Raw genomic sequence first — 114,078 nt, 5'->3', positions numbered from 1 at the left:
ACTCTCCCGACCGACACTATTCAGTGAGTTTCACGGGATAGAACACGTACGCGAGTCGTACGCCCAGAAACGGCATCGTACAGTCCCAGTCGACTGAAGAAGCGGTACGCTACAGCGAATGACGCGATCTCGTCCCCGTTGTTACCCATCGACTACTGATAGAGGTGGTCGGTCATCACGGCCGCATGTCGACTCTCCGTCCGCGCGATGCGCGTCCAGATCGATGGGGTTCCCGACACGGGACCACCGAACTGCAGGCCTGTGCCACACGACCGCATATTGTGCTGGCCGCGGACAGTTCCGAGACGTGATCGATCGAAGACAGGGTCTCGAGCTCGCGACCGCCGCCACGGAGCTCGCCCGGACCCAACAGCTGACGCTGCTGGCGGCCGGCGTCGCCTTCTACGGCTTCATCTCGCTCGTCCCGCTGATGTTGCTCGGACTGGGGATCGCGGCCTCGATCGGGGGGGAAGCGCTCGCGAACCAGCTGACGTCCGCGGCCAGCGACGTCCTCACGCCGTCGGCACAGGAGATCCTCTCCGACACGGTCCTCGACGATACGGGGCGGCAGGGAGCTACCGTGTTCGGTGCGCTGGGGCTGCTGTGGGGCTCGAGTCGGGTTCTTCGCGGACTCGACCGCGCGTTCTCCCAGATCTACGGCACTGCGGCCTCGAAGTCGTTCGTCGACACCCTCTGGGACGCGATGATCGTCTTCCTCGTCATTTCGTTCGGCCTTACTCTCGTCGCGGGACTCGAGTTGCTCGTTCGGTTCGTCCCGTTTCTCGGCGTGAGCGTCGTCGGCCCGATCCTCGTTATGCTCGGTCTGACGGTGACGTTCCTGCCGCTGTACGTCGTCTTTCCGGACGCCAACGTCGGTCTCCGGGAGGCCCTTCCCGGGACGATCTTCGCCGCCGTCGGTTGGTTCGTCCTGAGTCGCACGTTCGGGCTGTACGCCACCGTTGCCGGCGATTACGCCCTCTACGGTGCGCTCGGTGCAGTCTTTCTCGTGCTCATCTGGCTGTACGTCGGCGCGATCATCCTCGTCTTCGGCGCCGTCGTCAACGCCGTCCTCGCCGACCGTGAGGTGGATCGGCAGCTACAAAGTCCCGGCGCACGACAGTTTTCCACAGAAGCGATGACCGACGACGCCACGGGTGCCGACGAGGGGGCGACCGAGGACCAGGCAGGGACGGGTACGCAAACGGCGGACGCAGGAGCGAGCGCCCGCCGGAGCGCCCGGACTCGAGACCGATCCGACGACCCCGAAGCGCTTCGCGAGGAGATCGAGCGTCTGCGCGATCGGGTCGAGACGTTCGAAGAGGGCGTCGAACGCCGGACCGTCAGAAAGGAGTCCCTCGAGAGCGAACTCAAACGCTACGTCCGCCGCAAGTACCGCCGCGGCCACGCTCGCGACTGGGGACCGTATCTCGTCCTCTTGTACGGGACCGCGATGTCCATCGCGGCGTTTTACTTCCTCTCGGGTGGCTGGGCCGTTCTGGCGATGTTCGTCGTCTGGACCTCGACGCTGGGCGTCTACGCCCTGATGGTGCTGTTCGGCTTCGGGATCTCCGTGCTCGGAGTTCCAGGCCGGATCCGCGACGCGATCGGCGACCGACGCTCCTGAGCCACCCGGCGCCCACGCCCAGTTTTACCACCTCGTTCATCCTCGTTTGCCCCCATCACGAGCCGCGATTCGCGCCCTCGAGCAGCGTCTCCTACTGGGCCGGGACGACCTGCTGTCGGACGAAGTTGCGAACGCGGGACGTGTAGGTCTCCGCGCGGTGGAGATTGCAGATGTGGCCGACGTCCGCGAGTACCTCGATGCGTCCGTCCGTGGCCGCGGCAGCGTGGTCGCGCTCGCCGCGGCGCATGATCTTGTCGTGTTCGCCGTTGAGAATCAGCGTCGGGCCGGGATAGGTCGACAGTTTCGCGCGGAAGTCGACGCCCGCGACGTCCGGCCCCGCGTCGCCGAACTGCTTCGGGTAGATTCCCGCGTCGATGATCTCTCGCTTGACGTCCTCGGGGAGGTCCCGGTCGTTCACCCATCGTACGCCGAGTCGTTCGACGATGCGCTTGCCGGCGTCGGGTCGCGTTGCGAGCCGAGAGACGCCGCCGACGGCTCGAGTGACGGTCTCCATCCCGCCGACCGGGTTCGCACTGGCTCCCGTCAACACGAGTCCGTCGACGTCGCCGGGCCGGCGGTAGGCGTACTCCGTCGCGACGTAGCCGCCCAGCGAGAGACCGACCAGCACCGCCGTCCCGTCGGTGTGCGTTTCGATTACGTCCTTGAGGAGGTCGATCGCGGGATCCATCCGAAACGTCTCGTCCGCGCGAACGCCGTGGCCCGGGAGATCCGGGGCGACGACCCGGTACTCGTCGGCAAGCCCGCGAACCTGGGGCAGCCACAGCTTCCGCGTGAACATCGCGCCGTGGACGAACACGATCGCCTGGCCGTCGTTCGGGCCGGCGACGTCGATTCCCGAACTCCCGTCGTCACTGCTCCGTCTGGACATAGCCGTCGTATCACGAGGTGGGACTTAGTACTCCGGCCGGAGCATACAGCGACCCGGTTCACCACGTCTCTCCGTGGGCTCCAGCGTGGTCGTTCGACGCTGCCCGCTCTCTCACTCGCGGTCGCGGTCGTCGCCGTCCGAGTCCTCGTCGTGATCGGTTCCCCGGTTCTCGCTCCCGCTCCCGAGGTCCACGGCGGCGTCCGTCGACCGATGGTCGTCGTCGGGTTCGACGGCGGCGTCGGTTCGGGAACTGGTGTCGCCGGGATTGAACTCCGCTTCCGGCTCCTGCTGGCCCAGTTCGGTCGGATCGACCTCGAGCCCGCGATCCATCTCCCGCTTGCCGACCGACTCCGAGTCGTCTCGAAGCCCCTCGGCGACGTCGGTCTCCTCGAGACCCGCGGACCCCCCTGCGGGGTCGGTCGCCGGTTCCGATCCGCCGTCGCCGTCGTGGCTGTCGACGCCGGATTCGGTATCGGCGTCAGCTTCGGATTCGTCGCGCGCCGTCGGCAGGCGGCTCTCGAGCCGGACCGCGTCGTCGGTGATCTCGCGAACGGCGTCACTGCTCAGCGGCCGGGTGTCTTCGGCGACGCTGTCCCACCCGATCGAGGATTTGATCGAGTCGACGGCGCCCGTCTCCGGCCTGACGTGGGCGATATCGCCCTCGACCGATGTGACGACGCCGACCTCCTCGCCGGCGTCGTTTACGACGGGCTTGCTAACGTCGTCGTCTGTAAACGTTGCACACATATTCGATCGTACTCCCCGCCGGGACAAGCCGGTAGTGCCTGCAGCCCTCAGGGAGTCAAAGGCTCGAGAAACAACTCCGAAACGATAGTCGACGCAGCGTTCGATCCAGCCGTTCAGTGATCGAGTCCGGGTTCCATGTAGACCGCCATGACGAGCGCGACGACCCCGAAGAACGCGACCAACATGAGACCCGCCGCGCCGGAGATGATATTCAGTTCCGGACCGACGGCGAGCAGGCTCGTCTCTTCGTACCCGGCCCAGCCGAACGCCAGCGCGAGGAGGAACAGGACTCCCGAGACGACCGCGCACCCGATCTGGAAGGTGGTGTTGAACGGACCGATGCCGCCCGACTCGCCGGTCGACTCGGTCGCGGCGGCTCCCGACCCGCTTGCGGCGCCGGCTTCGGCCCCCGATCCGTCGGCCGATTCGGTCGCCGTCGGGGTCGCCGAGTCGGCCCTCGAGAACCCGTCTGCGAGGTGGACGCGCGTGTCTGAAATTTCTCGAACGTCGCTCCCATCGAGGATGAACGGACCGCCGATCTCGCCCCAGTCGAAGCGGGCTTTGATCTGGTCGACGACGTCGGGTGCCGGTTCGACGTGGGCTCCCTCCGTTTCGATCGAGGCGACCGTTCCGATCACCTTTCCGTCGGTTCGTTCGACGGGCTTACCGACATCATCGTCGGTGAAAGTCGCACACATTAGTAATTCCACGGCCGGGAAAGCCCGTAAAGGCTCTGATTCGTCCCCGCCGTCTTCCCGCCGTTACCGGTGAACGTCGTCCGTACTGACGGGTCTCGGAGTGGGGCGATCACCGTACTCCGAGGCGGGACCCGACGGCTGAACGATCACTCGATCGGGAACCGCAACAGCGCGCCCATCCCGTCGAACGCCTCGACGAAGCGGTTCCCGTCGGGGAAGTCGTCCGGAACGACGACGGTTTCGCCGCCCTGTTGTTCCGTTCGGTCGCCAAAGTCCTGGAGGTCGGGTCCCTCGAGGGCCGTCGAGAGCAACAGCGTCTCGACGGCGTCGTACTCGAGTGCGTCATCGACTTCGTCGTGACCGTAAGCGACGGGTTCGTCGTCGCCGATCCTCCCGAAGAACTCGTCGAGCGTCTCGGTGATGGCTTCGCGGTCCCGTTCCTCGATTGCCTCCTGTCCCGTCTCCGCGAGCTGGTGGAGCCCCTGCTGGCTCGAGTACTCGACGGCGAACTCGCCGACGATGCGATCCTCAAGTCGGTGGTCCAGTTCGGCTTCCTCCTGAAACGTCTCGACGGTACCCGTCGTGCCGCCCAGCAGGACGCCGTCGACGGGGTCGTCGCCGAGGAACTGCCGCTCGGCGCGCTCGGCGACCTCGTCGAAGAACTCGCGTTTCTGCCGTTCACGGTCGCGCTCGAACCGCTCGGCGGACTGGCCGCCCGCGCTCGATTTCCCGGGCACCTCGCTCTCGAAGGTGTCGATCGGCTCGACGCCCTCGTCGCCGAGTAGTCCTAACGCAGCCCCGCCGCGTTCGACCACCAGCAGGCCGTGGGTCGACTCGGGTTCGGTGATCGCCTCGAGCGGCTCGAGGTCGAACTCGTTGGCGTGGCGGTAGACCGAGTCGTCGATGGCGACGGGGAGGTCGTCGAAAACCGACGTGAGCAGGTCGCCGTCGGCGGCTCCGGCGTAGATCGCAAGGCCGTTTTCCGGAACCTCGTCGTACTCGTTGAGGCGGCTCCGGACGCTCTCTAAGGCATCGGTGAGCGGCTTCGGGAACGACTGCTCGTCCAGTTGGCTCGCCTCCGCGTAGTCGGTCTCGACGGGCTGGCGAGCCTCGCCGATCGATTCGTCGGGTGGGACCGCGAGCGTGACGAGGATGTCGCGGTCGGCCGAGGCCGAGGAGAGTCGATCGAGTCGGTCGTGGAGTTCGTAGTCCGAGAGTGACATGGATATCGTGTTCGTGAATTTGGAAGTGAGTGCCGGGCCTGCGGCGAAAGCGGCGTGTCGCGAGGCCCGCAAGTATCCCTGCTACGGGGAGTGTCCGGTTGAGCGACCGGCCGGCGCACTCATGCAGAACGGGTGGCTCGAGTCGCGGTGGTCGTCGCTGATAGCGATCACGTCGACGCTTGAGCGAGGATCAGTACGTCCGCGGCGGTCGCTCGAGAATCTCGAAGATTTCCCGCGAACGATACTCCCGGTTGCGCTCCTTTCCGGTCGTCTCCTCGAGGATTCCGTCCTCCTCGAGTCGGTCGAGCGCCCGATAGGCAGTCGGACTGGCGACGTCGAGTAACTCCTCGGCGACGGCCGCGGTGAGATACGGTTGGTCGAAGAGTTTGCACGCGAGTCGCGCGTACGCGGCGGAGTCGTCACCGTATTCGGCCTCGTACTCCCGTTGCAGGGTGTGTAACTCCTGTGAGCGCAACAGCGTCTCCTCCGCCTGTTGGCGGATCCCCGTCACGAAGAAGTCGATCCAGGCCTCCCACTCGCCGTACTTGCGGACGGCGTCCATGCGATCGACGTACGTCTGCTTGTGGCGATTGAAGTACTCGCTGAGATAGAGCGTCGGCCGCTCGAGGTAGCCGTCGTCGTACAACTGGAGCGTGACGAGCAGTCGTCCCAGACGGCCGTTCCCGTCTCCGTACGGGTGAATCGTCTCGAACTGGTAGTGGGTGAGCGCGATATCGACGAGCGGGTGATAGCTCCCGCCGGTCCGAACGTACGTCAGGAGGGCGTCCATGGGCCCGTCGACGGCGCTCGGCACGGGTGGAACGAACTCGCCTAGGTGGTTCGGAACCGTCTTGAACGCGCCGAGGGTGTCCGTCTCCCGTCGGTCATCCGGAACGCCGCCGAGGAGCGTTTCGTGGAGGGTGTGGAGAAGATCGATCGAGATTCCGTCTCCGCGCTCGAGCGCCTCGATCCCGCCCTCGAGAGCCCGTTCGTAGTTGAGAACTTCCCGCACGTCTTTCGTTTCGTCCGCCGCCGGAGCCGTCTCGCCGTCTGACCCGCCAGCATCGAGCGATCGGGTCTCGTAACTGTAGAGCGCGTTGTAGTCGATATCAGCGCCCTCTATCTCGGACGACTCCATCGCTTCCTTCCGGAGCAACGAGGTGTACAGAACGGGGGCGAAATCGGTCGTCAGACCGAATCCACTGAGCTTTCCGAGCCAGAAGGTCGCCTCCGAGAGCGTCTCGTAGAACTCCGCGTCGAGTTGGAACTCGGTATCTGGGGGGAGCGGATCCGGACGATAATACGGCCGCTGTCCGTCCGGGACGAGTCGTCCGGGAGCGTCATCAGCTAACTCTCGCAGTACCATTCGTAACTACGAACACATACAGGCCACCAGTAATTAAATACACTCCACTAAATATAACTAACAGGCCATATATTCGGAGTTGCGTTCATCTTGTACTGTCTACCGAGAACACGTCCGTTCAGGATGGCAGACGGTTACGACTGAACAGTCGTTTCGTAGCTGTGTCGTTTCTGCACGGAATCCGACGGGAAACGTCCAGAATCTTCCGGAGTCTTAGACAACTATTAGTGCACGCGAGAAATGCTCAAACGCACCGTCTCAAACAGTTTGTATAGTGGCGCGAACAGGATGCCATCGACAATCTCAATGAGTTCGGTGGGCGGGACATACATCTCTTTTTATTAACATCTGGTGAAAAGGACTGGCGACAGCCAGTATGAAAGGGCAGTTGAATACCAAGTTAGAGATAACAATAAGAGGCTCCTGTGGCATCTAAGACATGAATTTGGAATGGAAATCAAGCAATTACTTGACAATATTGATATTGAAAATGTGGAAATCGAATTCAAGCACGAAAACGAAGACCATACAGATATTGTCAAAGAGCTTACCGCGTTTGCGAACAGTGGGGGCGGGGCCGTCATCGTTGGAGTTGCCGAAAGCGAAAATAGCTTTGTCGTGACCGGTGTCGAGAACCCACAAAAAATTGAGGAAGATATCAGTCAGGTGATCGACCGGCGGGTGTCTCCTCGATTCAATCCCACAATCAAGGTTCAGGAATTCGAAGAGAAATCCGTGGTAACTCTAGAAGTGAGTGGCGGGAACTGGGTCCACAGCTATGGACTCGATAAGTCGTACTTCCCGGCACGGCAGGGATCAACGACAATCTACCTCGACGGAAGGGACCTACGCTACCGATATCAGCACCAGTTATCAGCCGATCCCGACGAAGGCGATAAGGACGATACTCACGACAACGGTCAGCAGGACTACCGATCGCTTGAATCTACATATCATTGGTTGGATCATGGCCCACACTTAATTCCAAAGCCTGCTGGGAAGATTTCGAGCGTTTGTACCTTTGGGGAACTCTATCTCCCATCAAATCCGGTTCGAATATCCACTCGGGCCAATCGCCCGACCACCGAAACAGTGGAACACATCCTCGCGTGTCTAGCCGAAACATTCCAATTAGATAACTCCCGAAGTCATTTCACAATCAACCAAAATCGAACTGCATGGATCGGAAGCGGGTTATCGATGTTTTTTGAGGAGATTGACTCACAGCAGCGACGGTACGCGAATGCAGGACTTGATACTTCGCAATTGTATAAATGCGAGGAAGCACTCTATGTGGCAAATACATCAATTCCGTATCCGGAATCACTCCTTCTTGTCTATGTGGAGCCGTGGGTTTCTGAGAACTTTGCTCGCCACTTCGAAATCGTGTTACTCACGAACGGTATGCCCGTAGATACGGAGCCACTCACGGATTTCGGCAATTTAGCAGGAATTCAGTTTGGAACTGCGGAATCGGTCGAAATGAAAGCCAAATCGCTCTCACACCCTGAAGAAATTCCATTTAGTCCAATAGAACGCATTCGGAATGGGAGATCGACGGCGAACAACGGTGGAGAAACGATCGGGTTTCTTGCCAAGAATCCTTTCTACGACAAGGGAGAGCTTGCTTCTCGTCTATTTGAGATTGAGGGGTCTACACCACTTGCTGAATTTCAATATACCTTTGGACACTTCCTGCAATTGCCGCCTGAGGAACTTCCTGAAATCACTCCTGATAGTTTTCGCGTCGTCGATTATAGCGAGTTTGCTGCGATTCCACTGAATGCGATTCATGTTGACTTCCAACTTACTTGGTGATTATCGAAGGAGTGAACGTACATCCGAGTTGGGAAGACCACATCTCCAGAATACACTTTTAAAACCTGAGTCAGGACGGAAACCGTTCTATCGGTCTCCCTCCTCTAAGATCGTTTCACGGTTCATCGAATACGAGCCAAGCGCCCACTTACCATCTTCAATATTCGGCGTACCGTCCTCACCAAACTCCCGCCACACCTCATCCAGTATCGGCTCAAGATCTGCTATGACTTTCTCACTTCCTATCTGCAGCGTAGCGTATTCCGTCGTATACCGATCTGTCTCAAGCGTCGCCGGAGTATACCCGATTGCCCGTTGACGGCTGTTTGGTACGTTGAGCTGGACACAGTCAGCATCAAGGAAAGAAAGCCATGCAAAGGCAGTACCAGAGAAACCCATCTCAGAAAGTTTCTCCATCGTACTCCTTGCTGCTAACACGACATGAGCGTCGAGGCCTATTCCTATAGAGGACTGGATATGGCCCTGAATCCATGTTTCTTCATGCTTCTGTATGAAAGCGGAGACAGAAGCAGACTCATACAGTCCATCGTTCCTAAGTACGGCGTAGGAGCCTTGCTCCTCAACCGTACCGCTATTTCCGTAGGCAATCGTGTACTTACCCTTGGTCTCGCCGTACGTCGTAAGGTCCTCAAATAGAACGGAGGGGTCAGGAATGCTTCCGGGACTGCTCTTGCTCTTCGACAAAATCCCATTCGGGATAATATGTAGGACTACTGCAGGGCCTTCAATCAGGTCGGAGGCGTAGCCTTCCCGAGCTTGGATCTTGTCAAGCCGATCACTGCATAGTTCCTCAATTTCCTCGACGTGGCCACGGTCCTTCTGCAGGTCGACGTCGAGAAAGCCTTCGGCCAGGCCCTGACTGTTCTGCCTCAGTTCCCCCAGGATCTCTTTTCGGTGGTGGATGTTCAGGGTCCAGCCGTATTCCTCCCTGATCTCCTCCTCCATATCCAGTTCCTGGCTGCCGCCGACATCCTGATTCGTGACAAAGATGAACAGGTCGTAGTCCTCCCCCAGGTCCTCCTCAAGAGCTGCTACTTTCTCTGCATCGTTCCGCAGCTTACGCCTCCACGTTTCCTGGACACTGGCGTGAGCGATACCATTCCTACTGCCAAACTCAATCTGTGCGTCCCATCCTCCGTCAGGCCCGGATTCTCCGCTCTCGTGAACACTGTAGCCTTGTTCCCTGAGGAACGCCATAGCGAAATCCTCGAAGGCGTGCCCGCCGATGTTTTCCAAGGCAAACTCCAGCTCGTCCATACACGAATAGTTTTGCTATCCGTATCACAAAACTGTTCGCAACCCGCCAGTTCAAGCAAGAGAATAAGAACGGTGTCGATCAGTCGGACCGGTAGCCGCGCGGTTCCTCCGTCGCCGATCGCTCCTCGGGACCGGGCGTGTGGACGACCCACTCGGGCAGCAGCGATCGGACGTCGCTCGACTCGCTGCCGATGACGGCGAAGCCGGCGAAGATCGTCAGGAAGCCGACGACGGCCAGCGGAGCGATGGTCTCGCCGAGCAGCGCCCAGCCGCCGATCGTCGAGACGACCGGGACGACGTAGAAGACCAGGTTGGCCTGCGTCGCGCCGGTCGACTCGAGCAGCCCGAAGTAGGCGATGTACGCGAGGACGCCGGCGACGAGGCTGACGTACGCGAGCGCGACGAGCGCTTCCGTCGTCCACGCGATCGATCCCATCGACTCGCCGGCCGACCAAGCGAGTCCGTGGCTGAGCGCCGCGGCGATGGGCAGTCCCCACGCGATGCGGACGGTGCTCGAGAGCGTGGCGTTCGCGCCGGAGCGCCGGATGAGGACGGCACCGAGGGCGGCGCTGGCCGCACCCGCAAAGAGGATCGCGCGGCCGAGCGCGTCGCCGCCGACCAACATTGCGGGGTCGGGACTGACCACGAGCGCGACGCCGAAGAGGCCGAGGACCATCCCGAACGCGCCACGGGGCGAGAGGCGCTCGTTCGAGAGGAGCACGGCTGCAAAGACCGGCGTTAGGATCGGGTTGAGGCTGAAGACGATCGCGCCGACAGCGCTGGTGGCGTACTGCTGGCCGACGAACAAAAGCGCGTTCGAGAGGCCGATCACGAGCCCGCCGGTCGCGAGGATGCCGACCACGTCGCCGCGCGTCCGGGGGCGAAGCTCCTCGAACGAGGCGGTGAGCGCGACGTAGCCCAGCATGACGAGCGCCGCGATGTCGAACCGGATCGCCACGAACAGCAGCGGTGGGAAGTACTCGAGTCCGGCTTTCGCGGCGACGAACGTCCCGCCGAAGAAGACACTCGAGAGGACGAAGAAGACGGCCGTTCGGCGGTCGATCACGGTCTCACCTCGGTTCGGCTTGCGCCCGACGAGTCCCCGGCGTGGGATCGACGGGGTGTGGAGGGATAGAACATCTTGTCTCAACAAAGGAGTCCGAGCCATATAGTTTAATTCAGAAAATATTTCACGCGAGGAAACGAAACAGTACCGAGAAAAACGAACCCACCGAGAAAATCGGTACTGTTTGTGCCATCCTAACACATCGTGAAACTATTTCACGGTGCGAAAGCTCTATCAGGGAACGGCCGAACACACTCGTATGGAATCGGCACTCGAGGAGATCGAGTTCCTCGCGCTCTCGGCGAACCGCGTCGAGGTGTTGGGACTGCTCGCGGCGGGAGGACACACCCGAAACGAACTGGCCGCGGAGACGGGGGCGTCACAGGCCACGCTCGGACGGATTTTGAGCGACTTCCGAGAGCGGTCGTGGATCGACCGCGAGGGCAGCGAGTACGTCGCGACTGCGACCGGTCGACTCGTCGCGTCGGGGTTTACCGACCTCCGGGAGATCATCGAGACCGAACAGCGCCTCCGCGGGGTCGTCGAGTACCTGCCGACCGCCGAGATGACGTTCGATCTGAAGCGACTGTCCGACGCGACCATCACGATGCCGACCCAGACGCGGCCGAACGCGCCGCTGTCGCGCCTGCTCGAGTTGCTCGAGACCGCCGACGAGGTGTGGACGGTCTCGCACGCGTTCAACGAACAGACCCTGACGGTCGTCCAAGAACGCGCCGAAACCGACGAGCAGACGTTCAGAGGGGTCTTTTCCCGGAGCGCGATCGACGCGCTCGCGGCCGATACGGAGCTTCGGGACCGACTCGAGGATCTGCTCGCCGCCGACGACGCCTCGGTTCGGGTCCGTGAGGGGACCGTGCCGCTCGCGGTCATGCTTCTCGACGAGGTCGTCTACATGCTCGTTCGGGACGAGCAGGGCGTCCTGCGGGCCTCGATCGACACGGACGACGAGGCCGTTCGCTCGTGGGCGCGGGAGACGGTCGAGGACTACTGGGAGCGCGCCGAGGCGCTCGAGGACGCCGGCGTTTCCCTCGAGTGAACCCCGCTTCGAGTCGAAGATCCGACGCGAACGGTCAGCGGCGGTCCGCTCGAATGTAGTCGGCCGCTTTCTCGGCGATCATCGTCGTCGGCGCGTCCGTGTTTCCGCTCGTGATCGTCGGCATGATCGAGGCGTCGACGACGCGCAGTCCCTCGAGACCACGGACGCGCAACCGGTCGTCCACGACGGCCAGCTCGTCGTCACCCATCTTGCAGGTTCCGACGGGGTGGTACAGCGTTTCGGCGGTCTCGCGGATGTGTTCGATCAACTCCTCGTCGCTCTCTACGTCTGACCCCGGCAACATCTCCTCGCCGCGATACTCGTCGAACGGTTCGGCCCGCAGGATCTTCCGGACCAGTTTGATCCCCTCGAGCAGGACTTCGAGGTCGTCGCCCTCGGTCAGATACTGCGGATCGATAACCGGCTCGTCGAAGGGGTCGGCCGAGCGGAGCGAGATCCGGCCGCGGCTGTCGGGCCGAAGCCGGAGCGCGCCGAGCGAGAAGCCGTGGCCCTCGGGGTTGTCGAACCCGTGTTCGACGAAGAACGTCGGTCCGAAGTGGAACTGGATTTCGGGGACCTCGGCGTCCTCGGAAACGGTCGTGAATCCGCCGGCTTCCGCGATGTTCGAGGTCAGCGGCCCCCTTTTCCGGAGCAAGTATCTGAGCGTGTTCCACAGCGAGTCCGCGTCGGCCAGCGTAATCGGCTTCGTCGACTCGTAGTTGACGCCGGCCTGCAGGTGATCTTGGAGGTTCCGGCCGACGCCGGGGAGGTCCGCGACGACGGAAATATCGTGGTCAGCGAGGTGGTCGGCCGGGCCGACGCCGGAGCACATGAGGAGGTGAGGGGAGTTGATTGCGCCGGCGGAGAGGACGACCTCCTCGGTCGCGTCGACCGTCGCGGAACGACCGCTGGCGTCGTCGCGAGCGTACTCGACGCCGACGGCTTCACGGCCGTCGAACCGAACCGTCGTTACCCGTGCGCCGGTCACCGCGGTCAGGTTCGGCCGCTCGAGAACCGGTTTTAGATACGCGTCCGCCGCGCTGTGTCGTTCCCCGCCCTTCTGGGTTACCTGGTAGTAGCCGACCCCCGACTGGTCGCCGGCGTTGAAGTCCTCGTTGTACGGGAGTCCGACCGATTGCCCGGCCTTGAGGAACGCCTCGGTGAGTTCGTTCGGCGACCGGAGGTCGGTCACGTTTCGCGGGCCGCCGATGCCGTGATACTCCGAGGGGCCGCGCTCGTTGTGTTCGGCGCGCTTGAAGGAAGGCAGCACGTCCTCGTACGCCCAGCCCTCGTTGCCCAGCTCGGCCCAGCGGTCGTAGTCCTCGGGCTGGCCGCGAATGTAGATCATCGCGTTGATCGAACTCGAGCCCCCCAGCGTCTTCCCGCGGGGCCAGTACAGCTTCCGGTCGTGTAGCTCCGACTGCGGTTCGGTGTAGTACTCCCAGTCGACCCCCGACTGGAACAGTTCCGAAAACGCCGCCGGCACGCCGATCTCTCGGTTCTCGTCGGGCTCGCCAGCCTCGAGCAACAGCACCTCAGCGTCGCCGTCGGCCGACAATCTGTTCGCGAGCACGCAGCCGGCCGGTCCCGCACCGACGATCACGTAGTCGTAAGATCTCCCGTCCCCGGACATGTTGGGTTATCACATGGCACGGCGGTGGTATAGTCGTGTCCCCGAGTCGCGCGAACGGATAGCGATTCCTGAGCGGTCATCGTCCAGCGATTCCCCGGCGTTCGTCATCCGCTCCGACGGGGCGGCCGTCCGCGGAATCGGTAGTCGGCCGCGGGTTGTCGTCCGGGCTGGACCGATGATCTCGCGGAACCGAACCGTTCGTACCGGGCTGTTCGAGCGCGGATCAGTCGTCGCTCGGCATCTCGAAGTGTCCGCGACCGCGCTCGACGAACTCCTCGCGAGAGATCTCCCCCTCGAGCAGCGCCTCGAGGTCCGCACCGACGCGCTCGGCGGCGATCGTATCCGGATAGATGACCCCCGCGGCACCCCGATCGAGGAACTCGTCGGCGGTCTCGGTCGAGTCGACGCGGACGACCCGCGGCACGTCCGCGTCGAGGTCAACGACCGCCTCGCTCCGGTCGTGTTCCGGCGTCAGCGAGACGACGAGTGCGGCGTCCTCGAGCCGTGCCAGCTCCCAGACGCGTTCGTTCGAGACGTCGCCGTAGACGTAGTTGTCACACTCGTCGCGAATCTCCTCGAACAGGATGGGGTTGTCCTCGACGACGAGCGTCGGCCGGTCGAGGAACGAGCACGCGTCGAGAACCTGCCGACCGCCGTGTTCGAAGTCGACGATGATGACGTGGTCCTCGAGGTCTTCGGAGACGCTCGTTCGGTCGCCGAGGGACTCTCCGAGCAGTCGGACGACGCCGGTGTCGCGCAGCCAGCGGTTGATCGCGCCCGCGTGACGACCCGTGTACGTCGCGACGATCATCGTGACGGCGGCCGCGAGGACGATCGCGTCGAAGACCGGTGGTGCGATCTGATCGGCCGCGAACGCCTCGAGCGCGATGAAGAGGCTGAAGATACTCACTTGATCGAGCGTGAGACCGGTCAGGATCGCCGTTCGGCCGTCGAATCCGCTTCTGAGTAGGATGAAGGCGACGAGCAGCGGGTTGAGGATCAGGACTGCGACGATCAGCGTGAGGGTGTAGCCGATCGTCTCGAGCGTCGGGATCGTCAGCAACGCACCGAGCGTGACGAAGAAGATCGGCGAGAAGAAGTCCTCCAAGTCGTCGACGGTGTCGACTAACTCGAGCGAGTGGGGGTAGTCGTCGGCGATGGCGATGCCGGCGGCGAACGCGCCGACGACGATCGAGAGGTCGGCCGCCTCGGCGAGCGCGATAAACCCGACGACGAAGGAGATGCCGAGCAGCATCATCACCTCGGGGTCGCCCTGGAGTCGCGCGGTCAGCCGGTGGAAGAGGAGATACCGGATCCCGAGCGCGAGGGCGAACAGCCCGCCGCCGACCGCGACCTGCTCCCAGGCGGGAGCCGCCGCGTAGACGAACGCGCTCAGCCCGAGCACGATCAGCACGCCGAGGAGGTCCTCCGTGAAGTGGATCGACTCCGCCAGCCGTTCGTACGTCGGCCGGGCGCCGTTCTCGTCGTCTAGATAGCTGGTCGCCACGAGCGACGAACTCAACGCGGCGGCGATCCCCAGGTAGCCGGCGTTCAACGGATCGAGCCCGAACGCGAGTCCGAGACCGAACGTCAGTGCTCCCACGATCGACGCCTGCAGGAGGCCGACGGTGACGCTGATCCGTCCGGTCGAGCGGAACGCCTCCACGTCGACGTGGATCCCGAAGAGGAAGACGAGGAAGGCGATCCCCCACTGCGCGAGGTCGAGCAGCTGTGTTTCGTCGATCACCGCCCCGGCTAGCGCTCCTGCGAGCAGGTAAAACGGGATCACCGACAGCCCCTTCTGGGCGGCGACGAGCAGCAAGACGGCTGCGAGGACGAAGATGAGCGTCAGCGCGAACAGGATCTCATCCATCGGTGTCACCTCCGGTCGCGTCGGCATCGTCCGATCGGTTCGAGCCGCCGGATCCGGCTGCGTCACCGGCGTCGTACCGTGCGTCTTCGCTCCCGAGGTCGACCGTCTCGTCCGCCCGCTGGGAGCGGTCTCGAGCGCGTGCGTTCAGTTCCTCGAGCCGCCGTTCGAACGCCTCGCGGTCGTCGATCGTCTCGAGTAAGTTCGCGAGTTCGTCGCCGACGATCCCCCGTTCGAGGACGACGTAGTCGGCCCCGTTCTCGAGGAGCACCGCCGCCTCGTCCTCGGTCGTCGCGGTAACGATCGAGAGCGCGTCGGGGCTGTCCTCGACCAGACGGAGGGCGATGTCGGCTCGTTGGGCGACGCTGACGAGCACCTCGGCGCCGGAGAGGTTCGCCTCCTGGCGGATATCGCCGTGTCTGGCGTTGCCGAAGATGAAGCCGTGTTCGGCGTCCATCAGTTCCCCGACGTACTCGGCGCGGTCCTCGACGAAGACGACCTCGTCGACATCGTCCTCGAGCACCGCCGCGAGTTCGCTCGAGAGCCGACTGTAGCCGACGATCACCGCGTGATCAGCGTACTCGGCCGGCTGCGCCTCGACGGTATCTTCCCGCTCGAGTCGCTCGAGATACGGTCTGACGTACGCGTAGATCTGGCGGTTGTAGATGACGTAGTACGTCGAGATGGGCATCGTGATCAGCGCCATCAGGCTGAGGAAGCCGAGGATACCTTCCTCGATGAATCCCTGATCGACCGCGAGCGCACCCAGCACCAGCGAGAACTCGCTGACCTGGAGCATCGAGATCGTGCCGAGAAAGGAGGTCTCGATGTCGAAGCGCTGGCTGTAGAACAGCCCGAAGACGATGCAGAAGTTGATCACGACCAAGAGGAACGCCGCGGCGACCGCCTCCTGCCAGTAGGCCAGCAGCTGGTCGACCTCCATCTGGAGGGCGATGCTCGCGAAGAAGATCGCGATGAAGAAGTTCGTCGCCGGACGCATTCGTTCCTTGAGTTCCGTGCTATAGGGGAGCTGTGCGAGCGCGAGGCCCGCGAGGAACGCGCCGATCTCGATGGAGAGATCGAGGCTCTCGGCGGCGAAGATGAAGAGGAACGCCCAGGCGATGCCGACCGTAAACAGGGTGCTCTTGTTGGCGGCGCTGGCCCGGAGCAACGCCGGAAGGAGGTAGTTGCTCGCGAGGTAGGCGACGACGCCGATGACGCCCATCAGGAGGAGGACGCGACCGATGCTAAACGCGATCTCGCCGACGTTATCGACGGCGCCGACGGAGAGGATCGCGAGCGCCATGACGAGGTAGATGTCCTGGAAGATCAGGATGCCGACGTCGACCTTCCCGTACAGTTCCTTCAGGTCGTCCTTGTCCCCGAGCACTTTGACGATGATCGGCGTCGCACCGAACGTCGTCGCGAGCGCGATCATCAGCGACTGGTAGAGCGTGAAACCGAGCAAGAGGGCGACGCCCGTCGAGGCGATCGCCTGCAACACGGCCTGTCCGAGCGCGATCGCCCCGACGGGGCGCATGATCTCCCGAATGTCGTCGAATCGCATCTCGATGCCCAGCAAGAAGAGGAGGAACCCGAGACCGAGTTCGGCGACGATCTCGATCAGCTGGTCCTCGGCGACGATGCCAAGGCCGATCGGCCCGACGACGACCCCCGTTAATACGTAGGCGACGATCGTCGGCTGCTTGGTCAGTCTGGCGGCGTAGCTGAGGACGGCCGCGGCCACGATGAGCAACGCGAAATCCGTTGCCAGTGCGATTCCTCCGAGAGACATGATCCAACCGATATCGTAGTTGCGACGACTCGACGCCGTTCAAATCGGGATACCCGATACTGTCGGAAAAGCGTTGGCGCTGCACACATCTCGCGTAAAAACTGGAATACAGCGGTTCCGTCTCCCGGAAAATCGTCGAGCCGTCTACGTCGCGCGCGGGAAGTTGTCGATCGTCTCCGCACGGAACGCCTCCTCGTCGAACTCGTACTCGCCGTCGAGGAACTCGAGGACCTGCTGTGTGTCCTGCAGCGCGTTTTTCAGACACGTCGACGCGCCGGGCGACGGCGTGATGTTGAAGATGATATCGTCGCCGACGAGTTTCGCCTCGCCCATATCGAGGGACTTCGTTTTCGTGTCGACGATCTGGGGACGGACGCCACCGTACCCTTTGGCGCGCTGAATATCCTCGAGTTCGACGCTCGGGACGACCTTCTGGACGTGGGGAAGGAACTGCCGCGGGCCGACCTCCGGAACGTCGTAGACGAGGTTTCGTAGCACGTACGGGAGGAGGATGCGATCGGAGAGAATGTTCCCGTAGCTGAGAAACGCCGCCGCGTTCAGCCCGAACACGTCGAGGAAGTCCTTCACGGTCGAGATGCGGCCGCGCTCGAGCGTCGGGACGAGTTTTGCGGTCGGCCCGAATCGGGTGACGCTGGGGTCGTGAACGTCGGCGTCGCCGTGCACCGCGGCGAACGGCAGTTTCTTCATCTGGAGCGTGTACACCTTCCCGTTCAGGAGATCGTCCGCGAGGAAGAAGCTCCCGGCGATGGGGAGCAACACCTTGTCCTGGCCGTAGCCGAGTTCCTTCGCGATCTGGAGGCTGTGCGAACCGGCGGCGACGACGGTCGTATCACAGTCGAACCGACCGTTGTTCGTCTCGATCGTGTAGCCGTCGAGCGTGGGCGTGATATCTTTGACTTCGGTGCCGGTGAAGACGTCCACGTTCGACTCCTCGTCGGCCTGCTCGACGAGCGAGCGCGTCGTCTCGCCGTAGTCGACGACGTAGCCGTCCGAGGTCTGCAGCGCGAGCATCTCCTTTGCGGGATCGCGGCCCTCGACGACCTTCGGTTCGATCTCCGCGATCTCCTCGCGGCCGATCGCTCGAAGTTTCGGGAAGAGGTCGCCGAACCCCTCCTCCTCGTACCGGCGTTCGAGCTGGTCGACCTCCTCGTCGCCGACCCCGAGCACCATCTTGCTCCGTTTGTCGTGCATCTCCCGGTCGGGGTCGTGGTTCTCCAGGTAGCCCGCGAGAAGCTCCGCGCCTTCCTTGACGTCTTCGGCCTTCTCGAGCGTGTAGTTCGTCTCGATGTCTCCGAAGTGGAGCGTCTGAGAGTTGTTCGTGTGATCCGTGTTGATCGCTGCGATCGACGGCTCCTTTTCGACCAGCGCGATGGAGTCGATATCGGAGAATTTTGCAGTCGTGTACAGAAGGGAGGCCCCACTGATCCCGCCACCGACGATAACGAGGTCGTATTTGCCAGACATGATTGGTTCTGTTATATACCCTACCCGGACCTCGCGACTCCGCACAGATAACTCATATTTTTTCGAACGGGTTTTCGGTAATCGACGAACTGCGTATCGACACCCTCGATTTCGGCGGCCGAACTGCGACCGGTCTGACTCGTTTGACGGGCCGTCGCTGTAGAGTCTGTCCCCTTCGCATCTAAAATCGGACATATTCGCGACGGGTGCTCACCGCGGCCGACCGACGCTCCAAAACGGTCCCTGCAACCAACTGGCAGTGATCTCGCCAGTATCGTCTCTCACCCCTGGCGGCACCGGGATCGCTCCGCTCAGCGCACGTCCGAACTCGAGGCCCGGGAGAGCAGATAGACGGCCACTCCGCCGAACGCGACGCCCAGTCCCGCGAGGACGGCGACGGCGGGGACGATCGTGTTGAGCGCGCCGTCGAACGCCGTCACGTCGAGGACGGTCATCACGTCCTCGTCGAGCATGATCGCCCGCGCCGCGTCGACGCCGTACGTGACGGGATTGATCCGGGCGAACGTCTGAATCCAGGTCGGTAGCACCTCGAGCGGGAGAAAGGCACTCGAGAGGAACAACAGCGGGAACTGTAACAGGTTCGCGCCGATGATCGTCGACTCCTGATCCCGGGTCAAGACGGCGAGGGTGTTCGAGAACGCGATAAACCAGAGCGAGAACACGATTCCGACGGCGATGATTCCGAGGGCACCGACGACTCCCGTCGTGATCTCCGCGCCCAGAAGCACGCCGAGGCCGAGGATGATCGCGATCTGCAGCGCGATACGGAACACCTCGGCGAGCGTCTTCCCGACGAAGACGGCGGTTCGGTTCATCGGCGAGACGAGCACCTTCTCGAACATGCCGTTCTCGATGTCGTTGACCAGGCCGATCCCGGAGGTGACCGCCGACGCGAGCGCGACCTGGATCGCGATGGCCGGTACGAGGAACGTGGTGTAGTCGACACCCGGACCAAGCCCCTCGCTCACCGCCCCGCCGGCCACGTTGCCGAACACCTCCGTGAACAGCACGAGGAAGATGAACGGCTGTGCGAGCGAGACGACGAGGACGAACGGATTCCGGACGGCTTTGAGATTCCAGCGCTTGAAGTTGACCCAGACGTCCCCGGCGAACGTGTTGGACGAGCGCGGGACCGAATCGTGCTCCGACGACTCCGCGGTCGGAGCGCTCACGACGCGTCCTCCGTTCCACTGGCGGCGTCCATCTCGACGGTCCCGGCAGTATCGACGCTACCGGCCGTCGCCTCGGTATCGACACGTTCGCCGGTGATCGCGAGAAACACGTCGTCCAGCGTCGGCGCGCGGACGTTGAATCCGGTGACCGTCAGCCCTGCGTCCCGAAGCGCGACGAGGAGATCCGTTCCGGATTCGCGGGCGGTTTTCGCGGTGACGCTGATCCCCGTCTCGGTCTCCTCGACGGTCGCATTGTCGAAGGCCTCGAACTCTCCGGCGATCTCGACGGCCCGCGTTCTGGCATCCTCGCCGTCTTGCAACTCGATGTCGAGCACGTCGCCCCCGACCTGCCGTTTTAACTCGTCCGGCGAGCCGTCGGCGACGATCCCGCCGTCGAGGATCACCGCCAGCCGCTCGCAGAGCTGATCGGCTTCCTCTAAGTACTGCGTCGTCAGGAAGACCGTGGTCCCGCGGGCGTTGATCCGACGGAAGTACTCCCACAGTCGATTGCGCGCGTTCGGATCCAGCCCGGTGGTCGGCTCGTCGAGAAAGACCAGCGGCGGCCGGTGAACCAGCGCCGTCGCGGCATCGAGTCGCTTTTTCATCCCGCCGGAGAACCCCTCCGATCGTTTGTCGGCGACGGCCGTGAGGTCGACGAGATCGAGCAGTTCGGCGGTTCGATCGTCGCGCTCATCGCGGGGAACGCCGTAGGCCTCACAGGCGAACCGAATATTTTCCTCTGCGGTGAGCTCCGGATCGATGCTCGTCTCCTGGGCCATGTAGCCGATCGACTCGCGGATCTTCCGCGGCTCCGTCCGGACGTCGAACCCGTTGACTCGAACCTCGCCGGCGGTCGGCGAGAGGAGCGTCGCGAGAACCTTGATCGCGGTCGTCTTGCCCGCGCCGTTAGGTCCCAAAAACCCGAAGAACTCGCCGTCGGCTACGGTCAGATCGACGCCGTCGACCGCCGTCGTTCCGTCGCCGTAGGTCAACTCGAGCCCGTCGATCTCGATCGACGCAGTCGGTGGCGGCGTCGGTCGGTCCGCACCCTCCACTTGTAGCCGCTCGCGCGAGGTTTCAGCGTCCGCTACCGGTCGTTCGTTAGACATAGCGTCGGTACGGGTCCTGACGTGAAATACGCCTCCCTTCGAAATCAGGGAGTCCCTCCGAAAATCGGAGCGAGGGTTAGAGTTCGTACGCTATCGCCCACCGGTGGAGGTGGCCGAACACCGGGAAGATCGATCGGGCTTTCTCCGTCGGCGCGTACTCGACTCGCGGCGGTACCTCGTCGTATGCTGTCCGCTCGAGCAGCCCCGCCTCGGTCAGGTCGCGCAACCTCGTCGAGAGCGTGTTTGCCGGGATCGACAGCGCGTCCTCGAGTTCGGAGAATCGCAGCGGTTCGCTCGCGAAGGCGAACTCCGAGAGCACTGCCATCGTGTGCGTTCGACCGAGGAGGTCGAGCAGTTCCGCGACCGTTCGTTCGACGCGCTCTCGCTCCGCGGGCTCGAGCGACCCTCGAAGCGCGCGGGCCTCCTCGGGGCCGCCTCCGGCGTCGGGCGGGATCGAACTATCGTCGGTCATAGTCGACGGGTAGCCCCCTGCGGGTAAGTTGGTTTCGGGAGGTGCAGCTACTCCCCGTTTCGGCCCCGTTACTTCGAAGCTTCGAAGTTGCAAGTATATCCGCTCGGAACCGCTACGTCGTGCTATGCAAATCGCCGTCTTCGGTGCGACCGGTCGAACCGGGCTTCCGCTCTGTGAACAGGCGCTCGAGCGAGGTCACGAGGTCGTCGTCCACGCTCGATCACCCGAAACGGTTCCGTTCACCGACGATCGAGTGCGGGTCGTTGCGGGCGACGTCTACACCGGCGAGGGCGTTCTCGACGCGGTCCGAGGCGCGGACGCGGTCGTGAGCGTCCTCGGACAGGGCGAGGGCTCGCCGGCGGATCTCCTGACCGTCGCCGGCGAGAACATCTGCCGCGCGATGACCGAGGCGGGCGTCTCGCGGTTCGTGACGCTCGTCGGTGCGGGGGTCCGTGAGGACGGCGAATCGGTCTCGCTCGGCGGCAAAATGATGGGGGTTCTGTTGAAGCTGCTCGCTCGAGACGTCCTCGAGGATGCCGAATCCCACGTCGAACACGTCCGGGCGACGGACCTGGACTGGACGGTCGTCCGCGTCCCTCGACTCGGCGAGGGCGACCCGTCGGGCGAGTACCGCGCCGGCGACATCGACCTCGGATTCGAGGCGATCGACCGAGCCGACGTCGCCCGGTTTATCCTCGACTGCCTCGAGAGCGACGAGTACAGCCGACGAATGCCGAAGGTGGGGCCTGCGTAACACGCCCCCTCGGTCCGTTCTCCGACTGAGTCGATGGGAGGACCCTTTTACGCTCGAGTCGCGGGCAACGCCACGAAGAACGTCGACCCCTCGCCGGGCGCGGAGTCGACCCAGATCTCGCCACCGTGTCGGTCGACGACGCGCTGACACAGCGCGAGCCCGATTCCGGTTCCGTCGTATTCGTCGGGGCCGTGTAACCGTCGGAACACCTCGAAGATCCGATCGTGGTGTGCCGGGTCGATACCGATCCCGTCGTCACGAACTTCGATCACCTGTTTCGGCCCGTCCGCCTCGGCGGTTATCGCTACTCGCGGTCGGTCTCCGCCGTAGGTGATCGCGTTACACAACAGGTTCTGGAACACCTGTCGAAGCTGGTCGGCATCGCCGGCCACCCGAGGCAGCGACGAGACGGTAATCTCGGCGTCGTGCTCGTCGATCTGTATCGCCAGGTCGTCCAGCACGTCGTCGAACAGCGCGTCCAACTCGACCGACTCGAACGAGTCGCCCTGGGTTTCGACGCGAGCGTACTGGAGCAACCCCTCGATCATGTCCGACATCCGTTCGGCGCCGTCGACGGCGAACTCGACGAACTCCCGGCCGTCCGCGCCGAGTTCGTCGCCGTAGCGGCGCTCGAGCAACTGGAGGTAGCTCGAGACCATTCGCAGCGGCTCCTGGAGGTCGTGGCTGGCGGCGTAGGCGAACTGCTCCAGTCGCTCGTTCGACTCCCGGAGCGCGCGTTCCCGTGCCTTGCGGTCGGTGACGTCGCGAACGACGCCGATCGTTCCCTCGTACTCGCCGGCGTCCGACGTGAGCGCGGTGAACCGACTCTCGGCCGGGAGTCGATCGCCGTTCCGTCGCAGGATCTCGGCCTCGATGGTCGCCGCCTCCTGACCGTCGACCGTCTCCAGCGATCGCTCTGCGGCCTCGGTCGACACCTCGTCGCCGACCACGAGCGAACAGTGCGAGCCGAGCAGCGTTTCGCGCGGGTAGCCCGTCATCTCGACGTAGGCCTCGTTGACGACGACGAATCGGTACTCCTCGTCGAGGACGTAGATACCGTCTTCGACCGTCTCGACGATTGTCTCGTACTGCGAGAGCTTCTGCGCTCGCTCGACGCGAGCGGCCACCGTACTCACGTCGCGGATGACGCCGACGGTCCCTCGAAACTCGCCGCTCTCGACGAGACAGTTGAACCGAACCTCGCAGGGCAGCGCCTTTCCGCTCGCGGTCTCGATCTCGAGTTCGAGCGTCGGCGGGTCGGCGTCGGTCTCGAGCGTTCGTCGGATCGCGGCCTCTATGCGCGAGATATCGTCCGCGGAGAGAACGAGCGAGACGTGTTCGCCGAGCAGATCGGCTCTGGCGTACCCCGTCACCTCGACGATCACGTCGTTGACGGCGACGAACCGCCCCGATGGATCGAGTTGATAGATGCCGTCGTCGATAGTGTTGACGAGCGTCCGGAAACGTCGGAGTGCACCGTCTCGGTCCGTCTCCGCCCAAAACTCCGGCTCCGTTGTCTCCCTCCGCTCGCTCATTGCGTCGTAGTCGCTACTGAGACAAATAAACCCTCGTAAACTGAGGATCGGTTGGGGAGGTTGTCGTCGCTTTCGGACCGTCAGTCCCTCGGACGGCTGTACCGAGTCGAGACCCCGCTCTCAGAATTCGGATGGGTCCGACGAGCGTTTACGTGTCCGCCGACGATGTGAGACGTGGATTCGAAGGTAGTTAGTCGACGATGGGCGGAACGGTCCGGAGAGTACTCGCCAGAATATTACGCCTACTACGGGCCGAACGAGACGAGTGAGACCATCTGTGACACGCTCGAGCGGTTCGTCGACCGAGATGCGTCTATCCTCGAACTCGGCTGTAGCTCTGGTCGTCACCTGGCCCACCTGTACGAACACGGCTTCGAAACCCTGTCGGGAATCGACGTCAACAACGACGCGTTCGACGTGATGAGAGAGACCTATCCGGATCTCGCCGACGACGGAACGTTCTACCACGACCGGATCGAAGACGTCGTCGACGACTTCGAGGAGAACCGGTTCGACGTCGTCTATTCGGTGGAGACGCTCCAGCACCTGCACCCGGACGTCGAGTGGGTCTTCGAGGACCTCGCACGCATCACCGGCGAACTCCTCATCACGGTCGAGAACGAGGGCGAAGACGAGAGCACGCAGGACCAGTCATCCGACCCCGACGTAACCTACGTCAACGACGAGTTCCCCCTGTATCACCGCAACTGGAACCAGGTGTTCTCCGAGTTCGCGTTCGACGAGGTCGACGCTGAGTCGGGCAAGCGGGATACCGTCCGAACGTTCCGCTCGACGACGGAGTGAGCCGAACGTAACTGGGCGAGTCCTTACAGCAACGGTTCGTTCCTGTGTGTCGCCGTCTATCGGCGCCTCGAGGAGTGATCGGGCCTCGACGTTCGGGTAGTTCACACTCGCGTAGGCCCGACTTCCGCGACCGCTACTGACGTGGTTCGACAAGTCGGTGCGGTCCGTATCAGCGTCTCATCACGTGAAAACGTGGGTACGCTATCCGAAAGTGGCCGCTGGGAATCCACAGTACACGTCTGATTACTCTGCGTTCGAAAGTGTACTTCGAAGTTGACAGAAGAGGTATGCATAACCAAGACGTATCGGTACAGTATGTACTGGACGGCAACCGCAGGTGGGCCAGTGGGTCCGCAGTATGACTGAGACGCCAATCGACCCCGACGAAGCCCGACACGAGTTATACAGGATCATGAAAACCGATCTGCCGTTCGAACAGAAGGCAGCGCAGGCGCTCGAGTTGGGCACACGCTATCTTGGGGTCGAAAACGGCCACATGACCAAGATCGATGCGGAGACCGACTACTGGAAGGCCACCGCAAGCACCGACCCGATCGACGGTGCGTTTCCACCCGGCCTCATCCTCGACTTGGGGACGACGTACTGTCGGCGAACGATCGCCCAGGACGAACCGATCGCACTCCACGACGTCCCGAATCAGGGCTGGGAGGACGATCCCGCGTTCGAGGAACACGGTCTCGAGTGCTACCACGGAACCACCATCACCGTCGACGACGACGTCTACGGGACGGTCTGTTTCGTTTCGACGGGCCCTCGTTCGGACCCCTTCGGGAGCGACGAAACCATGTTCGCGGAACTGATCGCGCGGATGTTAGAACACGAACTCGAGCGCCGCCGAACCGAGGCCCAGATCGAGCAGCTCGACAACTTCGCCAGCACGGTGAGCCACGACCTCAGAAGCCCGCTGACCGTGATCCAGGGCTGGATCGAGGCGACCGAACAGTCGGCAAACATCGACTATCTGCGGAAGGTCTATCCGGCGGTCGACCGCATGCAACAGCTGCTGGACGACGTGCTCGCCGCCGCCAGAAGCGGTCAGGTGATCGGGACCGTCGAACCGATTTCGCTCGAGACGATCACGGGCACCGCCTGGGACCAACTCGAGACCGGATCACACGAACTGGTGGTCGAGACGGATGCCGTCGCGCGGGCAGACCAGGGGCGGTTGCAGGCGGTCTTCGAGAACCTGTTTCGAAACGCCGTGGAACACGGTTCCACGTCCTCTGTGTCTGCGGAATCGGTCACATCAGGGTCCTCGTCGACCTCGAGCGGCGGGCTGACGATCACCGTCGGTGACATCAGGGACGCAAACGGGAACCCGGTCGGGTTCTACGTCGAAGACGACGGCTGTGGGATTCCCGAATCCGACCGAGAATCGATCTTCGAGACCGGGTTTACGACCTCGAGTCTGGGAACCGGATTCGGACTCTCGATCGTTCAGAGCATCGTCACCGCCCACGACTGGTCGATCGACCTGACCGAGAGCGAGGCGGGCGGTGCCAGATTCGAGATCACGAACGTCGATTTTCAGTGAGACCGCTCGAATCCTGCCGACACTCTCACGTATCTCTCAGTCACGAACGTTGACGAACCATCCTTACTACGCTCGTACGGGTACTGTGTACTACCGATGGATAGACGACGGTATCTTCGAACGATGGGGACAACTGCGGCGGGATCCGTCGTCGCCGGTCGTAGCTTCCGCCAGTCGTCAAGCGACGCGGTAGCGACCACGAAGCGGGTTACGTCGGACGGGTTCGAGTCGAAAGCGGACGACGGACGTTGGGAGGACCGTCTCGTTCGCGGCGTAAACCTCGGCATGGCGAAACCGGCTCACTTCCCGGGCGATGCAGCGATAACGAGAGCGGAGTACGATCGATGGCTGGCCCAGATCTCGGCGATGAACGCGAACGTCGTTCGAACGTATACGCTTCACCCCCCGGCGTTCTACGACGCGTTGGCCGAACACAACGCGGACCGCGAGCGGCCGTTGTTGCTCCTGCAGGGCAACTGGATCGCCGAGACGGTGATGGCCGAGGCGGACGATATGTTCGACCCCGCGGTCATCTCGGCCAACGACACCGGCATCGAAAACGCCATCGACGCCGTACACGGAACCCTCTCGCCGTCCGATCACGGTGGAGTCGCCGACGGTCGATACCGGTCGGACGTCTCGCCGTACGTCCTCGGGTACGTCCTCGGCACGGAGTGGGAGCCCGCGGTCGTCGAACGAACCGACGAACGACACGCCGATATCGGCGAGTACGACGGACGCTATCTCACGACCAACGCTGCGACACCGTTCGAACACTGGCTCGCCGCGCGATTGGACGACGCGGCGACGTACGAACGCGACCGGTACGATACGCTCCGGCCTCTCAGCGTGACGAACTGGCCGCCGACGGATCACATCGACCAGCCGACGGACCCCGAGGCGTTCCAGAACGACGCGGACGTGACGCTCGACCACCTGCTCCCGACCGACGAGTTCACGCCCGGCCTCTTCGCCACCTACCACGTCTATCCCTACTTTCCTCCGTTCATGAACCACGAACCCGACTACCTCGAGTACACCGCCGAGAACGGGGTAGAAAGTAGCTTTCGCGGCTATCTGGCGGATCTCGTCGCCGAGAGCGACTACCCCGTTCTGGTCGGTGAGTTCGGCGTTCCATCGTCGCGAGGACTCTCCCAGCGGCAGGTCCAAGGATTCCACCAGGGCCACCACACCGAACGTGAGCAGGGCGAACGCAACGCCGAACTCTACGAGCACATCGTCAACTCGGGGGCACTCGGCGGCGTCGTGTTCACCTGGCAGGACGAGTGGTTCAAACGCGTCTGGAACACGGCGGAGTACACGGAACCGGACCGCCGCCCGTTCTGGATGGACCGACAGACGAGCGAACAGGCGTACGGACTGTTGTCGTTCGATCCGCGGGGCGAGACCGATATCACGCTCTCCGGCGATCTCTCGGAGTGGGAGCACGCGAGCGAGCTGTACACGACGGCCGAATCCGATTTCGGACCCGAATCCGAGCCGCTGGTGGCGCTCGAGGACGGACACGACGGCGCGCGAACGCTTACCGGACTCAGCGCTGCAGCCGATCCGGGCTCGCTGTCGCTCAAACTCTCGTACGACGATCTCGGTTCGGTCGTCGACTGGGAGCGCACGAACACGCTCGTGTTCCTCGACATCACACCCGAGCGCGGGATCACCTCGATGCCGTTCGAAACGGGACTCCACACGAGCGAGGGCGTCGATTTCCTCGTTAACCTCGCGGGTCCAGACGACTCTCGGGTCCTCGTCGATAGCTACTCCGATCGCTTCTACTACCACTACGGGGAGTTGCTCGGGGAAATTTCCGCCATCGAGTACGCAGGGGACCGTGATCGCAGCGAGTTCCACGCCATCGAACTCGCGCTGGGCCGAGAGATGGAGATCCCGAGTCTCGACGAGACCATCGAGTTCGAGAGCTACGAGACCGGACGGCTGCGCTTTGGCGTCGGCGATCCCGATCACGAGGCGTACGATTCGCTGGCCGACGTCTGTGTGACCCCCGAGGAGAACACGATCGAGATTCGGCTCCCGTGGCTGCTCCTGAACGTCCGAGATCCGAGTCAACGAATCGTTGCCGGCGACTTCTGGACGGACGGACTCTCGGCGGAGACGCGTCTCGACAGCATCGGCGTCTCCGCGGCGACGTTCCTGCCGAACTCTCGGGGCGAAGCGACCGATCTCGAGTCGCCAACGAACATCACCGACTCCCTCTCACCGATCACGGGTGACGAACTCGTCTTCGGCTCGGACTCCCGGTTCGCGTGGGAGACGTGGAACGAGCCGGCGTACGACGAACGCCTCAAACAGTCTTACGACGTGATGCAGGAGACGTTCGGTGATCTGTGAAGTGGGGTGGCGGATCCGTCGGCCGGTACGCCCGTTCGTCACCGAGGGGGACACAGTTCGGGCGAGTTAGACGTGGTGATCGATGGCGTGCCGATGCCTCCGAGCGATGAGCGAACACGTCAGTTACCGTGCCGATACCATTGTGTACCTTCGGACCCTCGAAACACGTGAAGAACGATGGAACGCACTGGTCCCCCAACGAGCGCGTCGGCGGTTTCGACTGTTCGGGGACCCGCTCGCGGGACCGCCAGACCGTCTCGCCCGACTCGCTCGAGGGGCGGACTACGGTCCGTGCCACGTTCGATCAGTGGCCACACCGCACCGGACAACGATTTCATCGACCGATGATCACGACCACTGACGACGCTCCACGGGCAACAGACCGCCTCGACCAGCGACGGTCCCGTTCGACGCTCGCCCGACTCGGCGAGCGATCCGACACGTCGAGCGCGATCTCCTCGCTCGAGACGGCGAAACCGCCGGCGCCAACGGGGCGTGGATTACGATGACAGACGAGGACCTGGATGTGGAGTTCGAGTTGGGGTCGGACGTCCGCGACACCCTCGAAAACGCCGTTTCGGACGACATCTCGCCACACCGGCTCAACCAGCTCCACGACATTGCGACCGGGTTCGCCGAACGCTCGACGGAGACTGCCGTGTACAATCACGCGATCGACGGCGCGTACGAGCTCTTCGACGTCCGGTACGTCGTCGTCGTTATTTCGCGGGGAAACACGTGGACGACGGTCACCAGTACACAGCCGGATCCGGAGGTTCAGTTCGGACAACACCCCATCATCTGTGCTGCAGTCGAAACGGCACTGGACCGAAACGAGACCGTCGTGGTCGACGATCTCGAGGCGGCGACTGACGGTCTCGTTCCGCTGGAGAACGGCTGTGCGCTGTCGACACCGATCGACGACACGACCGTGTTACAACTCGTCCGAGACGGGGACGAGTTCGACGAGATCGACGTTCAACTCGCAAAACTCCTCGGGTGGACCGCCGGATCGCGCCTCGAGCAACTCTCGCTCCGCGGCGAGGTCGAGACGATGGTGGAGAACCTCACCTCGTTTACCGACTTTCAGGAGGATGTCCTCGAGCAGACGGCACACGAACTCCGGACGCCGTTGACGGCGGTTATCGGCTACGCCGAACTGCTCGTCAACGAGGACATCGGACCGCTCACCGACGAACAGCGAGCGGTCGCGGGGGTCGTCCGTCGAAAGGCGGCCGATCTCGACGCCGCGATCGAGGCGCTGACGTCGTCGTTCGACACGGGGCTGGCGAACGTGCGCGCTGGCCGAAGTGGGGTCCCTACCGGCGATTCCGCCGCCGTTTCGGATGCCGTCGATGGACCGTTCGTCTTTCTCTCCATCGACGACGGACTGGGGACGTCGCTTGCAACACAGCTCGAGGGGCTAGACTACGACGTGACGATCGCCGACGATCGCGAGGCTGCTCGGGAGGCAGTCCGCCGGACGCCGTCCTCGACGCTCCTCGTCGAGCTGTTTGCCACCGGCAACGACCCCGACGCCAACACCGATGAGGAGGTCGAAAACGGCGTCGCCATCGCGGAGACGATCCGTCGTGAGGCGGGGACCGAGGGGACGACGATCAGGGTGGTGTCGTTCCTTCGCGACGAGCCGGGCGGGCTGATACAACTCGGCGTCTCCGCGTACGTTCCCGAGCGTTCGGCGGCGATCGCGGAGGCGATCGAACTGGTACTCGGAGTGGAAAAAGACGACCATCTTCGCGTGCTAGCGTTCGACGCAACGCCGTCCGAGGTGCCGATAGCCGAGATCCCTGACTCTTGGGAGGTGACGGCAGTCGACCAACTCGAGAGCGTCCAGGCCGGCTCGCAGACCGGTCCCTACGATCTCGCGCTGGTTCGCGTCACCGATCTCAGCGGTCGGGAACTGGAGATCGTTCGGACGCTTCGACAACGACAGCGCGGGCGCAGGCTGCCGGTAGTCCTCGTCGACAGCGGATCGGTGGTGACCGACAGTCAGTACGCACTCGGTGGGAAACTGTTCATCCAGCGTCCGCCGTCCGTGTCGGATCTCGTGTCGATGCTGGTCTCTTCTCCGACCGACGACGACCGACTCTCCAACTCGTGACGCGTACGCCCCTCGAATCGGACTGCGTGGGTGGGTTCATCCACGACTGGTTGAGGGGGCGAGCAGTACGACCGGACTGACGGCGGATGAACTTATTCGGCTGCTTTACGAACAGAGACGTATGACTACCTACCGCGGGAGCTGGGGCGCAGACGAAGTCGAGGCGTTCCTCCGAGAGACGGAGATCCCGATCCGAATCGCCACCCATCGGCCGGACGGCTCGCTGTGGCTCGTGACGCTGTGGTTTCGCTATCGCGATAGCGCGCTCGAGTGTGCGACGCAGGCGAGCGCGGACGTGGTACGGTTTCTCCGCAACGACCCGGACGTTGCCTTCGACATCTCGACGAATCAGATTCCCTACCGCGGGATCAGAGGAAACGGAACCGCCACCATCTCGGACGATGACGGCAAGGCGGTCCTGCGGGATCTCGTCGAGCGCTACCTCGGCGGGGACGACTCCTCGCTCGCCAGGTGGTTGCTCGCGGACGACCGCGACGAAGTCTGTATTCGGATCGAACCGCAGGAGATCTACAGCTGGGACTTTTCGGATCGAATGGGGTCAGACACTGACGGCTGATCTGGAAGCCGGACGCCGATCGCTTCGTTCGGCATGCAGGTTCGAATCCGCTCAAGTCGCGTTCGAAAACCCACCTTATAGTTGATGAGTGCGGCCGGTTTCCAGCCACAGCGATCTCGAGGCCGATACCGAGAAACTCCCGGAAACGGACCGATTCTTGTGCGTTCGGAGACGAGAGGGCGTATGGACGCGCCACCACTCGAGTTCCCGCCGGTCGGACTCGGCACCATGGGAATCGACGACCCCGCGGTGATCGAGACGGCGCTCGAACTGGGCTATCGCCACCTCGACACCGCACAGATCTACGAGAACGAGTCCGTCGTCGGCGAGGGGCTCGCCAGCGCGCTCGAGTCGAACGCCGTCGACCGGGACGACGTCACCGTCGCGACGAAAGTCTGGGCCGACAGCCTCGCGCCCGAGGACGTCCGCCGGACGACGCGCGAGAGCCTCGAGCGACTGGGTCTCGAGACCGTCGACCTCCTCTACGTCCACCGGCCGATCGACACCTACGATCCCGAGACCACCCTGCCCGCCTTCGACGACCTCGTCACCGACGGACTCGTCCACCACGTCGGGGTGAGCAACTTCACGGTGGACGAACTCGAGCGGGCGCGAGAGATCCTCGATTCACCGATCGCGGCCCACCAGGTCGAGTACCATCCGCTGTTCCAGCCCGAAGAGTTGCTCGAACAGGCCCGCGAGCGCGGCTACCCGTTGGTCGGGTACGCGCCGCTTTCGGGCGGCCGCGTTCGCGACGTCGAGGCGGTCGCTGCGGTCGCGGCGAAACACGACGCGACACCCGAAGCGGTCGCGATCGCGTGGCTGGCTGCGAAGGAGGGCGTCGTGACGATTCCAAAAGCGAGCAGTCGATCACATCTGGCGGCGAATCTCGAGGCGGTCGAGTTGGAACTCGAGTCCGAGGATCACAGGCGGATCGACGGCCTCGAGCGGGAGGAAGAGCTGTTTCCGGAGTGAGTGGGTTTCCGCGGCCGGTGGTCGTGTCCGGTCGGCCTCGTCGAACGCCGAATCCGAGTCGGCTCGAGGCAGCAAATCGACGAGCAACCGATCGACATCGAGCACCCCACTGCTGGTCCTCAGTCGCTCGAGTCCTTCCACTCGCCGATCGCTTCGTCCTCGAACTCGCCCTTCGCTTCGCGTTCGTCCCGTCGGAGGACGATACCGAGTAACACCAGATAGAAGCCGCCGACGATAGCGAGGACGACCGTGCCCGGAAGCGTTCCGATCGACGCCGCCTCGAGAAACGCCGTTTCGGGCATGAACGCGGTGATGCGAAAGAGCCAGGCGAGCAACAGCACGCTGATCAGCGCGAGGTAGATGCGCCGAAGTCGGTGTTCGACCCCCTCGAGTAGCGTGATCTTCACCGTCGGGTTGCGATAGTCCGCGGCGAGTTTCTCGCGCCAGTCACCGTGCTCGAGTTCCTGCGTCGGATCGAGGGTCGTCGCGAGCAGATTCTGCTGATAGAGCCTGACTCGCGAGCGGTAGACGTCGTAATCTCGGTACCGTCGGGCCTCGATGAGCAAGAACAGCGTCGCGACCAAGACGCCGACGAGGATAATATAGTGGGGGTTGTCGGGACTCGAGAACGCCCAGGTGAGGATCGCAGCCATCACCGTCACGCTCCAGGTCGTCGTCTGATCGAGCCGCGAGCGCCAGGTGGTTTCGCGATCCAGTTCACCGCGGTAGGCATCGCCGAGCGCGGCGCTCAGTTCGGAGACGTCCCGCCCTATCGTCTCGCCCACGTCGGCGTCAGCCTCCGTGTCGGTGTCGTCGTCCATCTGGAACCACGTGTGATAGACGACCGCTGGGCGGAAATACTCGAGCGGTTGCGCTCGGAGTACGGACGGCTGTTCGACGTAAGCGTCGAGTTTCGGAGACGGCGTCCGTCTTCGCCTCTCGTAGCCATTGAACGTCACTACACACTCAATCGCAGGACGTCGTTTCGATTGGTGTGTACTCGTTTCAGTTGCCACCAAAGTCTCCTGTTGCTGGAGGCTTAGTGGGACACCACCTGACTCGTCGACCACGATCGCTTTTTCGTGCTGTACGACTGTGAGCTACTTCAAGAGGCGTGCTGGCATCGCCAAGACAGCGACGCTTCGGTGAGCGTGTCAGTCGATCGTTCGAGCGTGCCTCCGAGACTCCTCGTAGAGCCGTTTGAGCCACGTCCGTGCCCGTTCGTCGTCTGATTCGACGTGAACCGTCGGCAGTCCCGTGGCGGGCTCGTGGCCCACGATGCCAACGCCCTCGTCGTCGATTGCGAACGTGAACGGGAGTGGATCGTCGGTGACCAGCAACGTCGCCGAATCGCTGGCGAGTGCCTCCTCGAACGCCTCACCGCCGTAGTTCTCGTGTGCCTCGAGCGCGCTCGCATCGAAGATGCGTTCGATTGACTCCTTTTCGTTCAGTGAGGGACTCACCCGGTCGAGCACCTGAAGCGAGGTCGCGTTCGTGATCGTGCCACGAGAGCGCGTGGTCGCTTCGAACCGTTCGACGACGCGGTCGACGACACGATACGGATCGGACGCGTCGGCGACGGTCACTCGGGCATCGGCGAGGAGGTGGGCGTGTTCAGCGAGTTCGGGATGGTCTACCAGGTCGAACAACCGGTCGAGCCCTTCGAGTGCGTCGAGGCCGGCCAGATAGCGCTTTGCCAGCACGCCCGTGGCTCCGCCTCGAGGCGTGGTTCGATAGCCGTCAGCAGTCTTTTCCAGTAGGCCTTCGGCCTCGAGTGCGCGCGTCGCCCGATAAATAGTGGTTTTCGAGGTGTCGGTTGCGTCGACGAGTTCACGCCTCGACTGGGGAGCCGTTTGACAGGCCTCGAGGACGGGGGCCTGACGGAGAATCGTCAGCGCGTCCTCATACTCGTCGGACGTCATCGGTTTGTGTTGGAACCTCCCGCAGATAACGTTTCACATGTGGAGTGGATGTTCACCGATGAACAGTCAGTTCGGTCTCGAACAACCGTCCGAGCGGTGGCTATAATCCAGTGTTATGCCACTTTTGTTGTAATGTATAACGGGTGTTGGGGTGTTGGGGTGCGTTCGGCTGGGAAGACGATGGACAGACGCCCAGTCGAAATCGCAGGGTCGGTGCTTGCGATGATGGTTCTAGTTGGGCTTGGAATCGTCTTCGCATCCGGGGGTGTCGTTGCCGACACTGACGGGCCGGCCGACCTCGAGGATATCGAGGGCGAGGGGACCGAGGAGGCCCCTTACGTCATCACGGACGTCCTCGAGTTGCAGGCGATGAACGACGATCCAGAGGCCCACTACGAACTCGGCGGTGACATCGACGCGAGTGAGACGGAAGACTGGAACGACGGCGAAGGATTCGAGCCAATTTCGAGCTTCGCAGGCGAGTTCGACGGGCAACACTACACCATCGCAGGGCTGGTCATCGACCGACCAGACGAGGAACGTGTCGGGCTGTTTGGCTCGACGGAGGAGAGCGCCGAGATTCGAGATGTCCGCTTGGAGAGCGCGGACGTAACTGGTGGGGGCGACTCCGAAGATGGTGTGGGAAGCGTGGTCGGGAACAACAACGGGACCGTTTCGAACTCGAGTGCCGCTGCCGACGTCACCGGTTCCGACGGCGTGGGTGGTCTTGTCGGGTACAACGTAGGAACGGTGCGTAACTCCGCTGCGAGCGGAACGGTCTCCGGCGAGGATCAGTTAGGCGGCCTCGTCGGGCGCCACGATGGCGAGGTGCGTGACTCCTACGCGACGGGGGAGGTCTCCGGCGAGAATCAGTTAGGTGGCCTCGTCGGGCGCAACAATGGCGAGGTGCGTGCGTCGCACGCGACGGGAGAGGTATCCGGCCGCAACTGGATCGGTGGCTTGGTCGGCTACAATATGGGTGAGGTGCGTACGTCGTACGCGACGGGAGCGGCCTCCGGGAGTCAGCATATCGGCGGCCTCGTCGGGATGAACTTCGGACAGGGGGCCGATGCCAACGTTTCGGACGCGTACGCGACGGGAGCGGCCTCCGGAAATCAGAATATCGGGGCTCTCGTCGGGCTCAACGACTTTGGCTCCGTCTCGGACGCCTACGCGATAGGGGAGGTCTCCGGCAATTATGACGTCGGCGGCCTCGTCGGAAACGATGTCGCTTTGTTCAACCCCTCCTCCGAAGGCTACTGGGACTCCCTGACAACGGGACAATCAACATCTGAGGGCGGTACCGATCTCACCACCCCTGAGATGACCGGCGATGGAGCGAAAGACTACATGGACCTCGACTTCGAGGAAACGTGGATGGTGCTCGAGGCGGACCCGGCCGCTGGAAACGCCCGCTACTATCCAACCCTCCAGGACAACCCACAGGATCCGGCACCGAGCGCCGACGGGTGGGGCGAACGCTACGAAGTCGAAGACTGGTACGACCTCGATGACGTTCGCGACAATCTCGAGGCCTGGGTCGTTCTGAAGACCGACCTCGACGACGAGACTGCGGGTTACGACGACGTGGCCGGTGAAAACGCCAACGGCGGCGACGGCTTCGAGCCAATTGCGAACTTCGCAGGCGAGTTCGACGGACAGAACAACACCATCTCGGAGCTGGTCATCGACCGACCAGACGAGGAGCGTGTCGGCTTGTTTGGTTCGACGGGAGGGTTCACCGAAATACGAGACGTCCACCTAGAGAACGTGGACGTGACTGGTGAAGGTGGGCAAGACGAGAACGGTGTGGGGAGTGTCGTCGGGCTCAACCGGGGGACTCTCGAGAACGTGTCCATGAGCGGCGACGTCGATGGGTACAGAAGTGTCGGCGGCCTCGTCGGGGCGAACGACGGTGGCACACTTTCACACACCTCTTCCAGTGGGAGCGTCACCGGAGAGTCTCGTGAAATTAGCGGCGAGACTCGGTCCTCGGAAAACGTTGGTGGTCTCGTTGGTGCGAACGACGGTACCATTGTGGAGTCGTTCGCCACCGGTGACATCGACGGTCAACGCCAGGTGGGCGGCCTCGTTGGGGACAACGACGGTGACGTGAGCGGCTCGTACGCGACGGGGGAGGCCGCCGCCGCGTTCTATTACGCCGGTGGCCTCGTCGGGTACAACGATGGCGACGTGAGCGGTTCGTACGCGACGGGGGAGGTCTCCGCCCTTAGGTGGGTAGGCGGTCTCGTCGGGAGCAACCGGGGCGAGGTGCGTGAATCGTACGCCACCGGTGACGCCACCGCCTCTGAATACTTCGTCGGCGGCCTCGTCGGGGAAAACAGAGCTGACGTGAGTAAGTCCTACGCGACAGGTTCGGTCTCCGGCGCTGAACGTAATGCTGGTGGCCTCCTCGGGACCAACTGGGGCGAGGTGCGTGAGTCCTACGCTACCGGCGACGTTACCGGCGACGACCGTGTGGGCGGCCTCGTCGGGTGGAACGACGGGGGCGACGTCACCGACACCTACTGGGACGACGAGGTGGCAACCGTCACCGAAAACGGCGACGCAGTCGCCGGACAGGGGATCGGTGATGGAGGAGGCGACGCGACCGCGCTCACGACCCCCGACATGTCTGGCCTGACCGCCATCGGAGCCATGGACGGCCTCGAGTTCCCCGATGGAGACGGCACCTGGCACGTTACCCACGAGTATCCCGCACTCGCCTGGGAGGACACCGATCCAGTCTACGAGGTGGCCATCGAGGAGACGAACTCGCCCATCGTCGAGGGCGAACCGCTCGAGGTCACCGCCACCGTCACGAACTGGGGTAGCGACGGCGAACGAGCCGTCGAACTGCGGGATTTCGAGGGCATCGAACGGGCTACCGAGACGCTCTCGCTCGAGAGCGGCGATGTCGAGCAACTCGCCCTCGAGTGGGAGACCGTTTCGGGTGACGCCGGCGATGGCGACGTGACCGTCGAAAGCGACGATGACCACGCGAGCGCGACCGTCGAGATCAAAAACGCGCCGCTCGAGACGGTTGCGTTCTCCGAAGCGGAGTACGCCGTCGGGCAGGGAGCCGCACTCGAGGTCGATCTCGAGGACGCTGTAGACACCGCTGGGGGATCGTTTGACGGAGAGGAGACGCTCGTGTTCACGCTCGATCCGTTCGGCGAGTCCACCATCCTCCTCGTGGACTTTGACGACGGCGAGGCAACCGGTCTCGAACTTCTCGACGGTTCGGAAACCGCTTCCCTCTCAGCAGAAACGGGTTGCGTCGGCGTCGATGTCCTGGGACAACCCGGTTCCGACGAGAGCGAGATGACGATCGAGCCCGTCATGGCGGCGTTCGATGTCGCCGAAGATGTCACGATCGAGCAGGGAGAACCGCTCGAGATCGACGTCGAGAACGCCGAGGACAAGGCCGGCGACGCCTTCGACGGCGAGGCAGATCTGGTCGGCGACGTTGACGGCCACGCCCTCGCCGGTGACGCCGTCGCGTTCACTGACGGCGAGGCGAGCGAGGTACCGCTACTCGAGGGAGAGTCGACCGCAGCGATTACTGCCGGCACGTACGAGGGCGTCACGCTCGAGGCCGATGAGGCGAGCGACACCCTCGAGATCACGGTCGAGTCGGTGCTGGACGCGTTCACGGTCGCCGACGCGACGATCGAGCAGGGAGAGACACTCGCGGTCGACTTCGAGAGCGCCGAGGACAAGGCCGGCGACGCCTTCGACGGGACGGTTGATCTGACGGGCGACGATATTGATGGCCACGCACTCTCCCCCGAGGACGTCACGTTCGACGAGGGCGAGGCGATCGGTGTCGAACTGCTCGAGGCGGATTCGACGGCGGACACCAGCGCTGGCACCTACGACGTGACGCTCCAGGCGGGGGACGCGAGCGACTCCCTCGAGATCACCGTCGAGTCGGTGTTGGCCGCGTTCTCGATTGCAGACGTGACGATCGAGCAGGGAGAGACGCTCGAACTCGACCTCGAGGACGCCATCGACAACGCCGGCGACGAGTTCGTCGGGGAAGCATCGATCGACGTTGGCGTCGACTCCCTCGAGGGAATCGACGAGTCAGTCGAGCGCACGGTTGCGTTCGACGACGGTGCGGCGGACGGCCTCGAGGTGCTGTCGGCTGACGACACCGCAGGGGTTTCGGCGGGCGAGTACAGCACGCTCTCCGCTGACGCCGTCGACGAAGCCGTCAGTGAGACGTTCAACGTCACTGTCGGTGCCGTGCTCGCGACGTTTGACGTTACGGCGAGCGAGGACCCAATCGACCAGGGTGCGTCCCTCAAGCTCGACGTGACGGACGCCGAAGACAGAGCGGGAGACGCGTTCACGGGAACGGTCGACCTCTCGGTTGCCGATATCGACGGTAAGAATCCTGACACCACCGCCGTCTCTGTCTCGGAGGGAGCCGCGTCCGAGATCGAACTGTTCGACGGGGATACCCCGACGTTGAGCGCCGGCGTGTACGAGGAGATCGACGTTACGGCGGCGGACGCCACCGGGACGTTCTCGATAACGATCGACGCCGTTCTCGCAGAATTCGCCCTCGAGGACGTGACGATTCCACGGGGTGACCCGCTCGATCTATCGGTGAGCGATGCGGTCGATCTGGCCGGTGCGCCCTACGATCGCGAAACGACGGTGACGGTCCGCACGAGCGATATCGATGGGGTGGACGACGACCGGGTCCACACCGTGCAGTTCGCTGGCGAGGACGACGTCGAACTGACGAACGTTCTCGACGGCGAGACCACCGAGCGGATCGACGCCGGGACGCACCCACTCGTGGTGAGCGCCGACGCAGCCGAGGTGGCGGCCGATCTCATCGTCGAACAGTTGGCGTTCGACCTCGAGGAGACCACGAGCCCGGTCATCGTTGGAGACACTCTGGAAGTCCTGGGTACGGCCAGCAATCCCGGGAGCGAGCCGATCACCGGAACGGTGAGCCTGTCCGATACCGACTTCGACGGAGCTGTACAGGACACAGTCGACGTCTCCCTCGAGCCAGGAGACTCGACGGACGTGACGCTCTCGTGGGGGACCGACGAACAGAGTATCGGGAGTGGCACCGTCACCGTCTCGACGGGAACCGACGAGGCGACCGAGCGTGTCACCGTAAAGCCTGATCCGGCGATCACCGACGGACGGAGCCTCGAGCACGCCGGCGACTACTGGCTCACCACGAATCTGACCGAGTCTGAGACCGTGCTCAACGTGAGCGCCGACGACGTTACGATCGACGGCAAGGGGTACACGATCAACACGACGGCGGCTGGGGACGCGGGGCTGCGAATCGATGACGGACAGAACGTAACCGTCACCAACCTTACGGTCATCCACGCCGAGGGCGAATTCGCCCTCGAGATCGGCGACGGAGCGGTCGTGGCCGTCGACGAACTGACTGTCGGAACGACGAACGAAACCACCCCGGAGACGACGGTGTCGTTCACCGGAACGGGCCTCTCCATCGGTGCCAGCCCACCACCGGGGACGCCGAGTGGCCTCACGAGCGTCGGCCAGTATTTCGAGGCCGAACCCACCGGGCACGGAGAACTCCGCGACCTCGAACTCGAGTACGACGAACTCGGGACCCTCGATGCCGGGACGGTTTCGCTCTGGAAAATGAACAGCAGTGGAACCTGGTCCGAACTCGAACACTCGAGTATCGATACCGAAGCAGGTGTCGTTACGGCAAACACCACATCGTTCTCGACGTTTGGCGCGTTTGGCGAGGAACGGAGCTCAGGGACGGCCACTCCGGCACGGTTCGAACTCGGTGCGGTCGAACTGGATCGATCGGTGTCGGTCAGTGACGGTGCCCTCGAGCGAGTGACGGTCGACGTCACAAACAGTGGCAGCCGAACGGGAACGGCGGCTCTCGAGTTCCGTATCGAGGAGACAGTGCGTGCGACTGAAACCGTTCGCCTCCGTGGTGGTCTCGAAGAAACCGTCGAATTCACCGACGTACACCTCAGTGATATGGGACCAGGGACGTACAACTACACCGTTGCGGTCGGTGATGACGACCGACACGACGGTCAGTTCACGATCACCTCGGGGGTCGTTGTCACTGGCTACGAACTCACCCCAGCGGAACTGGCGGCCGGCGACCAACTCGATCGGGTCGTCGTCGATGTCGAAAACACCGACAACCGGACCGTCACCACTGACATCGTGTTCAGTGTCGACGGTGACGCCGTTGTGACCGAACGGGGCCTCGAGATCGAGGCAAACGGGCGTGTGACACGCACCTATGCCGACGTCGACGTGAGCCACCTCGAACCCGGAGCGTACGAGTACAGCATCCGAACCGCTGACGCTGTGGTGGACGGTACACTGACTGTCATCGACGGCGATGATCACACGGGAAGCGTCGAGGGGGGCGGCGACGGTGACGACGCAGCGGTCGACGACGACCACATTCCCGGTTTCGGCCTCGTCGTGACACTGGTCGTCGTCGGCCTCTTCCTGGGCATCGGACGAATCCGTGGCCGACGGACCGACCGGTGAGCGAGCCCTGCCTGCCGATAACGGATCGAGTCGAGTCCGCAGGCGAGATTCGCTGTGATACGCTGTTTTTCGATGTGGTGACCCGTCGCTCGAGCGCGAAACATGGGGGGATCGGTTACCATCGAAGTCCTGTCGGTACGGATCGAACCGAGCGATTCCGGTGTCGGTATTCCTCACTCGAGTACGGCTGAATCAATGGGACCGTAGCCCACAGCTTTCGCCCCTCTCCACAACGCCACGAACCATCCATGACATAGTTTGCCGTTCTCACACACCTATACATCGTCGCCCAGACTGGCAAGTACGACGTCGAGCGCATCTAGAAGGTGGTCTGCGTGTTCCGTCTCGAACACGAGCGGCGGGCGGATCTTCAACACGTTATCGTGCTTCCCGGACGTACCGACGAGGATCCGACGTTGTCGAAGCCGATTGACGATTTCCACCGCTTCGTCAGTCGCTGGCGTCCACGTCTCTCGGTCGGAGACGAGTTCCACACCGACCATGAGTCCGCTCCGTCGAATCTCGCCGATACGTTCGTACTTCGTAGCTAACTCCGATAGGCCGGAGTGGAGATACTCGCCGACTTCGGCGGCCTGTCTCAGAACCTGTTCGTTTTCGAGAACGTCGAGGACTGTGAGGGCCGCGACGGACGATACCGGATTTCCGCCGAACGTGCTGAATATGCCGGAGCCATCACGGAGCGTCGACAGGATCTCAGATCGCGTCACGACGGCGGCAACGGGGTAGCCGTTCCCCATCGGTTTGCCCATCGTGACGATGTCCGGAACGATGTCTGCCTCCTGAAATCCCCACGTGTTCGAAGCGGTTCGCCCGAACCCTGCCTGTACCTCGTCGGCGATGATCAAGCCGTCCCTCTCGCGCACGCGATCGGTCATCTCGGTTAGGTGCTCGCCATTCGGAGGAAAAATCCCGGTGCTCGTAAACAGCGGATCGAACATGAACGCAGCGGCCCCCACGTTTCGGCTTTCGAGCGCATCCAGCGCATCGATCATCGGTTCTGAACGTTCGGCCGGTTCGCTCCAGTGGTGACTCGACCGCTGGACTGGCGGTGCGACAGTTTCGACGTGGGCCGGCCGATTGCCGTCCGGCCAGTACTTCGGCGACAGCGACGCCGTCGATTCCGTAATCCCGTGGTATGCGTGATTAGCGACGATCGCCCCGTCGCGTCCCGTCGCAGCGGTCGCCAGTCGCCAGGCGATATCGTTCGCCTCGCTTCCCGAGTTGACTAACAACACCCGGTCGAGCTCGTCGGGCATCGTCTCCAACAGTCGTTCGGAAAGCGTGGTAACTGCTTCGTGCAAGTACCGCGTGTTCGTCGTCAACGTCCGAGTTTGTCCGGCAACGGCCGCCGCGACGTCGCGGTTTCCGTGGCCGAGGACCTGTACGTTGTTGTACGCGTCGAGGTAGCGGCGACCGTCCTGATCGAACAGCCAGACACCGTCGCCAGCGGCGAAGTGTACGGGATCGCGATAAAAAAGCGGTGCCGGCCCGAGAACCTCGCGGCGACGCGAGCGCAGGTCGGACGTATCGGCCCGCTGGTACGGAACGTCTCCTTCCAGGGCGGCGGCTCGCAGCAGTCGCCCGATCACATCCGGACCGGTTTCATCGAGCGCGATCAACGAATCCCACACTTCGGCGACGTCGGTGGTGTTGTGTTCGTAATTCGCGCCTTCCCGTACGTGCATGATCCCCCTGACGGCGAGTCGTCCCAATAGGAGATCCGGCAGCAGCCGAAGTTCGTCCTCCTCGAGCGGCGTAACGGTCACGTATCCTCTGACTATGGACTGGGCCGCCGACAGCGGATCGTCCCGGCGGGGCAGGACGTTCGCAAGCACGACGGCGAGGTCGCAGACGAGCGCCGTGTAGGTGAGATCACCGAAGTCCGTGATTCCACTCACTCGGTTGTCGTCGTCGAACAGCACGTTGTTCAGCCCGAGGTCGTTGTGCACGACCTGGGCCCGAAGTGAATCGAAGACCGGGTCTACGTTCGCTTCGAAACGGTCGAGAACGCGTTCGGCGGTGGCGCGTCGCCGCTCGTCGTCGATCTGCTCGAGCATCGCGTGGAAATCGGAGGCGTACCGAAGATCCCAGAGTACGTCGTACCTCGCGTCCGGGTGGAAAAAGCCCCGTAGCGCCTTCCCCATCGTTGCGACGCACTCGCCGTACGCGAACAGCGCGTCGCGTGAAAGCTCCCCGGGCGAGGGGCTCCGCCCTGGAACGAACGAGTACAGTTGCGCGAAGTAGCTGTCGCCGTCCTCGGTGAGCGTGGTCCACGGCTCTCCACCAGTCGTCGGAATGGGTTCCATTACCGGCAGCTCGAGATCGGCCCGATGTACGTGCTGAATTGCCTGCGTTCGGAGGTCGATCACGCCACGGTCGTCCGCCGAATTGACTATTTTGAGGACGAATGCGTCTCCGCTATCCGCGTCGATACGGAAGTTCTGATCCCGCTCACCGCCCAGGTTCGTCGCCGGTCCGGATACCCCGAAGGCACGATCCGCGACCGTCGACGCTCTGGTGGCATCGATTGGCGGCGGGTCGGTCACGATTGGTTCGGACCCGCGTATCTCCTCGATCATCTCACGGCCACCTTCGACCGGAATTCATACACCAACTGCTCCGAGTGGGCTGTTAAACATTTTGTGCAGCAGAACATCCAGTGTCCTCGAGATGTCGCTGCTGTCCGACTCATCGACGGCGCCCGCAACGCCTCAGTCGTTGGTGGAATGTGAGTGCAGCGAAAGCTATCGACGAATCGACTCCTGCTAGCCGAGTCGCAGAGGGATCGACCCAAGCCTTACTAGATTACATCCACTCTTGTTGTGAGGTAGTTATCGCATGCATTTTTATTTCATTCGACAACAGGGCGAGATTTTCGAACATTCTCGACCAGCCGTACAGAAATAAACAGTAGAAACGAGGCCTCGGCACTCATAGGGCTCGTCACCACCGGGTGCCGAGTCCGGTTCGGAGCGAGTGAATCGTCATCGGCCACTCGAGCATAGCGCACTCTCTCAAAAGACGGTTTGGATTGCTCGAGCGAGTCCAAAACGAAGTCGTTACGACCCGCCCGCGAACGCGGTGTTGAACTCGTCGATCAGGTTCTCGAGTCGCGCTCGATTCCCATTCGAAAACGTCTGTGGAGCGCGGTCGGTGGCGGTTCGCGGGTCCGTCGTGAGCGCCGCGGTTTCGGCGGGGGTCGCTCGAGTTGTCGTTCGTTCGGTCTGTCGTTCGGTCTGGGTCTGCAAGTGTTGTGTGCTCATGTCGGTCGGATGGTGGTGTGTCGTCGGAATACGATGCTGGGGACTCGTCGAAGAGAGGGGCGAGTTTACGCTACTACGTGTACGACCGACATCTGTACTCACCCCTACAGGCACCTCCGTTATAAAAGTTCATGATAGACAATCCTGCCACCGAGACTCGGGCGAAAGTAAGTGCTGCGGTAGCAACTGGCATAGTAGACTCGAGACGACGATCCGGCGGACGTGACGGCCACGGTGGCGAATCGGAGACGCGAGCCACCACGTCTCGAGAGTCGAGGCAGCCGCACGAGCGCTCGGGTGCACGCCCACGAGTTAAGACGGTACGGGTGAGATTTCTCGAGTAGACGCTTCGATGGGTGGTGACGACGATCCCGCGACCGACGACCGAACCGACGGTACCACGAACGGGCCGGACGTGAGCTTCGTGATCCCGGCGCAAAACGAGGCCGACTACCTCCGGGCCGCCCTCGCGAGCATCGCGGCGCTGGACACGAGCTACGCCTCCGAGGTGTTCGTCGTCGACGGTGGCTCGACGGACGACACGCAAGCGATCGCTCGAGCGTACGACGCGACCGTTCTCGAGGCCCCCGACTCGAGCATCGCTCGGGCCAGAAATTTGGGTGCGGCCGCCGCACGCGGTGAGTGGCTCGCGTTCGTCGACGCCGACACCGAGCTTCGGGCGAACTACCTCACCGACCTGCTCGGCTACCTCGAGGCGAACGGGCTCGCAGCCGGCAGCTCCTTCTGCCGGATCAGCGGCCCGCGACGCGCGAGGCTGATGGAGGCGACGATCAACCACGTCTTCCCGCGGCTCGAGTACCCCATCCTCCCCGGCTTCAACTGCGTTATCCATCGGCGCGCGTTCGACGAGTTGGGCGGCTTCCCGGAGGTTCCGAACGAGGATACCGCGTTCAGCCGGCGGCTCGCCCGCCGGTATCCGACGGGGTACTGTCCCGAGATGCTGGTCGAGAGCTCCGGCCGCCGGATCGCCGCGGACGGCCTGACCGGCACGCTCTGGCATTACGCGACGCTGGATATCGAACGAATTCGGCAGTCGAGACGCGGCGAGTTTATGCCGTAACGACAACTCGGCACCCACAGGGACACCGTTTTTTGCTGCCGCCGTCGGAGGACTCTGCGTGACGATTCCTCCAGAGGCCGAACGACTGCTCGAGAGCGAGCCGCTGATGGCCCACCTCGGGACCAGCGTCGACGACCGGCCACACGTCGCTCCCGTCTGGTACCGCTACGCCGACGATGACACCGTCGAGATCGTGACGACGGGTCGGAAACTGGCGAACGTTCGCGACAATCCTCGCGTCGCCCTCTCCGTGCAGGCTGACGACGCGGGACAGACGCGCTGGATGGTGACGCTGCTCGGCACGGCGACGGTCGTCGACGACGAGGACGAAGCGACCGACGCGCGCAGGCGGATCAACGAAAAGTATGGCGCGGAATCCGAAGCCTACGCCGAGAACACGCTCGTCCGAATCGACGTGGGTTCGGCGAGTTACCAGACGTACTGACGGTCCCGTTCGTCTCGCCTCCCGATCAGTATCGGTCGAACCGTTGCTGATCCGGACCGTCAGGCTACGTACAGTGGCCCGTGCTGTTCGTCAGTCGAGAGACGGTGCGATGGCCGGCGTGACCGATCGAGATCGAATCGCCCCGTGAGCGCCATCCTCAACCCGCTGTCACTTTTGCCCTCGAGCCGCCACGTTCGAACGTAGTAGGGAGAGGATACGGACTGTAACCGACCCTAACAGGTCTTGTACCGTGATCTATCGTCCCGTATGTGCTGGATTACGATTACTACGTTCGTTCTGTGATTAGTCGAGCAACAGACAATGGACGACCTGACTGGATTCCAACGAGACCTCCTGTACGTGATTGCCGGCGCCGACCAGCCGTCCGGCCAAGATGTAAAATCCGAGATAGAAGCCTACTATAGCGCAGACATCAACCACGGCCGGTTGTATCCGAATCTCGACACGCTCGTGAACAAGGAACTGGTCGACAAAGGCCAGCACGACAGGCGAACGAACTACTACGAAATTTCCGAGAAAGGGAGTCGGTCGATCGACGACCGTCAGCGGTGGGTACAACAGTACATCTAACCGGTAACTCGTCCGTCGTCCCGACTGCACGTCCAGCGTTGCCGTCTACTACTGCGTCTCGAGTCGTTCGAGTGCAGCCGCGACCACGAGCGGCAGCGTGATCGTCGCGTCCGCGTAAACCGAGACGTTCTCGGCGTCTTTCTCGAGTTTTCCCCATGACCGGGCCTCGTCGAGCGTCGCGCCGGAGAGCCCGCCGGTCTGTTTGGGATCCATCGTCAACTGCACGCCGTAGTCGTAGGCCCCTGGTGTGACGAGCATCGTCTGGAGGGTGAAGTTCTTGGGGACGCCGCCACCGACGACGAACGCGCCGGCCTCGTCGGCGTCGAACGCGATGTCAGTGAGCGGTGTCATGTCCGAAAGCGCGTCGAGCGAGAACGGGCCGGTCTGGGAGTACATCCAGGCCTGCAGGCCGAGCACGGAGTCTTGGACGGCAGGACAGTAAATCGGGACGTCGTTCTCGTAGGCCGCGGCGGCGATGCCGGGGGCTTCGTCGATATCGTCCCGTTCGTTCACCTCGAGGTTCGCCCGCCCCAGCTCCTCGGTGAGCCGCTGGATCGAGACCGGACCCGATTCCTCGCATTCAGCCTCGAGCACCGGAAACACCTCCTCGCGCAGGTGGCCTTCGAAGTCGGCGAAGAACTCCTGTGGGAGGTAGACGTTGTAGATCCGATCGACGCCCTCGTCGCGTAGCGTTTCGTCGTGTTCGCGCTCCGTCTTCCCCTCCGCGTGGACGTCGCCGTGGTGGTGTTTGCCGCCGATGGCCTCGATGGCGTCGTGGGTGAGGTTCGCCCCGGTCGTCACGAGGACGTCGATGTGACCTTCCCGGATGAGATCGGCGACGATTCGACGCATCCCCGTAGGAACCATCGCGCCCGCGAGCGAGAAGAAGACGGTCACGTCGTCGTCGAACATCGACTCGGTGATGCCGACGGCTTCGTGGAGATCGGCCGCCCCGACGCCGGCGGAGCCGTACTCGTCGGCGAGTTCGCCGACCGTCATTCCGGCGCGCGCCTCGGCGTGGCCGATCGGGTCGTGCGAAAACGTCTCGCGCTCGGGCTCGTGGTGTCCGTCCTCGGAATCGGTCGTGTGGTCGTCGCTCATGTCCTCGAGTCGGCCGGCCAGCGGTTTGAACGCCGCGGTTCGGTGCGCCCACCCCGGCTGGAACCGCACACAGCGTCGGCGATAGACGGGGCTGCACTCGTCGAGTCCGCAGCGAAAAAAGCGAAGCGACGTCTCCAGTGCGCTACGGTGCGGGTGGACCACCGTTCGACGGCCGGTGATCCGCTATCGTCCGTTCGGTCAGCACCGGCGATCGATCGGCAACCGCGTACAGGACGGTGCGTCGAACGACCGCCGTGTTCAGTACTCTCCGTCGCAGTCGGTGCACTCCGTCTCCGTATCGGCCTTCTCGGTCGCGACCTCCGTCCCGTCGTGCGTGAGCGTGACGTACGTCTTCTGTCCCTCGAGGACGGTGACCCAGAAGCTCTCCGAGCCCTTGCCGTCGGGGTACAGTTTGCCGCCCTGTCCGTCGCCGTCGACGCTCCAGTTCGCTTTCACTTCGTGCTTCGTGTCGTTCGTGACGCGGAACTTCGCCTCTCGGATCGTCCGTTTGTCGGCGTCGTCGTCCTCGTCGGTTGCGTCCTCGCCGTTGTCGTAGCCGTCGTCGTCGTGACCGTTGTCGTCGTCGCCGTTGTCGCCGTTATCGTCTTCGTCGACTTCCTCGCCGTCTTCGATCGTCTCGCCGTCGGGATCGAAGTCCTCGTCGGCGGCTTCCTCGTCACCGTTGGGGTCACCGTTCTCGCCGTTTTCGTCGGTGTCGTCGCCGTTGTAGCCGGCGTCGTCCTTTCGCGTTCGGTAACAGACTGCCTCGAGGTCGAGTTTCTCCGCGATACCTTTCGTCTCGCACTCGAGTTTCTCGACGTCCGCGCTGGCGACCTTCTTGCCGTCCGCGTAGACCGTGACCGTCGAGTCCTTCGTGACGGTGCCCGCCCAGAACGTCTCGGAGTCTTTCTCCGGGACCGTCAGCTTCCCCTCGAGACCGTACTCCGTGTCGCCATTATCGTCGTAGCCGTTGTCGCCGTTATCGTAGCCGTCGTCGTCGTGACCGTTGTCATCGTCACCGTTGTCGTCCTCGTCGACTTCTTCGCCGTCTTCGATGGTCTCGCCGTCTGGATCGAAGTCCTCGTCGGCGGCTTCCTCGTCGCCGTTCCCGTGACCGTCGACGTCGCCGTCGTGGGCACCGTTATCGACCGCCCAGTTGACCTTCGCGGCTTCCTTGGTCTCGTTGTAGACGCTGAGTTTCGCGTTGCCCTTCTCGAAACAGACGAGATCCAGTTTGAACGCGCCCGTCTTCGGGTCGGTGTCGACCGCGTTCTTATCGTCCGACTTGCCGTCGGAGTCGTCGCCGGCCATCACGCTCGAGATACCGAGCGCGCTCCCGCCGAGTACTGTTCCCGCAGCGCCGATACCGAGCAAACTCTCGCGCCGTGAAAGTGAATTGAACTTTGTCATCGTTGTCATCCCCGACTGAGCAACGTCCGTGACCGTCGGGGTTGACTGAATCTCTATCTTAGCGAAGTATTGTTACTCGAGGACTATCATTAGAACACGATAAATACCGAATTTGAACCGTATTCGTTCGAAATGCTGTTAGCTAGATTACAGCGTACGGGATAGGGGAAAGTGCCCGCCTGACTGACGATTCCGAGCAGAATCCCGCGGCTACTGTCATAATAAACACACGGTGGCTGCCGAAGGATCGATGTCGAAACTGCCGAGAGATCAGCGTCACGGCAATCAGGGACAGTGCTTCGAGACGGGCGGTGGCCGGCGGCTGACGGATGATCGGTGATCGACTCCGAGCGTTCGCAAACGTCGGTCGCGTTGTTCGTCGAGACCGTGATCTGACGGTCGTAGTCGTCCACCCGTCTCCGTTTCGAGGAACTGCTCGATAGCAAGACGAACGGGCGTGTATGCGGCCCGTACCGTTCATACACGGTCGCTTCTGTGGCGATACGGGTCGACTACGGGGGGCGATATCCGGGAGCGAACCGGCTACAGCCCGGTCGGCTCCTCGAAGTAACTCGTCTCGAGGCCCCACCCCTCGACCAGCTCCTGTAGCGCGCGAACGCCGAACGTCTCGGTGGCGTAGTGTCCCGCGAGCAAGACGTGAATCCCGGCCTCTCGAGCCTCGTGGTAGGCCTTCTGTTTCCCCTCGCCCGTGATCAGCGCGTCCGCGCCGGCCGCGTCGGCCTCGGCCAGCCAGTCGGTGCCGCTGCCGGTGACGATCGCGACCTCCTCGATCTCGTCGGGGCCGAACTCGAGCGCCGGGACGGGTCGACCGCCGGTCTCGAGGTTGGACTGCAGCCGATCGCGGAGTTCGTCGACGGTGTAGGGGTCGGCTGCAGCGCCGCGCTGGCCGATGTACTCCGGACCGAGCTCCCCGAAGGGGGTACGGTCCTCGAGGTCGAGCACGTCGGCGACGCCGGCGGCGTTGCCCAGTTCCTGGTGGCCGTCCAGCGGGAGGTGCGAGACGTACAGCGCGAGGTCGTTCGCGATCAGGGGTTCGATTCGGTCGTACGTTCGGCCGGTCACCCGGTCGAAGCCGCCCCACGAGAGGCCGTGGTGGGTGACGAGCGCGTCCGCGTCGGCGTCGACCGCGCGCTCGAACGTCGCTTGCACGCCGTCGACGGCGAAGGCGACGTGTTCGACCTCGCCGTCGTCGGGACCGACCTGTAGCCCGTTCGCGCTGGCGTCGAGGTCGGCGTAGTCGTCGGTGCGCAGTTCCTCGTCGAGACGGTCGACGAACGTAGCGAGCTCCATGTCTCGAGCGTCGCCGGCGAGGGCCTTGTATTCGGCTGGTTTCGTTCGACGACTGAGTCGGCTACGTTCGCCTCGGCGACGAGTTTCGAGCAGTATATGCGGGAATTCAAGTAGTATCAGGACGGATTGAACACACGTAGATGCGCGTCTCGTACCAACACGCCAACGTTCGCGACGGCAACGAGTCGTCGCTCCTACGGTTTACGGCCGCCGACGGAACGCGTGCGTGCGTTCTCGTCGACTCGGGTGCCGGCGTCGATCTCGACGCGTTGCTCGCTCCCGACGAGTATCTGAACGCGATCTTGCTCACACACGCCCACATCGATCACTACCGAACGCTCGCGGAAAGCGTTCGCCACAGCGCCCCGATCTACGCGTCGCCGGCGACAGCGGCCGTCCTCGAGCAGGCGCTCCCGGAAGCGCAGAAGGACAACGATCTGGGGAACCTCTCGCCGGTCTTCGACCACCTCGAGCCGATCGACGACTGGACGTCGATTCTCTCCGACCTCGAGGTGCGTCCCGTTCCCGCGGGACACACGCCCGGCGCGGTGGGATTCGCGGTTCGTTTTCGAGACGAGACCGGAACCGACGGTCCCCTCTCCGACGAGCACCACCTCCTGATGACCGGTGATTTCACGCGCCGCTCCTGTGCGGGATTTCCGGGGCTTACGACCTCCTACCCGTTCGATATCGACGCGCTGTTCCTGACCGTCTCGACCGACGAGTCGTATCCGGACGCGCTCGAGACGGCGTTGCAAACGGTACTCGAGCGGGCATACGCCGGCTCGCGGGTCGTCGTCGCGACGAGTTCGCTGACTGGCGTCCACGTGGCAACGCTCCTGACTCGACTCGCGGAGACGCTCGATCGGCAGCTACCGATCACGCTCGTCGGCCAAACCGCCAAGGTGTACGCCGCACTCGAGGAGGCGGGTGGCGGAGCGGCGGCCGAACCCGACTCTGCCGTCGAGACGGTACCGGTGTTCGACCGCCCGAGTACGGTTCTCGAACACGGCGGCGTGGCGATCACCGGCCCGGACGATCCGACGCGGGGGAGCGCTTCGCGCCTCCTCGGAGCGGTCGCGGACGACCCCGCCGGGGTCTTCGTCCGGCTCGGAACGGGGAACGACGAGCCGGTCCCGGACGTCCGGTGTACGACCCACTGCGTCGACCTCCGAAATCACCCTTCGCTGGAGACGATCGACGACCTCGTTTGCGAGCTGGCGCCGACCCACGTCGTCATCAAACACGCCAACGGCGGCGCGCTCAACCGATTTCAGCGTCGCTTCGATCACTGTTTCACCTGGGGGACGAACGACGAAGACATCCACCGACTCTACGACGAGGGGGAGTGGCTGTCGCCGGGGTGGATCGCCGAACGAACGGCGACCAAAATCCGCGCCCAGCAGTGGGAAGCCGCCCGGCAGCGACCGATCGATGTCACCGCCTCGCTGCCACCCGTCCGGCGAGGTTCGGTCGACCTCGAGGCCGAGGACGTCGATCTCGAATCGTTCGAGCGCAGTTTCGCCATCGGTACGCCGATGCCCGAGGCGAGTGCGACGAGCAAGAGAGGATCCGAGTCGGTGCTATCCGAGGGAGGATCCACCTCGGCGACGACGATCAGCGACGGAGAGACGGGCGAGCGAATCCAGGTCTCGACGGCCGAGCCGAGTCGGGATCGAGAGACGGAGACGGTTCGGGCCCGAGTGCTAACCGACGGCGACAGCGAACAGATCTTCCGTCTCCTCGAGCGGGCCGACGTCGACGCGGGAGACGTCGTCGAGATCACGATCGGCGAGTCAGTCTCAGAATCGTAATTCGGTTGACCGGTGACCCAATCGTCGACCCGCTGTCGCAAAAGACCGCTACATCAGGTAGAACAGCGGGAACAGGAACACCCAGACGATGTCGACGAAGTGCCAGTAGAGCCCGAAGAACTCGACCGGCCGAGTGTCCTCGAGATAGGCGTCGACGCTCGCGATTCGGTAGAGCATGAAGACGGCGATGAGCAGGCCGAGGAGCACGTGTAAGGCGTGCAGTCCCGTCGTGACGTAGTAGACCGTATACTCGAGCCCGTACCACCAGTACTCGCCGTCGGCGAACTTCACGTTGTACTCGTACGCTTTGACGCCCATGAACGTCAGTCCGAGCAGCAGCGTCGCGCTCAGGGCGCCGAGTAACCCCTGCTTGTGCTGGCGCTCGGCGAAGGCGAGCGCGAGGACGACTGTGAAACTCGAGGTGAGCAGGATGTAGGTGTTGAGCAGGCCGGGCCAGGCGGCAAACGGCACGGTCACCCAGTTGTTCCAGCCCATATGCAGGCGCATGAAGACGTACGAACCGATCACGGCGCCGAAGACGACGACGTCGGACGCCAGGAAGAACCAGACGCCGAGTTTCGTGTTGCCGACGCCCTCGAACGGCCAGCGCTCGGCGATGGCCATCTCGGGGGCGACGAATTCCTCACGTCCGTACTCGAAGAGCGTGTACGCGAGAATCGCCACGCCGAGTACGGTGAGAATCGGATACAGCACGGTCGGTTCGGCGGCGGTGCTGGCGTCCTCGAGCCCGCGCGCCTGGGCGAACTCGAGTACGTACGGCGTCAGTCCCGAGAGCCCGAGGAAGAACACGAACGCCCCGAGTCCGATGCCGAGCGGCCAGATGCTCGCGTGATCCGCGTGTTCGACCTGACTCGCCTCTTCGGTCACCACGCCGCCGTCGGTCGTCGCCGACGTGTCGTCGACGAACTCGAGTCGGCCGCTGGCGTAGCTCGGGCGGCCGCTCCAGTTCTCGAGCGGCGGGGGCGAGGGAATCGCCCACTCGGCGGTGCGGGAGAACTCCCACGGGTTGTCGGGCGCATCGGGGCCCGAGACCCAACTCTTTGCGAACGTGTAGAACATGATCAGGAACGACGCGCCGAGGACGAACGCGCCGACGGTCGCCAGCTGGTGGTAGAACTGCATTCCTTCGCCGTAATCGAAGACGCGCCGCGGCGTCTCCCAGGCGAGGAACATCGGGAAGTACAGCAGGTTGAATCCGATGAAGTAGACCGCGAAATTGAGCTTGCCGAGCGTCTCGGAGTACATCTTCCCGGAGAGCTTCGGCCACCAGTAGTAGAGGCCGGCGATCAGCGCCGTCACGCCGGAGACCATCACGTAGTGGAAGTGCGCGACGACCCAGTAAGTGCCGCGGAACTCGTAGTCCAGCACGACCGCGCCGAGGAAAACGCCCGTGATGCCGCCGAGGATAAAGAGGACGAGCGCACCCAGCGAGAAGAGAAACGGGGTCGTAAACCGGATCCGCCCTTTGACCATTGTGTAGATCAGCGCGAAGACCATCAGGTCGAAGGGGAGCGAGATCCCGATCGTCGTCGCCATGAACAGCGTCTTCACCTCGAGGTTGATGGTCGTCAGGAACATGTGGTGCATCCAGACCAGGAAGGACTGGACGGCCACCAGAACCATCGAGATGATGACCCATTTCCGACCGACGAGCCGTCGACCACAGAAGGTCTGGAACGTCTCGAACATGATCCCCAGCGCGGGGAAGAAGACGATGTACACCTCCGGGTGGCCGAAGAACCAGAACAGGTGCGCCCACAGCAGGCTCGAGCCCTGATCGGTCGCCATATACTGCGTCAGGAGGATTCGATCGCTCGCCTGCAACAGGAGGGCGGCGAGCAGCGCGGCGAACGCAAACAGCATCATCCAGACGGTCAGCAGCCACGACCAGGTGAAAAGCGGCATGTTCCAGAGCCCCAGTCCCTCCGCACGCGACCGATGAATCGTCGTGAGGAAGTTGACCGTCCCGATCGTGATCGAGAAGACGAACAGGATCAGCGCGAGGACCGCCGCGTTGCCGCCGGTCGTCGCCTCCATCGCCGGCGTATACATCGGCACGTTTAGCGGCGCGTACATCGTCCAGCCGCCCGCGTACGACCGTCCCTGGAAGAACGACAACACGAACAGCAGCCCCGAAAAGAGGTAAAACCAGTAGCTCATCGCGTTTAGCCGCGGGAACGCGAGATCCTTCGCCCCGATCTGCAGCGGGACGAAGTAGTTCGCGAAGCCGGTCGCGATCGGGGACAGGAACCAGAAGACCATCAGTAATCCGTGAGTCGAGACGGCCTGGTTGTACTCGCTGCCAGTGAGCAGTCCCGTTCCGCCCGGCGCCCACAGCTGGATACGGAAGATCAGGGCGAGGACGCCGCCCAGCAGGAGGAAGAACATGGCCGTCGCCAGATAGAGAAGGCCGACGTCCTTGTGGTTCGTCGTGACGAGCCACCGCTTGACGGACGTCATCGGGGGCAGGTCGCTCATCGGGACACCCCTCGAGGGAGACCGCTCGATTCTTCGGTCCGGTCTCCGCGACGCTCGCTGTGCGATCGACGCGACCGTCGTCGCTGAACGCTTCGATACGGCAGCAACCTCGGGGACCGACGAACCAGGAAACCCATCGTCGAAACGTTCCACACCCAAGCCCCGTATGAATGTGTGTGGCGCATGTGCAAGGATACGGTCGCAGGAGACGAGGGTCCCCGGAACTTCCTCGAGGCGACGATTTACCACCCTGCACGCAGATACTGACGATATGTCACGCGAAACGGTTTCCCACGAGGACGGCGCGATATACGAGTTCACGCCCGATCTCGAGGCGCTCGCCACGGTCGACTCGGGCGCTGAACTGACGATCGAAACGAGAGATAGCTTGGACGGCGCGGTGCAAACCGAATCGGACGTGATCGAGTCGGTCCCGGAGGAGGTCAACGCCGCCACGGGACCGATCGCACTCGAGGATGCCCAACCCGGTGACGTCCTCCGCGTGGAGATCGAGGCGATCCGAATCGCCGAAGACCAGGGCCGAGTAATCACCATCGACGGCTTCGGCCTGCTCGACGGCCACGAGGATATTGAGGCCCCGCGGACGCGGATGACGCCGATTTCGGCGGACGGCGAGACGCTCGAATTCGACGACCTCGAGGTCCCAATCGACCCCGTCATCGGCACGATCGGCGTCGCACCCGCCTCGGAGTCGTACACGACGCTCGTGCCCCACGACCACGGCGGCAACCTCGACACGACCGATATGACGGCGGGAAACGTCGCCTACTTCCCCGTCTTTCAGGAGGGGGCGATGCTTGCGATGGGCGACTGTAAGGCCGCGATGGCCGACGGCGAGATGTGCGGCACCGGATCCGAAATCGCGACCGAGATCGACGTCACGCTCGAGGTGATCGACGGCGACGCGACCGATATCGACCTCGAGCGCCCGCTGGTCGAGACGGATGACGCCTGGAAGACCATCGCGAGCGCTGAGACGCTCGAGGCGGCCTGCGAACTCGCGAACCGGGACGCTATCGGGCTGCTCGAGTCCGAGCACGGCTTCGAGACGACGGACGCCTACCTGTTCTCGAGTCTGGTAGGGGGCCTCGAGATCAGTCAGGTGGTCGATCCGCTGGTGACGGTGCGCAACGCGGTGCCGAAGGCGTACCTGTCGTCGCCGTTCTAACCGCCTCGTCTCCGTCTTTCGGGGTATTCGGTGCGTTTTCGCTGCCGGAGCATCCGTGACGAGGCCGCGTTCCGACGCGAATAACACAACAATTATCCTATCTTGTTGTCAGGCTGGCGTATGGATTCGATCGATGTTTCGTTCGATCCGACGTTTGTCTATCTTCTACTCGTGTTGTTCGGAGCTGCGTCCCTCTATCAGGCGTTCAAGGCGTTCAGGCGGTACAGATCGATCCGCGGCGCGGTGGCGACCCCCGAGCGCGACCGAGCCAGCGGGGATGCGACGATCGTCTCCGGACCGGTCTCGGTCCTCGAGTCGGCGACGCCCGAGCGCGACCCGCCCGATGCGGTGTCCGCCGTCGATTACCGGCCGGCGCTGTTCGCGTGGCGGATCCGTCGGCACTCGAGTTCGCCCGGCCGCCGCGGTTCGTCCACGACCGAGACCGCCGAGGGCGGACTGGCTGTCGGCGAGTTCGACATCCGGCACGAGGGGCGATACGTTCGGACCGACGAGGACGCACTCGCGCCCGAATTGGACGACTCGACCGAGCCGTACGACCCGTTCGACGATCCGGCCCTCGATCTGGGTGATCCGACGGTCGACGTCCGACTCGGGGAACCGGATCCGGTGACGAAAATCCTCGAGCGATTCCGGTTGATCGGCGACCGCGGGCTCTTCGGCGATCCGGAACTCGGGTTCAGCGTCGGCGGGAACTCGGCAACGCCCGATCGCTACCAGGCGGTCGTCGTCGAGAACGGCGACGAGCTCTCGGTCGAGGGAACCGTCCGGGAGGCGCGAGACGGGCCCGTGTTGGAACCCGCTACCGAAACGACGCCGACCGTGGTGGCTGGCGAGCTCGGCGAACGGGGGTCGGAGTACCGATCGACGGCGATTCGTCACGCCGCTCACGCGGTCGTATTGATCGCACTCGGACTGTGGCTCCCGACGCTGTTTTGAGTCTCGCCTCCCGTCATCCGGCATCTCCGCCTTCTTCCTTTCGGCCACGACAGCCCCCGCCGATCGATAGCATTAATTGACATCTCAAGCGAGTCGAACGTGTGTCCTCCTCGACCGACCGACGACCCGATCACGACGCCGTCGTTGCCGTCGTCCGACGATATCACCGCGTCGAACGACTCTGTAGCATCGCCGCTGCTGTGGCCGTCGCACTCGTCGCGTTCGTTGCGATCGTTTCGCTTCCGTTCCTCGTCGGCCTCCTCGTCGCGATCGGTCTCCTCGTGCTGGCCCGCGCGCCGGTTCTCTCACGAACGACGACGACGCGAGCGGTCACCGACGCGGATATCGACGCTGTCGTCGCTGACTTCGACGGTGCCATGCCGCCAATGCTCGCCTTTCAGTGGGGACTCGCCGACGACGTCCGCCCGACTGCAGACGGCGGCGTCTACGACTTCTCGTACGCCTTCGGATTGCAGTCTGCCACGATGACGGTGAAGAGCGCCCTCCGCTCGCTCGATTCGCCCGGCACGGACGACTCGAGCGGGGACGATAGCGTCTCGACGCTCGATATTACGACGACCGCGAACGACCGTTCGTGGGGGACGTACACGATCACGATTCGAGACGCTGGCGACGGGGCACGTCTCGAGATCGAGGGAGAACCGAACAGGCGGTTCGGGCTGCGCTATCTCGTGCAGGGCGCGCTCACCAACCGGTACTACGCGGAGGTGCTCGCCGCACAGGGGTACACCGTCATCGAACGGGAGACGTCGCTGTCGCTGTTTTGAGGCGCCGAAACTCGAGAACGGGGGGCTTCCATCGCTTCGACGATGATCCGGAACTACCGATGGCGACTCACTCACCGGAAGCGGTCGCCTTCGAGAAGACAAACTCCCGAACCAGTTTCCCCGCGAGCGACGCGGCCTGTCCGTCGTCGCGGTCGTTGACCTCCACGACGTCGAAGCCGCTCGCGTGCGGGGCAACCTCCCGAACGAGATCGCGCATCTCGCGGGACTCGAGGCCGAACGGCTCCGTCGTCCCCGTTCCCGGCGCGTACGCGGGGTCGGCGGCGTCGATATCGACGCTGAGGTAGACGTCTTGATTCCTGAGTCGGTCGCCGAACGACCAGTCCGCGACGTCTTCGGGCGGGACGACGGTCACGTCGTCCTCGCTCGCTCGCTCCCACTCCGCCTCGCTGCCCGTTCGGATCCCGAGGAGGACGACCTCCTCGACCGATTCGACCTCGAGGATTCGCCGCATCACGGCGGCGTGGGACAGTTCGTTCCCGTCGTAGGCCTCGTAGAGGTCGAGGTGGGCGTCGAGACAGACCACGACCTCGGGGTCGACTGCGCGCACGCCCGCGAGCGAGACGGTGTGTTCGCCGCCCAGCACCAGCGGGACGGCGTCGTCCCAGACGATATCGCGCAGGGTTCCCTCGAGGTACTCGAGATACGCTTCGGCATCGTCCCAGGCGCGAACGTCGCCGCGGTCTTCGACGCCGAGGGCCGAGAAGTGCTGGTCCGTCCGGTGGTCGTAGTCGTCGAACGGCTCCGCAAAAGTCCGAATGCGTCGGGGACCGAACCGGGTCCCCGGCTGAAAGGTCGTCGAGACGTCCAGGGGCGCACCGACGACCACGAAGTTCGCGCCTCCACGGTCGGGCTCTCGCCCTCGCGTGTCGGAATCCTCGCGTCCGTCAGTCGCCCCGGGAAACATCAGACGATCTTTCGCTGGTCTTCCATCTCGAGGTACTCGATGTTCTCGTCGGGGGAGACGTCGACGTCCTCGGGGATGCGCATCGTGAGCGTCTCGTACGTTTCGAGGTCCATGACCTGCATGTCGTTGCCGTCGACGGAGACGACCTGTCCGTTCTTCCGCTCGATGATCGGGACCCAGATCTTCGCGTCGACTGGCTGGGAGAGCGAGCGCTTCTTGCCGTCGAAGACGCCTGCGGCCTCGACTCGAGCCTTCGCACTGCCGTGTTTACCCGGCTTGGCGGTCGAGTAGGCGTTGATCTTGCAGGCTGCGTCGTCGATCATGACGTAACTTCCTTCCTGGAGTTCGCGAACTTCGGTCTGCTGTTTCGCCATATCCCGGCGTAATCAACCGACGGCCATAAACCGTTTGGAATGGACGCTGAGACGAGTTCAGTGTGCTAACACGTCTGAACCGTCGGATGCGGCCGGTGTACTGGGGGTGGATCTCCAGGAACAGTACCGAGCTGGTACCGTTCGCAGCCAGTGGCTCTCGAGCGAAATCTCTACTAACTGGCCGACGAAGGCACGACTGATGCCAGGCAGCTTCGTCGCCGTCCTCGGTATCGTCGCGGTGTTCCTCTCCGGTCTCAGCATCGCCATGGTCGTTCGACACCGCAGGCGTCGTCACGCCCGATCCGAACTCGCGGACGCCCTCGACGACCGACTGGCCGAGGCGTTGGGTCCGGGAACCGGCTCCCACCTCGAGCGTTCGCCGACCGTCCGTCGAATCGCCGTCGTCGGTGCGGATTTCGAGGGCCACGATGGGTCGGCTGACGAGGGCGAACGGCCAGCGATCGTCCCGATCGTCCGCGTCGACCTCGAGACCACCGACGCGCCGGGGATGAAACTCGTCTTGGAGTACGTCGCGGACGTGCTCGAGGCGATCCAGCCCGAACTCGAAGCGCGCGACGAACGCGTCCACCGCTACGACGTCGAGTTCACTTTCGGCCCCGGCGGGTTGATCGTCGCGGGAGAGTGTCGCCGCGTCTCCGTCGCGCCGGAACTGGCCGATCGACTGCTCGAAGACGAGCGCTACGGCGCGTTCGAACTCCTGCGCGACGTCGAGCGTGCCGACCGAGACGGCGACAGTCCGACCGCCCTGTGGGACGACTGCCGATCGTCGGCTACTCATCACTGACTGGGGGTGTTTGCGACGAATACGTAGTATCCGGTCGACCCGCTACGGCTGCGTCTCCATCGGCCGGCGGCGGATGTAAACCCGAACCACGGCCCATGACAAGAGTTAACATATTTCGGCGCGTAACGGTTGTGAGTGTTCTTCAGCGTCGGCGGTGAGACACCGGTCTCTCGAAACGACGGACGCTCGGAGAGGTCCAGAGATGGCGACGATTCACGAATCCGCGGCGGTCGAGACAGCAACGAAGGCCGAAGAGCAACGGGTCATCAATACCCTCGTGCTGGCGTTCAGTTCGGATCCGATGATGCGGTGGTTCTTCCCGTCTTCGAACGACTACATGGAATATTTCCCGGAGTTCGTCAGGCGCTACGGCGGGAAGGCGTTCGATCACGGGACCGCTCACACCCTGCACGATTTCGCTGCAACAGCCCTCTGGCTCCCGTCAGGCGTTGACCCGGACGAAGACGCGATGGTCGCACTGTTTCAGGACGCCCTGCCAGAAGAGCGCCTGGCGCACACATTTTCGGTCATGGAGCAACTCGAGACGTACCATCCCACCGAGCCGTACTGGCACCTGCCACTCATCGGCGTCGGCCCCACCCAACAGCGTCGGGGCTACGGATCGGCGCTGATGCAGTACGCACTCGAGACGTGCGATCGAGAGGGCGAACTCGCGTACCTCGAATCGAGCAATCCCCTGAATATCTCGCTCTACGTCCGGCACGGATTCGAGATACTCGGCGTGATACAGGAGGAGACGATGCCGCCGCTCATTCCGATGGTGCGCACGCCACGGGAGTGAGACTCACCGGATCGGCTGCCGACGAGCGAGGGGAGTCGAGGGGTCAGTCGTCGTGAGTCGCCGGTTCGTGCTCTCGCTCGTGGTGCTGTTTCTCCTGCAGGTGTTCGATCGCGTGGAGTTCGACGACCGGGACGATCTTGGCGACGGTCAGGAAAATCAACACCACCATGCCGATGGTACCGATGATCGATGCGATCTCGATGAAACTCGGGAAGTAGTCGCCGGGCGTCGCCGCGTAGATGCTCATCGTCGGGTACATCAGCCCCTCGACGACGAAGAGGATCTTCTCGAGGAGCGTCGCGGTGAGAATCGCGAGTCCGCAGGCGACGGCTCGCAGCTTGGTGAACAGCGAGGGGCGGATCGTCTGTGCGAAGATGAAGGCTAACACTCCGGCGACGAGTCCCATCGAGAAGAGATAGATGGGATGTGAGAGCGTCGCAAACGTGACGTACTCCTCGTCGATCGGGGCGAAGAAGGTACCGGTGACCATCTGCTGGAGCTGGAGCCAGAGGAACAGCAGGGAGAAGAACCCGAGCCACAGGAGCAGCCCGCGGAAGATGTCGTCGGTGATGATGTGATCCCAGTCGTAGGCCCAGCGGAAGGCGTAGGAGAGGAAGATCACCCCGCTGATCGCGGAGGTGAGCGCGATGGTGAGAAACTGCGGTCCCTGCACCGCGCCGAACCAGCCGGGCATGCTCGGGATCAGGGCGAACAGCCACGGAATCACGCCGCCGTGGAGCAAGAGCGGGGCCATGATGATGATGGCGAGCGCGAGCCACCAGACCATCCGCTGGACGATCTCGTCTTCTTTCTCGGAGTAGCCGATAGTCAACAGTTTGTAGATGGGACCGAAGTGGTCCGGCAGCTCACCGCGCAGTCTAGTGACGTCGTACCGGAGTGTGAGTGCGAGATAGGTCGCCGTCAGCACGAAGTAGGCCGTAATGACGGTGACGTCCCACACCAGCGGCGAGGCGTGGATCGTGATGTGGTAGTGCGTGATGATGCTCGTGACCATCCGGTCGGGCCGCCCTAAGTGGACGACGATGTAGAAGCCGGCCGCGGAGAGTCCGGCGATAGTCAGCAACTCGGCCAGCCGAGCAACCGGCATGTAACGTTCCATCCCCAGCAGGCGGACCGCTGCGGAGAGGATGATCCCCCCGTGGGCGATTCCGACCCACCAGATGAACGCGCCGATGTACAGTCCCCAGGTTACCCCGCCGCCGGTCCCCCAATCGGAGAGCCCGGTGACGACCATCCCCTCGTAGAGCTGGTAGAGCCAGCCGATAAAAAAGAGGGTGAACGCCAGCCCAGCGACTCCGGCCAGGACAAAGTATTTCGTCGACGTATTCTGTATCGGCCGAAGGATATCGGCCTTCTGTGGCGATTTCGTGCTCATCGTGCGAGAGTCTCACAATCATACTGTCGCCACGTCCGTCATTGCATCCGTTGGCCTTGCAAGCACTCCCCCCGTCGTTGACCGTGTACGCCCCGCTCGCCGCCGAACGGATCGTGACCCGTGTTACCGAGGGCATCACTCAAGTGTCCGCGGACCGAACAGCTTGATATGGTGCTGCTGGTGGCCCTCGACGAGTCGGAACCGGGGTGGGCGGCCCTCGAGTACGCTCTCGAGGAACACGCCGACGACGAGATCGTCGTCGTCCACGTCGCCGATCCGAACCGGAGCGGCTACGGCGAGTTCGCCCATCTCGGTGCGGAGGCGATGCGCGAACGGATGCGCGAGGCGGCGTCCGGCCTGTTCGACGCGGCCCGTACTCGAGCGACCGATCGGGGCTGTGAGATTACGACGGAACTGCTGACCGGCCAGCCCGCGCCGACGATCGTCGAGTACGCGATGGATCACGACGTCGACCGCATCGTGGTCGGCAGTCACGGTCGGTCCGGCTTCTCGCGCGTCTTACTCGGCAGTGTAGCGGAGCGTATCGCCCGACGGGCATCCGTTCCCGTGACGATCGTCCGCTGACCGTTCGCCATATCCACCGTCGGTAAGCAGACGATTACCCCGTTCGCCGATCTGCCCGCTCGTGTCTCGCCGGGTAAGTATAAATTGTGATACGTGTGGACTTCCGGTCACTCCGTCCCAACTGAATAAACTAATGAGGCTCCGAAATAGTTTCGCGGTATGAACAACCGCTACGATGTGGTTATCGCAGGCGCTGGCCCGGCCGGTGGCCAGTGCGCACGCGACCTCGCAGCCCGTGGATACGACGTCGTCGTCCTCGAGACCGAGTCCGAGGACGAGTTCCCGCGCCAGAGTAACAAGTCGACCGCAGGGACGTTCCCCTCGATGATGGCTTCGTTCGGGATTCCCGACGACGTCGTCATGCAGTACACCGACAGCGTCGTCCTCGAGTCGCCGACCGAACACTACGTTCGCGAACAGCCCGGTGCGGTCCTCGAGTTCGCCGACTTCAAGCGCTTCCTCGTCGAGGACAGCCGCGCGGACGGCGCGGAGTACCGCTTCGACGCGCGCGTCACCGCGCCCATCATGGAAAACGACGAGATCGTCGGCGTCCGATACAACGGCGATGAAGAGGTCTACGGCGAGATCGTCATCGACGCGACGGGCCCGGCCGCGCCGCTCGCGAAGAAACTCGGCGTCGTCGATCTCAAGCGGGAGAACCACGCGATCGGCATCGAGTACGAGTTCGAGGGCATCGACATCGATCGCCCCGGCTTCGCCGATCTCCACGACGCGATGATGCTCCGACTGGATCACGAGCTCGCGCCCGGCGGCTACTCGTGGATCTTCCACACCGGCGGCGATACCGCCAAGGTCGGGCTCTGTTACATTCAGAACGGGAGCCACAAGCAGTACGCGCGCGACGGCTACTCGATCGACGACTATCTGAACCACTGGCTCGAGACTGATCCCCGCTTCGCGAACGCCGAGCGACTCGAGGGGAAACAGCATCGCGGCTCCGCGCACATCCAGCTGCCGGGCCGGATGCACACCGATCGGTTCATGGCTATCGGCGACACCGTCCCGACGGTCGATCCGCTCTGGGGCGAGGGAATCAACAAGTGCATGCAGTCCGGCCGGATGGCCGCTACTGCAGCCGACTCCTGCCTCAAACACGGCGACGTGAAGCCGACCGCCGAGAACCTCGAGGTGTACGAAACCCTCTGGCATCGCGACGTCGCCCCGAACGTCAAGACCCGCCAGCACATGACGCAACTGCTCTATCTCGCATCCAACGAACGCTACGACAAACTCATGCGGGACCTGAACCGGTTCGACGAAGAGACGCTAGCGGAGGCGAACCGCGGGAACGTCCGAGCCGTGTTGAAACTGCTCGGTCCCAGCGACGTCTCCCTGCTCGCCCGATTCGCGAAACAGCAGTTCGGATTCTGACTCGAACGATACGACGCGATCACTCGCTCTTCCGTGCGTCGCTACTCCCGACTCTCGACCGATCGAGGCCGCAGTCACCGAACGGTTAATGGTTCTCGGCTTCGAGACGTGCCAATATGTTGACTCCCCGCCCGGACACCGACGGTCCTCCCCTCTCGAGGCGAGCGCTGCTCGCCGCCTCTGGTGCGCTGGTCTCCGCGACGGCCGGCTGTGCCGGCTTTCTGGACGACGACGATTCCCGGTCCAACGGCGACCTCGTGGAGGACGTGCCGGCGGAAACGGCCGTCCTTGCTCACCTCGACGTCGCCGCGGTCGCGGACGCGGGTGCGCTCAAGGCGGACGAGGATGTCTCGGATTCTGACGGCGATACGGCCGACACGGACGATGATGCGGCCAGTGCGGACGACGGTGCAAACGGCGCGGACGGCGACGCTCTCGAGGACGACGGCTCCGTCGACCCCGGGTACGTTGCCGATCTCGCGGCGGCGGTCGAGGCCCGAACCGGGCTCGACCCGCTCGCGGCGAACGAACTGTTGCTGTTCGGGGACGGCGACGCCGAACTGAACGAGGCGACGCTCGAGGACACCGAGTCCGACGGCTGGGCGCGGGTCGACGCCGTCGTCGACGGCGATTGGAGCGAAGACGAGGTGGTCGACTCGATCGAGGCGACCACCGACCTCGCGTACGAGGAGACGACGTACGAGGACGAGTCGGTGCTGTACGAGGCGGAAACGAGCGGGGACGGCGACCCGTACACCCCCTCCCTCGGCGTCCTCGGCGACGGCCGATTCGTCGTCGGCGACGAGGCTACCGTGCGATCCGCGCTCGACGTCCGATACGGCGAGAGCGATCCCGTCTCCGGGCTGGTTCGCGACGCGTACGAGGACGCCCGCGGCGCGCAGTTGACCGTCGCCTCCGAAACCGACGGCCTCTCGGTTCCCGAGGCGATCGAACTGTTCGTCGACCTCGAGTTCGATATCCTCGACGAAGTCGACGCTGTCGGCCGGAGCTACGCCCTCGTCGACGCCGGACTCGAGTTCGAGATCGACCTCCACGTCGGTGACGACGGCGACGCCGCGGAACTCGAGACCGTGCTGCGCGGCGCGCTTCCGTACCTCGGGAGCATCGACGAGGAGTTCGACGAGGTGCGCGACGATATCGACCTCGAGCGGAACGGCCCGGTGGTAACGGCTGCCTACGAGGGGGAGGCCGACGCCGTCCTCACCCTGCTCTCCGTGCTCGACGGGGTGTAACGTCGCGTGGACCTGCTGGCGCTGTTGCGAAAGGAATCGATCACCGTCAGGCGAAATTGGGGATTGATCCTGGTCCTCCTCGTCTTACTCCCCGGCGGACTCGTCGCCGGAACCGCCGTTTTCGAGCAGACCATTCCGCGCGACGTGCCCGTTGGCGTCGTCGCCGGGGAGGAGACGACCGAGGACGACATTGCGATCGCCGAAGCGGGGATGATCGCGTTCGCGACGCCGGTCGAGTACGAGTCGGCGGCTGACGCGCGCGAGGGACTCCAGCGCGAGGAGGTGTATCTCGCCGTCCACGTCCCAGGCGATGTGATGAACGAGAGCGGCGAGGCGAACGTGACGATCGTCTCCGATCGCGCGTTCGTTCCCTTCGAAGAGCCGGTCAACGAGAGCGTCGGCGTCGCCGAGTCCGAGATCGACGGGCTCGTCCCGGCCGACGTCACCGTCGATCACGAGCAGGTCGGTGCGGAGCGGAGCCTCTCGGAGTTCCTCGTCCCCACCGGCCTGTTCGCCTTCGTCACGCTCTACGCGCTGGTCTTTCTCCCCTATCAGGTCCGCTCCGAACGGTTGGTGCTCGATCGACTTCAGACCGAGTCGCGACTGGATACCGTCGTCGCCAGCAAACTGCTGTTCTACGGCGCCGCGCTCGCGATTCCCGCAGCTGTCGTCGCCGCGATGGCCTACTGGTTCGGCTACGACGTGACCGTCCTCTCACCGCTGTCGGTCACTGTCTTCGGACTCACGTTCGTCTATCTGGCCGCGATCGGACTCGCCGTCCTCTTCGCACTCGGGCTCCGCCAGACCGCCCTGTTCGTCAACCTCGGGCTCGCGCTGGCCGTCTTCGGACTCTCGAGTCTGGTCTACCCGACCGGCTTCTTCTCCTCGACGCAGGGGACCATCTCTCGAGCGCTACCGACGTACTACTCGGTGGTCACGACCCGGAGCGCGATGTTGCGCGACGCGCCGGCGTCGCTGTACGCCGACTACCTCTGGTGGCTCGTCGCGACGACGCTCGCCTCGCTCGTCGCCCTGAAGCTGGCGCTGGTCGTCTACGAACGGAGGCGATAACCGATGACTGACACCGACTCGACTCACGACGCCGGCCCTGATTCCGCGAGCCGAGACGCCTCCGACGGCGATAAGGGTTCACTCGCGCTCGTCGGCGTGACGAAACGCTACGGCGAGACGACGGCGCTCGAGGATCTCTCCCTCGCGTTCCGTCCCGGCACGTTCCACGGCCTGATCGGTCCGAACGGCTCCGGGAAGACGACCCTGTTCGCGCTGCTCGCCGGACTCACGCGGCCGACAAGCGGCCGGATCGAGCGCACCGACGCGACCGCCGCCGTCGGCTACAGCTTTCAGGAGCCCCGATTCTACCCGTCGCTCACCGTCCGCGAGAACCTCGAGATCTTTCGCGGGTTCGTCGACGACCCGCCGCCGGACGCCTGGACCGAGACCCTGCTCGAGGAGCTTCGACTCGAGCCCGCCGCGGACCGGCGGGCCGACGAACTGTCGGGGGGCTTTCGCAAGAAACTCGATCTCGGGCTCGCGCTGGTCAAGCGCCCGCAGTACCTGTTGCTCGACGAGCCGCTGGCCGACGTCGACGACTACTCGCGGCGACGTATCACGGCCTTCCTCGACTCGTATTGTGAGGGCGACCGAACCGTCGTCGTCTCGACGCACAACGTGGCCGCGTTCGCCGACCAGCTCGATCGGCTCTCCGTCGTCGTCGACGGCGACCTCCGGTACGACGGCCCGCCCGCAGACGATGTCGTCTCGCAGTACCGGGCGCTGTTGGAGTGACGGCGTTCTTCCGCGAACGTACATCGTTCCCGACGGGTCCGAGGGGGTTTCACCCGGGTCGTCGTACGCGTCGCTATGTTCGAGACGATCCTGCTCCCGACCGACGGCAGCCAGCACGCCGAAGACGCGGCCGAAACCGGCCTCGAGCTCGCGAGTGTCCACGACGCGGCGGTCCACGTCGTCTGCGTGGCCGATACGGGCCCACTGAGTGATCTCCGCCTTCCCGGCGACGCCGCGAGCGCCGAAGACGCGATGCGCCAGCGCGCTCAGGAATCCGTCGACGCGATCGTCGAACGGGCCGAAGAGGCGGGACTCGAGGTGACCGGCACCGTTCTGGAGGGGCCGCCCGAGCACGAACTGCTCGAGTACGCGGACGAGGCCGGAATCGATCTCGTCGTGATGGCAACCCGCGGTCGGGGCGGGGTCCACCGGATGGCACTGGGAAGCGTCTCCGACCACGTGATTCGGTTCGGGGACGTGCCCGTGCTCGTGGCGAACTCGGGTTCGCGCTCGGCGTAAGAACCGGACGCGGGCGTCTCACAGGACCGACCGATATCGAGTGTTCACTCGAGAGGACGTATTTGTCGAATATGCATTTACAGAGACTAGTAGTGAGATTGAGCGAAGTGCTCACGCTGGCGGCGATGAGTTCCACGTCCTCCCCAGCCGATTCGCTCGCTCGCAGGCTCGCTCCCTCATCCCTCGTGCGGATTCGAGCCGTGGTTCACTCGTCGCTCACCACGGCTCAGCGCACGCCACCGCACGTGGTTTAATTGGTCCGAAATAGTTCGTCGTTCACCTGTGCTGATCGCCCGGTTCGTTCGCTACGTCGGTCGATAGCCGGGAACCGCGCTCTGGCGGCCGTCAAGTCGCTCAGCGGACGATTTCGTTGATCGCTTCAGTTCGACGGCCGATCGACCAGCCGAACAGCGCGAGGCCGACGTAGACGCCGAGCGCGGGCAGGATGTACGCCTCGAGGATCGCGTCGGGCGTGAACCCGAACCCGTCGAGCGCCGCAGCGAGCAACACCGAGACGAGAAAGAGCGCGATACCGACGTCCGCAAAGCGCATGCTGGGGAGTTCCGTCGGCTGCGAGCCGATTCGGCCCACTGCGTAGAACGCGAGGGTGTAGGTCAGCCAGCCGAAGACGAGCGCCAGCGCGGTCGTGAACACGTCGTCGGGGTACTGTTGGGGGAGGACCGAGAGGTGGACCACCAGCGTTACGAGCGCGGCGCTCGCGAGGAGCACGAACAGAAGCGGCCGTGAGGTCGCGTCCGAATCGCTCATTCGATGCGGGCTCCGTGTTCGTCGATCTCGCCCGCGACGATCCGCGTCGAGGAGATGCGTTCGCCGTCGTCGGCGAGGGTGTACGGGGCGACGATTCCGGAAATCGGCTCGAGACCGTGCTCCCGGCGACGGTCGTTGATTTCCTCGAGTTCGGGTGCCGTCTCCGGCGAGACGACGAGCGCGTCGACCGCGGGGTCGTCTTCCGCGATTTCGTACTCGCTCGTGAGCTCCCGAATCTCGACGTCGCGATTCCACTCGTCGAGACGGTCGATGGCGTCGGTGACCTGCCGAACGCGCTCGTCGAACGCGGGAATCTCTCGAGGCTGGTGGCGCGTCTCGACCGCGAGGTCGTCGCTCGTCAGGGCGACGACGACGCCGTCGTCGCCGAACCGGAGCGCGTGCTCGAACAGGGTTCGGTGGCCGTCGTGCAGCGGGCCGAACGTCCCGGCGACTGCGACGTACATACGAGTCCCGGCAACGGGGAGGCCCATAGGTGTGTCACGTTCTCTCGGCTGCTGAACACGAGAAACCGTCTCGCGACTCGAGCGGAGGCGTACTGTGACGCGCGTAGACGGACGTCGACTCGAGTCGATGGCCGACGACTCGAGCGAATGGGCGAATATATCCGTCCGAAGCACGATCCGGGTACTAGATACGTTGGTCTCGATGTCGCTGACTACCGAACTCTCGATCGTCTTTCTCGTCGGCCTCGTCACCGGTCTCGCCACCGGGCTGGGCGTCGCGCCGTTCTTCCTCGTTCGCGAGATCGCCGACCGCTGGCTCGTCGTGCTCTGGGGTCTCGCGGTCGGCATTCTGCTCTCGGCGGCCCTGTTCGGGTTGCTGGGCGAGGCGCTCGCCGAGGGCGAACTCGCACACGTCATAGCCGGCGTAATCGGGGGCGTCGCGTTCGTCTACCTCGCCGACCACCTCGTGTCGGGGTACGAGTTCTCCCCGCGGGCGGTCTCGGCCGTCGATCCGCGGACGGTCGTGTTGACCGTCGGCGTGCTGACGATCCACAGCATTCCGGAGGGGATCGCCGTCGGCGTCGCGTTCGCCGACCTCGGGACGGGCGAGGGACTCGAGATCGCGGGTCTCACGGTGCCGGCGCTCGCCGTCTTCATGGGAATCGCCATCTCGATCCTGAACGTGCCCGAGGGGCTCGCCATCGCTATCCCGCTGATCGCCTACGGGATGGACCGCTGGAAGGTCGTCGGCTGGGCCGTCTTCTCCGGCCTGCCACAGCCGATCGGCGCAGTGGCGGCCTACTACTTCGTCAGCACGCTCGAGGGCCTGCTGGCAGTGAGTTTCGGATTCGCCGCGGGGGCACTGTTCTACCTCGTCGTCGTCGAGTTCGTGCCCGCGGGGATCGACGCTGGCCGATCGCTCCCGCAGCGGGGACGACCGCGGCTCGTCGCCGGCGTCTGCGTCGGTTTCGTCGCGACGCTGGCGATCATCTTCGCGGTCGAAGGCATCGGAACCGTCTAAGTCCGGGTCGGTGACCGGGATTCAGCAGGTGAAGGTGACGTACGTACTGCTGGAACTGACAATCCACGTGCGGTGGCGCGCGCTGTCGGTCGGCCGAACGAGCGTGAGGTCGGCCGACGATACTGTGCGAGGGATGAGCGAACGACCGGAGGGAGTAAGCGAATCGGCTGGGGAGGACGTGGGAACCATTGCCGCCAGCGGCAGCAACACGCTTGTCCTCACCAAATCATCATCAAAACGGTCCGTTCTTTATGCCAGAATACACCTCGAAATACTCGACCGCGCTACGACTCCGACTCGAGTTCGACCAACTCCCCAGTCCGAACCACGTCCGCGAACTCGCCCTCGAGGTGGGCTAACGCGATTCGGTGAACGGTCTCCGCATCGAACGCCTCACCGTCGAATCGCCGGTCGAAGGTCGCGGTCGCGTCGGCGACCACGATCGGATCGAACCCCAGGTTCTCCGCCATCCGCGTCGTCGTCGAAACGCAGTGGTCGGTCGTGAGCCCCACGACGACGACCGTTTCGATCCCTCGCTCGCGAAGCCAGTTCTCGAGACTCGTCCCGATGAACGCGCTGTTGACCGATTTCGTCATCGTCGGCTCGTCCTCGAGCGGGGCCGTCTCGGATTTGAACGCAAAGCCGGGTCCATCGCCCCGCAGCGGCGAGTCGGGTTCCGTGGAGTCGTGGCGGACGTGGACCACTGGTCGATCCGTCTCGCGCCAGCGTGCGAGCAGCCGCGCCGCGTTCGCCTCGGCCTCGGGATTGTTCCGAGTTCCCCATCCGGCGTCGTCGAACCCCGTCTGGAGGTCGATCAGGAGGAGTGCGGCGTTCTCGAGCCGACCATCTTCGCGGCTCCGGCCGTCTCCGCGGTTTCGATCGTTTCCGCAGTTCCGATCGTCCCCGCGGTTCCGACCCGCCATTACGGCAACCTCGCGGCCGGTTTCGGATGCTCCCGCGTAACCGTGATCGGACACGTCGAGGGAGCCTGCGCTTCGTCCTCCGAAAACAGATACTGGGGCCACTCGCGGTCGGTGTCGACGCCCCAGTCGCCGAGGTCGGCGTGCGGGCAGACGCCGTCGTACTCCTCGAGTCGGTCCTGGATGACCTCGCGGGCGTGCTGGCCGGCCTCGGTGTCGCCCGTGACGCCCATGTTCTCGAACAGCGCGCGGGGCTGGAACGTGATCTCGAGGCCGATCGGACAGTACCGACTCTTTCGTTGGTCGTAAAACGGTGCTCGACAGGTCGGGAACATCGGCTCGCCGCCGAGGCAGAACTCCCAGTAGGGGTCGTCCGGATCGGTGGGGATGTCCTCGGGCCAGGGCTCGGGATCGTGGAGGTGCAGCGTCTGGAGGATGTGCCAGAGCGCGTCGTGGTACTCTCGCTCGGAGAGCGACCGCTCGGGCGGCTCGAAGAAGGTGACCAGCGACGCGCGCTCGGAGTGGTCTCGATAGAGCTCGAGGTACTCGAGGATGCGATCCCGAAGCGTCAGGAGTGCGTCCGCGTCGCTCATCGAGGGGACGGCGGTGTAAAGCGGGTCGCCCTGCTGGACGGATTCGGCCCCGAAGAAACAGGGAAACGGCGTCCCGTTTCGCTCGCCGAGCAGCCCGTCTCGGAACGTCTCCCAGTGGTCGACGACCCATCCGGGGGTCTCGCCGGCCTGCACGCGTCGCTCGAGCGTCTCCTGATCCATCAGCGACTGGATACCCGGCTCGTTCATACGTTCCCCTTCGGCCTCACGAAAATGTAGCTTTTGTTTCCCTGACCGCTGTCCGGCCGAACATATGTGGGTGTTATTCCTCTCCCAGGATCGATCTTTCGTTATTCGACCCGTTCGATCGGTGCGCCGGTCGTAACGTCCCCGCCCTCGAGAATCCGCGCTCGAAGCCCGCCGCGGTGGATCAACGCCTCCCGGACGCCCTGTTTCTCGAGGTGTCGCTCGAGGTACGAACACGGCTCGCAGAGTTCGACGCCCTCGCAGACAACGTCGCCGACGCGGAACTGTTCCCCGACGAGATGGTTCAACGCGATACCCTCGGTTGTCACGTTCCGACGGTGGACGCCCGGCTCGAGGCTGATGTCGTACTCCTCGGCAACGCCCTCGAGGGCTTCGCGTTCGATGAGCGTGAGGTCGCTGCCGTTCCGATCCGCGAACGTCCCGTCGGTGTCGAAGTAGCGGTCGCCCTCGAGTCCCTGGTCGGCGACGGCGCGCACCTCTTCGAGTCGTTCCATCGATGCGCCCTGTTCGGGTGCGATGTGAATCGTACGTACTTTGGCGGTCATGTGTGTCTCGTCGGGGTGGCTCGAGTTATACAATGTGATTTTACGGCTATCTCGAACTACTTCGAAAGTGGTCCAATCGGAACTTTCGCTGATCAGCACAGACAAAACAATTAAACACTTGACATGCAATCTGATTGCATGGAACCAATCGTGCGAGAAGCCGTCAGACCGGATGCTGAGTCGGTGGCTAATATGCATGAAAAATCCATCCGAGAACTCGCCCAAGTGGCGTATTCGCGGGATGTCGTATCTGCGTGGGCAGCGGGGAAGGATCCGGACAAATATCAAATCGAATCGGACGAAACCTACTTTCTGGTGGCCGAAATCAATGATGGGCTCGTGGGCTTCGGAGAGTTACGACCTGAGGCAGAGGAGTATTTTCAAGCCGACGTTGAGGGAGAAATCCGAGCGGTCTATGTCCACCCAGACTTCACCCGGCATGGTGTTGGAACGGCAATCTACCAAGAACTGGAGAGTGAAGCTAGGAGACTTCAACTCGATTCCTTAGGATTGTGGGCGTCAATCAACGCTCGCGGATTTTATGAAGGTCGTGGATTCGAAACCGTCGAGGAGATCACCCATAAGTTCGGCGGCGAAGTGGAGGGGCCGGCCGTCGAGATGAAAAAGACGTTGTGAGAGGCAGATCCTCCCGTCATATCAGACCAATCGCCTAGTTGGAATTGGTAAGTATGCACGATTTATATTCTACCAGTAACGTATACGGTACACTGGATACGATGATTACGTATGGAGACAATTTCGTTCCGAGTGTCCGAGGAACTCGAGGCTGACCTCAAGAAACTCACGGAGAAAGAGGGCCCCGACCGGCGTACAGCCGTCCGGAAACTCCTCGCAGTAGGACTCGAGAACCGACGTCGTGAACGACTCCTCGAGCGACTCGTCAATGGAGAGATAACGCTCACAACGGCCGCCGAACGGACCGAACTGTCCGTCTGGGAGTTCACAGCGTTCGTCGAGGGCAACGACCGGACGTGGATCTCGAGTAGCCATACTGAAGCCGATATCGAAGCCCTGTAACACACCTCACACCGTCTCAGGCAACCAGCCGCCGTCGACCTCCACGTTCTACACCCACCTTTTTACGTCGTCGGGTCTCTCACTCCGTTCGAGACTGCTCCTCGCAAAAATCTGGACCAAAAACGTTCCGCGGCGCTTCACGCCGCGGTACAACTACCGGTGACCGTCTTTCACACCGTCTCGGGCAACCAGCCGCCGTCGACCTCCACGTTTTCCCCGCTGATGTACCCGCTTTCGGGATCGAGGAAGAAGTACAGCGGCTGGATCAGGTCCTCGAAGCTCGCGGGCCGATCCCGAGGCAGTTCCTCGGGAAATTCGTCGGAGTTCTCGACGACGTACGGCGAGATGGCGTTGACCGTCAGTCCGTCGTCCTGCGTATCGGCCGCGAGCATCCGCGTGAACATCACCACCCCAGCCTTCGCGACGAAGTAGGGGAAGTTCTTCGGGCTGACGAGGCCCTTCTCGCTCGAGGCGTAGCCGATGTTCACGATCCGGCCGTACTCGCCCTCGCGCAGGTTCGACAGGGCGCGTTTCGAACAGAGTGCGGTGCCGTTGAGGTTGGTCTCGAGCACCCGGTTCCAGGCGTCGAACTCGATCTCCTCCCAGTGGCTGGGCGCGAAGTCGCCGACGTTGTTCACGAGGACGTCGACGGGACCGAGTTCGGACTCGACGGCCGTGAAGATGCCGTCGACGCTCTCGGGATCGGTGACGTCTCCCTGCACCGTCATCGCGTCGCTCGCGCCGCGCTCGAGCGCGTCGTCGGCCACCTCGCGGGCCGCGTCGGCGCTCGTGTGGTAGTGGACGGCCGTCTTCGCCCCGCAGTCGGCCGTCGCCAGCAGGAGTTTCCGGCCGACGCCCCTCGCGCTCCCCGTTACGAGCACCGTTCGATCAGCCAAATCTGGTCCATCCATGTCTCGTCTCTCTTATCGGGTTCGGCGTGGAAAAAGCGACCGGAACGACGGCCCTTGTGTGGCGTACGTGGCCCGCTGCGGCCGAACGAGACGGATCGGGACGTTCGCAAAAAACGTGGCTTTACGGTACTCCGTTGGAATAGTGGCAGTATGGAGTTAGAAACCGTCCTGCTCGCCGTCGGACCCGGCGACGCCGATCGAATCGACGAATTGGCGAAGTCCGTCGTCGAAGTAGCCAAGCCGGCCGACGCGACCGTCGTCCTTGCGCACGTGTTCACCAGCAGCGAGTACGACGACGTCCTCACCCGCCTCGAGTTCGACCGCGCTACCGACGAGATCGATCCCGACGACGTCGCTCGACGCCATCAGTCGATCATCGATCTCCGCACCATACTCGACGAACACGACGTCGACTACGTAATCAAGGGCGCGATCGGCGAGCACGGGCCGACGATCGTGGATCTCGCGACCAGCAACGACGTCGATCGAGTGATCGTCGGCGGCCGCCGTCGATCGCCGACCGGGAAAGCGGTGTTCGGCTCGACGGCTCAGGAGGTCCTGCTGTCGGCACCGTGCCCGGTGACGTTCGTCCGAAGCGACGATATCGACGAGTGATCGGACAGGACGTCGACGCGGTAGTCGCGCTGCGTTCTTCGGTCTCCGGGGCTGACACTCGCTCCCGACGCCAGTAGTCACGCGGTCATCCCGATCACGAAACGGCGACGAAGACCCCTCTCGAGTCGGTTTCGCCCGGTTCGGGAATACTGCGACGACGAGAATACTTAAGCGGGTGGCACCACCACTGTGGTGGTATGGCGATCGATACGATACTGCTTGCTGTCGGGCCGATGGATACCGTCCGAGCGGGGGAACTCGCAGATACCGTCCTCGAGATCGCAGAGCCGCTCGATGCGAGGGTCGTGATCGGTCACGCGTTCACGGAAGACGAGTACGAGGATATCCACGATGACCTCGGCTTCGACGCCCGCGTGGAGGACGTCGACCCCGACGAGGTCGCCGCCCGGCGCGCACCGGTGGGGGATCTGGAGGAGATTTTCGCCGACGCCGGCGTCGACTACGAGGTCCGCGGTGCACTCGGCGAGGTCAGCAGCAAGGTCGTCGACATGGCGATCGAGGTCGACGCGGATCGGATGGTCGTCGGCGGCCGACGCCGCTCCCCCGCGGAGAAGGCCGTGCTGGGCTCGGTCTCCCAGGAGATCATCCTGCAGGCACCCTGCCCGGTCACCTACTTCCGCGATCTGGACGTCATGGAGTAGCCGGCTGCTTCCGCTTTCGTCGGTCCTCGGGCGCCGAATCAGACTGCCGGCTCGTCGAGCCCGCTCGAGTTGGCTCCCGTGTTCTCGTACGGACGGCTGACATAATCGTTTGTAAACACTACTCGTAGTCGAGTACGATCTGTGTAGTTAAGTACGGCGACGGCACTGTCTAGGACAGCATGGACTACTATGCCGGCGTCGATCTGGGCGCGACCAACGTCCGGGCGGTCGTCGCCGAACAGGACGGGACGACGATCGGCGCGGACCGCCGGGCGACGCCGCGCGGACCGACGGGAATCGACGTGACGGAGGGCGTCTTGCGGACGCTTCGCGGCGCGTGTGGTGACGCCGGGATCACGCCGACGGAGATCGTTGCCGCCGGAATCGGCTCTATCGGCCCGTTCGATCTCGCAGAGGGGGCCGTGATCGATCCCGCGAACCTTCCCGATTCGATCGATCGGATCCCCCTGACGGGTCCCATCGAGAAACTGATCGACAGCGACGAGGTCTACCTCCACAACGACACCAACGCCGGCGTCATCGGCGAGCGGTTCCACGCCGACCGAAACCCCGACGACATGGTCTACATCACCATCTCCTCGGGGATCGGAGCCGGCGTTTGCTGTGACGGCAACGTGGTGAGCGGCTGGGACGGCAACGCCGGCGAGGTGGGCCACTACGTCGTCGATCCGCGCGGTCGCCTGACCTGTGGCTGCGGCCGCGACGGCCACTGGGAGGCCTACTGTTCGGGCAATGCGATCCCGGACTACGCCCGACTGCTCGCCGAGGACGACCCGACCATCGAGACGGATCTGCCGCTCGACGGACCCGATTTCACGGCGAAAGACGTCTTCGAACTGGCCGGCGAGGACGAACTCGCCGACTACGCGATCGAGCAACTCGCCCACTGGAACGCGATGGGCGTCACGAACGTCATCCACGCGTTCGCGCCGATCGTCGTCTCCTTCGGCGGCGCCGTCGCCTTACACAACGAGGAGCTGGTCGTCGACCCGATCCGCGAACGCGTCGCGGAATCGGTGATGACGAACGTCCCGGAGATTCGCGTCACGGACCAGGGCGACGACGTGGTCGTCGAGGGCGCGCTCGCGAGTGCCCTGACCGGCGGGACGGGCGACCGCCAGCGACTGTAGTCGCGCGATTGTTCGGCCACTCGTCGATTGCACCGGGAGGATCTCCGCTGCGAGTTGGTAACGGGCCGTAGCCGGTCGGTTCACACGCTGACGCTGGTAGAATCGCGAATTACGGGCAGATTCGAACAGGTAACCGATTCCTGTTAATTCATCGTTTCTTGTACTGTTGGGGAGAACGCTTATTGTGGACGGTAATATCTGACCGGTCACGATGGCTACGGGGGACGACGTCCGGGGGGACTGTGAGGAGCTGTCGATACTCCTCGTCAATCCGGATTCGGTCACGATCACGAGGCACTCTATCGAGAGTGCGCTGTGTGAGACGGAGGCAGAGTCGACGACCACCGACGTCGACCTCGAGTTCGAGTGGCACCAGATCTGTCACGGCTGCGGCGAGCGAAAGTGGTTCAGTTCGATGATCTGTGACGACTGTCGGGACCGACACGGTGTCTAATGGCCCGAAACGGTGTCTGATGAACCAATACGACATTCGATGACTAGATCGACATCTGACAACTGTGTCGAGTCGCGGTCTCGGCGTCGCGTCTCTCGCTGTCCGATCGGCAGACGCTCACTCACTGACCGGGAACCGACCACGCGTTACTTGAGCGACCGGGACGAGGCTATCCTATGCAGCGGAGAGAGTTCCTCCGAACGAGCGGGGCGGCCGGAGTTGCCGTGGCGCTCTCGGAGGCCGTCCTCACGGCGACGACTCGAGCCACGGCGGCCGCGGCCGAGAGCACGCCCGACGGCTACGAACCGCTCGGACGCGTCGACGTTACCGGGGCCGCCGAAGCCGTCGTCGGCGACGGCGGGGAGACGGTCTATCTCGCCACTACAGACGGCTTCGCGACGGTCGATATTAGCGATCCGTCCGAGCCCGAACTGCTCGCAGACCGATTCCCGCTCGAGGTCGACGACACGCCGTTTCGGGAGATCCTCGACGTGAAAGTCGACGGCAACCGACTGGTCGTCGCCGGCCCGGCAAACCAGCAGGAGGACGACGTCTTCCACGGGTTCGAACTGTACGACGTGAGCGACCCCGCCGATCCGGTCGCCGTCGGCGAGCCCTACGAAACCGGCTACCACATCCACAACTGCTTTTTCGCGGACGATTTGCTCTACGTGGTCGCCAACAGCGAGTCGGCAAACCCGCTCGTCATATTTGACGTGAGCGACGACGACGTCGAGGAGATCGGCCGCTGGTCGCTCGTCGAGCACGAGCCAGAGTGGCAGGAGGTCTACTGGCTCGCGCGGTACAACCACGACGTCTACGTCCACGACGAGATCGCCTATCTCGCCCACTGGAACGCCGGGACCTACCTGATCGACGTGAGCGATCCCACCGAGCCCGAATACGTCTCGCGCGTGATGGACACCGATCTCGAGGAGTCGCTCGCGCTCGACGACGGCGAGGCACAGATGGGGCTTCCGGGCAACGATCACTACTCGGCGGTCGACGACACCGGCGACCTCCTCGCAGTCGGCCGAGAAGCCTGGGCGACGGGCGGTGACGAACCCGACGGTCCGGGCGGAATCGACCTCTACGACGTGAGCGACCCGACCGATCCCGAGGAGCTCGTCTCGATCGATGCGCCGCCCGCGGACGACGCCTCCTACTACGGCGAGGAGTGGACGACGGCCCACAACTTCGAACTGCGCGACGACCGTCTCTACTCCTCGTGGTACCAGGGCGGCATCAAGATCCACGACGTGAGCGACCCGGCCGAGCCCGAGGAACTCGCCCACTGGCGCGACACCGACGCGGCCGGCTTCTGGACCGCTCGCGTCGCCGACAACGAGACGTTCGTCGCGAGCAGCACGCCGCTCATTCCCGGCGCGGAGACCGAGGGCGCGCTGTACACCTTCCCGACCGACCCCGATCCCGACTCGAGCGCGTCTCGCGGCCCGCTCGATTCGATCCCCGGATTCACCGGCGCGGCCGGTCTCGCCGGCGTCGCCGGCGGGGCCGTCGCACTCGAGTGGCTTCGTCGTCGCGACGACGCCGATCGGTAACCGCTTTTGTCGGCCGAAATCCTCAGGATCGATCCTGATGGATGGTAGCAGCTGTCAAAACCTTATTCACCGCTCGGGCCCGTAGGTCGAACAATGACTACTCCCGACGCGGCAGCCGACGCCGAGGCCGACGGCGAGCCGTCGCTCAAAGAGCGCGTCGAGTCCTGGCTCACCCGCGAGATGCCGATCATCCAGATGCACGGCGGAACGAGCGCCGTCCGGGAAGCCGACCCCGAGACCGGCGAGGTGATCATCGAACTGGGCGGCGGCTGCGAGGGCTGTTCGGTCAGCGGTATCACGTCGAGCAACATCGAGGCCGAACTCCTCACGTGGCCCGAAATCGACGAGATCACCGTCCGCGTCCCCGATCCCCGCGAGAGCCTCGGCGGCCCGGATCAGGCCGAGTCGATCATGGGGGTCGATCGCACCGAGGGTGGCCGCGGCGACTGGGGCTCCTCGAACCCCGGCAAGGACCACCTCTGAGTCTCGATCCGGCTCCGGTTTCGCGACCGGACCGGGCCGAGTCGACCACGGGGGTCGATTACCCGAGCGATCTCCGGCCCGACGCGGCGTGCGTGACGGTAACAGGGGCGGATCATTTTGGGAATTCCTATATCCTTTTACGCGCCCATTACGGAGTCGTACACCATGAAGACGTGTGGACGCACGCGAACAGGAGGTGACGGCTATGAGTGATCAGGCTGCCGACGGAGACGACGCCGAGACAGATGGCGGCGTTCGCGCCTACACCGTCCGCCTCGAACTCGTCGACGAACCCGGCGAGTTACTTCGTGCGCTCGCCCCCATCGCGGACAACGGTGGGAATCTCCTGAGTATCCACCACGAGCGCGGCAACATGACCCCGCGCGGGCACATCCCTGTCGAGGTCGATCTCGAGTCCCCGCCGGACCGATTTGACGGTATCGTCGACGCCCTGCGCGACGCCGGCGTCAACGTGATTCAGGCCGGTGCGGAACACTACGGCGAGGAGATCAACGTCGTGTTGGTCGGCAACATCGTCGAACACGACCTCTCGAACACGCTCTCGCGGATCGAAGACGAAGCGAACGCCGTCGTTCGGGACCTCTCGCTTTCAGCACCCAACGGGACGGAAGCGGTCTCGAGCGCTCGGATCCGACTGGCTATCGACTCCGGCCAGACTGAGGCGGCGCTCGAGGCGATTCGCTCGATCGGCTCGGACAAAGCGCTCACTGTCGTCGAACCCCTCCTCGGAGGTGATGCCGCATGAAACTCGCAATCCTCGGCGCCGGTGACGTCGGCCGCTCGGTGGCCGACCTCGCGGGTGAATACGGACACGATGTCGTCGCGCTCGCCGACTCCACGACCGCCACGGTCGACGCCGACGGGATCGACATCGAGGGCGCACTCGAGCGCAAGGCCGGTGGCGACGCGCTGGGCTCGAGCGATCCCGCCGATGTCTTCGAGAGCGAGTACGACGTGCTCGTGGAGGCGACGCCGACGACGCTCGGCGACGCCGAACCCGGCTTCTCGCACGTCGAGCGCGCACTCGAGGCCGACCGCCACGTCGTGCTTGCGAACAAGGGCCCCGTCGCGGAACGGTACGAGGAACTCCGCGCGCTCGAAGCCGATAGTGCGGGCTCGATCCGGTTCGAGGCTACCGTCGGCGGCGCGATTCCGGTGCTCTCGACGATCGAGGACTCGACGCCCCAGGCCGTGACTGCGGTTCGCGGGGTACTCAACGGCACCGCGAACTTCATCCTCACGCGGATGGCCGCGGAGGGACTGGACTACGAGCACGTCCTCGCGGAGGCCCAAGACCTCGGCGTAGCCGAGGCCGATCCGACGTTCGACGTCGACGGCACCGACGCCGCGCTCAAGTTCGTCATCCTCGCGAACGTGCTGGCCGACGGCGGGTTCTCGCTCGAGGACGCGACGGTCGAGGGCATCCAGTCGATTCCCGGCAGCGCGCTCGACCTCGCCGCGGAGGACGGCCGAACGATCCGACTCATCGGCGAGGCGACCCGCGACGGCGTCCGCGTCGGGCCGCGACTCGTCCCCGAGAACGGCCCGCTGGCCGTCACCGGGACGCGAAACATCGTCCAGATAGAGACCCGCAACGCGGGCTCGCTGCACTCGAGCGGTCGCGGTGCGGGCGGTCCGGAGACGGCGACTGCCGTCCTCTCCGACGTCGGACGACTGCCGCCGCTGTAAGGGTCGGTTCGTGGCCAACTCCGTGCATCGGCCGTAGTCGTCCCTGTCGGTACCGACGTCTCATTCTCGAGTGATCGGTGTGGTTCGTCGATCAGTTCGGAAATTTTGACTTCTTTCGCGCACGTGCGTTGACGTACGAACTGGTGCTGGTGCATCACCGCCGAACTCCCCTTCTACCGCCGACCTACCGCTTTACCGCCGACCTATCGCTCTCCGGTCGAACTCCCGCTCTCCCACCGGATCTGGCTCTTCGGTGGCGTGCGGGCGACGGGAGACCGATCGGTTCGGGGCGCTGCCGGCGTTCGAACGGCGCCTCCTCGCCGCTCAGTTGCTCTCGTTGGCCGATGGGAGCCGTGAATCGGAGTCCCCACACCGTGTGAACGCTAGGCAAACCGCAAGAAGGCGCCGGGTTCGGCAAAATACGCTTTCGAAATGGTTTTAACCGCAACGAGCAAAAGAGACCGATATAAGCGCCTCTGCGCGTGAGCTACAACAATGAGCGAACAACATCAGAACCTGGCCATCATCGGCCACGTTGACCACGGGAAGAGCACGCTCGTGGGACGCCTCCTGTACGAGACAGGCAGCGTACCAGAGCACGTCATCGAACAGCACCGCGAAGAAGCAGAAGAGAAGGGCAAGGGTGGATTCGAGTTCGCCTACGTCATGGACAACCTCGCCGAAGAGCGAGAGCGTGGTGTCACCATCGACATCGCCCACCAGGAGTTCTCGACGGACGCCTACGACTTCACCATCGTCGACTGTCCTGGCCACCGCGACTTCGTGAAGAACATGATCACGGGCGCATCTCAGGCGGACAACGCCGTCCTCGTCGTCGCCGCTGACGACGGTGTCGCGCCCCAGACCCAGGAGCACGTGTTCCTGGCCCGAACCCTCGGTATCGACGAACTCATCATCGGCATCAACAAGATGGACGTCGTCGACTACAAGGAGGACACCTTCAACGACGTCGTCGACGAAGTGAACCAGCTGCTCAAGCAGGTTCAGTTCCAGACCGACGACGCCTCGTTCATCCCGATCTCGGCGTTCGAAGGCGACAACATCGCCGAAGCCTCCGAGAACACGCCGTGGTACGACGGCCGTACCCTGCTCGAGGCACTCAACGACCTGCCGGCGCCGGAGCCACCGACAGACGCGCCGCTCCGACTCCCGATCCAGGACGTTTACACGATCTCGGGTATCGGTACCGTCCCAGTCGGCCGTATCGAGACCGGTGTCATGAACATCGGCGACAACGTCTCCTTCCAGCCCAGCGACGTGGGCGGCGAAGTGAAGACGATCGAGATGCACCACGAAGAGGTGCCAAAAGCAGAGCCCGGTGACAACGTTGGATTCAACGTTCGTGGCATCGGTAAGGACGACATCCGCCGCGGTGACGTCTGTGGCCCAGCCGACGACCCACCGAGCGTCGCCGAGACGTTCCAGGCCCAGGTCGTCGTCATGCAGCACCCGTCCGTGATCACGGCCGGTTACACGCCGGTCTTCCACGCACACACCGCACAGGTCGCGTGTACGATCGAGTCCATCGACAAGAAGATGGACCCAGCAAGCGGCGAGGTCGCCGAGGAGAACCCCGACTTCATCCAGTCGGGTGACGCTGCTGTGGTCACCATCCGACCACAAAAGCCACTCAGCATCGAGCCGTCGAGCGAGATCCCAGAACTCGGGAGCTTCGCCATCCGCGACATGGGTCAGACCATCGCGGCCGGAAAGGTCCTCGAAGTTCACGAGAAAGAATAAATGCAGCAGGCACGCGTTCGACTCGCGGGCACGAGTCCAGAAGACTTAGACGACATCTGTGACGACGTCCGCGAGATTGCGAACAATACCGGCGTCAACCTGAGCGGTCCGATCCCGCTGCCGACGAAGACCCTCGAGGTGCCGACCCGGAAGTCGCCTGACGGCGAAGGCACTGCCACGTGGGAGCACTGGGAGATGCGCGTCCACAAGCGCCTGATCGATCTGGACGCCGACGAACGCGCACTCCGCCAGCTCATGCGCATTCAGGTGCCGAACGACGTCTCGATCGAGATCGTCCTCGAAGACTAACGGTCGATTCGCGTTTTTCACCGTTTTTGCGCGTGGGTTGCTGGTTCGCAGCAATGGCTGTGTGATTACCTACGTACTGAGTACATACCGTCAGTCCACGTGCAGTGGCGCGTGCTGTGCCGCGGTGAGACGTTGACGAACCGCGGCACGAAGTCGCGTGAGGGATGAGTGAGCGACTGAAAGGAGCGAGCGAATCGGCTGGGGAGGGTGTGGCCCTCATAGCCGCCAGCACGAGCAGGATACTCGAGTCGTAATCGACAGCCGGTCTAAACCCTCACCAGCGATCCACTCGAGTCCGGACCGAAATCCCGTCCACGTTCACTACCACGTACCACATTCGGGTCTTACTCGCTATTCTCACGCTCCACGAGTCAGTGCGGAGGCTTTTGTCGGTCGCCGTCGCAGAGACTCGTATGTCGAGGCGCTCGCGGTCGCGGTCACAGTCGGGAACCTCTCTGCGGTCCGGTTCTAGTGGAGACGACGGGACGGCCGAGGGCTCGAGCAGCCCCATCGTCGAACTCCTGATCGTCTTCGTCGTCGTCTTCGCCGCCCAGCAGCTGACGGCGATCATCGGGATCGGCGTGATGGCCGGCCTGTTCGTCCTCGCGCCGCCGTTGACGACCAACCCGTGGACGATCGTCACGAGCGTCTACGCCCACGGGAACATCGGCCACCTGCTCTCGAACAGCCTCGCGCTGATCGTCTTCGGTTGGCCCGTCGCCCGGGCGACCACTCGACTTCGATTCCACACGTTCTTCCTGGTGACGGGCGTGATCGCCGGAATCTCACAGATCGTCCTCAGTGGGGTCTTCGAAGGGATGCCCCTCGTCGGCGGCTGGGTCGAACAGGCTCCGGTCCTCGGCGCCAGCGGGGCCGTCTTCGCCCTGTTGGGCTACCTGATCGCCTCGAACCGACTGTCGGCCGGGTTGGCATCGTTCATCGATGTCCCGCAATGGTTCGCCGTCCTGGTGTTCGTCGGCCTGGCGATCGCCGTGACGCTGGCGACCGGTGGCCTCGGAATCGCCCTGTTCGCACACTTCACCGGCTTCCTCGTCGGACTGTTGGCCGGACGGCTTCGGGTGTTACACGTCGGCGGGTCGGGTGGGCGTGGCTCGAGGCTGTAGCTGACTGGTTTGGTGCGATACTATCCGGATCGTGGGTGTCCTCGAGACGGGTGTTTCGGTGTGTACGAAGAATAATCGTGATTAGCGAATCACGATTATACTACTCACGATTATACTATCTGCATTTATGGTCCGAACGGGTGGCGTGGTGGCACCTCTCGGGTCGTCTACGAAACACAAGCTACAAATAGAAACCGAGGTTAGGAACGGTCGAGGGCTCGTAGATCAGTGGTAGATCGCTTCCTTCGCAAGGAAGAGGCCCTGGGTTCAAATCCCAGCGAGTCCACTTCTTCACGTCGCTTCGCTCGTTCAGTCGTGGACTCGCTGTACATCGCAAACCCTTCGGGTTTGCTCAATCCCAGCGAGTCCATGATTTCTGCGCGGCGAGCAAACTCGCGAGCCGCGCAAATCGTCGTCGAAGCTGGGATTTGGACCCCTGTGAGTCGCAGTGCCGAACGGAGTGAGGCAACCGTCTCACAACGGGTTCAAATCTCTCCCATCAGAATTCTGTACCGCTTTGAATTATTCGGATAGTCGCTGAAGCAGACACTTCTCGAGCCACACCGAACGATCCACAATCGAAGACGGCTCGATACGGTTTCGACACTCAGCAGTCACGAGAGGAAATGATCGACGGGTGAGTGAACCCGCCGGTACTGCTGATTTCGAACCGAATGCTGACACACCGTTCCTCACCGTCGATGTTGTCAGCGGCGGCAACTTCTTGCTCGCTATCGTTGGTAGCGGCTCGGATGAGGTACTGACCGGCCCCGTCGACGGGGGTCTCTTCGGCGAATTCCGATCCGGGATCGACCGTAGATGTCTCCGAATAACGCGTTTCCCCGACCTCTGTGACGGTAACGTCTACATCCCGAGGCTCACTGTATCGGTTCCGGACGGAGACCCAATCCAGAAGTGGGAGCGCTGGGTCGTCGTCGACGGACGTGCATCCAGCCACACAGAGGAGCGAAACGCCGGTTGTCGACAGGAGCGCGCGTCGCTTCATGCGAGTACCTTCCAGATGAAAGTTATAGTTCTTCTGAACTCTTCCGGACGCAGCTATCAAGGGGACCGGTCACAGCGAATGGACATTTCGACGACCGTGGCCGCTTACTACACGGGTATTGATCACGGGACCGACGATTCGCGATGCGTTCGCGAACGTCGGCACTCGAGAATCCGACGGCTAGCGACGACGGCCTCGAGCCGTCTCCTACAATCGCTCAGTCCAGCCAGGAGCAGTAGCTATAAGTTATGATGAGTTGATATTCGGGGCGGAAGCGACGACTCCAACCGCCGCAGGAGGCATGCGCTGAAATGCCCCGGAGCCAGTTACGATGACGGTGGTCGCCGGGCCGGTGACGGCCACGGTCTCGCCCTGTGGCTGTGAGGTGGTGCCCGGCTCGCTCGAGTAGAAGATACGAGGATGAGAGACCGTCGTTGAAAGTAACAACGACACCGTGACTGCACTGCGATCCCTGAACGGTGAACGCGGTGTGGAACGTGCTACCTCACACAGCGATCGGTCTGTGGCAATAAAAAGCGAACAATATTCCCGTCAGGGGAATCCTCCTCGAAGATGAGTTCACCGCCGAGCGAATCGACACACCATTGCATCACCCAGAGGCCAACACCGGACCCGTGAAAGGTAGTGCTCGCCGTTACATCCTCTTTGAGCACGTCGACTTCGACAGCTGGAATAATCGAATTAGTATCGGAAATTTGGATGACTCCCCGACCAGTGTCGGTGTTTTCGGTGACCGAAATTTCAACGATGGGTGCCTCATCGTCGCTGTGGACGATTGCATTTTCGAGAGCGTGCTTCGTAGCGTAGTGGAGTCCCTTATCGGCGTTCACGAGAACGTCCGATTCGATATCGACAGTCAGTTCGGCGGCTGGATACTCCGATTGGATCTCCGTAGCGACTTCCGTGATCAATCGTGTGACGTTTGTGGGCGATCGCTCTGTTGCGCCGGGTTCTGCGATCTCTTCGACCTGTTGAATCGAGTCGCTCAACGTTCCGATTTCCATGGCGATCTCGACGATTGTTTCGACTTCCTCCTCGAGAGTCTCCTCCTCGATTGCACTTCTGAGGCGATCAGCGTAGCCGATGAGTATGTTCGTCTCGTTTCGTAGATTGTGGCGGATAACTCGATTAAGGAGTCGTAATCGCCGCTCTCGAGCCTTGTATTCCGTAATGTCTCGAATCTCTGCAATGACACATGTCGCCTCATCGATCGTCGTGCGATTCAGACACGCACGAACCCAGACTAACTCACCAGTAGCGCGTTCGATTTGCCACTCAAATACCTGCTCGTCCCCATCAGCGGCCGCCTGGATTCGCCGGACCGCTTTTTCTTGGGTGAACCGCTTTGTTGACGCCGTATAGTCTCCGACTTCCATTTCTCGTAGCTCTGCTCGAGTGTAGCCGTATAATTGTTCCAGCGGCTTGTTCACGTCGAGTATCTCTCCTGTTTCTGGTTCGTGCAACGTGACTCCAATTTTCAGATCATCGAAAGAATTCGGCAGTACGACATTCTGCAAATCAGCCATACCCCAGTTAGTAAGTAAAATTATATAAACGAACGAACCCCGGAAACGGTTGCCTATTGGCTCTCTCAATTCATATATGAACTTTCACTTTAAATTCCAGGCCAACATCCTTAACAGATGAAATATCGAGTTATTGAATACTAAGGACACTCATGAAAGACAAAAACCTACCGTCGCACGGTGATCGGATGCTGATTGCAAACTTCCCAAACGGTTGTTAGTACTGCTCGATGCTGACCGTCGCTATCGTATTGTTGGCCCTGAGGCGCTCCCGTTCTCACAACGGAAAGCAACAGAGATGGTCGGCAAACACGTTGATGAGCTTTTCCCAGACGAAACGGTTGCCGTACTGAAACCGAACCTCCACGCTACGATTGCAGGGGGCTCTCGGTCGTTCGACACGGAATACCAGGGCCAGATCCACCACATTGAGACGAGATCAGTACGTGTTGGCGATGAGCCATACGGCATTTTAGTCACACAAGATGTCACTGAAGCTCGCCAGACAGCGCCGGGGCTCGCCGATCAAAATAAGCGCCTCGATCAGTTTACGAGTATGGTTTCTCACGACCTTCAAAATCCCGTATCGATGGCAATCGGTGAACTCGAGCAATATCGCGAGACGGGTGACGACAGCTATTTAGATGGAATCGAGAACGCATTGGAACGAGTAGCGGATCTCATCGTAGATCTCACCGCACTCACCCGAACCAATACCCCGTCAAATACCCGCAAATCTGTCTCGCTACCCGAGGTCGCACGAGAGGCGTGGAAATTCATCGATACACAGTCTGCTCCCCTTGAAACGCAAAACTGCGTCATCCAGGGCGACAGGAGCCAACTTCAGGCACTTTTCGAAAACCTGTTTCGAAACGCAGTCGGCCGTGGTGGAACGGATGTAACTGTCCGAGTCGGCCCCACTGGGGGTGGATTCTACGTCGAGGATACTGGAACGCGAATTCCACCAGAGAAACGAGAGCAGGTGTTCGAACACGGGTTTACGACTGGTTACAGTGGGAACGGCGTCGGATTGACGATTGTAGGTCGAATTGCCGCCGATCATGGGTTTGAAGTTGCGCTTATGGAATCGCGAGAGGGCGATGCTCGGTTCGAATTGCAGTAACCGGGCACACTGTCCCCTCCAGCGGCTACTATCGTGCTCCCCTCCAAATCTCACACCGAGACACCGGGATCGGTCCGAGTCAGGTCCGCGGTTCCAGTCGTGCCGAACGCAGAGCGTTCTTTTCGAGCTACCATCCACCCTGCTCACCCAAATAGCTCTATCAGGTGCAGGGACAACCATCACTTGTCACCGAGTGATCTAGTACGGAAATGACCAGCGAGTCCGCCGATTGGGAGTACAAAGCCGTCGAGCCCCCGACGGAGCTCACGAAACGCGAGTCCGCCAACCCAGAGCAGCGACTCAACGAACTGGCCGCGGAGGGGTGGCGTCTCGTGGAGACCGTCTCCTACGACGGCGGCGGCACGAAGTACCTGATCTTCGAGCGGTCGCTCGAGGAGGCATGAAGGACTTCTCGTCCGCCAACACGATGCGGGGCCGGGCCGCCGAGAACCGCTACAAGCTCTGGGTGTTGCTCAACGCGAATCGGTGGGCGCTCACCGGGGCGATGGCCGCCGGGATCTTCGGGGCGCTGTTGCTCTGGGGGGTCTCGAACCCGCCGTCGGCACAGGAGGTGCTGTTGACCACCGACTGGGTCAAGATGTCGTTCCAGGCGCTGATCGGCGCGCTCATCACCGGGACCACGCTGGTCGTCTCGATCAATCAGCTCGTCCTCTCCCAGGAAATCGGCCCGCTCGGCAGCCAGCGTCGGCGGATGGATCTCGCGATGGACTTCTACAAGAACACCGACGAACTGCTCGAGTTTCCGAGCCCCGCCAATCCGGCGCTCTTTCTCAAGGAACTCATCGACGCGACCAGCGACCGCGCCCGCGCGTTCGAGAACGCGGTCCAGAAGAGCGACGACGAAGACTTCCGGGAGCACACCGAGGCGTACGTCGAGGACCTGCTCGAGAACGCCGAGGTGGCGACGGATCAGCTCGAGAACGCCGATTTCGGCTCTTTCGCGGTGATGAAGGCCGCGCTGAACTACAACTACGACCGGAAGATGTACGACCTGCGCTGGCTGCTGGACGAACACAAAGACCACCTCACGACGGCACAACGCGAGGCGGGACGCGAAACGCTCGAGGCGCTTACGATGTACGGGCCCGCCCGCGAGTACATCAAGACGCTCTACTTCCAGTGGTCGCTGGTCAAACTCTCGCAGGGGATTCTGTATCTCGCGGTGCCGGCGCTCGTCGTCGCGGGTGGCATGGTGATGCTCGTCGACGGAACCTCGATCAGCGGCACGCTCCTCGGCGTCGACGTCTGGTTGTGGGTCATCTGTGCCGCGTACACGATCTGTGTCCTGCCGTTCTTGCTGTTCGTCTCGTACATCCTCCGGCTGGCGACGATCGCGAAGCGAACGTCCGCGATGGGGCCGCTCGTCCTCCGCGGGGACTGAGTTCGCAGAAACAGGTCGGTCAGTCGCTCGAGCACTGCAGCAACCGCGCGTCACCGGCCGGCTGCCGATCCCGGCTCGGTCGGCTGGTGATCGTTGTCCGACAGATCGGACAGTCGTAGTCGACCGCGTCGCCGTTCGGTCGCCGGTTCCAGTCGCCCTCGATGGGGCTCTCGTGGCCGCAGTCGAAACAGTACAGCATCGTCTTATCGGGTATCAGGGGGTCGGTGGTGGAGGCGGGGAGTGTCATACCAGCGGTCCGAACTGGGTGGACATAACCCCGTTGGTGTCAACCGTGTTCGACGTGTGATAGCGGCTATCAATCCCGTGACAGTGAGACTATCTCCCACGAATTTGCCGAACTACGCGTCGATGACCGTCGTCTCGAAACGGGCGTGAGCGACGTGCTCGAGACAAGCGTGCACGGGGTCGAGACGGCTGCACACGATCCGACTCGAGCGCTGCCGTCGTCGACTACGCGCTCCCGGTTAGTTGGGCCTCGAGCCACCCTTCGAAGCGCTCGACGACGACCGTCGCTACGGCGTCGGCGATCCGGTCGGGCGAGTCGGTTAGATCCCAGACATAGTCGCCGTTTCGAGTCATCGTCACCCACTCGACGTACTCGCCGCGGTCGAGTTCGAGAAGCAACTCCTCGAGGACACTATCGTCGAGTCGACAGCCGGCCGCGGCTTCGATGCGCGCGGTGAGCTGGGGCGTGGTTGCGACGATACGGTCCTCGTCGGTGGCGGTCGCGGGGAGGGCGGTTGGCGTGTGCGGGGACGGCGGCCGGTCGGTCATTGTCGGCCCATCGGTTGGTGTTCGAGGTGTATTAATTCTGGTGGAAGTCTCGGCATCGTGACTACCGCGAAACACGACCGGATCTGAGTCGCGCGGTCGACCGCACTCGAGTCGAGCACTGTTCGTCGAGCGTTTCGAGTACGCATCGTTTGCGCCGTTCGACGACCCTCGTTTCCGGACGAGCGCGATCGGTGCTCCCTCGAAACGGCCCTGACCCGCACCGCGAACCGAAATGTTCCGTCTGGCCCACCCGACGACGGAGTCCAACGATCACCAATAGCCGTTGGCCGCAACCTATCCTTCGTGATTTTACGTTAAATTCTTTCTTCAATATATCGTTAACCAGAAATATTATTAGTCAGCACAGTATTGGGATGCGATATGCGATATGTGACATACGTACTCACGCCACAACAGGGATACTTCGATCCGGGGGAAGCGCTGTTGCGCGAGTGCGGAGTCACCCTCAGAACGATACAGGACATCGATTTCCTCACCGACGGGACGATCGTTACGCGACGTGAGATCCGAGGGGACCGAGGGGACATCATCAGCGCACTCGAGCATCCCGACTCGAAGGTCTTCGATTACCTGCTCAGCGACGTCGACGGCAACACGATCCTGCAGATGCACTACCAGCCGAGCGAGCTGACGACGACGCTCTTCGAGATCCACCGGCGACACGCCGTCTTGCTCGACTATCCGATGGAGTACACCGGACCCGAGAACGCGCGCCTTCGGGTCTCTCAGATCGGCTGCGAGAGCGAACTGCAGTCGCTCGTCTCGGAGACGCGAGACGCCGTCGACCTCGAGATCGAACGCCTCGGCAGGTACGACCCCTCCGACGGACAGCCGTTAACCGATCTGACGGAGCGCCAACGCGAGGTGCTCTCCGTCGCGATCGAGGCGGGCTACTACCAGGAGCCCCGCGCGGTGACCTATCAGGATATCGCCGAGCGACTGGGCTGCTCGGCAGGGACCGTTGGCCAACATCTCCGTCGAATCGAGTCCCAGCTCATGTCGACGGTGATCACCGGCGGTACGTCGGCCACAGAGCACAACTCGACGTCGGAGACCGGATCGAACGCGGAACCGAGGCCGCAGTCGAGGCAATAGACAGCCGAGGCCGAGTCCGGTTACGGAGCCGCTCGCGTCGCCGCATCCGCCGAGACCGACTGCTCCTGCGGGAACGAGAGCGTGACGATCGTGCCGCCGCCGGGCCGATCCGCAAAGCGCAGGTCGCCCCCGGCGTTCTGGACGATCCAGGCGACGAGCCACAGGCCCAGCCCGGAGCTGTGTTCAAGTTGCGTCTCCCGACCATCGAGGACCGCCCGCCGTTCGGCGTCGGGAATGCCGTCGCCGTCGTCGGTGACCGTGAACTCGAGTCTGGACTCGGTCTCGTACGCGACGGTGCGGACGGCAATTTCGACGGTCGGAACGTCGCCGTCCGCACCGTCCGAATTACCGTCGTCACGGGGCCCGTTGTGCTGGATCGCGTTGGCGACCAGTTCGTCGAGCGCGTCGGTGATGCTGCCGTCGACGCTCGGTCTGGTCGCCTCAGATCCCTGCTCGTCGACCTGCGTGATGATTCGAGCGTCGGGGTACGCGGCTCGCGCGCGGTCGACGACTGACCGCACCACCGCCGTCGTCTCGACCAGTTCTGTCGCGCCGTTCCGTTCGAGCGTCCGCTCGACGCCGCGGGCCTTGTCGGCCGTCGTCATCAGATCGTCGATCTCCTCGAGAATGGGGGCGACGTGACGGCACTCGAGGGTCGAGTCCCGCTCGCCCGCGAGGGTTGCGTGGCCCTGAATAACGGTGACGGCGTTCCGGAGGTTGTGCCGAAGCACGCGGTTGAGCACCTGAATGCGCTGTTCGCGGTCGCGCTGCTCCGAGACGTCGCGTGCGACGACGACGGAGCCGTACTCGAGAGCGCTCACCGTGACGTCCTGGGGGAAGGTCGTCCCGTCGGCGCGCTTGCCGGTCAGCGTTCCCCGCCAGTAGCGTCGTTCCTCCAGCGCCGGGAGGACTTCGCGTTTGACGGTGGACCGGGCGGCCTTCGTGTACAGCGTTTCCCAGTGCGTTCCCTCGAGCGCCGCCGCGCTTTGAACGCCGTAGAGGGCGGCGTAGGCGTCGTTAGCGTAGGCGTGGTAATCGTCGACGACGATGGCGATGCCGTCCATCGAGGCGTCGATGGCCTGGGACAGCTGTGCGTTCTCGCGATAGTGGTGGGCGAACTCGACGTAGACGTGGCCGAGAACCGCGCCGAAGGCGATACCGGTACTTAGCGCACTGAGCACCGGCTGGGCGAACCCGCCGGTAAATCCAGCTCTGATCGAGAGGAGATAGATACTCCAGGCGCAGAACGTTGCGACGATCGCACCGCAGGTAACCGAGGACGCGGTGACGATATCCGCCCGCTGCGTCCCGCTCTCGCGAGCCTGCGATCGGAGCCCGTACCAGACGAGAGCGGCGCCGATCGCCCCCGGAACCAGGAGTTCGACGACCAGCAGTGCGAGGGGGCCGCCGAACACGAACGCGTACGCGCCGACAATGGCGAGGAGGACGATTCCGACGATCGAAACCGAGTGCTCGCGAACCGCTGAAATCGCGAGGCGAGCACTCGAGTTCATCGGTGTGACAGTAGCCGATGGGGGAACGGTCACGATAAATCAATTGGCAGTCCCGTCGACAGATCCGTCGCGAAACCCGGATTGATTCGTCTCTCCGAGTCGAGACGGGTCGTCGAGTCGTCTCGGACTCCGTCCCGCTTCACCACCCCCTGATCGTTTGTAGCTGGGGCCCGTCCGTCTCACCATGTCGACCCTCTATGCAGCCCTCCGCGACCGACTCCTCGTGTGTACGCCCGACGGACCGACCGACGCCGACTGGACGGTGACGACCCACCTCGAGGGCCACGACCTCGAGTGCGTCGCGGCTTCCCCCGCTGCCTCGGATCGCGTCTTCGTCGGGACCTTCGAAGACGGACTCTTTCGCGCGCAGGCGGCGGACGGCGAAGCGGACGAACCGGGCGCCGGTGCGGACGGCCAGTCGTTCGAGCGCCTCGAGACCGAGTTCGTCAGCGACGCGGTCATGTCGCTCGCGATCAGCCCCCACGATCCGGACGTGGTCTACGCCGGCACGGAGCCGAGTCGCGTCTACCGCTCCGCGGACGGCGGCGACTCCTGGACCCTGCTCCCGGGACTGACCGAGCTCCCCTCCGCCGAGGAGTGGTACTTCCCGCCGCGTCCCCACACCCACCACGTCCGCTGGCTCGAGGTCGATCCGTTCGATCCCGACCGTCTCTACATCGGCATCGAGGCCGGCGCGTTCGTCCTGAGCACCGACGGCGGCGAGACCTGGCAGGAACGCCCCGAGGGCTCTCGACGGGACAACCACACGCTGGCGATTCACCCCGACCGAGAGGGCCGCGTCTACACCGCCGCGGGCGACGGCTACGCCGAGAGCGACGACGGCGGCGAGTCCTGGACACAGCCCCAAGAAGGCCTCGAGCACACCTACTGCTGGGGGCTCGCGGCCGACCCGGGCGATCCGAACTCGATCATCATCTCGAGTGCGAGCGGCGCTCGGAGCGCCCACACGGCCGAGACGGCCGAGTCGTACGTCTACCGCCGTACCGACGATGAGCCGTGGGACCGACTCGACGATCACGGACTGCCGACGGGCGACGGCGTCGTTCGGGCCGTCTTCGACACGACGCGCGAGAACGGCGTCGTCTACGCGCTGAACAACCGAGGCCTGTTCGCCAGCGAGGACTTCGGCGGCCGCTGGGAGCGCATCGATGTCGACTGGCCGGCGGAACTCGAGACGCAGACGCCGCGCGGTCTGGCGGTTCTCGACGGCTACAGTAGCCACTGAAGGTCAATGAACCCGCGATCGCAGGACACCGTCGCGATCGGTGTAGAAGCCGTTTCAGTGGCTTAGCGTCACGGTTCGATCGGCGTCCCGGCCCATCCGTCGCGGCGGTGTTCGAACAGCGAGACGATTGCGACGGCGTGAACCGGAGCGACGAGCGCGCTCCCTAAGAACGCGCCGATGACGGGAACGCTGGTGAGAAGCCAGGTGCCGATTCCGAGGACGAGTATCAGTCCGAGCACCGACCAGCGAACGCCCCGGGTCCAGGCGCCGGCATGCCGGATCGCCGTCCAGGGCGACACGCCAGCGGCAACGAGTCCGGGAACTGGAAAGAGCCACACCACAACGGCAAACAACGCTGCCAGCGGAACGAGCCCGAGCAGCCCCATCTCCTGAAGGAACCCGATCGAGCCGAGCAGCCGATGCGCGAGGTCGATTCCGACCACGAGCCCGAGATACGACGGGAGCGGTCCGAACTGCGCCTCGCCGTCCAGCAGGCGGGTCACGGTGACAACGCCCGCGAGGGAGACCGCGAGCACGGAGAGGACGTACAGTCCGAATCCCCACGCGAAGTACGGCGCCTCGAGTCCGACGAGCGATTCGAGGGGTAGTGTCGTCTGCCCTACTCCGGTCGGATAGCCGGGAAACTCGACGTAGACCGTCGCTTCGTCGAGCCCGGCGTACTCGAGAGTCGGGATCGGATCGCGCCGTCGGAGCGCGTCGACGACGGAGAGAACGATCCCCGCGACGGCGAACGGAACGAGTAGAGACGGGTTCCGACGGAGCCGGTCAACGGCCGCCGAGAGGACGGGCCCCACGGACCACGTCCGCCGGTCGTATCCGCCGTTTCGGTCGCGCGACACGGTCAACTCGCCTCCTTGAGGGCCAGCAGTCCCTCGTCGGTGAGGACGTACAACACACCGTCGCCGACGATCGGCTGTGTGAAGTAGGTCTGCTCCTCGTAGGTCCACCGTCGGTCGCCCGTCTCGGCGTCGATCGCGACCAGTTCCGGGAACTGGTAGCCGAGGTAGACGACGCCGTCGGCGACGACCGGGTCCGTGTCGGGGCTGTAGTCGGCAGTCCACTCTCGCTCGCCGCGCTCGAGGTCGATCGCGTGCAGTGATTCCGTGCCGTCGGTGACGAACACGGTCCCGCCGGCGACGGCAGCGCTTCCGTCGGTAGCGTTCCCGTCGTAGACGTACTCCCACTGGAGGCTGCCGTCGGCCCGGTCGAGCAGGACGACGCCCTCCTGTTCGGGGATGACCAGCCCCGCATCGGTCGCCGTCGCCGGCCCGAAGTGACGGTAGTTCAGGGCGCTGTCCGCGTGGGGATCCGGCCTAACGCTCCAGCGAGTGTCGCCCGTCTCGGCGTCGAACGCGACGACGTCACCGGGACGACTCGAGACGTAGACGGTCCCGTCGCGGACCGCCGGTCGGTTCGAACCGATCGACCGCTCGTCGCCGACCGTTCGCTCCCACAGGACGCGGCCGCTGCTCGCATCGAGGGCGACGACGCGGTCGGTGTCGGGAACGACCCCGTAGACCGTCCCGTCGGCCGTGACAGGCGACGGCTCCCGCGGCGACGAACTGGACCAGCGCCGGAGCTCCCCACCGTGGCTGTGCCAGCGCTCGGTGCCGACTGACCGCCCGAACGCCGCGTAGCCGCCGTCGGCGCTCACTCCGCGAATCCCCTTGCGGCCGCTGACGGCGAGCGTGTCGTGTCGGTAGGCTCTCGCTTCGGCTCGAGCAGGTGTCGACCAGTAGCGACCGTCCCGTGCGAATCGAATGTCGCCGGTAGTCCGATCGAACGCGACGAGCGACCCTCGGCCGACGACGTATAGCGTCTCTCCGACGAGAATCGGTGCCGCCAGCCCGTACATTGGCGACTCCCTGTCACGCTGCCACGCGACCTCGACGCCGTCTTTCGGCCCCGAAGCGGCTGAATTGTGACCGGTTCCGGAGGGGTCGTACCGCGCCATCGGCCAGTCGGTCTCGGTCGTCGCTCCGGGTGAGATCGGTCCGTCGACGAACTGGAGGCCGCCGGCGACCCCCGCGAGGGCGAGACCGCCGCCGGCGAGTACGTGTCGTCTGGAGGGCATCACCGACGGGATTCGTCCACAAAACATGTAAACACTCTCATTCGTTGAAGCCGAATTCAACGGCGTTCGTCGGCGTCGGCGCACTCGACGGAGCGGCGTTCTCGCCCGTCGACGGAGAGACCGACTCGAGTGCCCGTGCGATCGGCTGCATGCTTCGAAATCCTTTTAGGCGCTACACGGGGATAGTAGTGTAACTGAGTGATATCATGGACGTCGACATCATCTCCGAAACGGAGAACCCCATGTTGCATCGAACGGACGTCACCTTCGAACTGACCCACGAGGACGCGACCCCCTCGCGTCTGCAGGTTCGCGACAGTCTCGCGGCCAAACTGAACAAGGACGCCGACGAGGTCGTCGTTCGCAAACTCGACACCAAGTTCGGGATGCGCAAGACCGTCGGCCAGGCGAAGGTCTACGACACGGCCGACAACGCCCGCGACGTCGAGCAGGACCACATGCTCGAGCGCAACAAGATCGGCGCCGCCGAAGAGGATGCCGAGCCGGAAGCGGAGGAGGCCTGAGATGGCACGACACGAACTCTACAACGACGACGGCACCACGGAGCGCGAGAAGTGCCCCCGCTGCGGAGACGTCTTCCTCGCGGACCACGGCGACCGCACCCACTGCGGCAAGTGCGGCTACACCGAGTGGGAGTAGCGAGGTATCGAACGGAGTGAGATGCCTCGAGTAACGCGAACGGGGAACGCGAGACTCGAGTGAAACGAGGGTCTCGCGAACGGCGATCGCCGTGAGCAGCGACCCGTGAGCGGATCGAGGCGAACCGGCGTGTCTGCACGCACCCGTTGTTCGATCCGCAGACACCTACCCCACACACGTGAGTTCTGACACCCGAATTCTCGGCATCGAAGGCACCGCCTGGGCGGCCAGCGCGGCCGTCTACGATGGCGCTACCGACGACGTATTCATCGAGAGCGACGCCTACGAACCTGACAGCGGCGGCATCCACCCGCGCGAAGCCGCCGAACACATGCACGACGCGATTCCGCGCGTCGTAGAGACCGCACTCGAGCACGCTCGCGATACGTGCGACGGTCCGCCCTCGGAACCGCCGATCGATGCCGTCGCGTTCTCGCAGGGTCCGGGTCTCGGTCCCTGCCTGCGCATCGTCGGCACGGCCGCGCGCGCGCTGAGTCAGGCGCTCGAGGTCCCCCTCGTCGGCGTCAACCACATGGTCGCCCACCTCGAGATCGGCCGGCACACCTCGGGCTTTGACTCCCCCGTCTGCCTGAACGCGAGCGGCGCGAACGCACACCTGCTGGCCTACCGCAACGGCCGGTATCGCGTCCTCGGCGAGACGATGGACACCGGCGTCGGCAACGCGATCGACAAGTTCACCCGCCACGTCGGCTGGAGCCATCCCGGCGGGCCGAAAGTCGAAGCCGCCGCCGAAGACGGCGAGTACGTCGACCTCCCCTACGTCGTCAAGGGGATGGACTTCTCCTTTTCGGGGATCATGAGCGCCGCGAAGCAGGCACACGATAACGGGACGCCGATCGAGGACGTTTGCTTCTCCCTTCAGGAGAACATATTCGGGATGCTCACCGAGGTCGCCGAACGTGCGCTCTCGCTGACCGGCAGCGACGAACTCGTCCTCGGCGGGGGCGTCGGACAGAACGCCCGCCTGCGCGAGATGCTCGAGGCGATGTGCGACCAGCGCGGCGCCGACTTCCACGCCCCCGAGGCGCGATTCCTGCGGGACAACGCCGGCATGATCGCCGTCCTCGGCGCGAAGATGTACGACGCGGGCGACACGCTGGCGCTCGAGGACTCGCGCGTCGACCCGAACTACCGGCCCGATCAGGTGCCCGTCGTTTGGCGGACGGACGAGCCCGAACTCGCGGCCGGGCGAGCCGACGGCGAAACCCGGGTCCGCGGCGCTGAAGCCCTCGTTTCGCTCGACTCCGATGCCGGACGGGTCACGAAACACCGCGAGTCGAAGCGCTACCGCCACCCCGCCCTCGACGACCGACTCCGGCGCGAGCGGACGACCCTCGAGGCCCGACTGACGAGTCTCGCCCGTCGCGAGGGCGTGCCGACGCCGGTGCTGTCGGACGTCGATCCGCTCGAGGCGCGACTGGAACTCGAGTACGTCGGCGACGCCGACCTCCGCGACGCCCTCACGGCCGAGCGCGTTCGCGACGTCGGCCGCCACCTCGCGCGACTGCACCGAGCGGGGTTCGTCCACGGCGACCCGACGACGCGGAACGTGAGGGTGGGGAGACGCGACGGGTTTCCGGAGAAGCGAGCGACCGACGGCCGCGAGCCGGCTCCGGACCGCACCCATCTCATTGACTTTGGCTTGGGCTATCACACCGACCACGTCGAGGACTACGCGATGGATCTCCACGTCTTCGATCAGAGCCTCGTCGGCACCGCGGACGATCCCGAACCGCTGCGCGAGGCGGTCCGGGAGGGCTACCGCGAGGTCGGCGAGGAGGGAGTGCTCGAGCGCCTGCGGGATGTCGAGGGACGCGGTCGCTACGTGGACGGGACGTAGACGAAACGAAGGCGGCGACTCGTACGCAGTGGATGGGTTCCGTTACTCGAGCGAACAGGCGTCGCCCCCGTCGGCAGTCGTGTCGAGTCCAAACAGCAGGTTTCCGCCGCAGAAACCGGTCAGCGCGTTCTGGAGCAGTCCGAGTCCCGCGACGGCCGCGATCGCGGCGCGTTCGCGTTTCCCTTCTGAGTAGGCTGCCACACCGACCACGACCAGTCAGATGCCGAGGACGCCTCGGATGATCCGATCGAGACCGCCGACGTTGCGTTTCATACGTTACTGTAAGGATATTGGGGTGCAAACCGTTCGCGTCGTGGTCGTCGAATCGAGGCACTCATGCCCGATCAGTTGGAGATGCGACCGATGTCCGAAATCCTGCTCACCGGCTACGAACCGTTCGGCGAGTTCGAGCGAAATCCCGCGAGCCAGCTCGCGACCCGCCTCGACGGCACGACCGTCGGCGACGCGACAATTGTTGGGCGGGAACTCCCTGTTGTCTTCGACCGAGTCCGTCCGGCACTCGAGGCCGCGATCGACGACCACGACCCCGATATCGTCTGCGGACTCGGGCTGGCCGCCGGTCGGAACACGCTCTCGCTCGAGCGCGTCGGGATCAACCTTCGGGATACCGCGGGAATCCCCGACAACGAGGAGCGAACGGCGGTCGACGAGCCGGCGATCGACGACGGCCCGGACGCCTACTTTGCGACGCTGCCGCTTCGAACGATGAAGGAGGCGATGCTCGAGGCCGGTGTGCCGACGACGCTGTCGACCGACGCTGGAACGCACGCCTGCAACAACCTGCTCTACGCCGCGCGCCATCTCGTCGAAACGAGCGATCGGGAGTTCGGCGCCGGGTTCGTCCACGTTCCCCTGTCGCACGAGCAGGCGGCCGAACGCGACGACGGCGAGCCCAGTCTGGCCCTCGAGGCGATGGCTGACGGCCTCGTCGCCGGGCTCGAGCGTGCGGTCGCGGAACGGTGAAATCGTCGGCGATAGCGCCTCGAGCGTCCCTCGGAGGGTTGCTTGCGAGCAGAGAGACGAGTACCCAATACTCATATCCGGGGAGGATGTACGTTCGCGCATGGCAGACAAGCCGAGCTCCGGAGAGATTCTTGGGGTACCGTACAACTTCGAACGACCCAGCATGGGCCGCATGCTCTCGTCGTACTGGCAGCCCGGCGAAGGGATGCTCGTCGAGAAACCCTTCGGCGTCGGCTACACGCTGAATCTCGCCAACTGGCGATCGTGGGTCGTCGTGGTCGTCGCCGGCGCGCTCCTCTGGCAGCAAGAACAGGGTGCCGCCGACCAGAGCCAAGAGCGCGAGGACGAACCGGTCGAAGTCATCGTCGACGAAGACGATACCTAACCGCTGCAAGCCGATCGCGGACGGGGGCGAACCGTTTCGGGCGCACCGTCGATCGCGTCGACAACACGCCTGTGAGTCGGATCGCCTGATCGACGCCGACACGAACCGATTTCTCCGGCGGTAGTCCGTCCGATCCGCCGTCGGATCGTCGACTCGGTTTCAGGGTAGGTGGGGGGTTATCCACCACGTTCCCCTCGCGTTTCTCGAGACGCCGAAACAATCGGAGGATAACAATGGTCACCAGTGGCGACACTCACGCGTAGTGTCTCGCAAGAACGAACGGAGAGTCGGTGATGCCGCCCCGGAGTCGTCCAACAGCGCGTCGATCGTTGAGCGTGTTCGCTCGGCTGCGATCGACTCGCGGACGGTGTCTCGAGCGGCCTGGCACTGCGGCCGGTTCGTCCATCAGACGTGTCCTCCCCTCACACGTCGAATTCGGCGGCGGCTTCGGACGGGCGCTACCTCACCGACGTCGACGTCGGCTGCGTCCGATGGCGGTCGCGTTGGGACGACCCAGCAGTCCCCGCGGGCACCGTCGGGCGACGCGCCTGCGACGGAGCCGCTCGAGTTACAACCCGATCCGACGATCGTCAATCCGGTCCTCACCGCGAGGGACGTCACCGACTTCGGCGCCGTCGACTTCGTCGCAGACCCGTTCCTGTTCGTCACCGACACCGGTGAGTGGCACATGTTCTTCGAGGTTCTGAATCGGGATCGAACGCCGCCGGCGGCGATCGGACACGCGAGAAGTCCCGACGGCGGCTTCACCTGGGAGTACGACCGGATCGTTCTCGAGACGGACGAGCACCTCTCGTTCCCGTACGTCTTCGAGTGGGAGGGCACGCGCTACATGGTCCCGGAGGAGGGCGGTCCGGACGGCACGACGGTCACGCTGTACGAGGCGGTCGACTTTCCGACGGTGTGGAAGCCGGTCGCGACGCCCGTTGCGAACGATCACGGGACGGACGATACGATACTCTTCCACTGGGAGGACCGCTGGTGGGCGATCGTCGGTGACTCGGTCTACGAGAACCGGATTCACGTCTACCACAGCGAGTCGCTTCGCGCCGACGACTGGACGCCACACGCCGCGAACCCCGTGGTCACTGATCGACCGAGCGCGACGCGACCCGCCGGCCGACCCATCCTCCGAGACGATCGACTGCTCGTGTTCTACCAGGACTGTCGCCGACAGTACGGTGACAAGGTTCGAGCGTACGAGATCACGGCGCTCTCACCGACGACCTACGCCGACCGCGAGTGTACGGAGTCGCCGGTTCTCGAGGGCTCCGATTCGCTGTTCGGTTGGTCCTCCGGCCGGATGCATCACGTCGACGCCTGGCATACCAGTGACGGCTGGCGGTGTGCCGTCGACGGAAACGTCGGGTTCGGACAGTCCGTGCTCTCGGATAACCACTGGGCGATCGGGATGTACGTCGACGCCGAGCGGTGATCGGCGAACCGACGGCTATATTCGGCCGGGAGCCACCGCCTCGAGTAGCGTATGACCATCCGATTCGTCACCGGCAACGAAGGGAAAGTCCGCGAGGCGCGGGAGTACTTCGACGGTATCGCATCCGTCGAACAAGTTCAGTACGACTACACCGAGGTGCAGAGCGACTCGCTCGCTGACATTGCGACCCACGGCGCCCGCGAGACGTTCGAGGCCCTCGAGAGCGACGAGCCGGTGGTCGTCGACGACACGGGCCTGTTCGTCGACGCGCTGGGCGGGTTTCCGGGCCCGTACTCGGCCTACGTCGAGGACACCGTCGGCGTCGAACGCCTCTGGCGACTCGCGAGCGAAGAGGAGAACCGGCGTGCGCGTTTCAGGACGGTCCTCGTCTACGCGGATGCCGACGGAACGGAGACCTTCGAGGGATCGGTCGCCGGGACCCTCGTCGCGCCGCGCGGCGAGGGCGGGTTCGGCTACGACCCCATCTTCGAGTACAACGGGGCGACGTTAGCCGAGATGAGCACCGAGGAGAAGAACGCGATCAGTCATCGCGGTCGCGCGTTCGCCGCGTTCGCGGAGTGGTACGCCGACAACGAGAGATAGTACGAATCGAATTTTTCCGATCTGCTCGATAGACTTCCTCTACCATCAATAATTATTCACGGCCCTAAATGTCTCTATAGTCGCGGTTCATTTTACTAGGCTAGAAACTTATATCGGAATAGCACGATATGTTCTTCACGATGCCGACGACCACGAACCGTTTCCGAACGCGACCCCAGATCGACCAACCCCGACATGAACTCGAGCAGTGAGGCCCTCGAGGCGGCCTGTCAAGCGCTCGAAGGCGTCTACGACGACGTCGACGGGGCCGTTGCCGGGCTCGAGGACCGACGGCCGGCTGACGGCCGGACCGAGACGCAGGTAACCGTCTTCGGCGCGCTCGCGAACGACCACCGGGTCCGCATCCTCGAGGCCCTTCGAGACGGTGAACTGTGTGCCTGCGAGTTGCAGGTCGTCCTCGAGGCCCCCCAGTCGACCGTCGCGACGCATCTCCGGACGCTCCGCGAGGCGGGACTGATCGCGGACCGCAAGAAGGGGAAGTGGACCTACTACCGAATCACCGACACGGCGGTCTTCGAACTGCTCGATCTGGGGGCTGCCGTTGACGTTCCGGCGGACGACTGATCCCGATAGTACATTCCGACCCGTACTCCACCCATGACGACGAACGAATCACCCCACGACGACGCGACGACCGACCAGCGAACGCACGTTCGCGAGACCTACGGCGACATCGCAGCGACCGGCGGCGGTTGTTGCGAAAACTCCGACGCCGAGATAGCGGCCGATCCGGACCGCACGCTCTCGCTCGGTTACGACGCCGACGACCTCGAGTCCGTCCCCGATGAGTCGAACCTCGGACTCGGCTGTGGCAACCCGGTCGCGATTTCGAACCTCGAGCCCGGCGAAACGGTGCTCGATCTCGGCTCCGGCGGCGGCTTCGACTGCTTCCTCGCGGCCCGCGAGGTCGGCCCCGACGGGCGTGTTATCGGGGTCGACATGACGCCGGAGATGCTCGAGCGCGCTCGCGAGAACGCGGCCGACAGCGATCACGAAACCGTCGAGTTCCGACTCGGCGAGATCGAACACCTGCCCGTCGCCGACGCGACCGTCGATACCGTTATTTCGAACTGCGTCGTCAACCTCTCCCCCAACAAACGGCAGGTGCTCGCGGAGGCCTACCGCGTTCTACGGCCCGGCGGCACGCTCGCGATTTCGGACCTCGTCGCGACCGAGCCGTTGCCCGACGAAATCCGAGACAACCCCGATGCCGTCGACGCCTGCGTCGGCGGCGCTGCCACGATCGACCAACTGGAAACGTGGCTCGCCGACGTTGGCTTTACGGACGGGTCGATCACTGTCGAAGGTGAGTGGACCGACGACCTACCGGTCGTCTCCGCGCGAATCGAGGCGGGAAAACCGACCTAACGATGTTACGAGCGCGAGTCTCGATCCGGCCCTGGATACTCGCCGCCTTCGACCGCCTCGTAGAGACTCTCGGGATCGAACAGCCGCGCGAAGGCGTCCGGCGGACGGACGCTAACGGAGACGCGTGACTGTAAGGTGAGGCCGGCCTGCGCCGATCCCAACCCCTCGTCGTAGGAGAGCACGTGGGCAGCCTTGCCTCGATAGGCCGATGCGAGGGCCGGGTGATCTCCGTCCGGGTGGTCGACGGCGACTCGTTCGGCCTCGAGTCGTTCGCGATGGCCGGCCGCCAGGTCGGCGTCCGCGAGCGTCGTGACCAGCCGTTCGGTTTGTTCGAGCAGCGGATCGCTCGCGACGAGGTCGACCCAGGAGTGGCTGCGGACGTGATCGAGGGCCTCACGTGCGTCGCCGCCGACGAACAGGTCGGCCGCGAGCACGTTGGCGTCGGCGACGACGCGTGCGGGATTGGGTCGGTCAGCCATCGTTGGCCGCCTCCTCGGTCGCTGCCGTAGCCGGCTGATCGTCGGCCGCCGTCCGCACGTCCTCGAGCGTGACGTCGTACTCCCCAGCGCGGTCGAATAGTTCGGCCCAGGTCGCTGTCATCGGCGATGCTTCGCAGTCCGGGGAGAAAAGCGCGGTGTCTCTCGAGGAACTCCGATTTCGTATAGCATATATTGGTGTACGGTGGTCGTCGTCGCATGTGCGTGGTCGGGCGTCAGGGCTCGGATCGAGCGCTAAAACAGCCTTGTCGGGCGTTCGCTGGTGAAACGGGCTCGACTCGAGGTGCTCAGTCGTACAAACGGATCGGTCAACTCAATCGATCACGAACAGTGATGCCGAGCGTATTGCTCACGCTGGCGGCAGTGATTTCCACGTCCTCCCCAACCGACTCGCTCGTTCACGTGTTCACTCGCTCATCCCTCGCACGACATTATCTCGCGCCTCGCTGTTCGCTCGCCGCGACACAGCGCGCGCCACCGCACGTGGTTTGGTCGGTCCAAGCGGTAACGCGTTTGCCTATGCTGATCGTGAGCGCCACCACTGATCCGAAAAACCGGCTCGATACGACGTTTGCCGAGAGGTACGTTTCGTCACGCCCGACTCGAGAGCACCCAGAACGCGACGGCCCCGAGCACGAACGCCACGCCGACGTTGATCGCGAGTCCGACCGCACCGACGCCGACGACGATCGCGAGCGACCGTCGGTCCGCGACCGGTTCGAAGGCTGCTCGAGCTAGCTCGAACGAGACAACCACGAGCAAGACGCCGAGAACGGCAACCGGGAACGCGGCCAACAGTGCGCCGGTGGCCACCAGCGCGAGCGCGAGGTAACCAACCCCGAGGAGAACGTTCGCACCCCCGGTGCGAGCGCCGAAAGCGTACTTCCCCGCGAGCCCGCCGCTGCCGTGACACATTGGGATCCCACCGATCGGAATCGCCGCGAGACAGGTCGCACCCATGCTTCGCGAGAGCGCGTCGGGCGAAACGTCTCGATCGTACAGGTCGCCACAAAGCAGGGCCGTCGCGATCGCGGCGTTCCCGACGGTCATCCCTAATTGGGCGACGGTTCCCTCGAGTGCGCCGGTCGAGAGCGTCGGCGTTCCCGCGGGAAAGAGCGCGAGTTCGGGGACTCGAGGCGTCGGAACGCCGGTCGTCGCGACGGCCGCGACCCCGCCGAGACCGAGAATTAGCAGGACGCTCGCGGCCCGATAGCCGACCAACGCCAGACAGCCGACGACGGCCAACCCGGCGACGGCGACCGGGACGTTTCCGGTCGAGAGGCCGACGGCCGCCTCGAGCAACAGCAGGGCGACGGCGAACTGAACGCCCCGGATCACGGGCTCGCCGACCACCCGTTGGAGCTGACCGACGAGTCCCAGCTTTCCGACGGCGAGCAAGACGCCGCCCGCGAGGAGCCCGGCCGCGGCGAGTTCAGGATACGAAAGCGAGCCGACGATCGCGAGCCCGATCAGGGCCTTCATCGGCTCGATGGACATGGGCATCCCGTAGTAGATCCCCCAGACGATCTGAAAGACGCCGAAGCCGACCAGCACGTGCGGGAGAGAGACACTCGTGGTCGCTGCCAGCGCAACCAGTAACGGGAGAACCGTAACCGAATCTCCTAGCGCACCCGTCAGTTCCGACGTCGAAAACTCGAGGTCGGATTCGGCCGCAGTGCTGGACGAATACGCCATTGACGTCTGCTATGGCTAAGACACACTTTACTGTTGTCCGTAACTGATTCCGATTTCACCACAGTTTGGCGCTAGCGGATTCAGTTACAGATGCCGACCGAGGTCCGACAGTAAATGGACGGAGCCAACGCGGACGCGTCGGAATCGCTATCGCGAGGCCGGTTCGCCCTTCCCGATCGTCTGCGTCGAGGGGTTGGCGGTCGAGACGGCCTCCGGATCGACGTCGTCGGCCGTTCTCGCTTCGGGGAGTTCGTACCCGGTTCCGGTCGCATAACGCTCGAGGTGGGTGTTCAACTCGCCGGCCTGTTCGGTGAGGACCGTCGCGCTGTGGGCCACGTGAGAGAGGGCGTCCGCCTGCGCGGACGCACGCCGGGCGGCCCTGGCCGACATCGTCGCGGTACCGTCGCTCGTCTCCGCGGCGTCTTCGACGATGGCGACGACCTCCTCGGTCGCCGAAGCCTGTTGTTGGGTCGCCGCGGAGATCTCCTGAACGCCGTCGTTCGTTTGCTCGGCAAGGCCGGCGATCCGCTCGAGCGCGCTCGCCGCGTGCTCGACGTCGTCAACGCTGTCCTCGATGCGGTCGCGGCTGGTTCGAACCTCGTCGGCAGCCGATATCGCCCGCGTCCGAAGCTGCTCGAGGCGGTCTTCGACCGACTGGACCGAGTCATAGACCTCCTCGGAGAGGGTCTGGATCTCGTTGGCGACGGCACCGAACCCCTGGTCGGCGCTGCCAGCGGATCGAGAGGCCTCGATGTTGGCGTTGAGCGCGAGCATGTTCGTCTGCTCGGCGATATTGCTAATGGACTCGATGAGATCGTCGATTCGTTCGGCTTCCGCTTCGAGCTGTTCGATCTCCTCGAGGGTCCGTTCGGTTTCCGTATCGATCACGTCCATCCCTTCGATCGCGTCGCTGGCGGCGCGCGCTCCTTCCTGTCCGACTCTGGCAGTTCTGTCCGCCCTGTCGGCGACTTCGGAGGCCGTCGCGGCGATTTCTTCGATCGTCGTCGAGAACGTCTGCATCTCGGTCGAGACGGTTCGAAGCTGTTCGTGCTGGGCCTCGTTCGTCTCGGCGATGTCGGAGAGCGTCTCGCTCGCGCGGTCACCCTCGGCCCGAACCGTCTCCACACTCGTGTTGAGCTCGTGGCTGTAGGTGACGACCTCACCGGAGAACGACTTCAGCGTCGCGAACGTGTCCTCGATCTCGGCCAGCATCGCGTTGGAGTTGTCGGCCAGTTCGTCGACCGCGTCGTGGGTTCCGGGCTGACCGAACCGCTGGGTAAGGTCGCCATCGGCGACCGACTGCGTCGTTTTCGCGTGTGATTCGACCATCGACTCGAGTTCGGTCAACGACCGATCGGTCCGTTCGCCCCGCGCGAGGCGGTCGCGAACCGACGCGAGCGAGCGCTCGAGTCGCGCGAGTTCGTCGTCTCGCTCGGTGGCGAACGAGACGTCGTGGTCGCCCGCCTCGAGACGGACTGCGCGATCGGATACGTCGTCGATCGCCTCCCGCAGGTCGTCGCGCTGGCGGGGTGCGGTTCGCCCGTCGGATATCGCAGCGATCGCCGTGGCAGCCAGCCCAGTGGTGACGACGCCACCGACGGCGACGCCGAATACGGCCGGTGTCAGTTGCTCGAGTGCAACTGCAGCGATGCCGACACCGAGCAGTCCGACGAGCGTGACGACGACCCCGAAGCCGATCGGCTGCTGGGACTGTATCACGCTCGGAATCCCCGACTGACGGTCGGCGGTCGTCGCAGACTCAGACATCCGGCCCTCCGCTCGCGGCTTCGGTCGTCGGCTCGGATTCGCCGAACTCGAACGTCGCCTCCGTGCCGGTCGTCGATATCGCGGCGTCGGTCCGACGAATGTCGAACCGGCAGGCGTCGTCGCCCTCGTGCATGCACGTCTGCTCTTCGGCGACCAGTTCTTCGTCGAACTGGGCTGCGACGCCCTGAATCGCCCCGCGTGCGACGTCGCACAGCTTCCGGTCGGAGTCGTACGTGATCCGAACGTGGTGGTCGCTGACTCGCTCCGATCGAATCCGGGGCGTCGTCAGCGTCGTCATATCTCGGGTTCGCAACGACGTGTGAAACTGCTGGATATTCGCGATGAGCTCGAGTCCGTCCCACTCGTCGTCGATGTGGAGGTCGTAGGTCTCGAGCAGCGCCGGAACGACCCACTTTCCGTACTGGCTCAGGATCGTTCGCGGACTCTGGTCGGTCAGTTCGCCCGCAGTTCGGACGATCTCGTACACGTCGCCGTCCGGGTAGACGGTAACGGGCACGTAGACTTTCTCCTCGATGTCCGCTTCGCGCTGGATCGTCAACCAGGCGTCCTCGCCGTAGGTGTCCACGACGAACGCCTGTAGCGTCTTCAGAATAATGCCGTGCATTCGGTCCCCCGTTTTGGCCCGATACGGTTCGTCGCTCCTGAGTTATCAGATCTCATGATGGTATCGTCCGTTACCAGTAGTGGTCCTTAGGGGTTCACCCTGCACTGTTGGGTAGTTCCGGCCATCGGCGGTCACACAGTTATTCCCCGTTTCGTAGATTTTCGAGGGTATCGATTCGAGTGATCGTCGAGCAGTCCACCGATTACCGCGTCTCGATTGTTTCTGGTGCCGTCGACACGAGGGCCGACTCGAGGTCGGTCTAGAGTCACAATCGGTCGTCGTCCGGAAGTCGTTCCAGCGTCGTCACAGCTCTCCGGCTGGCTGGTCACGCAGATTGAGGGTGGATGGGATCCCTGTACTCCGTTATAACGGCCCCATCGAGTACGACGAGAGACCGTTCTGCTCGCGAGCGACGCGGCGGTTTCCGAGGCGAGCGCGCGATCAATAAACTTTAAAACGCTATACAGAATGGACAAGATCGACGACTCGTTGGCCGGGTCGCGGTAGTACGTCTCGAGGACGGTGTGATCACGAGCGTCGCGAGACTGTCGTGGCCGACGGTACCGTCGTCGAACGGTCTCGGAGTGGACCAGTGTCGGCTACAGGTGCCCGTAGGGCCGTCGACGCTACCGATCGGCGGGTTCAAAACGGTTGGCGACGAAACGACTTTCAACGGTCACGACGACCCTCGCGGGTATGGAACTCCGCCGTCTACAGGGGACGTCTGATGTCCGTGCCATCGTTCGAATCAACGCGCTGGCGTGGCGCGAGGCCTACGAGGAATTGCTCCCCGCGGACGTCCTCGAGCGGTTCGATCCCGACCCGTCCGACGAGTACGTCCAGGAGTACGCGATGCAGCTGCGCGAGGCCCGAGACGGTATTTTCGTCGCGAACGTCGACGGTACCACCTGCGGATACAGCTATTTCCGCTGGGGCGACGGGACGAAATCGTTCGTCGGCGCGAACGAGGCCGGTCTCAAGGAGATCTACGTCGACCCCGACTACTGGGGCCAGGGTGTCGGAACCGCTCTCCTCGAGCGCGGACTCGACGCAATCCCCGCGCCGATCGATCGGCTCCGACTCGAGATGCTGGACGGAAACGATCTCGGCCACCGGTTCTACGACGCCCGCGGCTTCGAACGGACGGGATCGAGCGAGTTCGAGATCGGCGACGAGTCGTATCCGACGGCGATCTACACGCTCGAGCTATGAGCCGTCGCGGTCGACACGTTAGAGACCGTCCCAGCGATCACCTGCTCGAGCGATGCGCCGACAATCAGCACGTCTAAGCCGCCCCGATTAGACCACTCGAGCGTGAGCGACCTCGGCAAAATCGATCGGACGTTCTTCGAGCGCCACGTCGCGCCGAACCTCGGCGCGGATCGCACCGACGTCGCCGTGGGGCCGTGCCACGGCGTCGACTTCGGCGTCCTCGATATCGGCGGGCAGGCGCTGGTGACCGCGACCGACCCCCTGTCGATCCTCCCAGCGTTGGGGTTCGAGCGAGCGGGCCGGTTCGCCCTCGATCTCGTGCTCGCAGATGTCGCCGTCAGCGGCATCCCGCCGTCGCATCTCTCGATCTGTTTCACGCTGCCCGAGACGATGACCGACGAGCAGTTCGCCACCGTCTGGGAGGCGATCCATGCGGAGTGTGCAGATCTCGGCGTCGCCGTCGTGACGGGACACACGGCCAGATACTCGGATCCCTCCCATCCGTGGGTCGGCGCGGCGACCGCGATGGGCGTCGGCGAGCACGCGGATATCGTCCGCCCCGACGGAGCCGGTGTGGGTGATCGCCTCCTCCTGACGACCGGTCCCGCCGTCGAGTCGGTCGGACTGTTGAGTTCCCTTTTCGGCGACCAACTGGACCTCCCCGAGGGCGTCGTCGCGGACGCACAAGATCGACTCGAGGAGGTCTACTGCGTTCGGGACGCCCTCGCGGCGGCCGCAGCGGGTCCCGTGACGGCGATGCACGACGTGACCGAGGGCGGCCTCGCGGGCGCGTTGAACGAGATGGCCGACGGCGCGGGGGTTCGGTTCGCGGTCGATCGCGAGGCTGTGCCGATGCGTCCCGGTGTCGAGGAGGTGTGTGAGGCCCTCGAGATCGACCCGTGGGCGGCGACGAGTAGCGGGTCGTTGTTGATCGCCGTCGATCCCGCGGGTGTCGATGATGTCGTGGCGGCGCTCGAGGACCGGGACACCGTCGTCGCCGAAATCGGTTGCGTGGAGGCTGTCGACGGCAGGGCCGGCGAGGGTGACGTGGTCGTCGATGGTGAGCGACTCGAGCACCCGAGCGTCGACCCGTCGTGGGCCGCGTACGCCGACCTGGCCGATTCGGCGCGCGATTGAATTGTCCGCTGTTTGCAGTGGCGCGTACTATGTCGCGGTGAGCGAATCGGCTGAGGGGGCTGTGAAATTCCGCGTTGCTAATACGAGCAGCGGGTAGAACCCGTCAGAAGGTGATCGCAACTAACCTGCTGACGTGGCGGCGATGATTTCCACGCCCTCCCCAGCCGACTCGTTCACTCCCTCCGGTCGTTCACTCGTCCCTCGCGTGGGTAGCGCCGCAGTTCGTTCATCACTCACTGCGGCTCCGCACGCGCCACCGCCGTCGACTGAGTAGGCTGGGACGAGACGGCAGCCGAATCGATTCTCAGGATCGCTTACCACGACCACTTTGTATAACCGGGGAATACCTACGCGTATGAGAACGCCAGCACCCGATACTCGCCCGGTAGGATTGACGATCGCGGGGAGCGACTCCGGCGGCGGCGCCGGGATCCAGGCCGACCTCGCGACGATGGCCGCCCACGGCGTCTTCGGGACGTCCGCGATCACCGCCGTTACCGCCCAGAACACCCGCAGTGTCGAGTCCTCGCACGTCCTGCCGCTCGAGGAGATCGAGGCCCAACTCGAGGCCGTCACCGGCGACTTCGACGTCGGGGCCGCGAAGACGGGGATGCTCGCGACGACCGACGTCGTTCGTTTCGTCGCCGACCGCGCAGAGTCCTTCGAGTTCCCGCTGGTCGTCGACCCCGTGATGGTCGCGACCTCCGGCGACCGCCTGCTCGAGCCGGAAGCCGAACGCGCCTACGAGGATCTGCTGGGCGCGGCGACGCTGGCGACGCCGAACGCCGACGAGGCCGAGGTGCTGACTGATATCGCGGTCGGCGACGAGGAGAGCGCCCGCGAGGCGGGCGAGGCGATCCTTGAGACGGGCGTCGACGCGGTGCTCGTCAAGGGCGGGCACATTCCCGGCGAGCAGGTTCGGGACACGCTCGTCACGAACGACACCGTTCGCGTGTTCGAGCATCCGCGTATTCGGACGGAGGCGACTCACGGCTCCGGCTGCACGCTCGCCGCGGCCATCGCGGCCCGCTTGGCGAAGGGGGAACCGCTCGAGACCGCCGTCGAAGGGGCGACGAACTTTCTCGCCCGCGCGGTGCGGTACTACTACGACGTGGGGGAAGGCCACGGCGCGGTCAACCACTTCGTCGACCTGCGAAACGAAGCGAGTCGGAATCTGACAGCCGAGGAGGTCCAGGCGGTCGTCGACCGGTTCGTCGAGCGCGACGTCTCCCTCCTCGTCCCCGAGGTCGGGATGAACGTCGTCGGCGCGACCCCCGCAGCCGAATCAGTCGCGGAAACCGCGGCCGTCGAGGGCCGGATCACGCGCACCCTCTCGGGCGTCCAGCCGAACCGCGGCGTCCGGTTCGGCGCCTCGAGCCACATGGCTCGCTTCCTCCTCTCGGCCCGCGAGTTCTTCCCGACCCTCCGGTTCGCCGTCAACTGCCGCTTCGGCCCGGACGTCGAGGACGCCCTCGAGGACCTCGAGTGGGGACTCGCGGCGTACGACCGAGACGAAGAGCCCACGGATGTCAAAGAAACCGAGGGCAACACGATGGGCTGGGGTGCCCGACAGGCGTTCGGCGACCGCGAGGAGCCGCCGGCGGCCGTGATCGACCGCGGCGACGTCGGGAAGGAGGCGATGACGAAACTCGTCGCGAGCGATCCGGAGACGCTCGCAGATCGGGTGCTGGAACTCGACGAGGCGGTCGTGACCGACGACGAACCGGCGCTCGAGGGGGTGGGCCGGTGAGCGCATCCGACCTCGAGGTTGGCGTCATCCTCCCGCAGTACGGCACGGACATCGGAACCGTTCGTGAGACGGCACTCGAGGCCGAAACGCTCGGCTACGACGCGGTCTGGCTCGAGGACCACTTCCAGTCGTGGATCGGCGACCCGCGCCGGGCGACCCACGAGTGCTGGACGACGCTCACTGCGATCGCCGAAGCCACCGACGAGATCCGACTGGGGACGCTCGTCACGAGCCAGTCCTACCGCCATCCCGCCGTGCTGGCGAAGATGGCGGCGCAGGTCGATCGGATCAGCGACGGCAGACTCGAACTCGGCCTCGGTGCGGGCTGGTACGCCGAGGAGTACGACCGGTTCGGCTACGAGTTTCGGGAGCCGCCAGCGGAACGGCTCCGTCGGCTCGCCGAAACCGTCGAAATCCTGCAGGGGCTGTGGACGAACGAGACGTACAGCCACGAGGGCGAACACCTCGACATTGACCTCGAGGACGCCTTCTGCGAACCGCATCCGGTTCAGGAGCCCCACCCGCCGATCTGGATCGGCGGCGGCGGCGAGCAGTTTACCCTACGGTACACCGCCGAACTGGCCGACGGCTGGAACTACGGGACCCTCGAGCCCGAGGGCTTCGCCGAGAAGCTCGCGGTGCTCAGAGAACACTGCGAGAGCGAGGCCAGATACGACGAGATTCGGAAATCCGCGGAGCTGTTCGTCTTCGTCGGCGAGACGACCGAGGCGGCCGAGCGAAAGCGCGAGCAGTTCCGAGACGAGTTCCTGCCCGACGAGCCCACCGAGCCACGGGAGTTCTTCCTCGCGGGCTACGTCGAGAGCGCGCCGACGGGGACGCCGAAAGAAGTGCGCAACCGACTCGAGGCGTACGCCGACGTTGGCATCGAAACGGTGATGCTCTCGGTGCCAGACGCGGCCGACGGCGAGGATGACAGTCTGGCGCGGTTAGCCGACGAACTGCTCGAGTAGTCCGCCGCGGCGAAGACATCGCCTCGCTATCGTCGATAGCGCTGGGTGACTCGGCGGCCGCCTTCGGACCCGTCCACGACCTGCTCGGCCGTTCCCGTCTCGTCGAGGATCGTTCGAGTCCCCGTACACCCCTCACGCCGCCGTCGTGAGGGCGTAGAGATCCCCGCTTCCGAACGCCCCGCCGAACGCGACCACGTAGAGCGCGCCGTCGACGGCCGCCATCCGACCGTCGATTCGGAGTTCGTCCTCGCGCCAGCGAACCGTGCCGTCGGGGGCGACCGCGAACAGCCCCTCGTTCGGCGTGCCGAAGTAGACGCCGTCGGCGACGGCGACCGGTTGATCGTGATAGACGCCGGTCGAGAGGTTCCACAGCGTATCGCCCGTCTCGAGGTCGAGACAGATTGTCCGCGACCCGTTCCCGCTCGGCAGGTAAACGTGGTCGTGAGCAACTGCAGGCATCGTACTCGAGCGCCCACTTCTGTCGTACGACCAGACCGTCGCGCCGTCCTCGCGGTCCAACGCTTCGAGTCGACCCTCACCGTCACAGACGAGGACGAGGTCCTCCGTGACGACCGGTGGCTCGTGGCAGTCGGTGACGTCCTCGCGTAGCCAGATCACGTCGCCGTCGGCGACCGCGGCGGCCCCGCCGTCGTCGGAGATGCTCGTCGTGTATACCGTTCCGTCTATGACCGCCAACGCACTGGGCCGAGGTGCGTCGCCGTCCCAGTCCCGTTCGCCGGTTTCGACGTCGAGCGCGAGGACGCCGTCGCCGCCGAGGGCGTACAGGTGCTCCGTCGTCAGCACCGACGATCCCCACCGGACGAACGCGTCGCTCGTCCAGAGCGCTTCGCCGTCCTCGGCGTCGAGCGCGTACGTGCCGTTGTCAGAGGAGAGGTACACCACGTCCTCCGAGAGCGACGGAATCGATCGGACGCCCGCGGCCGTGTCGGCCGTGTACTCCCAGCGACGCTCGCCGGCCGCCGTGTAACAGACGACGTCGCCGGAACTGGTGCCGAAGTAACACCGACCGTCGGCGACCGCGATACCGCCACCGAGCGAGGTGTTGATGTCGGACCCGCCGCGGGTGCGACTGGCAGTCGAGAGCTCCGCCTCGAGGAGTTCGGTGTCCGGATTGTATCCCGAGTTCGCGGAGTCGAACCCCTCGCCCGGCCAGGTTCCGGTCCCGTCGGTTCGGGGCGTCGGATCGCGGTCATCGATCGACCCCGCTTCGAAGAGTCGGTCCTCGACTGTAGAGAAACAGCCGCCGAGTGTCGCTGCGGTCGAGATGCCGGCGACCGAGTAGAGAAGGGTGCGACGGTTCATGTCGCACAATATTCATCTCTCCTCTTGAATGTTCGTTCGACGAGACGGAGTACTACCGACCGTCCGTTCGGCCGTCGGGCTCGAACGTCGGAGGTAGAACTATGCGCTCGGAGCCCGCTGCCCATCGTATGGTCGAGAACCCCTTCGACGTCGAGATTCGCGTCGGCGAAGTGCTCGAGGCTGAAGCCTTCCCCGAGACGAACAAGCCGAAGATGACCAAGCTGTGGATCGACCTCGGCGAGGAACACGGCGAGATCCAGTCCGCCGCGCAACTGGATCACCACTACGATCCCGAGGATCTCGAGGGTCGACAGGTGCTCTGTGCAACGAATCTCGGCTCGGTCCGCATCGCGGGATTCAAGTCCGAGGCGCTGACGGTCTGTGTGCCCGGCGAGGAGGAGTATCCGGTCCTCGTCGAACCGGACGAAGACGTCCCACTGGGCGGGCTGCTGTTCTGATCGGCGATCAGTTCAGCTCCCTGGAGTTCACGCCATCCGACAGTAACACTATCTGTCCGGCGGCCGTCACGGCCCCCTATGGGTGGCGAACCGCCGCCGGCCGAGGGGAGCAATATCGAGGGCGAGTCCCCGGAGGTCGAACCGACGGTCGAGACGGACGACGCGACGATCACCGACGACGCCGAACTCGAGCGAACGCTCGGGCTTTCGGGCGGCCTCGCGATCGGGATCGGGACGATGATCGGTGCCGGCATCTTCGTCTTTCCGGGACTGGCCGCGGGCCAGGCCGGCCCCGCTGCGGCCGCCTCCTTCGCCATCGGCGCCGTCGTCGCCCTGCTGGTCGCGTTGCC

General features: G+C 63.9%; 105 protein-coding genes, 1 tRNA gene and 2 pseudogenes (1 of these 108 running past the window's edge). 61 read left to right on the top strand and 47 right to left on the bottom strand.

The window, feature by feature from the left end:
• Positions 1-307: 307 nt before the first annotated feature.
• The gene (locus ACSFDB_RS08805; RefSeq protein WP_440770625.1) at positions 308-1,624 is read left to right on the top strand and encodes a YihY/virulence factor BrkB family protein; all 1,317 of its coding nucleotides are present in this window, start codon (positions 308-310) and stop codon (positions 1,622-1,624) included.
• Positions 1,625-1,715: 91 nt separating this feature from the next.
• On the opposite strand, the gene ACSFDB_RS08800 is transcribed toward ACSFDB_RS08805, so the two are convergent.
• The 5 genes from ACSFDB_RS08800 to ACSFDB_RS08780 form a co-directional block, all read right to left on the bottom strand.
• The gene (locus ACSFDB_RS08800; protein WP_440770624.1) at positions 1,716-2,513 is read right to left on the bottom strand and encodes an alpha/beta fold hydrolase; all 798 of its coding nucleotides are present in this window, start codon (positions 2,511-2,513) and stop codon (positions 1,716-1,718) included.
• Between the two features lie 111 nt (positions 2,514-2,624).
• Positions 2,625-3,260, bottom strand: coding sequence for a DUF8593 domain-containing protein (locus tag ACSFDB_RS08795; protein WP_440770623.1), 636 nt, complete (start codon positions 3,258-3,260; stop codon positions 2,625-2,627).
• A gap of 113 nt (positions 3,261-3,373) precedes the next feature.
• Positions 3,374-3,958 (bottom strand): DUF8593 domain-containing protein, encoded by a 585-nt coding sequence (locus tag ACSFDB_RS08790; RefSeq protein ID WP_440770622.1) that lies wholly within the window; start codon positions 3,956-3,958, stop codon positions 3,374-3,376.
• A gap of 146 nt (positions 3,959-4,104) precedes the next feature.
• Positions 4,105-5,181 (bottom strand): Vms1/Ankzf1 family peptidyl-tRNA hydrolase, encoded by a 1,077-nt coding sequence (locus ACSFDB_RS08785; protein WP_440770621.1) that lies wholly within the window; start codon positions 5,179-5,181, stop codon positions 4,105-4,107.
• Between the two features lie 190 nt (positions 5,182-5,371).
• Positions 5,372-6,547, bottom strand: a complete 1,176-nt coding sequence (locus ACSFDB_RS08780; RefSeq protein WP_440770620.1) for a Fic family protein — start codon at positions 6,545-6,547, stop codon at positions 5,372-5,374.
• A gap of 450 nt (positions 6,548-6,997) precedes the next feature.
• Here ACSFDB_RS08780 and ACSFDB_RS08775 point away from each other — a divergent pair, with 450 nt between their 5' ends.
• Positions 6,998-8,365 carry an AlbA family DNA-binding domain-containing protein gene (locus tag ACSFDB_RS08775; RefSeq protein WP_440770619.1) on the top strand — a complete coding sequence of 456 codons (1,368 nt, stop codon included), beginning with the start codon at positions 6,998-7,000 and terminating at the stop codon, positions 8,363-8,365.
• Positions 8,366-8,452: 87 nt separating this feature from the next.
• On the opposite strand, the gene ACSFDB_RS08770 is transcribed toward ACSFDB_RS08775, so the two are convergent.
• Together ACSFDB_RS08770 and ACSFDB_RS08765 are read right to left on the bottom strand one after the other, a co-directional pair.
• Complete coding sequence (locus tag ACSFDB_RS08770; RefSeq protein ID WP_440770618.1) at positions 8,453-9,643, bottom strand: restriction endonuclease; 1,191 nt, start codon at positions 9,641-9,643, stop codon at positions 8,453-8,455.
• 79 nt (positions 9,644-9,722) lie between these two features.
• On the bottom strand, positions 9,723-10,709 hold the full coding sequence (locus ACSFDB_RS08765) for a DMT family transporter (protein WP_440770617.1): 987 nt from the start codon (positions 10,707-10,709) through the stop codon (positions 9,723-9,725).
• A 259-nt stretch (positions 10,710-10,968) separates the two neighbouring features.
• Between ACSFDB_RS08765 and ACSFDB_RS08760 the strand changes: the two genes are divergently transcribed.
• Positions 10,969-11,766, top strand: a complete 798-nt coding sequence (locus tag ACSFDB_RS08760) for a helix-turn-helix transcriptional regulator (protein ID WP_440770616.1) — start codon at positions 10,969-10,971, stop codon at positions 11,764-11,766.
• A 34-nt stretch (positions 11,767-11,800) separates the two neighbouring features.
• Here the strand turns inward: ACSFDB_RS08760 and ACSFDB_RS08755 are convergent, their stop codons facing one another.
• The 7 genes from ACSFDB_RS08755 to ACSFDB_RS08725 form a co-directional block, all read right to left on the bottom strand.
• Positions 11,801-13,399 (bottom strand): GMC family oxidoreductase, encoded by a 1,599-nt coding sequence (locus ACSFDB_RS08755; RefSeq protein WP_440770615.1) that lies wholly within the window; start codon positions 13,397-13,399, stop codon positions 11,801-11,803.
• 223 nt (positions 13,400-13,622) lie between these two features.
• Entirely contained in the window at positions 13,623-15,272 is a 1,650-nt protein-coding gene (locus ACSFDB_RS08750; protein WP_440770614.1) for a cation:proton antiporter domain-containing protein, read from the bottom strand.
• On the bottom strand, positions 15,265-17,064 hold the full coding sequence (locus tag ACSFDB_RS08745; RefSeq protein ID WP_440770613.1) for a cation:proton antiporter domain-containing protein: 1,800 nt from the start codon (positions 17,062-17,064) through the stop codon (positions 15,265-15,267). The genes ACSFDB_RS08750 and ACSFDB_RS08745 overlap by 8 nt, the downstream gene beginning before the upstream one ends.
• Positions 17,065-17,208: 144 nt before the next feature.
• Positions 17,209-18,549 (bottom strand): FAD-dependent oxidoreductase, encoded by a 1,341-nt coding sequence (locus ACSFDB_RS08740; protein WP_440770612.1) that lies wholly within the window; start codon positions 18,547-18,549, stop codon positions 17,209-17,211.
• Between the two features lie 311 nt (positions 18,550-18,860).
• Positions 18,861-19,742 (bottom strand): ABC transporter permease, encoded by an 882-nt coding sequence (locus ACSFDB_RS08735; protein ID WP_440770611.1) that lies wholly within the window; start codon positions 19,740-19,742, stop codon positions 18,861-18,863.
• The gene (locus ACSFDB_RS08730) at positions 19,739-20,851 is read right to left on the bottom strand and encodes an ABC transporter ATP-binding protein (RefSeq protein ID WP_440770610.1); all 1,113 of its coding nucleotides are present in this window, start codon (positions 20,849-20,851) and stop codon (positions 19,739-19,741) included. The genes ACSFDB_RS08735 and ACSFDB_RS08730 overlap by 4 nt, the downstream gene beginning before the upstream one ends.
• Positions 20,852-20,927: 76 nt before the next feature.
• Complete coding sequence (locus ACSFDB_RS08725; protein ID WP_440770609.1) at positions 20,928-21,323, bottom strand: winged helix-turn-helix transcriptional regulator; 396 nt, start codon at positions 21,321-21,323, stop codon at positions 20,928-20,930.
• Positions 21,324-21,447: 124 nt separating this feature from the next.
• On the opposite strand from ACSFDB_RS08725, the gene ACSFDB_RS08720 reads away from it, so the two are divergent.
• Positions 21,448-22,077: an NAD(P)-dependent oxidoreductase gene (locus ACSFDB_RS08720; RefSeq protein WP_440770608.1), complete on the top strand. Its 630-nt coding sequence runs from the start codon at positions 21,448-21,450 to the stop codon at positions 22,075-22,077.
• Positions 22,078-22,124: 47 nt separating this feature from the next.
• On the opposite strand, the pseudogene ACSFDB_RS08715 reads toward ACSFDB_RS08720, so the two are convergent.
• Together ACSFDB_RS08715 and ACSFDB_RS08710 are read right to left on the bottom strand one after the other, a co-directional pair.
• Positions 22,125-23,204 (bottom strand): annotated as a pseudogene (locus ACSFDB_RS08715) (sensor histidine kinase); the annotation flags it as partial.
• 12 nt (positions 23,205-23,216) lie between these two features.
• Positions 23,217-23,612, bottom strand: a pseudogene (locus tag ACSFDB_RS08710) (PAS domain S-box protein); the annotation flags it as partial.
• Positions 23,613-23,786: 174 nt separating this feature from the next.
• Between ACSFDB_RS08710 and ACSFDB_RS08705 the strand changes: the two are divergent.
• The 6 genes from ACSFDB_RS08705 to ACSFDB_RS08680 all read left to right on the top strand — a co-directional run bounded on the left by ACSFDB_RS08705 (position 23,787) and on the right by ACSFDB_RS08680 (position 32,012).
• Positions 23,787-24,416: a class I SAM-dependent methyltransferase gene (locus ACSFDB_RS08705; RefSeq protein ID WP_440770607.1), complete on the top strand. Its 630-nt coding sequence runs from the start codon at positions 23,787-23,789 to the stop codon at positions 24,414-24,416.
• A gap of 358 nt (positions 24,417-24,774) precedes the next feature.
• On the top strand, positions 24,775-25,971 hold the full coding sequence (locus ACSFDB_RS08700; RefSeq protein ID WP_440770606.1) for a sensor histidine kinase: 1,197 nt from the start codon (positions 24,775-24,777) through the stop codon (positions 25,969-25,971).
• A 96-nt stretch (positions 25,972-26,067) separates the two neighbouring features.
• Positions 26,068-28,338, top strand: coding sequence for a hypothetical protein (locus tag ACSFDB_RS08695; RefSeq protein ID WP_440770605.1), 2,271 nt, complete (start codon positions 26,068-26,070; stop codon positions 28,336-28,338).
• A 505-nt stretch (positions 28,339-28,843) separates the two neighbouring features.
• Positions 28,844-30,460 (top strand): histidine kinase dimerization/phospho-acceptor domain-containing protein, encoded by a 1,617-nt coding sequence (locus ACSFDB_RS08690; protein WP_440770604.1) that lies wholly within the window; start codon positions 28,844-28,846, stop codon positions 30,458-30,460.
• A 121-nt stretch (positions 30,461-30,581) separates the two neighbouring features.
• Positions 30,582-31,037 carry a pyridoxamine 5'-phosphate oxidase family protein gene (locus tag ACSFDB_RS08685; protein ID WP_440770603.1) on the top strand — a complete coding sequence of 152 codons (456 nt, stop codon included), beginning with the start codon at positions 30,582-30,584 and terminating at the stop codon, positions 31,035-31,037.
• 183 nt (positions 31,038-31,220) lie between these two features.
• On the top strand, positions 31,221-32,012 hold the full coding sequence (locus ACSFDB_RS08680; protein ID WP_440770602.1) for an aldo/keto reductase: 792 nt from the start codon (positions 31,221-31,223) through the stop codon (positions 32,010-32,012).
• A 119-nt stretch (positions 32,013-32,131) separates the two neighbouring features.
• On the opposite strand, the gene ACSFDB_RS08675 is transcribed toward ACSFDB_RS08680, so the two are convergent.
• Both ACSFDB_RS08675 and ACSFDB_RS08670 read right to left on the bottom strand, forming a co-directional pair.
• Positions 32,132-32,833 (bottom strand): DUF2270 domain-containing protein, encoded by a 702-nt coding sequence (locus tag ACSFDB_RS08675; protein WP_440770601.1) that lies wholly within the window; start codon positions 32,831-32,833, stop codon positions 32,132-32,134.
• Between the two features lie 333 nt (positions 32,834-33,166).
• A complete protein-coding gene (locus ACSFDB_RS08670; RefSeq protein WP_440770600.1) occupies positions 33,167-33,934 on the bottom strand; it encodes a helix-turn-helix transcriptional regulator in 768 nt (255 codons plus the stop codon).
• Positions 33,935-34,114: 180 nt separating this feature from the next.
• On the opposite strand from ACSFDB_RS08670, the gene ACSFDB_RS08665 reads away from it, so the two are divergent.
• Positions 34,115-40,471 (top strand): GLUG motif-containing protein, encoded by a 6,357-nt coding sequence (locus ACSFDB_RS08665; protein ID WP_440770599.1) that lies wholly within the window; start codon positions 34,115-34,117, stop codon positions 40,469-40,471.
• 275 nt (positions 40,472-40,746) lie between these two features.
• Here ACSFDB_RS08665 and ACSFDB_RS08660 read toward each other — a convergent pair whose 3' ends face one another.
• On the bottom strand, positions 40,747-43,071 hold the full coding sequence (locus tag ACSFDB_RS08660) for an aspartate aminotransferase family protein (RefSeq protein WP_440770598.1): 2,325 nt from the start codon (positions 43,069-43,071) through the stop codon (positions 40,747-40,749).
• 480 nt (positions 43,072-43,551) lie between these two features.
• Positions 43,552-43,755, bottom strand: coding sequence for a hypothetical protein (locus tag ACSFDB_RS08655; protein WP_440770597.1), 204 nt, complete (start codon positions 43,753-43,755; stop codon positions 43,552-43,554).
• A gap of 352 nt (positions 43,756-44,107) precedes the next feature.
• Here ACSFDB_RS08655 and ACSFDB_RS08650 point away from each other — a divergent pair, with 352 nt between their 5' ends.
• From ACSFDB_RS08650 to ACSFDB_RS08640, 3 genes are all read left to right on the top strand, one after another.
• On the top strand, positions 44,108-44,836 hold the full coding sequence (locus tag ACSFDB_RS08650; protein WP_440770596.1) for a glycosyltransferase: 729 nt from the start codon (positions 44,108-44,110) through the stop codon (positions 44,834-44,836).
• A 58-nt stretch (positions 44,837-44,894) separates the two neighbouring features.
• Entirely contained in the window at positions 44,895-45,281 is a 387-nt protein-coding gene (locus tag ACSFDB_RS08645; protein WP_440770595.1) for a pyridoxamine 5'-phosphate oxidase family protein, read from the top strand.
• Between the two features lie 321 nt (positions 45,282-45,602).
• Entirely contained in the window at positions 45,603-45,872 is a 270-nt protein-coding gene (locus tag ACSFDB_RS08640) for a PadR family transcriptional regulator (RefSeq protein WP_440770594.1), read from the top strand.
• A 48-nt stretch (positions 45,873-45,920) separates the two neighbouring features.
• On the opposite strand, the gene ACSFDB_RS08635 is transcribed toward ACSFDB_RS08640, so the two are convergent.
• The 3 genes from ACSFDB_RS08635 to ACSFDB_RS08625 form a co-directional block, all read right to left on the bottom strand.
• On the bottom strand, positions 45,921-46,973 hold the full coding sequence (locus ACSFDB_RS08635; protein ID WP_440770593.1) for a deoxyhypusine synthase: 1,053 nt from the start codon (positions 46,971-46,973) through the stop codon (positions 45,921-45,923).
• A gap of 258 nt (positions 46,974-47,231) precedes the next feature.
• Positions 47,232-48,383, bottom strand: a complete 1,152-nt coding sequence (locus ACSFDB_RS08630) for a hypothetical protein (protein WP_440770592.1) — start codon at positions 48,381-48,383, stop codon at positions 47,232-47,234.
• 543 nt (positions 48,384-48,926) lie between these two features.
• Complete coding sequence (locus tag ACSFDB_RS08625; RefSeq protein WP_440770591.1) at positions 48,927-49,694, bottom strand: Nif3-like dinuclear metal center hexameric protein; 768 nt, start codon at positions 49,692-49,694, stop codon at positions 48,927-48,929.
• A 140-nt stretch (positions 49,695-49,834) separates the two neighbouring features.
• Between ACSFDB_RS08625 and ACSFDB_RS08620 the strand changes: the two genes are divergently transcribed.
• A complete protein-coding gene (locus ACSFDB_RS08620) occupies positions 49,835-51,508 on the top strand; it encodes an MBL fold metallo-hydrolase (RefSeq protein WP_440770590.1) in 1,674 nt (557 codons plus the stop codon).
• A 48-nt stretch (positions 51,509-51,556) separates the two neighbouring features.
• Here the strand turns inward: ACSFDB_RS08620 and ACSFDB_RS08615 are convergent, their stop codons facing one another.
• A complete protein-coding gene (locus tag ACSFDB_RS08615) occupies positions 51,557-54,007 on the bottom strand; it encodes a cbb3-type cytochrome c oxidase subunit I (RefSeq protein ID WP_440770589.1) in 2,451 nt (816 codons plus the stop codon).
• Positions 54,008-54,278: 271 nt separating this feature from the next.
• On the opposite strand from ACSFDB_RS08615, the gene ACSFDB_RS08610 reads away from it, so the two are divergent.
• From ACSFDB_RS08610 to ACSFDB_RS08600, 3 genes are all read left to right on the top strand, one after another.
• Complete coding sequence (locus tag ACSFDB_RS08610; RefSeq protein ID WP_440770588.1) at positions 54,279-55,196, top strand: acetamidase/formamidase family protein; 918 nt, start codon at positions 54,279-54,281, stop codon at positions 55,194-55,196.
• A 120-nt stretch (positions 55,197-55,316) separates the two neighbouring features.
• A complete protein-coding gene (locus tag ACSFDB_RS08605; RefSeq protein WP_440770587.1) occupies positions 55,317-56,153 on the top strand; it encodes a hypothetical protein in 837 nt (278 codons plus the stop codon).
• Between the two features lie 101 nt (positions 56,154-56,254).
• The gene (locus tag ACSFDB_RS08600) at positions 56,255-56,941 is read left to right on the top strand and encodes a hypothetical protein (protein ID WP_440770586.1); all 687 of its coding nucleotides are present in this window, start codon (positions 56,255-56,257) and stop codon (positions 56,939-56,941) included.
• A 67-nt stretch (positions 56,942-57,008) separates the two neighbouring features.
• Here ACSFDB_RS08600 and speB read toward each other — a convergent pair whose 3' ends face one another.
• Together speB and ACSFDB_RS08590 are read right to left on the bottom strand one after the other, a co-directional pair.
• A complete protein-coding gene (gene speB, locus ACSFDB_RS08595; RefSeq protein WP_440770585.1) occupies positions 57,009-57,866 on the bottom strand; it encodes an agmatinase in 858 nt (285 codons plus the stop codon).
• On the bottom strand, positions 57,866-58,240 hold the full coding sequence (locus ACSFDB_RS08590) for a translation initiation factor IF-5A (protein ID WP_440770584.1): 375 nt from the start codon (positions 58,238-58,240) through the stop codon (positions 57,866-57,868). Before ACSFDB_RS08590 ends, speB begins: the two co-directional genes overlap by 1 nt.
• 199 nt (positions 58,241-58,439) lie before the next feature.
• On the opposite strand from ACSFDB_RS08590, the gene ACSFDB_RS08585 reads away from it, so the two are divergent.
• Entirely contained in the window at positions 58,440-59,045 is a 606-nt protein-coding gene (locus tag ACSFDB_RS08585; RefSeq protein ID WP_440770583.1) for a hypothetical protein, read from the top strand.
• Positions 59,046-59,247: 202 nt separating this feature from the next.
• Complete coding sequence (locus ACSFDB_RS08580; RefSeq protein WP_440770582.1) at positions 59,248-59,847, top strand: GNAT family N-acetyltransferase; 600 nt, start codon at positions 59,248-59,250, stop codon at positions 59,845-59,847.
• Between the two features lie 43 nt (positions 59,848-59,890).
• On the opposite strand, the gene nrfD is transcribed toward ACSFDB_RS08580, so the two are convergent.
• The gene (gene nrfD / locus ACSFDB_RS08575; RefSeq protein ID WP_440770581.1) at positions 59,891-61,243 is read right to left on the bottom strand and encodes an NrfD/PsrC family molybdoenzyme membrane anchor subunit; all 1,353 of its coding nucleotides are present in this window, start codon (positions 61,241-61,243) and stop codon (positions 59,891-59,893) included.
• Positions 61,244-61,411: 168 nt separating this feature from the next.
• Here nrfD and ACSFDB_RS08570 point away from each other — a divergent pair, with 168 nt between their 5' ends.
• The 6 genes from ACSFDB_RS08570 (at position 61,412) to ACSFDB_RS08545 (ending at position 66,798) form a co-directional block, all read left to right on the top strand.
• Positions 61,412-61,828, top strand: a complete 417-nt coding sequence (locus tag ACSFDB_RS08570; protein ID WP_440770580.1) for a universal stress protein — start codon at positions 61,412-61,414, stop codon at positions 61,826-61,828.
• A 159-nt stretch (positions 61,829-61,987) separates the two neighbouring features.
• The gene (locus ACSFDB_RS08565) at positions 61,988-63,220 is read left to right on the top strand and encodes a digeranylgeranylglycerophospholipid reductase (RefSeq protein ID WP_440770579.1); all 1,233 of its coding nucleotides are present in this window, start codon (positions 61,988-61,990) and stop codon (positions 63,218-63,220) included.
• Between the two features lie 116 nt (positions 63,221-63,336).
• Positions 63,337-64,473 carry a hypothetical protein gene (locus tag ACSFDB_RS08560; RefSeq protein ID WP_440770578.1) on the top strand — a complete coding sequence of 379 codons (1,137 nt, stop codon included), beginning with the start codon at positions 63,337-63,339 and terminating at the stop codon, positions 64,471-64,473.
• Between the two features lie 6 nt (positions 64,474-64,479).
• Positions 64,480-65,544, top strand: a complete 1,065-nt coding sequence (locus ACSFDB_RS08555; protein WP_440770577.1) for an ABC transporter permease — start codon at positions 64,480-64,482, stop codon at positions 65,542-65,544.
• 3 nt (positions 65,545-65,547) lie between these two features.
• Positions 65,548-66,279 (top strand): ABC transporter ATP-binding protein, encoded by a 732-nt coding sequence (locus ACSFDB_RS08550; RefSeq protein ID WP_440770576.1) that lies wholly within the window; start codon positions 65,548-65,550, stop codon positions 66,277-66,279.
• Positions 66,280-66,354: 75 nt separating this feature from the next.
• Positions 66,355-66,798, top strand: coding sequence for a universal stress protein (locus ACSFDB_RS08545; RefSeq protein WP_440770575.1), 444 nt, complete (start codon positions 66,355-66,357; stop codon positions 66,796-66,798).
• A gap of 354 nt (positions 66,799-67,152) precedes the next feature.
• Here the strand turns inward: ACSFDB_RS08545 and ACSFDB_RS08540 are convergent, their stop codons facing one another.
• Both ACSFDB_RS08540 and ACSFDB_RS08535 read right to left on the bottom strand, forming a co-directional pair.
• On the bottom strand, positions 67,153-67,566 hold the full coding sequence (locus ACSFDB_RS08540; RefSeq protein WP_440770574.1) for a hypothetical protein: 414 nt from the start codon (positions 67,564-67,566) through the stop codon (positions 67,153-67,155).
• Positions 67,563-68,030 carry a phosphopantetheine adenylyltransferase gene (locus ACSFDB_RS08535; RefSeq protein ID WP_440770573.1) on the bottom strand — a complete coding sequence of 156 codons (468 nt, stop codon included), beginning with the start codon at positions 68,028-68,030 and terminating at the stop codon, positions 67,563-67,565. Before ACSFDB_RS08535 ends, ACSFDB_RS08540 begins: the two co-directional genes overlap by 4 nt.
• 202 nt (positions 68,031-68,232) lie before the next feature.
• Between ACSFDB_RS08535 and ACSFDB_RS08530 the strand changes: the two genes are divergently transcribed.
• A complete protein-coding gene (locus ACSFDB_RS08530; RefSeq protein WP_440770572.1) occupies positions 68,233-69,051 on the top strand; it encodes a ZIP family metal transporter in 819 nt (272 codons plus the stop codon).
• A gap of 284 nt (positions 69,052-69,335) precedes the next feature.
• On the opposite strand, the gene ACSFDB_RS08525 is transcribed toward ACSFDB_RS08530, so the two are convergent.
• The 3 genes from ACSFDB_RS08525 to ACSFDB_RS08515 all read right to left on the bottom strand — a co-directional run bounded on the left by ACSFDB_RS08525 (position 69,336) and on the right by ACSFDB_RS08515 (position 71,334).
• Entirely contained in the window at positions 69,336-69,974 is a 639-nt protein-coding gene (locus ACSFDB_RS08525) for a cysteine hydrolase family protein (RefSeq protein WP_440770571.1), read from the bottom strand.
• Positions 69,974-70,771 (bottom strand): YqcI/YcgG family protein, encoded by a 798-nt coding sequence (locus tag ACSFDB_RS08520; RefSeq protein ID WP_440770570.1) that lies wholly within the window; start codon positions 70,769-70,771, stop codon positions 69,974-69,976. Before ACSFDB_RS08520 ends, ACSFDB_RS08525 begins: the two co-directional genes overlap by 1 nt.
• Before the next feature lie 101 nt (positions 70,772-70,872).
• Positions 70,873-71,334, bottom strand: coding sequence for an MOSC domain-containing protein (locus ACSFDB_RS08515; protein ID WP_440770569.1), 462 nt, complete (start codon positions 71,332-71,334; stop codon positions 70,873-70,875).
• A 138-nt stretch (positions 71,335-71,472) separates the two neighbouring features.
• Between ACSFDB_RS08515 and ACSFDB_RS08510 the strand changes: the two genes are divergently transcribed.
• Entirely contained in the window at positions 71,473-71,970 is a 498-nt protein-coding gene (locus ACSFDB_RS08510; protein ID WP_440770568.1) for a GNAT family N-acetyltransferase, read from the top strand.
• A gap of 111 nt (positions 71,971-72,081) precedes the next feature.
• Positions 72,082-72,372, top strand: a complete 291-nt coding sequence (locus ACSFDB_RS08505) for a hypothetical protein (RefSeq protein ID WP_440770567.1) — start codon at positions 72,082-72,084, stop codon at positions 72,370-72,372.
• A 170-nt stretch (positions 72,373-72,542) separates the two neighbouring features.
• Here ACSFDB_RS08505 and ACSFDB_RS08500 read toward each other — a convergent pair whose 3' ends face one another.
• Complete coding sequence (locus ACSFDB_RS08500; protein ID WP_440770566.1) at positions 72,543-73,283, bottom strand: SDR family NAD(P)-dependent oxidoreductase; 741 nt, start codon at positions 73,281-73,283, stop codon at positions 72,543-72,545.
• Between the two features lie 150 nt (positions 73,284-73,433).
• Between ACSFDB_RS08500 and ACSFDB_RS08495 the strand changes: the two genes are divergently transcribed.
• The 12 genes from ACSFDB_RS08495 (at position 73,434) to ACSFDB_RS08440 (ending at position 83,400) form a co-directional block, all read left to right on the top strand.
• Entirely contained in the window at positions 73,434-73,898 is a 465-nt protein-coding gene (locus ACSFDB_RS08495; protein ID WP_440770565.1) for a universal stress protein, read from the top strand.
• Between the two features lie 197 nt (positions 73,899-74,095).
• Positions 74,096-74,560: a universal stress protein gene (locus ACSFDB_RS08490; protein WP_440770564.1), complete on the top strand. Its 465-nt coding sequence runs from the start codon at positions 74,096-74,098 to the stop codon at positions 74,558-74,560.
• Between the two features lie 179 nt (positions 74,561-74,739).
• The gene (locus tag ACSFDB_RS08485) at positions 74,740-75,711 is read left to right on the top strand and encodes an ROK family protein (RefSeq protein WP_440770563.1); all 972 of its coding nucleotides are present in this window, start codon (positions 74,740-74,742) and stop codon (positions 75,709-75,711) included.
• A gap of 211 nt (positions 75,712-75,922) precedes the next feature.
• Complete coding sequence (locus ACSFDB_RS08480; RefSeq protein WP_440770562.1) at positions 75,923-76,165, top strand: hypothetical protein; 243 nt, start codon at positions 75,923-75,925, stop codon at positions 76,163-76,165.
• Between the two features lie 176 nt (positions 76,166-76,341).
• Positions 76,342-77,727: a hypothetical protein gene (locus tag ACSFDB_RS08475; RefSeq protein ID WP_440770561.1), complete on the top strand. Its 1,386-nt coding sequence runs from the start codon at positions 76,342-76,344 to the stop codon at positions 77,725-77,727.
• Positions 77,728-77,820: 93 nt separating this feature from the next.
• Positions 77,821-78,210, top strand: a complete 390-nt coding sequence (locus tag ACSFDB_RS08470; protein WP_440770560.1) for a NifU family protein — start codon at positions 77,821-77,823, stop codon at positions 78,208-78,210.
• Positions 78,211-78,415: 205 nt separating this feature from the next.
• Positions 78,416-78,976 (top strand): amino acid-binding protein, encoded by a 561-nt coding sequence (locus ACSFDB_RS08465; protein ID WP_440770559.1) that lies wholly within the window; start codon positions 78,416-78,418, stop codon positions 78,974-78,976.
• Positions 78,973-79,920, top strand: coding sequence for a homoserine dehydrogenase (locus ACSFDB_RS08460; RefSeq protein ID WP_090302990.1), 948 nt, complete (start codon positions 78,973-78,975; stop codon positions 79,918-79,920). The genes ACSFDB_RS08465 and ACSFDB_RS08460 overlap by 4 nt, the downstream gene beginning before the upstream one ends.
• A gap of 495 nt (positions 79,921-80,415) precedes the next feature.
• On the top strand, positions 80,416-81,681 hold the full coding sequence (gene tuf / locus ACSFDB_RS08455; protein WP_090302991.1) for a translation elongation factor EF-1 subunit alpha: 1,266 nt from the start codon (positions 80,416-80,418) through the stop codon (positions 81,679-81,681).
• Complete coding sequence (rpsJ, locus tag ACSFDB_RS08450) at positions 81,682-81,990, top strand: 30S ribosomal protein S10 (protein WP_006090080.1); 309 nt, start codon at positions 81,682-81,684, stop codon at positions 81,988-81,990.
• A gap of 413 nt (positions 81,991-82,403) precedes the next feature.
• Positions 82,404-83,114 (top strand): rhomboid family intramembrane serine protease, encoded by a 711-nt coding sequence (locus ACSFDB_RS08445; protein WP_440770558.1) that lies wholly within the window; start codon positions 82,404-82,406, stop codon positions 83,112-83,114.
• A 214-nt stretch (positions 83,115-83,328) separates the two neighbouring features.
• Positions 83,329-83,400 (top strand) — tRNA-Ala (locus tag ACSFDB_RS08440).
• A 321-nt stretch (positions 83,401-83,721) separates the two neighbouring features.
• Here ACSFDB_RS08440 and ACSFDB_RS21035 read toward each other — a convergent pair.
• Together ACSFDB_RS21035 and ACSFDB_RS08435 are read right to left on the bottom strand one after the other, a co-directional pair.
• On the bottom strand, positions 83,722-84,120 hold the full coding sequence (locus ACSFDB_RS21035; protein ID WP_502260886.1) for an Ig-like domain-containing protein: 399 nt from the start codon (positions 84,118-84,120) through the stop codon (positions 83,722-83,724).
• 500 nt (positions 84,121-84,620) lie between these two features.
• On the bottom strand, positions 84,621-85,667 hold the full coding sequence (locus ACSFDB_RS08435; RefSeq protein WP_440770557.1) for a PAS domain-containing sensor histidine kinase: 1,047 nt from the start codon (positions 85,665-85,667) through the stop codon (positions 84,621-84,623).
• 214 nt (positions 85,668-85,881) lie between these two features.
• On the opposite strand from ACSFDB_RS08435, the gene ACSFDB_RS08430 reads away from it, so the two are divergent.
• The 3 genes from ACSFDB_RS08430 to ACSFDB_RS08420 all read left to right on the top strand — a co-directional run bounded on the left by ACSFDB_RS08430 (position 85,882) and on the right by ACSFDB_RS08420 (position 88,192).
• Entirely contained in the window at positions 85,882-86,790 is a 909-nt protein-coding gene (locus tag ACSFDB_RS08430) for a sensor histidine kinase (protein ID WP_440770556.1), read from the top strand.
• A gap of 209 nt (positions 86,791-86,999) precedes the next feature.
• Positions 87,000-87,194 (top strand): DUF4177 domain-containing protein, encoded by a 195-nt coding sequence (locus tag ACSFDB_RS08425; protein ID WP_440770555.1) that lies wholly within the window; start codon positions 87,000-87,002, stop codon positions 87,192-87,194.
• Positions 87,191-88,192 (top strand): DUF7972 family membrane protein, encoded by a 1,002-nt coding sequence (locus tag ACSFDB_RS08420; RefSeq protein ID WP_440770554.1) that lies wholly within the window; start codon positions 87,191-87,193, stop codon positions 88,190-88,192. Before ACSFDB_RS08425 ends, ACSFDB_RS08420 begins: the two co-directional genes overlap by 4 nt.
• Positions 88,193-88,211: 19 nt before the next feature.
• Here the strand turns inward: ACSFDB_RS08420 and ACSFDB_RS08415 are convergent, their stop codons facing one another.
• Positions 88,212-88,439 carry a DUF8106 domain-containing protein gene (locus ACSFDB_RS08415; RefSeq protein WP_440770553.1) on the bottom strand — a complete coding sequence of 76 codons (228 nt, stop codon included), beginning with the start codon at positions 88,437-88,439 and terminating at the stop codon, positions 88,212-88,214.
• A 224-nt stretch (positions 88,440-88,663) separates the two neighbouring features.
• Complete coding sequence (locus tag ACSFDB_RS08410; RefSeq protein ID WP_440770552.1) at positions 88,664-88,987, bottom strand: hypothetical protein; 324 nt, start codon at positions 88,985-88,987, stop codon at positions 88,664-88,666.
• Between the two features lie 381 nt (positions 88,988-89,368).
• On the opposite strand from ACSFDB_RS08410, the gene ACSFDB_RS08405 reads away from it, so the two are divergent.
• Positions 89,369-90,103, top strand: coding sequence for a helix-turn-helix domain-containing protein (locus ACSFDB_RS08405; protein WP_440770551.1), 735 nt, complete (start codon positions 89,369-89,371; stop codon positions 90,101-90,103).
• 20 nt (positions 90,104-90,123) lie between these two features.
• On the opposite strand, the gene ACSFDB_RS08400 is transcribed toward ACSFDB_RS08405, so the two are convergent.
• On the bottom strand, positions 90,124-91,617 hold the full coding sequence (locus tag ACSFDB_RS08400; RefSeq protein ID WP_440770550.1) for an ATP-binding protein: 1,494 nt from the start codon (positions 91,615-91,617) through the stop codon (positions 90,124-90,126).
• Between the two features lie 184 nt (positions 91,618-91,801).
• On the opposite strand from ACSFDB_RS08400, the gene ACSFDB_RS08395 reads away from it, so the two are divergent.
• Positions 91,802-92,863, top strand: coding sequence for a WD40/YVTN/BNR-like repeat-containing protein (locus ACSFDB_RS08395; protein WP_440770549.1), 1,062 nt, complete (start codon positions 91,802-91,804; stop codon positions 92,861-92,863).
• A 68-nt stretch (positions 92,864-92,931) separates the two neighbouring features.
• Here ACSFDB_RS08395 and ACSFDB_RS08390 read toward each other — a convergent pair whose 3' ends face one another.
• Positions 92,932-93,723 (bottom strand): hypothetical protein, encoded by a 792-nt coding sequence (locus tag ACSFDB_RS08390; RefSeq protein ID WP_440770548.1) that lies wholly within the window; start codon positions 93,721-93,723, stop codon positions 92,932-92,934.
• Positions 93,724-93,725: 2 nt separating this feature from the next.
• Positions 93,726-94,958 (bottom strand): PQQ-binding-like beta-propeller repeat protein, encoded by a 1,233-nt coding sequence (locus ACSFDB_RS08385; protein ID WP_440770547.1) that lies wholly within the window; start codon positions 94,956-94,958, stop codon positions 93,726-93,728.
• Between the two features lie 206 nt (positions 94,959-95,164).
• Here ACSFDB_RS08385 and ACSFDB_RS08380 point away from each other — a divergent pair, with 206 nt between their 5' ends.
• The 3 genes from ACSFDB_RS08380 to ACSFDB_RS08370 all read left to right on the top strand — a co-directional run bounded on the left by ACSFDB_RS08380 (position 95,165) and on the right by ACSFDB_RS08370 (position 97,479).
• A complete protein-coding gene (locus ACSFDB_RS08380; RefSeq protein WP_006090066.1) occupies positions 95,165-95,482 on the top strand; it encodes a 30S ribosomal protein S24e in 318 nt (105 codons plus the stop codon).
• Position 95,483: 1 nt separating this feature from the next.
• Positions 95,484-95,618, top strand: a complete 135-nt coding sequence (locus tag ACSFDB_RS08375) for a 30S ribosomal protein S27ae (protein WP_006090065.1) — start codon at positions 95,484-95,486, stop codon at positions 95,616-95,618.
• A gap of 178 nt (positions 95,619-95,796) precedes the next feature.
• The gene (locus ACSFDB_RS08370; RefSeq protein WP_440770546.1) at positions 95,797-97,479 is read left to right on the top strand and encodes a bifunctional N(6)-L-threonylcarbamoyladenine synthase/serine/threonine protein kinase; all 1,683 of its coding nucleotides are present in this window, start codon (positions 95,797-95,799) and stop codon (positions 97,477-97,479) included.
• 42 nt (positions 97,480-97,521) lie between these two features.
• Here the strand turns inward: ACSFDB_RS08370 and ACSFDB_RS08365 are convergent, their stop codons facing one another.
• The gene (locus ACSFDB_RS08365) at positions 97,522-97,695 is read right to left on the bottom strand and encodes a YgaP-like transmembrane domain (protein ID WP_440771095.1); all 174 of its coding nucleotides are present in this window, start codon (positions 97,693-97,695) and stop codon (positions 97,522-97,524) included.
• Between the two features lie 147 nt (positions 97,696-97,842).
• Here ACSFDB_RS08365 and pcp point away from each other — a divergent pair, with 147 nt between their 5' ends.
• The 6 genes from pcp (at position 97,843) to arsM (ending at position 102,293) form a co-directional block, all read left to right on the top strand.
• Positions 97,843-98,463 carry a pyroglutamyl-peptidase I gene (gene pcp / locus ACSFDB_RS08360; RefSeq protein WP_440770545.1) on the top strand — a complete coding sequence of 207 codons (621 nt, stop codon included), beginning with the start codon at positions 97,843-97,845 and terminating at the stop codon, positions 98,461-98,463.
• Between the two features lie 100 nt (positions 98,464-98,563).
• Complete coding sequence (locus tag ACSFDB_RS08355; RefSeq protein WP_440770544.1) at positions 98,564-98,848, top strand: DUF5808 domain-containing protein; 285 nt, start codon at positions 98,564-98,566, stop codon at positions 98,846-98,848.
• A 262-nt stretch (positions 98,849-99,110) separates the two neighbouring features.
• The gene (locus tag ACSFDB_RS08350; protein ID WP_440770543.1) at positions 99,111-100,301 is read left to right on the top strand and encodes a glucosamine inositolphosphorylceramide transferase family protein; all 1,191 of its coding nucleotides are present in this window, start codon (positions 99,111-99,113) and stop codon (positions 100,299-100,301) included.
• Between the two features lie 51 nt (positions 100,302-100,352).
• On the top strand, positions 100,353-100,904 hold the full coding sequence (locus ACSFDB_RS08345) for an XTP/dITP diphosphatase (RefSeq protein ID WP_440770542.1): 552 nt from the start codon (positions 100,353-100,355) through the stop codon (positions 100,902-100,904).
• 195 nt (positions 100,905-101,099) lie between these two features.
• Entirely contained in the window at positions 101,100-101,489 is a 390-nt protein-coding gene (locus ACSFDB_RS08340; protein ID WP_440770541.1) for an ArsR/SmtB family transcription factor, read from the top strand.
• A gap of 33 nt (positions 101,490-101,522) precedes the next feature.
• Positions 101,523-102,293: an arsenite methyltransferase gene (gene arsM, locus ACSFDB_RS08335; protein ID WP_440770540.1), complete on the top strand. Its 771-nt coding sequence runs from the start codon at positions 101,523-101,525 to the stop codon at positions 102,291-102,293.
• 5 nt (positions 102,294-102,298) lie between these two features.
• Here the strand turns inward: arsM and ACSFDB_RS08330 are convergent, their stop codons facing one another.
• The 5 genes from ACSFDB_RS08330 to ACSFDB_RS08310 form a co-directional block, all read right to left on the bottom strand.
• Positions 102,299-102,772 carry a DUF7384 family protein gene (locus tag ACSFDB_RS08330; RefSeq protein ID WP_440770539.1) on the bottom strand — a complete coding sequence of 158 codons (474 nt, stop codon included), beginning with the start codon at positions 102,770-102,772 and terminating at the stop codon, positions 102,299-102,301.
• Positions 102,765-102,893 carry a hypothetical protein gene (locus ACSFDB_RS08325; protein ID WP_440770538.1) on the bottom strand — a complete coding sequence of 43 codons (129 nt, stop codon included), beginning with the start codon at positions 102,891-102,893 and terminating at the stop codon, positions 102,765-102,767. Before ACSFDB_RS08325 ends, ACSFDB_RS08330 begins: the two co-directional genes overlap by 8 nt.
• Before the next feature lie 488 nt (positions 102,894-103,381).
• Complete coding sequence (locus ACSFDB_RS08320) at positions 103,382-104,485, bottom strand: molybdate transporter family protein (protein WP_440770537.1); 1,104 nt, start codon at positions 104,483-104,485, stop codon at positions 103,382-103,384.
• A 147-nt stretch (positions 104,486-104,632) separates the two neighbouring features.
• On the bottom strand, positions 104,633-106,252 hold the full coding sequence (locus ACSFDB_RS08315; RefSeq protein ID WP_440770536.1) for a methyl-accepting chemotaxis protein: 1,620 nt from the start codon (positions 106,250-106,252) through the stop codon (positions 104,633-104,635).
• Entirely contained in the window at positions 106,245-106,877 is a 633-nt protein-coding gene (locus ACSFDB_RS08310) for a heme NO-binding domain-containing protein (protein WP_440770535.1), read from the bottom strand. Before ACSFDB_RS08310 ends, ACSFDB_RS08315 begins: the two co-directional genes overlap by 8 nt.
• A gap of 696 nt (positions 106,878-107,573) precedes the next feature.
• Between ACSFDB_RS08310 and ACSFDB_RS08305 the strand changes: the two genes are divergently transcribed.
• From ACSFDB_RS08305 to ACSFDB_RS08290, 4 genes are all read left to right on the top strand, one after another.
• Positions 107,574-108,089, top strand: a complete 516-nt coding sequence (locus tag ACSFDB_RS08305) for a GNAT family N-acetyltransferase (RefSeq protein WP_440770534.1) — start codon at positions 107,574-107,576, stop codon at positions 108,087-108,089.
• A gap of 102 nt (positions 108,090-108,191) precedes the next feature.
• A complete protein-coding gene (locus ACSFDB_RS08300) occupies positions 108,192-109,226 on the top strand; it encodes a HypE family hydrogenase expression/formation protein (RefSeq protein WP_440770533.1) in 1,035 nt (344 codons plus the stop codon).
• Between the two features lie 355 nt (positions 109,227-109,581).
• Positions 109,582-110,976 (top strand): bifunctional hydroxymethylpyrimidine kinase/phosphomethylpyrimidine kinase, encoded by a 1,395-nt coding sequence (thiD, locus tag ACSFDB_RS08295; protein WP_440770532.1) that lies wholly within the window; start codon positions 109,582-109,584, stop codon positions 110,974-110,976.
• Positions 110,973-111,947 (top strand): TIGR03560 family F420-dependent LLM class oxidoreductase, encoded by a 975-nt coding sequence (locus ACSFDB_RS08290; RefSeq protein WP_440770531.1) that lies wholly within the window; start codon positions 110,973-110,975, stop codon positions 111,945-111,947. The genes thiD and ACSFDB_RS08290 overlap by 4 nt, the downstream gene beginning before the upstream one ends.
• A 132-nt stretch (positions 111,948-112,079) precedes the next feature.
• Here ACSFDB_RS08290 and ACSFDB_RS08285 read toward each other — a convergent pair whose 3' ends face one another.
• Complete coding sequence (locus tag ACSFDB_RS08285) at positions 112,080-113,270, bottom strand: outer membrane protein assembly factor BamB family protein (RefSeq protein WP_440770530.1); 1,191 nt, start codon at positions 113,268-113,270, stop codon at positions 112,080-112,082.
• A gap of 128 nt (positions 113,271-113,398) precedes the next feature.
• Here ACSFDB_RS08285 and ACSFDB_RS08280 point away from each other — a divergent pair, with 128 nt between their 5' ends.
• Together ACSFDB_RS08280 and ACSFDB_RS08275 are read left to right on the top strand one after the other, a co-directional pair.
• On the top strand, positions 113,399-113,728 hold the full coding sequence (locus tag ACSFDB_RS08280) for a tRNA-binding protein (protein ID WP_440770529.1): 330 nt from the start codon (positions 113,399-113,401) through the stop codon (positions 113,726-113,728).
• A gap of 78 nt (positions 113,729-113,806) precedes the next feature.
• Positions 113,807-114,078 carry the 5' portion of an APC family permease gene (locus tag ACSFDB_RS08275; RefSeq protein WP_440770528.1) on the top strand. The gene runs 1,150 nt beyond the window's last position, so the window shows 272 of its 1,422 coding nt (coding positions 1-272); it begins with the start codon at positions 113,807-113,809; its stop codon lies beyond the right edge, outside the window.

Origin of the sequence: Natronorubrum amylolyticum (genome assembly GCF_052040145.1) — an archaeon.
Lineage (GTDB): Archaea > Halobacteriota > Halobacteria > Halobacteriales > Natrialbaceae > Natronorubrum.
This window is presented reverse-complemented; position numbering and strand designations above follow the sequence as displayed.

Excerpts from the sequence above, each read along its gene's own strand:
- ACSFDB_RS08800 (WP_440770624.1), bottom strand. The coding sequence starts at position 2,513 with ATGTCCAGACGGAGCAGTGACGACGGGAGTTCGGGAATCGACGTCGCC.
- ACSFDB_RS08795 (WP_440770623.1), bottom strand. The coding sequence starts at position 3,260 with ATGTGTGCAACGTTTACAGACGACGACGTTAGCAAGCCCGTCGTAAAC.
- ACSFDB_RS08790 (WP_440770622.1), bottom strand. The coding sequence starts at position 3,958 with ATGTGTGCGACTTTCACCGACGATGATGTCGGTAAGCCCGTCGAACGA.
- ACSFDB_RS08785 (WP_440770621.1), bottom strand. The coding sequence starts at position 5,181 with ATGTCACTCTCGGACTACGAACTCCACGACCGACTCGATCGACTCTCC.
- ACSFDB_RS08780 (WP_440770620.1), bottom strand. The coding sequence starts at position 6,547 with ATGGTACTGCGAGAGTTAGCTGATGACGCTCCCGGACGACTCGTCCCG.
- ACSFDB_RS08775 (WP_440770619.1), top strand. The coding sequence starts at position 6,998 with ATGGAAATCAAGCAATTACTTGACAATATTGATATTGAAAATGTGGAA.
- ACSFDB_RS08770 (WP_440770618.1), bottom strand. The coding sequence starts at position 9,643 with ATGGACGAGCTGGAGTTTGCCTTGGAAAACATCGGCGGGCACGCCTTC.
- ACSFDB_RS08760 (WP_440770616.1), top strand. The coding sequence starts at position 10,969 with ATGGAATCGGCACTCGAGGAGATCGAGTTCCTCGCGCTCTCGGCGAAC.
- ACSFDB_RS08755 (WP_440770615.1), bottom strand. The coding sequence starts at position 13,399 with ATGTCCGGGGACGGGAGATCTTACGACTACGTGATCGTCGGTGCGGGA.
- ACSFDB_RS08750 (WP_440770614.1), bottom strand. The coding sequence starts at position 15,272 with ATGGATGAGATCCTGTTCGCGCTGACGCTCATCTTCGTCCTCGCAGCC.
- ACSFDB_RS08745 (WP_440770613.1), bottom strand. The coding sequence starts at position 17,064 with ATGTCTCTCGGAGGAATCGCACTGGCAACGGATTTCGCGTTGCTCATC.
- ACSFDB_RS08740 (WP_440770612.1), bottom strand. The coding sequence starts at position 18,549 with ATGTCTGGCAAATACGACCTCGTTATCGTCGGTGGCGGGATCAGTGGG.
- ACSFDB_RS08730 (WP_440770610.1), bottom strand. The coding sequence starts at position 20,851 with ATGTCTAACGAACGACCGGTAGCGGACGCTGAAACCTCGCGCGAGCGG.
- ACSFDB_RS08725 (WP_440770609.1), bottom strand. The coding sequence starts at position 21,323 with ATGACCGACGATAGTTCGATCCCGCCCGACGCCGGAGGCGGCCCCGAG.
- ACSFDB_RS08720 (WP_440770608.1), top strand. The coding sequence starts at position 21,448 with ATGCAAATCGCCGTCTTCGGTGCGACCGGTCGAACCGGGCTTCCGCTC.
- ACSFDB_RS08700 (WP_440770606.1), top strand. The coding sequence starts at position 24,775 with ATGACTGAGACGCCAATCGACCCCGACGAAGCCCGACACGAGTTATAC.
- ACSFDB_RS08695 (WP_440770605.1), top strand. The coding sequence starts at position 26,068 with ATGGATAGACGACGGTATCTTCGAACGATGGGGACAACTGCGGCGGGA.
- ACSFDB_RS08690 (WP_440770604.1), top strand. The coding sequence starts at position 28,844 with ATGACAGACGAGGACCTGGATGTGGAGTTCGAGTTGGGGTCGGACGTC.
- ACSFDB_RS08685 (WP_440770603.1), top strand. The coding sequence starts at position 30,582 with ATGACTACCTACCGCGGGAGCTGGGGCGCAGACGAAGTCGAGGCGTTC.
- ACSFDB_RS08680 (WP_440770602.1), top strand. The coding sequence starts at position 31,221 with ATGGACGCGCCACCACTCGAGTTCCCGCCGGTCGGACTCGGCACCATG.
- ACSFDB_RS08675 (WP_440770601.1), bottom strand. The coding sequence starts at position 32,833 with ATGGACGACGACACCGACACGGAGGCTGACGCCGACGTGGGCGAGACG.
- ACSFDB_RS08670 (WP_440770600.1), bottom strand. The coding sequence starts at position 33,934 with ATGACGTCCGACGAGTATGAGGACGCGCTGACGATTCTCCGTCAGGCC.
- ACSFDB_RS08665 (WP_440770599.1), top strand. The coding sequence starts at position 34,115 with ATGGACAGACGCCCAGTCGAAATCGCAGGGTCGGTGCTTGCGATGATG.
- ACSFDB_RS08660 (WP_440770598.1), bottom strand. The coding sequence starts at position 43,071 with ATGATCGAGGAGATACGCGGGTCCGAACCAATCGTGACCGACCCGCCG.
- ACSFDB_RS08655 (WP_440770597.1), bottom strand. The coding sequence starts at position 43,755 with ATGAGCACACAACACTTGCAGACCCAGACCGAACGACAGACCGAACGA.
- ACSFDB_RS08650 (WP_440770596.1), top strand. The coding sequence starts at position 44,108 with ATGGGTGGTGACGACGATCCCGCGACCGACGACCGAACCGACGGTACC.
- ACSFDB_RS08640 (WP_440770594.1), top strand. The coding sequence starts at position 45,603 with ATGGACGACCTGACTGGATTCCAACGAGACCTCCTGTACGTGATTGCC.
- ACSFDB_RS08635 (WP_440770593.1), bottom strand. The coding sequence starts at position 46,973 with ATGAGCGACGACCACACGACCGATTCCGAGGACGGACACCACGAGCCC.
- ACSFDB_RS08630 (WP_440770592.1), bottom strand. The coding sequence starts at position 48,383 with ATGACAAAGTTCAATTCACTTTCACGGCGCGAGAGTTTGCTCGGTATC.
- ACSFDB_RS08625 (WP_440770591.1), bottom strand. The coding sequence starts at position 49,694 with ATGGAGCTCGCTACGTTCGTCGACCGTCTCGACGAGGAACTGCGCACC.
- ACSFDB_RS08620 (WP_440770590.1), top strand. The coding sequence starts at position 49,835 with ATGCGCGTCTCGTACCAACACGCCAACGTTCGCGACGGCAACGAGTCG.
- ACSFDB_RS08615 (WP_440770589.1), bottom strand. The coding sequence starts at position 54,007 with ATGAGCGACCTGCCCCCGATGACGTCCGTCAAGCGGTGGCTCGTCACG.
- ACSFDB_RS08610 (WP_440770588.1), top strand. The coding sequence starts at position 54,279 with ATGTCACGCGAAACGGTTTCCCACGAGGACGGCGCGATATACGAGTTC.
- ACSFDB_RS08605 (WP_440770587.1), top strand. The coding sequence starts at position 55,317 with ATGGATTCGATCGATGTTTCGTTCGATCCGACGTTTGTCTATCTTCTA.
- speB (WP_440770585.1), bottom strand. The coding sequence starts at position 57,866 with ATGTTTCCCGGGGCGACTGACGGACGCGAGGATTCCGACACGCGAGGG.
- ACSFDB_RS08590 (WP_440770584.1), bottom strand. The coding sequence starts at position 58,240 with ATGGCGAAACAGCAGACCGAAGTTCGCGAACTCCAGGAAGGAAGTTAC.
- ACSFDB_RS08585 (WP_440770583.1), top strand. The coding sequence starts at position 58,440 with ATGCCAGGCAGCTTCGTCGCCGTCCTCGGTATCGTCGCGGTGTTCCTC.
- ACSFDB_RS08580 (WP_440770582.1), top strand. The coding sequence starts at position 59,248 with ATGGCGACGATTCACGAATCCGCGGCGGTCGAGACAGCAACGAAGGCC.
- nrfD (WP_440770581.1), bottom strand. The coding sequence starts at position 61,243 with ATGAGCACGAAATCGCCACAGAAGGCCGATATCCTTCGGCCGATACAG.
- ACSFDB_RS08570 (WP_440770580.1), top strand. The coding sequence starts at position 61,412 with ATGGTGCTGCTGGTGGCCCTCGACGAGTCGGAACCGGGGTGGGCGGCC.
- ACSFDB_RS08565 (WP_440770579.1), top strand. The coding sequence starts at position 61,988 with ATGAACAACCGCTACGATGTGGTTATCGCAGGCGCTGGCCCGGCCGGT.
- ACSFDB_RS08560 (WP_440770578.1), top strand. The coding sequence starts at position 63,337 with ATGTTGACTCCCCGCCCGGACACCGACGGTCCTCCCCTCTCGAGGCGA.
- ACSFDB_RS08550 (WP_440770576.1), top strand. The coding sequence starts at position 65,548 with ATGACTGACACCGACTCGACTCACGACGCCGGCCCTGATTCCGCGAGC.
- ACSFDB_RS08545 (WP_440770575.1), top strand. The coding sequence starts at position 66,355 with ATGTTCGAGACGATCCTGCTCCCGACCGACGGCAGCCAGCACGCCGAA.
- ACSFDB_RS08540 (WP_440770574.1), bottom strand. The coding sequence starts at position 67,566 with ATGAGCGATTCGGACGCGACCTCACGGCCGCTTCTGTTCGTGCTCCTC.
- ACSFDB_RS08535 (WP_440770573.1), bottom strand. The coding sequence starts at position 68,030 with ATGTACGTCGCAGTCGCCGGGACGTTCGGCCCGCTGCACGACGGCCAC.
- ACSFDB_RS08530 (WP_440770572.1), top strand. The coding sequence starts at position 68,233 with ATGTCGCTGACTACCGAACTCTCGATCGTCTTTCTCGTCGGCCTCGTC.
- ACSFDB_RS08525 (WP_440770571.1), bottom strand. The coding sequence starts at position 69,974 with ATGGCGGGTCGGAACCGCGGGGACGATCGGAACTGCGGAAACGATCGA.
- ACSFDB_RS08520 (WP_440770570.1), bottom strand. The coding sequence starts at position 70,771 with ATGAACGAGCCGGGTATCCAGTCGCTGATGGATCAGGAGACGCTCGAG.
- ACSFDB_RS08515 (WP_440770569.1), bottom strand. The coding sequence starts at position 71,334 with ATGACCGCCAAAGTACGTACGATTCACATCGCACCCGAACAGGGCGCA.
- ACSFDB_RS08510 (WP_440770568.1), top strand. The coding sequence starts at position 71,473 with ATGGAACCAATCGTGCGAGAAGCCGTCAGACCGGATGCTGAGTCGGTG.
- ACSFDB_RS08505 (WP_440770567.1), top strand. The coding sequence starts at position 72,082 with ATGGAGACAATTTCGTTCCGAGTGTCCGAGGAACTCGAGGCTGACCTC.
- ACSFDB_RS08500 (WP_440770566.1), bottom strand. The coding sequence starts at position 73,283 with ATGGATGGACCAGATTTGGCTGATCGAACGGTGCTCGTAACGGGGAGC.
- ACSFDB_RS08495 (WP_440770565.1), top strand. The coding sequence starts at position 73,434 with ATGGAGTTAGAAACCGTCCTGCTCGCCGTCGGACCCGGCGACGCCGAT.
- ACSFDB_RS08490 (WP_440770564.1), top strand. The coding sequence starts at position 74,096 with ATGGCGATCGATACGATACTGCTTGCTGTCGGGCCGATGGATACCGTC.
- ACSFDB_RS08485 (WP_440770563.1), top strand. The coding sequence starts at position 74,740 with ATGGACTACTATGCCGGCGTCGATCTGGGCGCGACCAACGTCCGGGCG.
- ACSFDB_RS08480 (WP_440770562.1), top strand. The coding sequence starts at position 75,923 with ATGGCTACGGGGGACGACGTCCGGGGGGACTGTGAGGAGCTGTCGATA.
- ACSFDB_RS08475 (WP_440770561.1), top strand. The coding sequence starts at position 76,342 with ATGCAGCGGAGAGAGTTCCTCCGAACGAGCGGGGCGGCCGGAGTTGCC.
- ACSFDB_RS08470 (WP_440770560.1), top strand. The coding sequence starts at position 77,821 with ATGACTACTCCCGACGCGGCAGCCGACGCCGAGGCCGACGGCGAGCCG.
- ACSFDB_RS08465 (WP_440770559.1), top strand. The coding sequence starts at position 78,416 with ATGAGTGATCAGGCTGCCGACGGAGACGACGCCGAGACAGATGGCGGC.
- ACSFDB_RS08460 (WP_090302990.1), top strand. The coding sequence starts at position 78,973 with ATGAAACTCGCAATCCTCGGCGCCGGTGACGTCGGCCGCTCGGTGGCC.
- tuf (WP_090302991.1), top strand. The coding sequence starts at position 80,416 with ATGAGCGAACAACATCAGAACCTGGCCATCATCGGCCACGTTGACCAC.
- rpsJ (WP_006090080.1), top strand. The coding sequence starts at position 81,682 with ATGCAGCAGGCACGCGTTCGACTCGCGGGCACGAGTCCAGAAGACTTA.
- ACSFDB_RS08445 (WP_440770558.1), top strand. The coding sequence starts at position 82,404 with ATGTCGAGGCGCTCGCGGTCGCGGTCACAGTCGGGAACCTCTCTGCGG.
- ACSFDB_RS21035 (WP_502260886.1), bottom strand. The coding sequence starts at position 84,120 with ATGAAGCGACGCGCGCTCCTGTCGACAACCGGCGTTTCGCTCCTCTGT.
- ACSFDB_RS08435 (WP_440770557.1), bottom strand. The coding sequence starts at position 85,667 with ATGGCTGATTTGCAGAATGTCGTACTGCCGAATTCTTTCGATGATCTG.
- ACSFDB_RS08425 (WP_440770555.1), top strand. The coding sequence starts at position 87,000 with ATGACCAGCGAGTCCGCCGATTGGGAGTACAAAGCCGTCGAGCCCCCG.
- ACSFDB_RS08420 (WP_440770554.1), top strand. The coding sequence starts at position 87,191 with ATGAAGGACTTCTCGTCCGCCAACACGATGCGGGGCCGGGCCGCCGAG.
- ACSFDB_RS08415 (WP_440770553.1), bottom strand. The coding sequence starts at position 88,439 with ATGACACTCCCCGCCTCCACCACCGACCCCCTGATACCCGATAAGACG.
- ACSFDB_RS08410 (WP_440770552.1), bottom strand. The coding sequence starts at position 88,987 with ATGACCGACCGGCCGCCGTCCCCGCACACGCCAACCGCCCTCCCCGCG.
- ACSFDB_RS08405 (WP_440770551.1), top strand. The coding sequence starts at position 89,369 with ATGCGATATGTGACATACGTACTCACGCCACAACAGGGATACTTCGAT.
- ACSFDB_RS08400 (WP_440770550.1), bottom strand. The coding sequence starts at position 91,617 with ATGAACTCGAGTGCTCGCCTCGCGATTTCAGCGGTTCGCGAGCACTCG.
- ACSFDB_RS08395 (WP_440770549.1), top strand. The coding sequence starts at position 91,802 with ATGTCGACCCTCTATGCAGCCCTCCGCGACCGACTCCTCGTGTGTACG.
- ACSFDB_RS08385 (WP_440770547.1), bottom strand. The coding sequence starts at position 94,958 with ATGCCCTCCAGACGACACGTACTCGCCGGCGGCGGTCTCGCCCTCGCG.
- ACSFDB_RS08380 (WP_006090066.1), top strand. The coding sequence starts at position 95,165 with ATGGACGTCGACATCATCTCCGAAACGGAGAACCCCATGTTGCATCGA.
- ACSFDB_RS08375 (WP_006090065.1), top strand. The coding sequence starts at position 95,484 with ATGGCACGACACGAACTCTACAACGACGACGGCACCACGGAGCGCGAG.
- pcp (WP_440770545.1), top strand. The coding sequence starts at position 97,843 with ATGTCCGAAATCCTGCTCACCGGCTACGAACCGTTCGGCGAGTTCGAG.
- ACSFDB_RS08355 (WP_440770544.1), top strand. The coding sequence starts at position 98,564 with ATGGCAGACAAGCCGAGCTCCGGAGAGATTCTTGGGGTACCGTACAAC.
- ACSFDB_RS08345 (WP_440770542.1), top strand. The coding sequence starts at position 100,353 with ATGACCATCCGATTCGTCACCGGCAACGAAGGGAAAGTCCGCGAGGCG.
- ACSFDB_RS08340 (WP_440770541.1), top strand. The coding sequence starts at position 101,100 with ATGAACTCGAGCAGTGAGGCCCTCGAGGCGGCCTGTCAAGCGCTCGAA.
- arsM (WP_440770540.1), top strand. The coding sequence starts at position 101,523 with ATGACGACGAACGAATCACCCCACGACGACGCGACGACCGACCAGCGA.
- ACSFDB_RS08330 (WP_440770539.1), bottom strand. The coding sequence starts at position 102,772 with ATGGCTGACCGACCCAATCCCGCACGCGTCGTCGCCGACGCCAACGTG.
- ACSFDB_RS08325 (WP_440770538.1), bottom strand. The coding sequence starts at position 102,893 with ATGACAGCGACCTGGGCCGAACTATTCGACCGCGCTGGGGAGTACGAC.
- ACSFDB_RS08320 (WP_440770537.1), bottom strand. The coding sequence starts at position 104,485 with ATGGCGTATTCGTCCAGCACTGCGGCCGAATCCGACCTCGAGTTTTCG.
- ACSFDB_RS08315 (WP_440770536.1), bottom strand. The coding sequence starts at position 106,252 with ATGTCTGAGTCTGCGACGACCGCCGACCGTCAGTCGGGGATTCCGAGC.
- ACSFDB_RS08310 (WP_440770535.1), bottom strand. The coding sequence starts at position 106,877 with ATGCACGGCATTATTCTGAAGACGCTACAGGCGTTCGTCGTGGACACC.
- ACSFDB_RS08305 (WP_440770534.1), top strand. The coding sequence starts at position 107,574 with ATGGAACTCCGCCGTCTACAGGGGACGTCTGATGTCCGTGCCATCGTT.
- thiD (WP_440770532.1), top strand. The coding sequence starts at position 109,582 with ATGAGAACGCCAGCACCCGATACTCGCCCGGTAGGATTGACGATCGCG.
- ACSFDB_RS08285 (WP_440770530.1), bottom strand. The coding sequence starts at position 113,270 with ATGAACCGTCGCACCCTTCTCTACTCGGTCGCCGGCATCTCGACCGCA.
- ACSFDB_RS08280 (WP_440770529.1), top strand. The coding sequence starts at position 113,399 with ATGGTCGAGAACCCCTTCGACGTCGAGATTCGCGTCGGCGAAGTGCTC.